Source organism: Corynebacterium sp. HMSC056F09, assembly GCF_001815785.1.
GTDB classification, from domain to species: domain Bacteria; phylum Actinomycetota; class Actinomycetes; order Mycobacteriales; family Mycobacteriaceae; genus Corynebacterium; species Corynebacterium hiratae.
In genome coordinates this window covers 8714-120452 of the sequence record NZ_KV821948.1, presented here as the reverse complement: position 1 = coordinate 120452, position 111739 = coordinate 8714, and the positions used below count along the sequence as shown (strand labels likewise).

General features: G+C 63.8%; 103 protein-coding genes and 1 pseudogene (1 of these 104 only partly in view). 64 read left to right on the top strand and 40 right to left on the bottom strand.

All coding sequences use genetic code 11. The features are described 5' to 3' along the window. Positions 1 to 44 carry the final stretch of a type VII secretion protein EccB gene (gene eccB / locus HMPREF3056_RS09480; protein ID WP_070545917.1) on the top strand. Its footprint begins 1216 nt before the window's first position, so only the last 44 of its 1260 coding nucleotides appear in the window; its start codon lies beyond the left edge, outside the window; the stop codon is at positions 42 to 44. A gap of 184 nt (positions 45 to 228) precedes the next feature. Here the strand turns inward: eccB and HMPREF3056_RS13105 are convergent. Together HMPREF3056_RS13105 and eccD are read right to left on the bottom strand one after the other, a co-directional pair. After that, positions 229 to 1197 (bottom strand): annotated as a pseudogene (locus tag HMPREF3056_RS13105) (S8 family serine peptidase); the annotation flags it as partial. After that, a complete protein-coding gene (gene eccD, locus HMPREF3056_RS09475; RefSeq protein WP_070754642.1) occupies positions 1194 to 2525 on the bottom strand; it encodes a type VII secretion integral membrane protein EccD in 1332 nt (443 codons plus the stop codon). The pseudogene HMPREF3056_RS13105 and the gene eccD, both read right to left, overlap by 4 nt. 129 nt (positions 2526 to 2654) lie before the next feature. Between eccD and eccCa the strand changes: the two genes are divergently transcribed. The 8 genes from eccCa to HMPREF3056_RS09435 all read left to right on the top strand — a co-directional run bounded on the left by eccCa (position 2655) and on the right by HMPREF3056_RS09435 (position 11962). After that, a complete protein-coding gene (eccCa, locus tag HMPREF3056_RS09470) occupies positions 2655 to 6377 on the top strand; it encodes a type VII secretion protein EccCa (protein ID WP_246822505.1) in 3723 nt (1240 codons plus the stop codon). Beyond that, the gene (locus HMPREF3056_RS09465) at positions 6374 to 7486 is read left to right on the top strand and encodes a type VII secretion-associated protein (protein WP_070754640.1); all 1113 of its coding nucleotides are present in this window, start codon (positions 6374 to 6376) and stop codon (positions 7484 to 7486) included. The genes eccCa and HMPREF3056_RS09465 overlap by 4 nt, the downstream gene beginning before the upstream one ends. A gap of 177 nt (positions 7487 to 7663) precedes the next feature. Then, positions 7664 to 7981, top strand: a complete 318-nt coding sequence (locus HMPREF3056_RS09460; protein ID WP_046648440.1) for a WXG100 family type VII secretion target — start codon at positions 7664 to 7666, stop codon at positions 7979 to 7981. Between the two features lie 71 nt (positions 7982 to 8052). After that, the gene (locus HMPREF3056_RS09455) at positions 8053 to 8340 is read left to right on the top strand and encodes a WXG100 family type VII secretion target (protein WP_046648439.1); all 288 of its coding nucleotides are present in this window, start codon (positions 8053 to 8055) and stop codon (positions 8338 to 8340) included. Positions 8341 to 8777: 437 nt separating this feature from the next. Beyond that, positions 8778 to 9221, top strand: a complete 444-nt coding sequence (gene rplM / locus HMPREF3056_RS09450; protein ID WP_010189505.1) for a 50S ribosomal protein L13 — start codon at positions 8778 to 8780, stop codon at positions 9219 to 9221. Next, positions 9221 to 9757: a 30S ribosomal protein S9 gene (gene rpsI / locus HMPREF3056_RS09445; RefSeq protein WP_046648438.1), complete on the top strand. Its 537-nt coding sequence runs from the start codon at positions 9221 to 9223 to the stop codon at positions 9755 to 9757. Before rplM ends, rpsI begins: the two co-directional genes overlap by 1 nt. 108 nt (positions 9758 to 9865) lie before the next feature. Then, positions 9866 to 11284: a hypothetical protein gene (locus tag HMPREF3056_RS09440; RefSeq protein WP_070545921.1), complete on the top strand. Its 1419-nt coding sequence runs from the start codon at positions 9866 to 9868 to the stop codon at positions 11282 to 11284. Between the two features lie 9 nt (positions 11285 to 11293). After that, positions 11294 to 11962, top strand: a complete 669-nt coding sequence (locus HMPREF3056_RS09435; protein ID WP_141745913.1) for a hypothetical protein — start codon at positions 11294 to 11296, stop codon at positions 11960 to 11962. Here the strand turns inward: HMPREF3056_RS09435 and HMPREF3056_RS09430 are convergent. From HMPREF3056_RS09430 to HMPREF3056_RS09420, 3 genes are read right to left on the bottom strand one after another with little or no spacing between them, the layout of a single operon-like run. Next, entirely contained in the window at positions 11959 to 12639 is a 681-nt protein-coding gene (locus HMPREF3056_RS09430; protein WP_046648435.1) for a hypothetical protein, read from the bottom strand. The two genes, HMPREF3056_RS09435 and HMPREF3056_RS09430, sit on opposite strands and share 4 nt — an antisense overlap. Beyond that, positions 12636 to 13190: a hypothetical protein gene (locus HMPREF3056_RS09425; protein ID WP_046648434.1), complete on the bottom strand. Its 555-nt coding sequence runs from the start codon at positions 13188 to 13190 to the stop codon at positions 12636 to 12638. Before HMPREF3056_RS09425 ends, HMPREF3056_RS09430 begins: the two co-directional genes overlap by 4 nt. Then, a complete protein-coding gene (locus HMPREF3056_RS09420) occupies positions 13187 to 13735 on the bottom strand; it encodes a hypothetical protein (protein ID WP_128081853.1) in 549 nt (182 codons plus the stop codon). Before HMPREF3056_RS09420 ends, HMPREF3056_RS09425 begins: the two co-directional genes overlap by 4 nt. Positions 13736 to 13889: 154 nt before the next feature. Between HMPREF3056_RS09420 and glmM the strand changes: the two genes are divergently transcribed. The 5 genes from glmM (at position 13890) to HMPREF3056_RS09395 (ending at position 18037) form a co-directional block, all read left to right on the top strand. After that, a complete protein-coding gene (glmM, locus tag HMPREF3056_RS09415; RefSeq protein ID WP_046648432.1) occupies positions 13890 to 15233 on the top strand; it encodes a phosphoglucosamine mutase in 1344 nt (447 codons plus the stop codon). Positions 15234 to 15373: 140 nt separating this feature from the next. Continuing rightward, complete coding sequence (locus HMPREF3056_RS09410; protein ID WP_053089098.1) at positions 15374 to 15685, top strand: hypothetical protein; 312 nt, start codon at positions 15374 to 15376, stop codon at positions 15683 to 15685. Next, positions 15685 to 17442: a zinc metalloprotease gene (locus HMPREF3056_RS09405; RefSeq protein WP_070702191.1), complete on the top strand. Its 1758-nt coding sequence runs from the start codon at positions 15685 to 15687 to the stop codon at positions 17440 to 17442. Before HMPREF3056_RS09410 ends, HMPREF3056_RS09405 begins: the two co-directional genes overlap by 1 nt. Next, positions 17442 to 17714, top strand: coding sequence for a hypothetical protein (locus tag HMPREF3056_RS09400; RefSeq protein WP_046648430.1), 273 nt, complete (start codon positions 17442 to 17444; stop codon positions 17712 to 17714). The genes HMPREF3056_RS09405 and HMPREF3056_RS09400 overlap by 1 nt, the downstream gene beginning before the upstream one ends. Before the next feature lie 98 nt (positions 17715 to 17812). Further along, complete coding sequence (locus HMPREF3056_RS09395) at positions 17813 to 18037, top strand: hypothetical protein (protein ID WP_046648429.1); 225 nt, start codon at positions 17813 to 17815, stop codon at positions 18035 to 18037. 55 nt (positions 18038 to 18092) lie between these two features. Here the strand turns inward: HMPREF3056_RS09395 and HMPREF3056_RS09390 are convergent, their stop codons facing one another. Then, positions 18093 to 18926: a dienelactone hydrolase family protein gene (locus tag HMPREF3056_RS09390; RefSeq protein ID WP_070511351.1), complete on the bottom strand. Its 834-nt coding sequence runs from the start codon at positions 18924 to 18926 to the stop codon at positions 18093 to 18095. Positions 18927 to 19047: 121 nt separating this feature from the next. Between HMPREF3056_RS09390 and glmS the strand changes: the two genes are divergently transcribed. From glmS to HMPREF3056_RS09345, 9 genes are all read left to right on the top strand, one after another. Further along, entirely contained in the window at positions 19048 to 20919 is a 1872-nt protein-coding gene (gene glmS, locus HMPREF3056_RS09385) for a glutamine--fructose-6-phosphate transaminase (isomerizing) (protein ID WP_070511354.1), read from the top strand. A 31-nt stretch (positions 20920 to 20950) separates the two neighbouring features. Beyond that, complete coding sequence (alr, locus tag HMPREF3056_RS09380) at positions 20951 to 22051, top strand: alanine racemase (RefSeq protein ID WP_210401592.1); 1101 nt, start codon at positions 20951 to 20953, stop codon at positions 22049 to 22051. Next, positions 22041 to 22505, top strand: a complete 465-nt coding sequence (tsaE, locus tag HMPREF3056_RS09375; RefSeq protein ID WP_070754639.1) for a tRNA (adenosine(37)-N6)-threonylcarbamoyltransferase complex ATPase subunit type 1 TsaE — start codon at positions 22041 to 22043, stop codon at positions 22503 to 22505. Before alr ends, tsaE begins: the two co-directional genes overlap by 11 nt. Before the next feature lies 1 nt (position 22506). Next, on the top strand, positions 22507 to 24099 hold the full coding sequence (locus HMPREF3056_RS09370) for an aspartate:alanine exchanger family transporter (protein WP_070754638.1): 1593 nt from the start codon (positions 22507 to 22509) through the stop codon (positions 24097 to 24099). A 98-nt stretch (positions 24100 to 24197) separates the two neighbouring features. Then, positions 24198 to 24743, top strand: a complete 546-nt coding sequence (locus tag HMPREF3056_RS09365; protein WP_046648423.1) for a hypothetical protein — start codon at positions 24198 to 24200, stop codon at positions 24741 to 24743. After that, positions 24743 to 25435 (top strand): tRNA (adenosine(37)-N6)-threonylcarbamoyltransferase complex dimerization subunit type 1 TsaB, encoded by a 693-nt coding sequence (gene tsaB, locus HMPREF3056_RS09360; RefSeq protein ID WP_070754637.1) that lies wholly within the window; start codon positions 24743 to 24745, stop codon positions 25433 to 25435. The genes HMPREF3056_RS09365 and tsaB overlap by 1 nt, the downstream gene beginning before the upstream one ends. After that, positions 25432 to 25926, top strand: a complete 495-nt coding sequence (gene rimI / locus HMPREF3056_RS09355) for a ribosomal protein S18-alanine N-acetyltransferase (RefSeq protein ID WP_049157032.1) — start codon at positions 25432 to 25434, stop codon at positions 25924 to 25926. The genes tsaB and rimI overlap by 4 nt, the downstream gene beginning before the upstream one ends. Beyond that, positions 25920 to 26972, top strand: coding sequence for a tRNA (adenosine(37)-N6)-threonylcarbamoyltransferase complex transferase subunit TsaD (tsaD, locus tag HMPREF3056_RS09350; protein WP_070754636.1), 1053 nt, complete (start codon positions 25920 to 25922; stop codon positions 26970 to 26972). The genes rimI and tsaD overlap by 7 nt, the downstream gene beginning before the upstream one ends. 78 nt (positions 26973 to 27050) lie before the next feature. Then, positions 27051 to 27479 (top strand): hypothetical protein, encoded by a 429-nt coding sequence (locus tag HMPREF3056_RS09345; RefSeq protein ID WP_010189475.1) that lies wholly within the window; start codon positions 27051 to 27053, stop codon positions 27477 to 27479. Positions 27480 to 27513: 34 nt separating this feature from the next. Here the strand turns inward: HMPREF3056_RS09345 and HMPREF3056_RS09340 are convergent, their stop codons facing one another. Both HMPREF3056_RS09340 and HMPREF3056_RS09335 read right to left on the bottom strand, forming a co-directional pair. Further along, positions 27514 to 28149, bottom strand: a complete 636-nt coding sequence (locus HMPREF3056_RS09340) for a response regulator (RefSeq protein WP_070754635.1) — start codon at positions 28147 to 28149, stop codon at positions 27514 to 27516. Then, complete coding sequence (locus HMPREF3056_RS09335) at positions 28146 to 29276, bottom strand: sensor histidine kinase (protein WP_070563773.1); 1131 nt, start codon at positions 29274 to 29276, stop codon at positions 28146 to 28148. Before HMPREF3056_RS09335 ends, HMPREF3056_RS09340 begins: the two co-directional genes overlap by 4 nt. Before the next feature lie 112 nt (positions 29277 to 29388). Here HMPREF3056_RS09335 and HMPREF3056_RS09330 point away from each other — a divergent pair, with 112 nt between their 5' ends. The 4 genes from HMPREF3056_RS09330 (at position 29389) to groL (ending at position 33327) form a co-directional block, all read left to right on the top strand. Then, positions 29389 to 29994: an ABC transporter ATP-binding protein gene (locus tag HMPREF3056_RS09330; protein ID WP_070685166.1), complete on the top strand. Its 606-nt coding sequence runs from the start codon at positions 29389 to 29391 to the stop codon at positions 29992 to 29994. Further along, on the top strand, positions 29978 to 31252 hold the full coding sequence (locus HMPREF3056_RS09325) for an FtsX-like permease family protein (RefSeq protein WP_070597134.1): 1275 nt from the start codon (positions 29978 to 29980) through the stop codon (positions 31250 to 31252). The genes HMPREF3056_RS09330 and HMPREF3056_RS09325 overlap by 17 nt, the downstream gene beginning before the upstream one ends. A gap of 140 nt (positions 31253 to 31392) precedes the next feature. Then, on the top strand, positions 31393 to 31692 hold the full coding sequence (gene groES / locus HMPREF3056_RS09320) for a co-chaperone GroES (protein ID WP_168167377.1): 300 nt from the start codon (positions 31393 to 31395) through the stop codon (positions 31690 to 31692). An 18-nt stretch (positions 31693 to 31710) separates the two neighbouring features. Further along, on the top strand, positions 31711 to 33327 hold the full coding sequence (groL, locus tag HMPREF3056_RS09315) for a chaperonin GroEL (RefSeq protein ID WP_070754634.1): 1617 nt from the start codon (positions 31711 to 31713) through the stop codon (positions 33325 to 33327). 289 nt (positions 33328 to 33616) lie between these two features. Here groL and HMPREF3056_RS09310 read toward each other — a convergent pair whose 3' ends face one another. After that, positions 33617 to 33916, bottom strand: a complete 300-nt coding sequence (locus HMPREF3056_RS09310; RefSeq protein ID WP_070754633.1) for a WhiB family transcriptional regulator — start codon at positions 33914 to 33916, stop codon at positions 33617 to 33619. A gap of 350 nt (positions 33917 to 34266) precedes the next feature. Between HMPREF3056_RS09310 and HMPREF3056_RS09305 the strand changes: the two genes are divergently transcribed. Together HMPREF3056_RS09305 and HMPREF3056_RS09300 are read left to right on the top strand one after the other, a co-directional pair. Next, positions 34267 to 34884, top strand: coding sequence for a sigma-70 family RNA polymerase sigma factor (locus HMPREF3056_RS09305; RefSeq protein ID WP_070545939.1), 618 nt, complete (start codon positions 34267 to 34269; stop codon positions 34882 to 34884). Positions 34885 to 34976: 92 nt separating this feature from the next. Continuing rightward, positions 34977 to 35819, top strand: a complete 843-nt coding sequence (locus HMPREF3056_RS09300) for a hypothetical protein (protein WP_070702180.1) — start codon at positions 34977 to 34979, stop codon at positions 35817 to 35819. Between the two features lie 89 nt (positions 35820 to 35908). Here HMPREF3056_RS09300 and HMPREF3056_RS09295 read toward each other — a convergent pair whose 3' ends face one another. Continuing rightward, entirely contained in the window at positions 35909 to 36283 is a 375-nt protein-coding gene (locus tag HMPREF3056_RS09295; protein ID WP_046648414.1) for a DUF5319 domain-containing protein, read from the bottom strand. Positions 36284 to 36432: 149 nt separating this feature from the next. Here HMPREF3056_RS09295 and guaB point away from each other — a divergent pair, with 149 nt between their 5' ends. Beyond that, positions 36433 to 37947 (top strand): IMP dehydrogenase, encoded by a 1515-nt coding sequence (gene guaB, locus HMPREF3056_RS09290; RefSeq protein WP_070754632.1) that lies wholly within the window; start codon positions 36433 to 36435, stop codon positions 37945 to 37947. A 9-nt stretch (positions 37948 to 37956) separates the two neighbouring features. Further along, positions 37957 to 39153, top strand: a complete 1197-nt coding sequence (locus tag HMPREF3056_RS09285; RefSeq protein WP_070511368.1) for a GuaB3 family IMP dehydrogenase-related protein — start codon at positions 37957 to 37959, stop codon at positions 39151 to 39153. A 47-nt stretch (positions 39154 to 39200) separates the two neighbouring features. Here the strand turns inward: HMPREF3056_RS09285 and HMPREF3056_RS09280 are convergent, their stop codons facing one another. Continuing rightward, positions 39201 to 40166, bottom strand: coding sequence for an EamA family transporter (locus HMPREF3056_RS09280; RefSeq protein ID WP_168162666.1), 966 nt, complete (start codon positions 40164 to 40166; stop codon positions 39201 to 39203). A gap of 74 nt (positions 40167 to 40240) precedes the next feature. Between HMPREF3056_RS09280 and HMPREF3056_RS09275 the strand changes: the two genes are divergently transcribed. Both HMPREF3056_RS09275 and guaA read left to right on the top strand, forming a co-directional pair. Beyond that, the gene (locus HMPREF3056_RS09275; protein ID WP_070545947.1) at positions 40241 to 41167 is read left to right on the top strand and encodes a LysR family transcriptional regulator; all 927 of its coding nucleotides are present in this window, start codon (positions 40241 to 40243) and stop codon (positions 41165 to 41167) included. 24 nt (positions 41168 to 41191) lie between these two features. Beyond that, positions 41192 to 42760 (top strand): glutamine-hydrolyzing GMP synthase, encoded by a 1569-nt coding sequence (guaA, locus tag HMPREF3056_RS09270; RefSeq protein WP_010189455.1) that lies wholly within the window; start codon positions 41192 to 41194, stop codon positions 42758 to 42760. A gap of 548 nt (positions 42761 to 43308) precedes the next feature. Here guaA and HMPREF3056_RS09265 read toward each other — a convergent pair. Genes HMPREF3056_RS09265 through HMPREF3056_RS09255 form a run of 3 tightly spaced genes read right to left on the bottom strand, consistent with a single transcriptional unit; the run spans position 43309 to position 46631 of the window. Further along, complete coding sequence (locus HMPREF3056_RS09265) at positions 43309 to 44478, bottom strand: HNH endonuclease signature motif containing protein (RefSeq protein ID WP_070754630.1); 1170 nt, start codon at positions 44476 to 44478, stop codon at positions 43309 to 43311. A gap of 33 nt (positions 44479 to 44511) precedes the next feature. Continuing rightward, the gene (locus HMPREF3056_RS09260; protein WP_070754629.1) at positions 44512 to 45564 is read right to left on the bottom strand and encodes a threonine aldolase family protein; all 1053 of its coding nucleotides are present in this window, start codon (positions 45562 to 45564) and stop codon (positions 44512 to 44514) included. Between the two features lie 11 nt (positions 45565 to 45575). Beyond that, complete coding sequence (locus tag HMPREF3056_RS09255; RefSeq protein ID WP_070754628.1) at positions 45576 to 46631, bottom strand: PspC domain-containing protein; 1056 nt, start codon at positions 46629 to 46631, stop codon at positions 45576 to 45578. 113 nt (positions 46632 to 46744) lie between these two features. On the opposite strand from HMPREF3056_RS09255, the gene HMPREF3056_RS09250 reads away from it, so the two are divergent. Then, the gene (locus HMPREF3056_RS09250; protein WP_210384387.1) at positions 46745 to 47893 is read left to right on the top strand and encodes an ATP-binding protein; all 1149 of its coding nucleotides are present in this window, start codon (positions 46745 to 46747) and stop codon (positions 47891 to 47893) included. A 2-nt stretch (positions 47894 to 47895) separates the two neighbouring features. Next, entirely contained in the window at positions 47896 to 48549 is a 654-nt protein-coding gene (locus HMPREF3056_RS09245; protein WP_070545957.1) for a response regulator, read from the top strand. A 25-nt stretch (positions 48550 to 48574) separates the two neighbouring features. On the opposite strand, the gene HMPREF3056_RS09240 is transcribed toward HMPREF3056_RS09245, so the two are convergent. Beyond that, on the bottom strand, positions 48575 to 48985 hold the full coding sequence (locus HMPREF3056_RS09240; RefSeq protein ID WP_070754627.1) for a hypothetical protein: 411 nt from the start codon (positions 48983 to 48985) through the stop codon (positions 48575 to 48577). A 59-nt stretch (positions 48986 to 49044) separates the two neighbouring features. Between HMPREF3056_RS09240 and HMPREF3056_RS09235 the strand changes: the two genes are divergently transcribed. Both HMPREF3056_RS09235 and HMPREF3056_RS09230 read left to right on the top strand, forming a co-directional pair. Beyond that, positions 49045 to 49728: a hypothetical protein gene (locus tag HMPREF3056_RS09235; RefSeq protein WP_246822504.1), complete on the top strand. Its 684-nt coding sequence runs from the start codon at positions 49045 to 49047 to the stop codon at positions 49726 to 49728. Beyond that, on the top strand, positions 49725 to 51269 hold the full coding sequence (locus HMPREF3056_RS09230) for a DNA polymerase Y family protein (RefSeq protein WP_070754626.1): 1545 nt from the start codon (positions 49725 to 49727) through the stop codon (positions 51267 to 51269). The genes HMPREF3056_RS09235 and HMPREF3056_RS09230 overlap by 4 nt, the downstream gene beginning before the upstream one ends. A gap of 5 nt (positions 51270 to 51274) precedes the next feature. Here HMPREF3056_RS09230 and HMPREF3056_RS09225 read toward each other — a convergent pair whose 3' ends face one another. Continuing rightward, entirely contained in the window at positions 51275 to 51928 is a 654-nt protein-coding gene (locus HMPREF3056_RS09225) for an AMIN-like domain-containing (lipo)protein (RefSeq protein ID WP_083317806.1), read from the bottom strand. A 98-nt stretch (positions 51929 to 52026) separates the two neighbouring features. Between HMPREF3056_RS09225 and HMPREF3056_RS09220 the strand changes: the two genes are divergently transcribed. Next, positions 52027 to 52896 carry a sucrase ferredoxin gene (locus HMPREF3056_RS09220; RefSeq protein WP_070754624.1) on the top strand — a complete coding sequence of 290 codons (870 nt, stop codon included), beginning with the start codon at positions 52027 to 52029 and terminating at the stop codon, positions 52894 to 52896. A gap of 18 nt (positions 52897 to 52914) precedes the next feature. Here the strand turns inward: HMPREF3056_RS09220 and HMPREF3056_RS09215 are convergent, their stop codons facing one another. The 3 genes from HMPREF3056_RS09215 to HMPREF3056_RS09205 are packed head-to-tail and all read right to left on the bottom strand — an operon-like array spanning position 52915 to position 55638. Further along, a complete protein-coding gene (locus tag HMPREF3056_RS09215) occupies positions 52915 to 53595 on the bottom strand; it encodes a methionine ABC transporter permease (RefSeq protein ID WP_046648398.1) in 681 nt (226 codons plus the stop codon). Next, a complete protein-coding gene (locus HMPREF3056_RS09210) occupies positions 53592 to 54731 on the bottom strand; it encodes a methionine ABC transporter ATP-binding protein (RefSeq protein WP_371441529.1) in 1140 nt (379 codons plus the stop codon). Before HMPREF3056_RS09210 ends, HMPREF3056_RS09215 begins: the two co-directional genes overlap by 4 nt. Positions 54732 to 54747: 16 nt before the next feature. Next, positions 54748 to 55638: a MetQ/NlpA family ABC transporter substrate-binding protein gene (locus HMPREF3056_RS09205; protein ID WP_049157071.1), complete on the bottom strand. Its 891-nt coding sequence runs from the start codon at positions 55636 to 55638 to the stop codon at positions 54748 to 54750. Between the two features lie 165 nt (positions 55639 to 55803). On the opposite strand from HMPREF3056_RS09205, the gene HMPREF3056_RS09200 reads away from it, so the two are divergent. Then, complete coding sequence (locus tag HMPREF3056_RS09200) at positions 55804 to 58941, top strand: error-prone DNA polymerase (protein ID WP_070754622.1); 3138 nt, start codon at positions 55804 to 55806, stop codon at positions 58939 to 58941. A gap of 5 nt (positions 58942 to 58946) precedes the next feature. Here the strand turns inward: HMPREF3056_RS09200 and HMPREF3056_RS09195 are convergent, their stop codons facing one another. Both HMPREF3056_RS09195 and HMPREF3056_RS09190 read right to left on the bottom strand, forming a co-directional pair. Beyond that, positions 58947 to 59417, bottom strand: coding sequence for a hypothetical protein (locus tag HMPREF3056_RS09195; protein ID WP_070680499.1), 471 nt, complete (start codon positions 59415 to 59417; stop codon positions 58947 to 58949). Positions 59418 to 59424: 7 nt separating this feature from the next. Continuing rightward, positions 59425 to 59685, bottom strand: coding sequence for a helix-turn-helix transcriptional regulator (locus HMPREF3056_RS09190; RefSeq protein WP_039673876.1), 261 nt, complete (start codon positions 59683 to 59685; stop codon positions 59425 to 59427). A gap of 58 nt (positions 59686 to 59743) precedes the next feature. Between HMPREF3056_RS09190 and HMPREF3056_RS09185 the strand changes: the two genes are divergently transcribed. Beyond that, positions 59744 to 60193 carry a PH domain-containing protein gene (locus HMPREF3056_RS09185; protein ID WP_049157078.1) on the top strand — a complete coding sequence of 150 codons (450 nt, stop codon included), beginning with the start codon at positions 59744 to 59746 and terminating at the stop codon, positions 60191 to 60193. After that, positions 60190 to 61674 carry a PH domain-containing protein gene (locus HMPREF3056_RS09180; RefSeq protein ID WP_246819852.1) on the top strand — a complete coding sequence of 495 codons (1485 nt, stop codon included), beginning with the start codon at positions 60190 to 60192 and terminating at the stop codon, positions 61672 to 61674. Before HMPREF3056_RS09185 ends, HMPREF3056_RS09180 begins: the two co-directional genes overlap by 4 nt. Positions 61675 to 61914: 240 nt before the next feature. Here HMPREF3056_RS09180 and feoB read toward each other — a convergent pair whose 3' ends face one another. From feoB to HMPREF3056_RS09155, 4 genes are all read right to left on the bottom strand, one after another. Next, positions 61915 to 63849 carry a ferrous iron transport protein B gene (gene feoB, locus HMPREF3056_RS09170; RefSeq protein WP_070754621.1) on the bottom strand — a complete coding sequence of 645 codons (1935 nt, stop codon included), beginning with the start codon at positions 63847 to 63849 and terminating at the stop codon, positions 61915 to 61917. Positions 63850 to 63852: 3 nt separating this feature from the next. Then, positions 63853 to 64101: a FeoA family protein gene (locus HMPREF3056_RS09165; RefSeq protein WP_070680494.1), complete on the bottom strand. Its 249-nt coding sequence runs from the start codon at positions 64099 to 64101 to the stop codon at positions 63853 to 63855. Positions 64102 to 64237: 136 nt separating this feature from the next. Next, positions 64238 to 66142 (bottom strand): pyruvate kinase, encoded by a 1905-nt coding sequence (locus tag HMPREF3056_RS09160; RefSeq protein ID WP_070754620.1) that lies wholly within the window; start codon positions 66140 to 66142, stop codon positions 64238 to 64240. 14 nt (positions 66143 to 66156) lie between these two features. Then, complete coding sequence (locus HMPREF3056_RS09155) at positions 66157 to 66627, bottom strand: tRNA (cytidine(34)-2'-O)-methyltransferase (protein ID WP_049157085.1); 471 nt, start codon at positions 66625 to 66627, stop codon at positions 66157 to 66159. A gap of 24 nt (positions 66628 to 66651) precedes the next feature. Here HMPREF3056_RS09155 and HMPREF3056_RS09150 point away from each other — a divergent pair, with 24 nt between their 5' ends. Together HMPREF3056_RS09150 and HMPREF3056_RS09145 are read left to right on the top strand one after the other, a co-directional pair. Next, complete coding sequence (locus HMPREF3056_RS09150; protein WP_070754619.1) at positions 66652 to 67506, top strand: bifunctional methylenetetrahydrofolate dehydrogenase/methenyltetrahydrofolate cyclohydrolase; 855 nt, start codon at positions 66652 to 66654, stop codon at positions 67504 to 67506. Between the two features lie 174 nt (positions 67507 to 67680). Then, complete coding sequence (locus tag HMPREF3056_RS09145; RefSeq protein ID WP_049157087.1) at positions 67681 to 67995, top strand: DUF3017 domain-containing protein; 315 nt, start codon at positions 67681 to 67683, stop codon at positions 67993 to 67995. Here HMPREF3056_RS09145 and HMPREF3056_RS09140 read toward each other — a convergent pair. The 4 genes from HMPREF3056_RS09140 to HMPREF3056_RS09125 form a co-directional block, all read right to left on the bottom strand. Beyond that, the gene (locus tag HMPREF3056_RS09140) at positions 67992 to 69191 is read right to left on the bottom strand and encodes a homoserine O-acetyltransferase MetX (RefSeq protein ID WP_246822503.1); all 1200 of its coding nucleotides are present in this window, start codon (positions 69189 to 69191) and stop codon (positions 67992 to 67994) included. The two genes, HMPREF3056_RS09145 and HMPREF3056_RS09140, sit on opposite strands and share 4 nt — an antisense overlap. Continuing rightward, on the bottom strand, positions 69139 to 70458 hold the full coding sequence (locus tag HMPREF3056_RS09135) for an O-acetylhomoserine/O-acetylserine sulfhydrylase (protein ID WP_046648383.1): 1320 nt from the start codon (positions 70456 to 70458) through the stop codon (positions 69139 to 69141). Before HMPREF3056_RS09135 ends, HMPREF3056_RS09140 begins: the two co-directional genes overlap by 53 nt. A gap of 98 nt (positions 70459 to 70556) precedes the next feature. After that, on the bottom strand, positions 70557 to 71159 hold the full coding sequence (locus HMPREF3056_RS09130) for an MBL fold metallo-hydrolase (RefSeq protein WP_046648498.1): 603 nt from the start codon (positions 71157 to 71159) through the stop codon (positions 70557 to 70559). Between the two features lie 10 nt (positions 71160 to 71169). Continuing rightward, positions 71170 to 72750 carry a redoxin domain-containing protein gene (locus tag HMPREF3056_RS09125; protein WP_070680489.1) on the bottom strand — a complete coding sequence of 527 codons (1581 nt, stop codon included), beginning with the start codon at positions 72748 to 72750 and terminating at the stop codon, positions 71170 to 71172. A 169-nt stretch (positions 72751 to 72919) separates the two neighbouring features. Here HMPREF3056_RS09125 and HMPREF3056_RS09120 point away from each other — a divergent pair, with 169 nt between their 5' ends. The 3 genes from HMPREF3056_RS09120 to HMPREF3056_RS09110 are packed head-to-tail and all read left to right on the top strand — an operon-like array spanning position 72920 to position 74371. Further along, on the top strand, positions 72920 to 73126 hold the full coding sequence (locus tag HMPREF3056_RS09120; protein ID WP_049157090.1) for a hypothetical protein: 207 nt from the start codon (positions 72920 to 72922) through the stop codon (positions 73124 to 73126). A gap of 7 nt (positions 73127 to 73133) precedes the next feature. After that, positions 73134 to 73742 carry a sigma-70 family RNA polymerase sigma factor gene (locus tag HMPREF3056_RS09115; protein WP_049157094.1) on the top strand — a complete coding sequence of 203 codons (609 nt, stop codon included), beginning with the start codon at positions 73134 to 73136 and terminating at the stop codon, positions 73740 to 73742. Beyond that, the gene (locus HMPREF3056_RS09110; protein ID WP_049157096.1) at positions 73739 to 74371 is read left to right on the top strand and encodes an anti-sigma factor; all 633 of its coding nucleotides are present in this window, start codon (positions 73739 to 73741) and stop codon (positions 74369 to 74371) included. Before HMPREF3056_RS09115 ends, HMPREF3056_RS09110 begins: the two co-directional genes overlap by 4 nt. Before the next feature lie 43 nt (positions 74372 to 74414). Here the strand turns inward: HMPREF3056_RS09110 and HMPREF3056_RS09105 are convergent, their stop codons facing one another. Then, positions 74415 to 75716 (bottom strand): MocR-like pyridoxine biosynthesis transcription factor PdxR, encoded by a 1302-nt coding sequence (locus HMPREF3056_RS09105; RefSeq protein ID WP_070754618.1) that lies wholly within the window; start codon positions 75714 to 75716, stop codon positions 74415 to 74417. An 81-nt stretch (positions 75717 to 75797) separates the two neighbouring features. On the opposite strand from HMPREF3056_RS09105, the gene pdxS reads away from it, so the two are divergent. The 3 genes from pdxS to ppc all read left to right on the top strand — a co-directional run bounded on the left by pdxS (position 75798) and on the right by ppc (position 80290). After that, the gene (gene pdxS, locus HMPREF3056_RS09100) at positions 75798 to 76700 is read left to right on the top strand and encodes a pyridoxal 5'-phosphate synthase lyase subunit PdxS (RefSeq protein WP_049157099.1); all 903 of its coding nucleotides are present in this window, start codon (positions 75798 to 75800) and stop codon (positions 76698 to 76700) included. Positions 76701 to 76705: 5 nt separating this feature from the next. Next, complete coding sequence (gene pdxT / locus HMPREF3056_RS09095; RefSeq protein WP_070754617.1) at positions 76706 to 77503, top strand: pyridoxal 5'-phosphate synthase glutaminase subunit PdxT; 798 nt, start codon at positions 76706 to 76708, stop codon at positions 77501 to 77503. Between the two features lie 75 nt (positions 77504 to 77578). Then, positions 77579 to 80290, top strand: a complete 2712-nt coding sequence (ppc, locus tag HMPREF3056_RS09090) for a phosphoenolpyruvate carboxylase (protein WP_070754616.1) — start codon at positions 77579 to 77581, stop codon at positions 80288 to 80290. A 142-nt stretch (positions 80291 to 80432) separates the two neighbouring features. On the opposite strand, the gene HMPREF3056_RS09085 is transcribed toward ppc, so the two are convergent. The 3 genes from HMPREF3056_RS09085 to HMPREF3056_RS09075 form a co-directional block, all read right to left on the bottom strand. Further along, positions 80433 to 81461: an HNH endonuclease signature motif containing protein gene (locus HMPREF3056_RS09085; protein ID WP_070754615.1), complete on the bottom strand. Its 1029-nt coding sequence runs from the start codon at positions 81459 to 81461 to the stop codon at positions 80433 to 80435. 89 nt (positions 81462 to 81550) lie between these two features. Further along, positions 81551 to 83620 (bottom strand): M3 family metallopeptidase, encoded by a 2070-nt coding sequence (locus tag HMPREF3056_RS09080; protein WP_070754614.1) that lies wholly within the window; start codon positions 83618 to 83620, stop codon positions 81551 to 81553. 52 nt (positions 83621 to 83672) lie between these two features. Continuing rightward, positions 83673 to 85040, bottom strand: coding sequence for a PepSY-associated TM helix domain-containing protein (locus tag HMPREF3056_RS09075; RefSeq protein ID WP_070754613.1), 1368 nt, complete (start codon positions 85038 to 85040; stop codon positions 83673 to 83675). Positions 85041 to 85746: 706 nt separating this feature from the next. Between HMPREF3056_RS09075 and HMPREF3056_RS09070 the strand changes: the two genes are divergently transcribed. Beyond that, a complete protein-coding gene (locus HMPREF3056_RS09070) occupies positions 85747 to 85929 on the top strand; it encodes a hypothetical protein (protein WP_046648373.1) in 183 nt (60 codons plus the stop codon). A gap of 247 nt (positions 85930 to 86176) precedes the next feature. Here HMPREF3056_RS09070 and HMPREF3056_RS09065 read toward each other — a convergent pair whose 3' ends face one another. After that, complete coding sequence (locus HMPREF3056_RS09065; RefSeq protein WP_070754612.1) at positions 86177 to 88360, bottom strand: NADP-dependent isocitrate dehydrogenase; 2184 nt, start codon at positions 88358 to 88360, stop codon at positions 86177 to 86179. Between the two features lie 182 nt (positions 88361 to 88542). Here HMPREF3056_RS09065 and HMPREF3056_RS09060 point away from each other — a divergent pair, with 182 nt between their 5' ends. The 6 genes from HMPREF3056_RS09060 (at position 88543) to HMPREF3056_RS09035 (ending at position 93933) form a co-directional block, all read left to right on the top strand. After that, entirely contained in the window at positions 88543 to 89778 is a 1236-nt protein-coding gene (locus tag HMPREF3056_RS09060) for an MFS transporter (protein ID WP_210401792.1), read from the top strand. Between the two features lie 10 nt (positions 89779 to 89788). Beyond that, positions 89789 to 90688 (top strand): exodeoxyribonuclease III, encoded by a 900-nt coding sequence (locus HMPREF3056_RS09055; protein WP_070754610.1) that lies wholly within the window; start codon positions 89789 to 89791, stop codon positions 90686 to 90688. A gap of 65 nt (positions 90689 to 90753) precedes the next feature. Further along, positions 90754 to 90945, top strand: a complete 192-nt coding sequence (locus tag HMPREF3056_RS09050; protein ID WP_049157254.1) for a hypothetical protein — start codon at positions 90754 to 90756, stop codon at positions 90943 to 90945. Between the two features lie 48 nt (positions 90946 to 90993). After that, the gene (gene trpS / locus HMPREF3056_RS09045; RefSeq protein ID WP_070754609.1) at positions 90994 to 92028 is read left to right on the top strand and encodes a tryptophan--tRNA ligase; all 1035 of its coding nucleotides are present in this window, start codon (positions 90994 to 90996) and stop codon (positions 92026 to 92028) included. A gap of 74 nt (positions 92029 to 92102) precedes the next feature. After that, positions 92103 to 93185: a YhjD/YihY/BrkB family envelope integrity protein gene (locus HMPREF3056_RS09040; protein WP_070754608.1), complete on the top strand. Its 1083-nt coding sequence runs from the start codon at positions 92103 to 92105 to the stop codon at positions 93183 to 93185. 7 nt (positions 93186 to 93192) lie between these two features. Beyond that, positions 93193 to 93933 carry an RDD family protein gene (locus HMPREF3056_RS09035; protein WP_070754607.1) on the top strand — a complete coding sequence of 247 codons (741 nt, stop codon included), beginning with the start codon at positions 93193 to 93195 and terminating at the stop codon, positions 93931 to 93933. On the opposite strand, the gene HMPREF3056_RS09030 is transcribed toward HMPREF3056_RS09035, so the two are convergent. Next, positions 93908 to 95128, bottom strand: coding sequence for a D-alanyl-D-alanine carboxypeptidase family protein (locus HMPREF3056_RS09030; protein WP_070754606.1), 1221 nt, complete (start codon positions 95126 to 95128; stop codon positions 93908 to 93910). The two genes, HMPREF3056_RS09035 and HMPREF3056_RS09030, sit on opposite strands and share 26 nt — an antisense overlap. Positions 95129 to 95167: 39 nt before the next feature. Between HMPREF3056_RS09030 and HMPREF3056_RS09025 the strand changes: the two genes are divergently transcribed. Then, positions 95168 to 96034 carry an amidohydrolase family protein gene (locus HMPREF3056_RS09025; protein ID WP_210401791.1) on the top strand — a complete coding sequence of 289 codons (867 nt, stop codon included), beginning with the start codon at positions 95168 to 95170 and terminating at the stop codon, positions 96032 to 96034. Positions 96035 to 96037: 3 nt separating this feature from the next. Here the strand turns inward: HMPREF3056_RS09025 and HMPREF3056_RS09020 are convergent, their stop codons facing one another. The 3 genes from HMPREF3056_RS09020 to HMPREF3056_RS09010 are packed head-to-tail and all read right to left on the bottom strand — an operon-like array spanning position 96038 to position 98435. Continuing rightward, the gene (locus HMPREF3056_RS09020; protein WP_049157259.1) at positions 96038 to 97276 is read right to left on the bottom strand and encodes a hypothetical protein; all 1239 of its coding nucleotides are present in this window, start codon (positions 97274 to 97276) and stop codon (positions 96038 to 96040) included. Between the two features lie 11 nt (positions 97277 to 97287). Beyond that, positions 97288 to 98151, bottom strand: a complete 864-nt coding sequence (locus HMPREF3056_RS09015; protein ID WP_070754604.1) for a C40 family peptidase — start codon at positions 98149 to 98151, stop codon at positions 97288 to 97290. After that, a complete protein-coding gene (locus tag HMPREF3056_RS09010; RefSeq protein ID WP_070680438.1) occupies positions 98151 to 98435 on the bottom strand; it encodes a hypothetical protein in 285 nt (94 codons plus the stop codon). The genes HMPREF3056_RS09015 and HMPREF3056_RS09010 overlap by 1 nt, the downstream gene beginning before the upstream one ends. A gap of 61 nt (positions 98436 to 98496) precedes the next feature. Between HMPREF3056_RS09010 and upp the strand changes: the two genes are divergently transcribed. The 3 genes from upp to HMPREF3056_RS08995 all read left to right on the top strand — a co-directional run bounded on the left by upp (position 98497) and on the right by HMPREF3056_RS08995 (position 101929). Continuing rightward, positions 98497 to 99132 (top strand): uracil phosphoribosyltransferase, encoded by a 636-nt coding sequence (gene upp, locus HMPREF3056_RS09005; protein ID WP_046648363.1) that lies wholly within the window; start codon positions 98497 to 98499, stop codon positions 99130 to 99132. 118 nt (positions 99133 to 99250) lie between these two features. Further along, positions 99251 to 100432, top strand: coding sequence for a M20 family metallopeptidase (locus HMPREF3056_RS09000; RefSeq protein WP_070754603.1), 1182 nt, complete (start codon positions 99251 to 99253; stop codon positions 100430 to 100432). A 72-nt stretch (positions 100433 to 100504) separates the two neighbouring features. Next, positions 100505 to 101929, top strand: a complete 1425-nt coding sequence (locus HMPREF3056_RS08995) for an NAD(P)H-quinone dehydrogenase (protein ID WP_049157263.1) — start codon at positions 100505 to 100507, stop codon at positions 101927 to 101929. Between the two features lie 48 nt (positions 101930 to 101977). Here the strand turns inward: HMPREF3056_RS08995 and HMPREF3056_RS08990 are convergent, their stop codons facing one another. Beyond that, complete coding sequence (locus tag HMPREF3056_RS08990; RefSeq protein WP_070754602.1) at positions 101978 to 102715, bottom strand: Ltp family lipoprotein; 738 nt, start codon at positions 102713 to 102715, stop codon at positions 101978 to 101980. A gap of 121 nt (positions 102716 to 102836) precedes the next feature. Continuing rightward, on the bottom strand, positions 102837 to 104144 hold the full coding sequence (locus HMPREF3056_RS08985; protein ID WP_049154343.1) for a short-chain fatty acyl-CoA regulator family protein: 1308 nt from the start codon (positions 104142 to 104144) through the stop codon (positions 102837 to 102839). A gap of 169 nt (positions 104145 to 104313) precedes the next feature. Between HMPREF3056_RS08985 and prpD the strand changes: the two genes are divergently transcribed. The 4 genes from prpD to HMPREF3056_RS08965 all read left to right on the top strand — a co-directional run bounded on the left by prpD (position 104314) and on the right by HMPREF3056_RS08965 (position 111573). Then, positions 104314 to 105825: a 2-methylcitrate dehydratase PrpD gene (gene prpD, locus HMPREF3056_RS08980; protein ID WP_070754601.1), complete on the top strand. Its 1512-nt coding sequence runs from the start codon at positions 104314 to 104316 to the stop codon at positions 105823 to 105825. Beyond that, positions 105826 to 106758, top strand: coding sequence for a methylisocitrate lyase (gene prpB / locus HMPREF3056_RS08975; protein WP_049154346.1), 933 nt, complete (start codon positions 105826 to 105828; stop codon positions 106756 to 106758). Positions 106759 to 106805: 47 nt separating this feature from the next. Continuing rightward, on the top strand, positions 106806 to 107954 hold the full coding sequence (locus HMPREF3056_RS08970; protein ID WP_046648356.1) for a bifunctional 2-methylcitrate synthase/citrate synthase: 1149 nt from the start codon (positions 106806 to 106808) through the stop codon (positions 107952 to 107954). A 187-nt stretch (positions 107955 to 108141) separates the two neighbouring features. Next, a complete protein-coding gene (locus HMPREF3056_RS08965) occupies positions 108142 to 111573 on the top strand; it encodes a pyruvate carboxylase (RefSeq protein ID WP_070754600.1) in 3432 nt (1143 codons plus the stop codon). Positions 111574 to 111739 lie beyond the last annotated feature (166 nt).

Here is a 111739-nt window from a genome sequence, read left to right as displayed (position 1 = left end):
GTTCTGCCTTGAGCCGCGCGGAGGCCTTAAAGAATGAGCACTGATAACAGCCACGAGGACGAGGAACCCCAGGGCCCCGAGGAGTAGGCGCACCATAGGCCAGCCTTGGGCGGCCGGTGCTGTCAGTGGTGTCACCGCAAAGGAACGCTCCTCGCGGGTTTCGGCCGCAGGACGAAAGGTCACCGCGGTGAGGGGATCGACCACCCCGTGGCCGGGCTCGGCGGAATCGATGACGCGTTGGCGCAGCTGCGCCGGGGACTCGTCGGGGTAGCGCTGCACCAGCAGAGCGAGCGTTCCGCTGACCAGGGGCGCGGCGAAAGACGTGCCTTGAAAGAGGGTATCCCCCTTGGCACTGGCCCAGCCGCCGCCGGGTTCCAAGGCGAGTGGTACGTTGCCCTCTGCGCTGAGAGGTGCAGCGATGGAGTAATCCGCAAGGTCGTACGGGGTGGCTAGGGCGCCAACCGCGAGGACAGTATCCGCCACGGCGGGGAAGACCACATCACCTTGTTCACAGCCACCGGATGTCGCGTTTCCCGACGCCGCCACCACCACCGCCCCAGCGTCCTCCGCGCGCTGCAGCGCTGCGTCCAAGCCCGATCGATCCACCCGTGAGGCGGCATCCGGCGGGACGCAGGACACGACGGAGACGTTGATGACCTGAGCTCCCGCGTTCACGGCATCCTCGATGGCAGCAGCCAGGCTGGCCAGCGTTCCGGAACCGTGGTCTTCCTCCGCTGAACCATCGGCCCCTGCCGAGTTATCCGGCGCCGGTTGCCTGAAATGCGAACTGGTTTGCCGGATGGCGTAGATTTCCGCATCCGGGGCCACGCCGAGCTCTCTTCCTGCGATGACCCCGGCCACCACCGTGCCGTGCAGGTCACAGTCTCGCAGCGGGTCGGGCTCGTCTGGGGTTACGAAGTCCGCTCCCGGTGTCACGCGCAGCTGGGGGTGCGCGGCCACTCCGGTGTCGATGACCGCGACCTTCACCCCGGCACCCGTGGCAAAAGAATGCAGCCGCGCGCGATAGTCCGAGTATTGCGCGGAAGGCTGCGGCCCTGCCGCGGCGAGGGTAGCCTCCGCGCACGCGGTGTCTGGCTCGCGGGCAGCAGCTACCGGCCCGGGCAACACACAGGACCCCCACGCCAGACCAGCGCCAAGAGCAGCGCTGGCGGCGCCGATTCTAATTAGAGCTATCATGAGCCCAGCCCCCTAATGAACTCGAAGAGCCCAGCCAGGTGTGCGGCGAGCGGCAAACACGCAGCCAGTGCGAGGGCTTCGGCGCGCTCGAACCACACGATGGTGGTCGGCTCAATCTGCCGTAGCTTGCCTGCCCACACCGGTACTGACAGCATGGCCACAACGATGAGCCCCGCGACGACGCTGAGCACCCATGTTTCCGTGGTTGGCGCAGAAAGCCGCTGCCACTCGTGTAGTGGCACAGCCACCGAGGCACTAGCAGCGGCGAGGCCATAGATTCCCAGTGCCCACGCAGCAATGGGCCGGGCATGGCGTGCTGCATGCACGATGACCCCGCCAGCGATACTTACACATAGCGCTTGGGAGGCCCCCTGGGTTGCCGCCGCGTTGGCGTTCAATGCGACGAGGAGCAGGGCAGGGGCACCCGCCACCGCGCAGCCCACCGCGATGCCCTCGTAGGCCTGCCCGGCGCGCCGGGCAGCGAGCGCGTTATCGGTGGGTACCTCGTCCGAGATGCTTAAGTCTTGCCCGGCGGTGGGAAGCTGCGGCACGCGCAAACCCGCCAGCCGCGTGGTCAGCAGGGGAGCGCCCGCCAACAGGCCCACGGTGGCGGCGAGGAGCGGGGCGGGGCCGAGGAGGCCGACGAGCACGAGCAGGCACCACGTCGCGGCAGTAGCCCGGTCCCGCAGCCCGCCGATGCGTACCAGGTGGGAGAGCACCGCCGTCGCACCGACGGCGGTCGCGGCCCCCACGACGGGTGCCGCCGACACCGCGGTACCTGCAGGTCCAGCGACAAATGCTGCGCCAGTGGCTAACCCGCCCGCCAGCCCCGCGGCGACGTGCGCGGTGGCGAGCAGAGATCCTCGCCGCGTCCATACCGCAAGAACGAGGGCGAGGAGTGCAGTGGCGGCGCAGCCGACCGTGGGGGACAGTGTTGCGGCAAGGAGCCCACCGCCGGCGATAAGGCCCGCCACACCCCACAGCCCAGCCAGGCCAGAAAGCTGCGTGGCGGAGACATCGGCGGCTAATGCTTCCGCGGCGTCGCGCACGATGGGTGCCGGCGCCGGTGCATCCGGGCTAAGCACCAGCACGGAGCCTTCTTCTACGCTGGTGCGATCCAGTGGCGTGGTCATCGATATGGTCTTGCCCGCCGCGGTAGTGGCGCGCCACAGGATGGGTGCTGGGGGAACGTCGACAAGCACGAGCAGCTCCCCCAGCACCTCCCCGAGACTGGAAGAAAGCGGCAGTGAGATATCCGCTTCTTTGCGGGTCTGGCCTGCGTGGATACGGACGGTGACGCGGACAGAATGCGCGAGTGCGCGAGTCATGGAAAATACCTCCCCCGAGAAAAATTTCTGGGCAACCCCTTGCCCATTGCCTCACATTGTGGCTTACTGGTGGCACGCTGTCCACCGCTTAAGGAGGCGGTGGAGTACTTCGGGGGGAAGGACTTTGACATGCGCGTACCTACACGCGTCGTTGACACCGGGCTGTCGTCATATCGGGAACCAGCGCCACCACTGCCGCAAGGCAGCATTGATGCCGAGGCCGTGCCGGAGGCGGCCCGTGCCCAGCCCGTTCCGTTGGTTCGCCTGCTTATGCCGCTGGTCATGATCGCGGCCATGGTGGGCATGGTGGCGCTCATGGTTCTCGGCGCGGGTGATGCGCGCCGGATAAGCCCCATGAGTCTCATGTTCCCGCTCATGATGCTGGCCAGCATGGCGATGATGTTCAACCCGCAGGGAGGCGGGCAGGATCCGGACGAAACTCGCCGGACGTACCTGCGTCACCTCAAGGCGCTGCGCGAGGAGGCGCTGGAGCGCGCGGCGGCGCAGCGCGCGCATGAGGAACACCGCAATCCGGCGCCTGGGCAGCTCGGCGCGTTGATTCCGACGTCGCGCCTCTGGGAGCGGGATGCGGATGCCCCGGATGCGCTGGAGGTGCGGGTGGGCACCGGGCCGATGGCACTGTGCACGCCGATCAATGTTCCAGATTCGGGTGCCGCGGAAGACCTCGACCCAGTGTGTGCGGTGAGCCTGCGCCAGACCGTGCGCGCGGTGGGAACGCTGGCGGATATGCCGGTGGTCATCCAGCTCCAAGCCTTCCCTATCGTGGGGCTGGCCGGTGCGGATGCGCACGGTATGGCCCGCGCGCTGCTGTTGCACCTGGCGGTACTGCATGGCCCGGAAACCGTGGGCATTGAGTACCACGGGGAGAGCTGGGAGTGGCTGAAGTGGCTGCCGCACTCGAGGGATCCGGAGAGCGCTCAGTTTCGTATCCGCGTCGTGGAGGAGGACCACCGGCATCGCGGTGTACTGGACAAAGAGGGAGCGCCGGGGGACGCCCCGACGACCACCATCGCCGTGGGTGTCACACCTCATTCGCTGCTGGGCCGCCGTGCGGAGGACGAAGGCATTTACCTGCGGGCGGAAGGCGCGCTGTCCGTGGTTACCGCCGCGGGGGAGGAGGAGCTGGGCAGCTGCGCGCTTATCGACGTTTCCACGGCCCTCCTCCACGCCCGCACGCTTGCGCCCTATCATCGCCCCTTCGGCGGCGATGCTCCGGCAACGCCACGGCACGGTCGCGATGCAGACCTCCCTGTGCTGCTGGGCTACCGGGACGTGGATGCGCTGCAGGCCTCCGGCATGTGGCATGGCCGCAGCCCGGCCGAACGCCTGCGCGTGCCTATCGGTGTGGACGAGTCCGGGCAAGCGGTGGTGCTCGACCTGAAGGAGTCGGCGCAGGGCGGCATGGGCCCGCATGGGCTGTGCATCGGTGCCACGGGCAGCGGAAAATCGGAGCTGCTCAGGACGCTCGTCGTGGCCCTAGCCGCCACGCATAGCCCGGAGGAGCTCAACCTCGTGCTTGTGGACTTCAAAGGTGGCGCGACCTTTCTCGGCTGCGAGGAGCTGCCGCACACCTCCGCCGTGATTACCAACCTGGAGGAGGAATCTACCCTGGTGGAGCGCATGTACGATGCCATCTCCGGGGAGATGAACCGCCGCCAGGAGCTGCTGCGCAAGGCCGGCAACTTTGCCAATGTGGGCGAGTTCAATGCTTCCGCTGCCGCGGTGGCGGAGCACGGGCCGCTGCCGGCGCTGGTCATCGTGGTGGACGAGTTCTCGGAACTGTTGGGCCAGCACCCGGACTTCGCGGAGCTCTTCGTCGCAGTAGGAAGGCTCGGCCGCTCACTGCACGTGCACCTGCTGCTGGCATCCCAGCGCCTGGAAGAAGGGCGCCTACGGGGATTGGATTCGCACCTGTCCTACCGCATTGGCCTGAAGACATTCTCCGCCGGGGAGTCCCGCCAGGTCCTCGGTGTGCCCGACGCCTACCACCTCCCCGCCCAGCCGGGATCCGGCTACCTCAAGACGGATGCCGATGCCCCCACACGGCTCCAGGCCTCCTATGTATCCGGCCCAGTGACGCGCCGGGTAGCCCTAGAAGATGATGCTTCCGCACAGCACACGGCGCGCCTGGAGCTTTTCACCGGGCACCGCGCTGCGGTAGAGGACGTGGACTATGCGGTACTCGTGGATTCCTCGAGCACCCTCCTGGACACCGTGGTGGCTGCTGCCCGGGACGAAGCCGCCGGGCGTGGCCAGTCAGCGCGGCGAATCTGGCTGCCGCCCTTGCCGGCCGTGGTGGAGCTGTCCAGTGTCGCCGCTGTGCAGGTAGAACCGCCCGGTGCGGGCGGCGGGCTGTGCGCCGAGGTGGGGCTTATCGACCGCCCCTATCACCAGCGCCAAGACCCGCTCACCGTGGACTTCACGACGGGTGGCGGGCACCTGGCGCTGTGCGGTGGGCCGCAGTCGGGCAAGTCAATGGCGCTGCGCAGTATCGCCTCCGGGATGGCCCTGCGGCACTCGCCGGATCAGGTGCGCTTTTATGTCATCGACTTGGGTGGCGGACAACTGCAGGTTCTGGAGCGGCTGCCCCACGTGGCCGGGGTGGCCGGCCGCGAGGAACCGGAGAAGGTACGGCGCATCGTCGACGAAGTCGCTGGCCTCGTGCGTCGCCCGGAATCCCGCCACACCTTCCTGATTGTGGATGGCTGGCACCACATTGGCACCTCTGGGGCGGATTTTGAAGATCTCGCCGAGCCGATTACCCAGCTGGTCGCAGATGGTGCGTCTTCCCACGTTCACGTCCTGATCGCGGCGGCGCGGTGGACCAGCCTGCGGCCGTCAATCCGGGACCTTATCGCGGCGCGCCTCGAGCTGCGTCTGGGTGAAGCCATGGATTCCCTCATTGACCGCAAAGCACAACAAAAACTCCCGGCAGCGCCCGGTCGGGGCATCACGCTGGCGGGGGAGAACCTGCTCTTCGCTGCGACGTCCCCGCAGGATATCGCTCATATCTGCGGAGTGCATGCGGACGCCCAGCCGGTCCCGCCGTTGAAGATGCTGCCCGCCCTGCTCACCGAGCTTCCACAACCGGTAGGCAGCCCACCGGCCGGGGTGGCCTGGGGAATTGGCGGGCCGGACCTGGACCTTCTGACGTGGGATCCGACCACGCAGCCCCACCTCGTGTGCATTGGTTCTCAAGGTTCCGGTAAGTCGCAGTTCCTCAGCGTGATTCTCGCCGGTATCAGCCAACTGAACCGGGAGGAAGCCCGCCTCGTGGTTATCGATGAGCGCCGGGCACATTTGGGGACGCTGGATGAGGAGATGGTGGCGGTCTACGGGGCGTCGGCAAGCGCAGCCACCCAGGCCATCCTCGATACCGTCCGCACCTTAGAGCAGCGCCTCCCCGGCCCCGAGGTCACTCCCGCGCAGTTGGCCGCGCGGAGCTGGTGGGAGGGGCCGGATATTTACCTTGTCATCGATGATCTCGACTTGGTCAGCGACATTGCCCTGGCACCACTTGTGGAGATTCTCCCGCACGCCCGCGATGTGGGCCTGCACCTAGTGCTCGCGCGCAAATCAGGAGGAATCGGGCGCGCGCTGTTTGGGCAGTTCCTCTCGGCAGTGCGCGACCTGCAGCCAGCACTGCTGCTTCTCGACGCCGACCGCGACGAAGGCGCCATCTTCGGCATCAAACCAGTAGCGCTGCCGCCCGGCCGCGGCCAATGGGTCGTGCGTGGGGCACCCCAAGGCCTGGCACAGGTGTATGTGCCGGACACCGACACACCAGAAGAACCACCACACACCACATCCAGCAAGGGAGATAACCAATGACCGCGACTCATGCACTGCGCACACCGTCGACTACGCCAGAGACCACACTCGTTATCACGGTGCTCGACGCCGCCACGATCTATGAGGGGCCGGAGACGATCTACCGCTACGACTTACCCGGCACTGGTATCGCCGAAGGCTGGGCGCTCGACGCCGTCCTTGACCAGGCAGAAAAGGTCTGCGGGGCGGAGTGGCCGGAGGTAAGCGCCGAGGTGGTAGCGGATCCATCCGGTACGGACATCACTGACGAGGCAGTGAGCATCCTGCGCCGCCAACTGACCGGCGCGGGCGCGACGGTAGTGGAAACAGAACCATCGCCGCCCGTGGTGGAACAAACACCGACTCTTACAAGGGCGGTTGTGGACGGGCACGACGAGGGCCATGCAGATACCGTGACAGCTGAGCGGCCGCGAGCCACGCGCGCGCGACGCTCCCATCGCGCGACACCACACCGCCTTTCTGCGCTCGTGGGAGGCATCGACCCCTTCTATATCGCCATTGCGGTCATGGTGCTCGTCGTGGCCGGGGTGTCCTGGTGGGCCGTGGGACGCAAAGACGCAGCCTTAGCAGCCGCGACACCACACCAGACGGCGGTAAGTACTTCCAGTGCTGCCCATTCGCCGGGTACGACCCCGACCCAGAGCTCGGACGCGCCGACTGAGGAGGGCGGGACGCAAGGCTCGCCCGGGGATACCGGCAGTGCGCAGCTGCGTCCGGGCCAACAAGCCATCGACGTGGAAGGGATGTCCTTGGTCTTGCCACAGGGTTTTCGTACCAGCGTGGAAGATGGGCTCGTTACCGCGGCCGGTGAGGATCCCAACCTGCGGATCCTTGTCGCTGCAGATCCGCTTTTCAACGTGCCCGTTGACGTCCTTTTTGCGGAGATCAAGGAGCAGATCGAATCCGATCCCGCCCTCCGTGATCCGGTAGAGGAGTCCGGGCGGCTGACCTATACCGAAGACCCCGGCGATGGCTCGCGGGTGACCTGGATGATGTGGGAGGACAAAGGCCACCAGATGTCCGTGGGCTGCCACACCAAGTTCGAGCCCAACGTGGTGCAGAAGGCAGCGTGCCGAATGGCGGCGGAATCGCTGGTTAAGAAGGACTAAGCAGCGGCAAGCCAGAAAAATTAAAAACTTTGAAACCGGTGGGAACCGATGCGCCACTAACTCAGTCCAATAAGGGTGAGAAGGACACAGGGTGCTTCTCGGGGGGAAAGAAACACACATCAGGCCCCGTAGTAAAAGGGCATGCCCCAGGTAGGGAACAAAGAAAGGGAGAGAACAATGACTCAAACGTTCCGCACAGAAGCCGACGTAATGGTGGCCACCGCCGGCCGCGTCGACTCCACCAATGACGAGGTACAGGGTGAGCTCACCCGTCTGCAGGGAGTTGTGGACTCCGTCCGCGCCAGCTGGGCAGGCCGCGCGCAGGTTTCCTTTGACAACCTGATGCAGCGCTACAACTCCTCCGCACAGCAGCTGCGTGAGGCACTGACCGCCATCAGCGACAACATCAGGGACAATGCCCGAAACTTTGATTCGGTTGAGGCAGATAACGCCCAGTCCTTCGACAACGTCGGCGGCGCGGGCCTGGCCCTTTAAACAGAGCCGCAGCCTCCTATAGCCGTACGCACTGAACCACACACGAGCACACAGAAGATAAGGAACACGCAATGTCTGGAATTAAGTATCAGTTTGGCGCCATCGCTGGTGCCGCCGCCGACATCAACTCCACCTCCGGCCGCATCAACGGGCTCCTCGGTGACCTTAAGGCCACCCTGCAGCCGATGGTATCGACATGGGAGGGAGAAAGCGCCGCCGCATATAACGCGGCGCAGGCCAAGTGGGATAAAGCTGCCGCCGAGCTCAACACGGTGCTAGCGACCATCTCCACCACGGTGTCCCAGGGCAATGACAATATGAGTGACGTCAACCGCCGCGCCGCCGCTAGCTGGGGCTAAACCGTCTCGACTGCGGGTCTTTCGCTAGGAGTATGGGCGCAGTCTTCCATCACCATTCACAACCATGAGCGGTGGGTGGCGTGGAGGAAGGCGTGAAGGGCTAGGAGAGGGGGTGCAGTCAATGGAAGGGCTGGACGCACCACCTCACAGTCAGCACTTTCTGCCCACCTAGTGAAAGGCGCCGGTATCGCTTCTCATCAACGTTTCTGTCTCTACCCCCACCCCGAAGTATCTGGGGATGGAGGCGTTGGTGAGGGGCGATATCGGCGTTTTGGGTTTTCAAACAGCCTCATACTAAAGTGAAACACCTATGTGTCCGCACCCGCGTCTACGTGGGTGCGCGCGTGCTGCAGGTCTCCACCGGCCGCTGTATGTACCGCGTAGGGGCTTACATAGCGTTGGCCGGCAGTTCCGAGACAGACTTTCAAGGAGTCATTTTGTCTACTTTCCACCCGAAGAGCGGTGACATCACCCGCAAGTGGTACGTCATCGACGCTACCGACGTGGTTCTGGGCAAGCTTGCTTCCACCGTGGCTGACATGCTGCGCGGTAAGCACAAGCCCCAGTACGCACCGAACGTTGATTGCGGCGACCACATCATCATCCTGAATGCGGACAAGATCCACATTTCTTCCAACAAGCGCGAGCGCGAGATGCGCTACCGCCACTCCGGCTACCCGGGCGGCCTGAAGTCCATGACCCTTGGTCAGTCCCTGGACGCCAACCCGGTTCGCGTTATCGAGGAAGCTGTGAAGGGCATGATGCCGCACAACAAGCTTTCCAACGCCTCCATCAAGAAGCTGCACGTTTTCGTGGGCGAGGAGCACCCGTACGCCGGCCAGAAGCCGGAAACCTTTGAGTTTAAGCAGGTGGCACAGTAATGACCGAGCAGAACATCGACAACAATGTAGCCGACGCTGCCGACATCGCTGCAGCAACCGCCGCTACCGAGGAGTTCACCAACACCATCGGTGATTCCCTGGCAACCGACACCGAGGCTGAGGTTGAGACCGCTGCCCCGGCTATCCACGAGGGCCCGATTCAGACCGTTGGCCGCCGTAAGCGCGCCATCGCTCGTGTCCGCCTCGTCGCTGGTTCCGGCAACATCTCTGTCAACGGCCGTGCCTTTGACGAGTACTTCCCGAACAAGCTGCACCAGCAGGACATCCTGCAGCCGCTGACCATCCTCGAGCGCGAGGGCCAGTTTGACCTCAAGGTCACCGTCACCGGTGGTGGCCCGACCGGCCAGGCCGGCGCCCTGCGTCTGGCTATCGCCCGCGCACTGAACATCTACAACCCGGCTGACCGCCAGGCCCTGAAGAAGGCTGGCCTGCTCACCCGTGATGCTCGTGCCGTGGAGCGCAAGAAGGCTGGTCTGCACAAGGCACGTCGTGCCCCGCAGTACTCCAAGCGTTAATCTTCGCGCATACTGCATTTTCGAAAGCCGCTGCTTCCCTTTCGGGGGAGGTGGCGGCTTTCCCCGTTCGGGCAGCGCACTGGTGTGATTCTCCTTATACTAAGCGGCGTGAAAGTCATTCTTGAGAGCGCGCGGGACGCACTATCAGTCCCCTTGGACGCAGCAAAGCTGCTGTGGCGGTACCTGCCGCAGCTGATCACGGTGATTTGCCTGTCGCTGGCCGTGCGCGCGGCGGTGCTGTGGTTGGCGGTGGTTATTTCTGAGTATTCGCCGTTGGCCGCCACGCTCATCTTCCCCTTTGCGCCGCTTTCTGTGATGACCGGCGTCATCGTGTGCTTTTGGATCATGCAGCCGTCCATGGAGTTCTTTGGCGGCGAGACCCGCTTTAGCAAACTGGATAAGACCACGCTGCTGACCGTCGGTGGCCTCCTCATCCCGTTCCTTACCGTGTATTCCTCCCACGGCCTGTTGCGGGATGACGCGCGGACCTTTGTCTACGACTCCGTGACCATCGAGGTGGCCACTAGCTTTCTCGATTATGATTTCGGGCGCTCGTTCATAAACTCCGGATGGCTATTTGCAGGGTTTCTCATTTCTATCGTGGTGCTGCGCAAACTCATTGGTGCGCTGCAGTTGGGGGAGCGCGCCTTTGGCGTGGCCACTGCGGCGGCGTACCTGGAGGTGCTGTGGATGGCCACGGCGTCGCTAAGTATCACCAGCAATTTTGAGAAGGTCCGTGTGTGGATTCTTAGCCGGCAAGGCATTGGCCCCGTGTGGGACTCTATTGTCACGGCGAAGGATTGGATCGTCGCCCACACCTGGGTCATTGGTGCGGTGATTGGGTGGCTGTGGAATAACGCGGCGCAAATCGGCAACTTTATCGTCGTGCCCTTCGCATGGCTGACCCTCGGCGCGGTGGTCTACAACACGAGCCTGACCAGAGAGAAGGACAGTTCTGAGCCGGACACGTCAGGCGAGGAGGACGCGGTACCGCCCCTGCAGACGGTAGCCGATGCCCCCATCGAAGGTCCCGCCGAACGAGGAAAGCTCTCCCCGCATGCCGAGCAGAAGATGTGGGCCGATTATGGGCGTCGCTATTCGGAAGCAGCCTTCCGAACGACGCGAGACATGCTGGACAACGCCGCGCAGCCACTCGTCGGCCCCTTCCGTAATGCGTGGCGCAATTTCAAGACGCTGGCAGTCGCCGGTGCGGTCCCCATGCTGACCTTCTGCCTCGTCTTCGTCTTGGCTTCGGGCGCTGAGCTGGGCGTAATCTATGCCCTGCGTGCCATCATCAAACCGCTGGCGCTGGGGACCATCACCATTGGGCTTGAGCCTTATGTGCTGGTCCTTGCCCGAGCCGTGTACTTCCTCGTTGCGCTCCCGCTGGTGGTAGCCGCGCTGGACCGCTTCCTCAACGCTGAGTACGCCGAGGCGGAGGACGCAGATGAGAGCACCGACGAAAACCAAGGCGAAGAGCCGGACGCTGAATCTGCCGTCCCAGCGAGCCAGGCGGGAGAGAAGTAGGTGGAATCGGTGACACAGACTACTGAGCACACTCAAGCCGGTGACGTGGATCGCGCAGAAGCCACGACCGATCCTGATACCCACATCAGCGCGCGCAAGCTGAACATTCTCACCCTGGTTGTCGCGGTGGTGTTGATTGCTGGCGGGATTACGGTTGAGCAGATCAACAGGCGCGGGTCCAGCGAGGAGCTGGCGCGTCCGGACCTGCGGGAGGACCACATCGTGAACCTGCGCCCTGAGACCGCGGACGTCTTGCCGGAGGCCTTCATTGAGAAGATCGCCCTGTGTACCGAAGCACCGCTGCAATCCGAGAATGCTCTGCTAGAAGGAGCCCACGGCTATTCCTGCAAGCCGTGGCTTACCAAGGAGCAGGACGCTGAGGGGCTCATGACATTCCATAGTCCGCGGGACATTGTCATTGGGGAGGAGGCCGAAGAGATGTACAGAGCCTTGCCCGATTATCACGATGATGCCTTCCAGACGTCGACCCGTACTGTTCGCGAGGCGAATGGTTCCGCCCCGGAAGTCCTCGTCAACGAATGGGGCAAGGATGGATTCGGCGGTGGCGACATTTTCGTCTACTACCCAGAAGAGAAGGTAATGGTGTCGTGGCCGTGGAACAAGACCGATCCGGGCGCGGAGGACGTTGAGGCGGTTGTCCGCGCAGAAGGCTTCTAAGCGCCTGTGCGCAGGCGCACCTCATAAGGGGCGCCCCAGGTGACGAATAATTCGGAAGGCTCGAAATCGGCGTTGGTGACGAAGTAGTACGTCATCTCCCATTCAGCCGGCCGCGCGCTGGGCTCGGGGAGGATATTGGCATCTAGTTCGAAAGGATTGATGGCCATCGGCCCCGCAGCCCCTTCGGGTTCACAGAGGTTGGGGAAGGCGGCGGGCATATCGGTCGGCACGTCCTGCGGGGACAACACGAGGCGGACAGGTTGCTCGATCCCTTGGCCGTCACGGAGCCCGACCTCGCATCCTTCAAGTGGGCTTTCCGGATCCGCATGCCAGTCCACGGTGGCCTTGTAGAGTGCGGTGTCCCCGGGGAGCGCAGGGGGATCCATGAGGTTCTTGTCGGCATAAAGGGAGCCGAATTCGGAGGGGTCTGCCTTGTCGATGGCGGCCAGGGTGACCGTCGCCGAGCGCTGGGCGGTGTCCTGGTCTAGCTGATAATCAAAGCTGAACTCGGCGGGCTCTTGCTTGGTGGCCTCGACGGTCGAATGGACCGACAGCGGTCGGTATCCGTGCACCATGACGGAGGAGGAGGCCGCCACCATGATCGCGAGCGCCGGAAGAGTTGCTGCCCACCACCACGCCTTCGAGGCCTTCTTCGATGCTGTGTCTTGGGACGTCATGCTTTAACCTCCACGGCTGTGTGAAGTTCCTTGCCCATGGGGACCGGTTGTTGGTGGAAGTCGCCGAGGAGATTCTCCACCTCTAGCGCCAGCGTGGCGGGGCCCAGCGAATCCTCTGGGAGTACAAAGAGACTGGTACATGTCATGGGGAGGGAGACGACCTCGGCGTCGCATTGCGGTGTGGTCGTGCGGAAAACACGGCCCTCGGAGTCTTCTAATTTCAGGCTCAGGGGGTAGGAGTGAGTGCGCTCCAGCGTGAAATCGACGGCTACTTCATACAGCTCACTGAGCTCCTCGCCCTCGGGCAGAGTACCGGTGAATTCCGCGTAGTCTCCAGACGCCAGCGGGCGAGTGTGGACGTCTACCTGGCTAATGCGGGTGTGCCCGGGTATTTCGTCGGTGTACTCAAAGTGGGAGAATTCCACCTCGCGCGGATCGGGCATCTGGTCACTAATGAAGATGCCCAGGGAGGTGATCGCTGCGGCCACGGCGATCATGGGGACCTTCTTGCGGTTGAGCAGGGGCAGGGAGGAAGATTTGCGGTGGGTCATGCCAACTCCATCTCTGCTACGGGGGTGGGGTCAAACCAGCGGTAGGACATGTCCAGGCTGGATTTGCGCACCGTCAGATCGTTGAGAACAAGCGCTGTTCCGGGGGCATCGTCGACGGTGATGTCGACGGCGAAGGGAACCCCGGGGTTGGGCCTGGTCACCGCCCCGTTCTCCAGTGAAGGCGCGATGGAGAACTGCTCAAAGGGGATAGGCTCACCATTGCGGGTAAGGCTAAACATCTGTTGGTAGTCCGTGAAGGCGGTGTCTTGGGTGTTGAGGAACGTGGCGGTGACGTGGACTTGGCCGGCCTCGACGCGGGGCTTATCGACGACCACCTGGGCCTGCTGCAACTCCACCGTTTCGCCCGGAGCGATGACTGCAGGTTCTTCCGTTTCCGCGGGCTCGGTATTTCCGAGCACCAGAAATAGCGCTGCGACAACGAGTACCGCCATGTTGAACTTGGTGAGCACACCATCGGTGAGGGCTTTGAAGAGTTTCACTCCCTTCGACTCCCTCACGCGAGTCAAGCCTTTCGCATAGGACATGGTGATTATTCAAGCAGAGGACGGCCCAGCGCGCGCGTTAACTGGGGAAACTCCCCACCGGCCCTGCTCACAGGGCAGAAGGTGGGAAGAAGTCTACACAACAAGAACGAGCCGACCTGCGCCAGGCAAGGGGGAGCGGGCATAATAAACAACTATGACTCGACTTTTTGGAACCGATGGAGTTCGCGGCCTCGCGAACAAGAAGCTCACTCCCATTCTGGCTTTGCGCCTAGGGCAGGCAGCGGCGGAGGTGCTGACCTCGGACCGGGAGTCCTACGAGCGCCGCCCGCTGGCGATTATTGGGCGCGACCCGCGTGTGTCGGGCGAGATGTTGGATGCGGCGATTGCCTCGGGCTTGGCCTCACGCGGCGTCGACGTCGTGCGCATCGGCGTGCTGCCGACCCCGGCCATCGCATTCCTCACCGATGATTTTGGGGCGGACCTCGGCGTGATGATTTCCGCCTCCCACAACCCGATGCCGGACAATGGCATCAAGTTCTTTTCCGCGGGCGGCAAGAAGCTGCCGGATGAGGTGGAAGACCGCATCCAGGCTGCCATGGACAACCTCACCGACGGTGGGCCCACGGGGACCAAGATTGGTCGCATTATTTCGGAGGCCCCCGACGGCCGGGAGCGCTACCTCAAGCACCTAGCAGAGGTCGTCACCACGGATCTGAGCGGTATCAAGGTTGTCGTCGACACCGCAAACGGTGCTGCCTCCAAGGTTGCTCCGCAGGCCTATGAGGCAGCGGGCGCTGAGGTCATTGCTATCCACAACAAGCCCAATGCCTTCAACATCAACGAGGACTGCGGTTCGACCCACATTGAGAAGACTCAGGAGGCCGTCGTCGAGCACGGCGCTGATCTGGGCCTGGCCCACGACGGTGACGCTGACCGTTGCCTAGCCGTCGATGCTGAGGGCAACGTCGTTGACGGTGACCAGATCATGGCGATCCTCGCGGTGGGCATGAAGGAAGAGAACGACCTCCGCTTCAACACCCTGGTGGCCACCGTGATGTCGAACCTGGGGCTGAAGCTGGCGATGCAGGAGCAGGGCATTGAGGTCAAGGAAACCGCCGTGGGGGATCGCTACGTGCTGGAGGAGCTCAACCGCGGTGATTTCTCCCTGGGCGGCGAGCAGTCCGGTCACGTCGTGCTGCCGGATGATTGCACCACTGGCGATGGCACACTGACGGGACTGTCCATCATGGCGCGCATGGCTAAGTCCGGCAAGACCCTTAAGGAGCTGGCCTCCGTGATGACGGTATTGCCGCAGGTGCTCATCAACGTGCCGGTGTCCGATAAGGCGGTCATCCTCAATGCCCCCGAAGTCAAGGAAGCTATTGCCGCCGCCGAGGCAGAGCTTGGTGATACGGGCCGCGTCCTGCTGCGCCCCTCAGGCACAGAGGAGCTCTTCCGCGTCATGGTGGAAGCAGCTGAAAAGGAGCAGGCACGCAAGGTAGCGGGCAAGCTTGCTGCCGTCGTTGCCGCTGTCTAGTTCTACCCGCATAATCGCAACCCTGGGCCTTTGGCCTGGGGTTTCTTCTTTTTCTGCGCGGTGGGGGAACCGGCGGGTGGCTTTCTCAGTCCAATAAGAGCAGGAATCACTGTTTGTTGTGGACAAGAAGGAGGGCGCACATGCCCGACGTATTTTTTGATGAGGAGGAAGCCACGCGGCTTCTCGACGACGTCATGGACCAAGCCCGCGCCCAAAGTGACGCACACCGCGGGGACAGACCGAGCTTTGCCCCGTCTTCTGCGGGGCGGGATTTTAGCGGGCATGGGGCGCAGATTCAGGCGTTGTTGAGTCGGCTACACGAGCGTGGTGCGTGGCGCTTGGAGAACATATCGGCCACCGCGGGCGCCGCGCGTGAGCAGGTGCGGGCGTTTGGCGACGTCGACCGTGGCCTCGCTGGCCAATTCGGCAGCCAGGAAACGGGGGCGAACTGATGTCCACGATGATCAAGTCGCTCTTGGGCGATTATTCACAGGTAGTCTCCCAGTTTCAGGCTGCGAGCCTTGGCGGCTACTCCGGTCCCAGCACACCGATTGATTTGTTGGGGGACATGGTGGGTTCCGTCGACGGGATCAACCCAGGAGAGCTCGTGACGCATACCGCGTCGGCGATGGGCGCGCGACGTCCACTGCGCGGCGGCAATGGTCTGCGGGATTTCCTCCTTGGCACGGTGCTGTCGCTGGCTGGGGGAGCGATCATGGATCACCTGCGCGGCGTGCAGGATGACTTTGAGAAGGAAAGGGACGAAGCCGATGATCTGGTGGAGTCCGCGCAGCAGTGCTCCGAGGCCATCGAAGACGTGGTCAGTGTTTCCGAATCTGCCGTAGCGGAGTTGATTTCTGCAGTAATTCCGCTGCTGAATATCTTGACCATGTTGCTGCAGCGGCACCCGTTGGGCAAGGCCATCGTCCCAGTTATTTCGCGCATTGGCGGTGACCTAATCGACCAGACGAATGACACCATTTCGCAAACCTGTCGGGACCGCGACACTGCCATTGAAAATTGCTACGGCGAGTTTGAAAAGCGCTGCACCGAGGTATGCGAGCGGGAGCTGCCGGAAACCCCGCCTGAGCCTGAATGCGGTTGCGAGGAGAAGCCGAAGGAGTGCCCACAACCGGATCCTGAGCCCTGTGAACCGACGAAACCTGTGAGCCCCGCAGAACCAACGGCACCGGCGCAAGCCCAGCCAACGCCACCGGCGCCGACAGCGCAGCCCGCTCCACCGCAGCAACCAGTCGAGCCGGAACCAGACAAACCGGTGGCACCGCCAGAAAAACCTGCGCCAACCCAGCCCGCAGGGGTTTCGGAAGAAGAATGCCCGCCGGCTGAGGATAAGCCTCGGCCAGCGAAACCGAACACGCCGCATACCGTGCCGACTGAGCCCGCAGCGCAAGCGCAGCCCACACCCGATTCCACCGCAACAGAAGAAGAGCACAAGCCGTGCGGGTGCCACGCGGAGAAGGAGTCGCAGCAGTCTTGTACCTGCACTGAGCAGCCGCGCGACGTGGGAACCACCACGCCGGCCGACGCCGGGATTGAGGTGCCCAGCGAGGTTGACGTGCCGACCGCACCCGTGCAGGCGGAGGTGACTGAATGCCCGGAGGAGGCGGTGCAGGTAGTCGAAGAGGTCGAGGAGCCTGACGAGCCTGTAGAAGCTGAAGACTGTGAGGAAGAAAGCGGCGAGAGTCCTAACGCGGAATCCTGTGAGTGTAAGCTGGAGGAATCCTGCTGCGGAAGTCTGGGCATCCTAGGCGTAGGAGTTGCCATTCTGGGGCTTGGGCTGCTGGCTGAAGCCGCCGTGGATTTCATTGAGAACCTACCGGAGCCTGAGCTGGAACCTGCGCCTGAGCCCGAACCAGAACCAGAGCCGCAGCCGGAACCGGAGCCAGGTCCACCGCCGGCACCAGAACCAGCCCCGGACAACGGAGTCACGCCACCACCGCCAGAGCTAAATAACGTTCCGGAGCCAGAAGCTCCACCGGAGAAGCTGGCGCATATGCAGGCAGCGGAAGCGCCGGCACCGGCACCAGTGCCGGAACCTGCACCGGTGCCAGCCCCTGAACCGCCCCCTGAGCCAGCTCCTGGGCCGGCTCCCGGCGCGGGAGCCGCACCAGAAATGAAGCCGGAAACGGCACCGGAAGAAAGCTCAGATTCCCCATCCGTACAGGCGCGAAAGGCAGGGCAGTGGTAATGCCGCACAATGATTTCGATGAGTTCGCACGCGGATTCCGTGAGCGCACAGCCGCACGGCTGTTGGAGTTTGAGAAAGCGATGGCCAAGGCACAGGACGAGCTCGAGAAGTCCGCTCAGCGCGCGGCCCAAGCCCAAGCGCACACACATGCGCCGCACACACATACGCCGGGGCGAAACCCAGAGTCCAGGGGCGTGCCGCATAGTCAAGCGCAGGGGCAGGGCCGGGGCCGTCCGCGCGGTCAGGTGCAGTCGGTGCTCAGGCGCAGCTGAAGCAGCAGCGAGAAACAAGTCTGGTTCCTCGCAGCCACAGGTGATACCGTGAGGTGACTGCCTACTGCACGTATCAACCAGGGTGAGGAGAATGCCGCATGACAACAGTGCCTTGGCTTCATGACGTCCTGTGGGGCGTTCTTCCCATGCTGTACCTCTTGGTGGCTTTTGTTGTGCTTGGCATTGAGATTAAATTCGACAGAGAAATGTCCCACATAAAGCTGTGGACGGCCGCTCAGTTGCTTCTGCCGGGCATTGCACTTATTGCCTGGTATTTTCTTGAAGTCCCTAAGCTAAAACAACTACAGCAGGACGACAACTGATCGTCCTGCTGTAGTTAGGAAAAGCCGCGCTGTGAAGCGCTATTTCGTTGGAGCTTTATTTGCTGTACTCAAAGCCGGCGCGTTGAGCCAGGTCCTCGCCGGTGAAGCTCTCAACGCCCTTCGCGGAGGCGTCGGCATCCGCAAAGCCGTCATACTTGGATTCGCCAGCCAGGGTGGAAAGGAAGAAGCCGGTCACAAGGCCGCGGGCGGTCTCGACTGCGGAGCCCTGGAAGAAGCCGGAACCGAGCGCCAACTTGAAGAACTTATCCTCGCTGAAACCGGACTGCGTGCCCTTGGCAATCTCCCGGTAGGCCACCGGTCCGCCCCACGCGTTGGCCAGCTTTGCGGGGTTGCCGGCGCGGAAGATGTCATCCTGGCCCGCGCCGATAACGAGGCCGCGTGCCTTGACGGAGCGGGCAGCTTGAACGGCGGATGGTGAGGTATCAGCAGGGTAGAGGGCTGCGACGGCGCGGACCTTCGGGTTATCCACGGCAGCCAAGGTGGCTACGCCGCCTCCCATGCCGTGGCCGAAAACGCCCAGCTTGGAAGCGGACACCGAAATCTTGCCAGCGCCCAGCCTAACGCCGGCGGCAATCTGCAAAGCCGATTCGAGGTCGGCAGCCAGGTTACGGTGCTTGGCAAACACACCAGTCTCCGTATCGGGAGCAACCACCACGATGCCCCAGCTGGCTAGGTGGCGCAGAGTGGCGTGGTAGTCCTTGACGTTCTTCGTCCAGTCGTGAGCAAACGCCACGGCGGGCAGGCCCTTGCCTTCAGCAGGGGTGTAGACCTTGCCTTCTAGCCCTGCATAAGACAGGTCCCCAACGAGGACGCGGTGCGGGCCGCGCTTGGACAACGTACCGAGATGCTTCTTCAAATTCGCAGACACGCTTTACAGAATAGAGGAAAGCGTAGACAAAGAGGTGGACATGTACCAGATAGGTGGGGGAAGGTTTTAAGCACGATCCTTGCGGTTCGGCACGATAAATCATGCTGTAAAATTCCGTTCCATGTGTGGAATCGTTGGATACATTGGCCATAACACCGATGGTCGTGAGTACTTTGCCCTCGACGTTGTGCTGGAGGGCCTGCGCCGATTGGAGTATCGCGGCTATGACTCAGCAGGCGTCGCAATGTACGCCGATGGGGAGATCTCCTGGCGCAAAAAGGCTGGAAAGGTCGCTGCGCTGGAAGCTGAAATCGCTGCGCGCCCGCTGAAGGATTCCGTCTTGGGCATTGGGCACACCCGCTGGGCAACCCACGGTGGTCCAACCGATCTGAACGCCCACCCGCACGTCGTGGACGGCGGCAAGCTCGCCGTCGTGCACAACGGCATCATCGAGAACTTCGCCGAGCTTAAGAGCGAGCTGGAGGCCAAGGGCCATAACTTCGTGTCCGAGACCGACACCGAGGTAGCCGCCACCCTTCTGGCAGATGTGTTCCACAATGAGGCCGGCGGCGACCTCACCAAGGCTATGCAGCTGACCGGCAAGCGCCTGGAAGGCGCGTTCACCCTCTTGGCTATTCATGCCGAGCAGGCCGATCGCATCGTGGCTGCGCGCCGCGATTCGCCGCTGGTCATCGGCTTGGGTGAGGGGGAGAACTTCCTCGGCTCGGATGTCTCCGGCTTCATCGACTACACCAAGTCCGCCGTGGAGATGGACAACGACCAGGTCGTCACCATCACCGCGGATGACATCGAGATCACCGACTACGACGGCAACCCCGCCCAGGGCAAGCCTTTCGAGATCAAGTGGGATGCCGCCGCTGCCGAAAAGGGCGGCTTCAACTCCTTCATGGAGAAGGAAATCCACGACCAGCCAGCAGCAGTGCGCGATACGCTGCTCGGCCGCCTCGACGAGACCGGCAACCTGGTCCTCGATGAGATCCGCATTGAGGAGTCGGTGCTCAAGTCCATCGACAAGATCATCGTCATCGCCTGCGGCACCGCCGCTTATGCCGGCCACGTCGCGCGCTACGCCATCGAGCACTGGTGCCGCATCCCGTGTGAGGTGGAGCTGGCCCACGAGTTCCGCTACCGCGATCCCATTGTCAACGAGAAGACCCTGGTCGTGGCCCTCTCCCAATCGGGCGAGACCATGGATACCCTCATGGCAGTGCGCCACGCCCGCCAGCAGGGCGCCAAGGTGATTGCTATTTGCAACACCCAGGGTTCCTCCATTCCGCGCGAGTCCGACGCCGCCCTCTACACCCACGCCGGCCCGGAGATCGCCGTGGCCTCCACCAAGGCCTTCCTGGCGCAGATCACCGCGACCTACCTACTTGGCCTCTACCTGGCGCGCCTGCGCGGCAACATGTTCTCCGATGAGGTCAACTCCGTCCTGGATGATCTGCGTGCGATGCCGGATAAGGTCCAGGCAGTCATCGACAACGAAAAACAGGTCTACGATCTGGCCACTGCCATGGAGAACGCTAAGTCGGTGCTTTTCCTCGGCCGCCACGTCGGTTTCCCCGTCGCGCTGGAGGGCGCGCTCAAGCTCAAGGAGATCGCCTACCTGCACGCGGAGGGCTTCGCTGCCGGCGAGCTCAAGCACGGCCCGATCGCGCTTATCGAGGAGGGCCAGCCGGTCTTTGTCATCGTGCCTTCCCCGCGCGGTCGCGATTCCCTGCACGCCAAGGTCGTCTCCAACATCCAGGAGATTCGCGCCCGCGGCGCTATCACCATCGTCATCGCGGAAGAGGGCGACGAGGCGGTCGAGGCCTACGCCAACCACATCATCCGCATCCCGCAGGCGCCGACGCTCATGCAGCCGTTGCTGGCTACTGTGCCGCTGCAGATTTTCGCCTGCGGTGTAGCCACCGCCAAGGGCTATGACGTGGACCAGCCGCGTAACCTTGCGAAGTCGGTGACCGTCGAATAGCGCTGAGCCCTCAAGTGGCACAATGGTGGGTATGTTAAAAACCACCGTTGACCTCAACGCTATTGCCCACAATGTTGCTCGCGTGAAGGAGGCGGTGGCCCCGGCCCGCCTCATGTGCGTGGTCAAGGCGGACGCGTACGGGCACGGTGCGCAGCGCTGCGCACCGGTCATGGCGAAGGCGGGGGCAGACGCCTTCGGGGTGGCCACGCTCGTCGAGGCCGTGGAGTTGCGAGGCGTCATCGAGGACCTTCCCATCGCCGCGTGGCTGTGGGAGCCAACGGAGGACCTCGCCCCAGCCCTTGCCGCTGGTATTCAGATCGGCATCCCATCTTTGATGCACGCACGAGCCCTCATCGAGGCTGCCGAAGCGCCCACCGAAGCCTTCGTGATGGTGGAAACGGGGATGCACCGGTCGGGCGTCGACAAGCATGCGTGGCAGGAGACCTTCCGCCTGCTTGCCGACGCCCCCCACATCACCGTCCTAGGCCTCATGTCCCACTTTGCCTGTGCGGACGAGCCGGAGCACCCGCACAATGATCATCAGGAGGCGGAATTCCGCCAGGCCCTAGCGCTTGCACGCGAGGTGGGGCTGGAGTGCCCGCTGAACCACCTGGCCAATTCGCCGGCGGCATTGACTCGCCCCTCAGCACGTTTTGAACAAGTGCGCGCCGGTGTGGCCCTGTACGGGCTTGAACCGGTGGCCGGGCTCGACCATGGGCTGGAACCAGCCATGACGTGGGAGGCTTCCGTTGTTGCTGTGAAGCCGATTTTGGCGGGGGAGTCCACATGCTATGGCCTGACCTGGACCGCGGATAGTGACCGCGAGCTCGCCACCGTCAGCGTGGGTTATGCCGACGGGCTGCCGCGCGCCTTTCAGGGGGCGCTGCAGGTAGGCATTGGTGGCGAGTTGTACCAGCAGGTGGGGCGGGTCTGCATGGACCAGATCGTCGTCGACCTCGGCGCCAACCCTCACGGCGTGCGCGCCGGAGACACCGCCGTTATCTTTGGGCGCGGCGGTATGAGCGCTACAGAATTGGCCGCGGCCGCTGGCACCATCAACTATGAAGTGGTGTGCCGCCCGACCGGGCGCACCACGCGCACCTATTGTGAAGGAGCTAACGATGCGCAGTGATTTTCCGCACGAAGGGCGCCGTGTGGCTGCCACCCCGGAGGATGCCCAGGCCTTCGGCGAAGAGCTGGGCGCGGCGCTGGAAGCAGGGGACTTGGTGATCCTCGACGGCCCCTTAGGTGCCGGGAAAACCACCTTTACGCAGGGCATTGCCCGCGGGATGCAGGTGAAGGGACGGGTGACGTCGCCGACCTTCGTCATCGCGCGCGAGCACCCTTCCCGCGTGGGCGGGCCGACGTTGGTGCACGTGGATGCCTACCGCTTGCTCGATCATTCGGATGATCCGTTGGGGGAGCTGGACAGTCTAGACTTGGACACCGAAATCGAGGACGCCGTGGTCGTTGCCGAGTGGGGTGGGGGCTTCATGGAGCGCCTGTCCGATGCGTACCTCGCCATCACAATCAACCGCGACTCGGACGATGACGTCCGCGTCTTTACATGGAAATGGGTGAACTAACGTGCTGGCTTTTCTTGCCGAACAGCCCCTGCTGACGCTCTTTCTGATCATGGCGGTGGGACTGGCCGTGGGCAAGATCAATGTCTTCGGCATTTCGCTCGGCGCCGCAGCGGCGATGTTCGTGGCCTTGGGCTTGTCCGCGGCGAACCCAGACATCGTGGTCCCCGCCTTTGTTTATCAGTTTGGTCTGGCCATCTTCGTTTACGTTATCGGCCTGAACTTCGGCCGCAGCTTCTTCGAAGATTTCCGCCGGCGCGGTTGGAAGATGTCCATGGTGGTCATCGTCTTCTTTTTCATCCTTGCGGGGCTGACAACCTTGGCGATGCGCCTCTTTGATCTGGACCCCGCGATCAGCGTGGGCACGCTGGCAGGTTCGCTGAGCTCGACGCCTGGTATGGCCGCGGTCGTCGAGGCCCTGGGCGGCGATAGCACCCCGGTGGTGGGCTATTCCTTGGCCTACCCTGGCTGCATTATCGGAACCATTTTGGTGGCCGCCATCGGCGCGAAGGCGCTGCGCGTGAATCACGTTGAGGACGCCCGGGCCGAGGGCATGATTGCGGAGCCGCTGGAGTGGCGGGCGGTGCGCCTGACCCGCGACTTTGACGCAACGGTAGGGAAGCTGCAGGAGGTGACTGGCGAGCGCGTCATCGCTACCCGCCACGTCAACAATCCCCACAACCACAACCTGGCCTACCCGGAGCTGCCGCTGCGCGCCGGCATGGAGCTCTTGCTCAACGGCACGGCACCAGCGCTCGATAGTGCGATTTCCCAGCTGGGTGAGGAGATCCACCTCAACCTCCACGAGGAAGATGGCCTGGTCTACCGCCGCCTGACCGTGTCCAGCCCACGTGTTGCGGGCTATCAGCTCAAGGACTTGGACACTGTCAAGGAAGGCTTCCTCATCGCGCGCGTGCGCCGCGGTGACTCCGACGTCGTGCCGAACGAGGAAACCGTCCTGCACTACTCGGACCGTGTGCGCGTCATCACCGCGCCGGGCAGGCTTGACGACGTCCGCCGTTTCCTCGGCGACTCCGAAGCCAAACTCGGCAACGTCGATCTCTTCCCCTTTGCCCTCGGCCTCTTCATTGGTCTGCTCTTCGGTGCTATCCCGATTCCGCTGCCAGGCGGCACGACGCTGTCCTTCGGCTTCGGTGGCGGCCCCATCGTCGTCGGCCTCATCCTGGGCGCGCTGGGCCGCTCGGGCCCGATTAACTGGCAGCTTCCTTTCCACGCCAAGCAGACTATTTCCACGCTGGGCTTGACCTTGTTCTTGGCGGGCGTGGGAACGTCGGCTGGCGGCCAGTTCCGCGACGCCTTGTCGGATCCGACCTCCCTGAAGTATATGGGCGTGGGTATTGTGCTGTCGCTGGTCTCCGCCATCGGCATCGTCGCGGTATCCATGCTGGTGCTGCGCCTGAAGTTTGATGAGTCGATGGGCATCGCCGCAGGCATGACCACGAACCCGGCGATCATGGCCTACCTCAACCCCCAGACCGGCACCCAGCTGGCAGAGCGCGGCTATGCCACCGTGTACCCCACGGCGATGATCGGCAAGATCCTCATGTGTCAGGTCCTTGCCCTGTTGATCGTCTGATCCTTTTCTCGGCACCGGAAGGGCCGGTCAGGGTCGCTGCAGGGCGGTCACGTAGGATATCCCCGTACTGAACTCCCTAATATTAGGAGCACATCCCCATGAATAAAATCGGCCAATTCATCACGACCGTCGTCATCGGCGGCTTTGCCATCGTCCTTGGCTTGCTCATCGCGCTGTCCATGACCCGTTCGCCGGAGGAGCCTTCCTCGACGTTGGGTGAAACCTTGGACACGTACCCGAAGAACCTGAGCTTCTCCGCGCTCTTGGTCCCCGACGTCTACGGCCAGGATTGGATTGCCGGTCTCGTCGTCTGCCCGGGTGCTACGGAGCAGCAGCTTGGGGAAGGCGGCGTGGATGTCGCCGGTATCGACTTTGTCGACGGCAAGGTGGCGGAGGATGAGAACTACTTTGTCACCGTCAGCGTCAATCAGGAGTACCAGGTGGAGAAGCTGAACCGCTCCCAGGTGGACCTCTGCTCCGGCGTCCTCGAGCAGGTGGAGATGGCCAAGGCCCAGGGCCAGGACGCTCCGCCGCTGCGCGGCATCCAGCCGGGCGAGCCGCTGCAGTTCCTGCGCGGTGATGACCAGATGTTGCAGCAGGGCGCTGACAATGAGGACGCTCCTGCCTGGCAGTTCGTGGGCTAATGAAGGTCCTCGCACTCGATACCGCCACCACGGATCTGGTCACGGGCATCGTTGACACCGACACTGGCGACAGCATCGACCGCGTCATCAGCGGTACGCGCGCCCACAATGAGCAGCTCATCCCTACCATCGAGGAGCTGCTTGCCGACGCCTCCCTGACCTACCCAGATCTCTCCGCCATCGTCGTGGGCACGGGGCCCGGACCATTTACCGGCCTGCGCGTGGGCATGGCCACCGCCTCCGCGTTGGGCGTGGCCCTCCACGTGCCGGTACACGGCGTGTGCACCTTGGATGCCATCGCGCATGGGCGCGCGGGGGAGTGGCTGGTAGCCATCGACGCCCGCCGCAAAGAGGTCTACTGGGCCACCTATGACGAAGGGGAGCGCCGTAGCGGCCCGAACGTATCGAAGCCGGAAACCCTCGATCTGAGCGCCGCCGGACTTTCGAGTCCGGAGACCGCGCGCCTAGTGTTCCCAGAGTCCATCGCCCCGCGTTTGCCGGAAGGTATCGCTGACCTTCCCCGCGAGTGGGCCACACCGCGCGCCGCGGGTTTGGTGGCCTGCGCTGATCTGTCCGCTGAACCCGCGCCACTCGTCCCGCTCTACCTGCGCCGTCCCGATGCCGTGGAGCCACAGACCAAGCCGCGCTCGGCCGCGCTCGTCGGCGGCATCGAGGACACTCCCGAATCATGAGGCTGCGCCCACTGACCCCCGCGGACGCGCCGCGCTGTGCTGAGCTCGAGAAAGTCCTCTTCCCCGGCGAACACCCATGGCCGGCGCATGCCTTCGAGCAGGAAATCGCGGCGGGCCACACCACCTACTGGGCGGTTGACGCAAGCGTCAACCGCGAAGACCACAACGACAACCGCGCGGAAGTTCTCGGTTACGCCGGCGTGGGACGGATGGGGCCTGCCGCCTGGCCGGAGTACGAAATCCACACCATCGGCGTCGACCCCGCCGCCCAGCGGCGCGGCATCGCGCGGCTGATGATGGACGCCATCGTCGAGCTTGCAGATTCCCACGACGCGCCCATCTTCCTCGAAGTGCGCGTGGGCAACGATCCGGCCATCCGCCTCTACGAGGCCTATGATTTTGTCATCAACGGCCTGCGCCGCAACTACTACCAGCCCTCCGGCGCGGATGCCCACACCATGTATCGACCACGAAAGAGTGAGAGATGTTAATCCTCGGCATCGAGTCCTCCTGCGACGAAACCGGCGTGGGCATCATCGAGCTGTCTGAGAACGGACACATGGAGATCCGCGCCGACGTCGTCGCCTCCTCCATGGAGCAGCACGCACGCTTCGGCGGCGTGGTGCCGGAGATTGCCTCCCGCGCCCACCTCGAAGCCATGCCGCAGGTGATGAAGGCAGCGCTGGAGGAAGCGGGCGTCGAGAAGCCAGATGCGGTGGCCGCCACCGTGGGGCCGGGACTGGCCGGCGCGCTCCTCGTCGGGGCGTCGGCAGCCAAGGCCTTCGCCTCCGCGTGGGGCGTGCCCTTCTACGGCGTCAACCACCTCGGCGGGCACGTCGCGGTGGCCAACCTGGAGGGCGAGGAGCTGCCGCACTCGGTGGCCCTGCTCGTTTCCGGCGGCCACACCCAGCTGCTCGAGGTCGAGGCCGTGGGCAAGCCCATGAAGGAACTGGGCACCACGCTTGACGACGCCGCCGGCGAAGCCTACGACAAAGTCTCCCGCCTCCTGGGGTTGGGGTATCCGGGAGGGCCGGTCATCGATAAGCTGGCCGCCCAAGGCGAGCCCACCATCGATTTGCCGCGTGGTTTGTCCAAGGCCGAGGACCTGCGCGGGCCCAACCGCCACAACTTCTCCTTTTCCGGCCTCAAAACGGCAGTAGCGCGCCACGTGGAAAAAGCCGAGCGCGAGGGCGCGACGGTCCAGGTTGAGGACCTGTGTGCCTCCTTCCAGGAGGCGGTGGCAGATGTGCTGACCGCCAAGGCCGTGCGCGCCTGCCAGGACACTGGCGCCAAGGTACTGCTGCTCGGCGGTGGCGTGGCGGCGAATTCGCGGCTGCGCGCACTGGCGGCGAAGCGCTGCGAATCCGCGGACATCGAGCTGCGTGTGCCGCGCTTCAAGCTGTGCACCGATAATGGCGTGATGATCGCGGCGGTGGCCGCCCAGCTCATCCACGAAGGCGCAGAACCCTCCGGCCTGGCATGCGGGACCGATACGCAGCTTGAGGTGGAAGTGCCGCTCGTGGCTGCTGCGCGCTAGCGGATGCGCAACCCCCAGGGTGCAGGTAGTGTGATGACCGATAATTGCCTCGCTCGCACATAAGGAGCTCACACCGCTATGACCACTGGATTCCTCGTTAACCCCGATCTGTCCCGCCGCACCATCGAGTTTGAGCTCGAGCACGCAAATCAATTCCTCGGCGGCACCACCGAGGATCGCGTCTCTGTGGCCTTCCAGGATGATGGCCAGACCTACGCGGCGCTGTTTAACCCGAACGCCAAGGCTGAAGGCGCCGACCCGAACCCGGTGGCTTCCCTGGCGCGCAATGCAGCTGCGACCGGCAATTCCGCCTTCTTGCAGGACCCAATCCGTTCCATCTGTGGTCCGGTTATCTTCGTTGCTGCCGACGGCGACGACAAGAACATCGACGAGGTCGCCGAGGCCGTGGAGCACGGCATCCGTGCGGTAAAGAACTACCGCGAGGACAACCCGGAGGAGTACCAGCTGTGGCGCGCGGCTGTGCTGAACTCCCACCGGCAGGTCTAATTCCAGCCCTTGTTTGTAGGGCCTCAGCGCTTTTCTAGCGCTCGGTGTGGCGCAGCCATGCCAATACGGCCTTCACCCGCCGGTTGGAGTCCTCGGGTCGAAACCCGAGCTTTATAAATACATTGGAGACGTGCTTGCTTACTGCTCCGGAGGTAAGGACGAGTGTGTCTTCAATGTCTTTATTGCTCAATCCTTGGGCCATAAGCCCCAGTACCTCCCGCTCGCGAGCGGTGAGTCGGGCTAGACCAGTGTGCCTTGCAGAAAGCAGCGCCGTGACCACCTCTGGGTCCACCACGGTGCCGCCGCGGGCGACATCGTTAAGCGTGCGCACGAATTCTTCAACATCAGAAACGCGCTCCTTGAGTAGGTACCCGAATCCGCCGTGCTCCAGGAGGCGGTCGAGATAGCTCGCCGCTACGTATTGGCTCAGCACCACCACGGGTTGGGTGGGGTCGGCTGCCCGTAGATCGTGCACGGCTTGAAGCCCGTCATCGGTCATCGTGGGCGGCATGCGCACATCGCTGATAATGAGGTCGAAGTCTTCCTGCCCTGCGATGGCGCGCAGTGCTTCGGCATCTGTGACCGCCGTGACGCTATGGCCGAGAGCACCGAGTAGTTGCTTCAGACCCGCGCGCAGGAGCGCGGAATCTTCTGCGAGTAGTAGCTTCATTCCGCCTCCTTCAGCGGTAGTTTGACCAGCAGCTGGCCGCCGCCTTTACCTGTAGCATTGGTGCTATCAGCACCAAAGGTTACTGTGCCGCCGAGTGCAGCAGCACGCTCGCGCAGCCCGGCGAGGCCCGTGCCCGAACCCACAGCTGCACTCTCACCGTCCGGCTCTTCGTCCGTGGGGCCCGTGCCATTATCTACGATTTTTAGGCGCAGCATATCCCTAAAAGCGACCGTTACCACGGCTTCGGTGGCTGCGCCGTGCTTAGAGGCATTTGTGAGCGCCTCGGCGACTGCATGATAGGCCAGCAGTGCTGTGGTCTCGTCAATCGAGCTCTCGGCGCCCTCTACGCGAAGTGTGGTCTCAAGCCCGGAATGGGCGAGTAACTCGTCGAGGGCGGGGATAAGCCCGTCATCGAAAAGCACCTGCGGCGCAATGCCACGCACTGTCGCCCGCAATGAAGCCAGAGCCAAAGAGGCATTATGTTCTGCGTCAGTCAAGGCCTGTTGTGCCTGGGGCGGGGCTTGTAGTTTTGCCGCGGCCAAGTTGAGCTTGAGCGCGGTGAGGTACTGCTGCGGGCCATCGTGCAGTTCGCGTTCGATGCGGCGGCGCTCGCCGGAGAAGGCATCGATAAGCGTGGCACGCGAGGCCGCCATTTCCTCGGCCGAAGGACTCAATGCCAGTCGGGTCAGCGAGACCGACACTAAGACCAAGAGGCGGTTGAGACCTACCAGTAACACCACAAGCAACAGGGCAGCCAGCCAGCAGGTTAAGAAAATGAGCGGTCGGTTGGAGGTGGACCACTCGCCAACGGAGAACTCGGCCTTAGGCACGAATGGCGTTATCGCTAGCACACCCGCTGTGAAACCCAGGGCCGTCCACGCGGTAAAGCATGCAGCCGAAATCAATAACTGCAACACAAGGTGATAGAACTGCTGCCAATCAAACCATCGATCTGCGCGCCGGGGTGGAATTTCCACGCCCATCCACTGCGCGCCCAACCGGCCGACAAGTTCCGCGGCGCGACCCACCAACGGGATCCACGGCAGCATCAGCACCGAAATCACCAAGGTTGGGATACACAGCATGCCGAGGAGGAGGCTCCACGCACAAGCTTTGAAGGTTCGCATAGTTTTCGACCCTATCCGCCATGCCGGTGGAAGGGCAGTGGAGCTAGCTCCACCATTTTCCGGGCAGCCCGCCCCATGTCATTGTCGTGCGTGGCCGAGTGGAATCAAAGGCATGTTAAAAGCAGAAAATCTTAGTAAGCGCTACGGCCGCCGCACCGTGCTTAATCGCGTCAATGTGTCTATCGCCCCAGGCGAATTCGTTGCCATCATGGGGCCATCTGGAAGCGGCAAAACCACGCTCCTGAACCTGCTATCCGGGCTCGATAAGCCCACTTCCGGCCGAGTCAACGCGCCGGGGCGCAAGCAGCGTGCATTTGTATTCCAAGACTACAACCTGCTGGAATCCCTCAACGCGCGACGCAATGCTACCTTGACGGCGCGTTTTTCCGGACGGCGCCCTGCACGCGGCCGGGTGGCAGAGGTCTTCGACTCGCTCGGTCTCGCTGGATTGGAGAGCCGCCTGCCCGCGCAGCTGTCTGGTGGGCAGCAGCAACGCGTGGCTGTCGCCCGGGCATTGCTGGCCCAAGCGCCCTATATCTTCGCTGACGAGCCCACGGGCGCGCTTGACGACGCCACCGCTTCCACCGTCCTTTCCCACCTTCGCGCCGTTGCCCGCGATGGAGCCAGCGTGATCATGGTGACTCACTCGCACCTTGCCGCCGAGGCGGCCGACCGGGTCATTTCCTTGGAGGAGGTGGCCCATGCTGGTGTGGCTTAAGGACTTACAGTCCAATTGGCTATCGTGGCTGGCCGTAGCGCTGACCCTGGTGGTGTCTTCCACCTCGTGCACCCTAGCGCTAGCCATGCTGGTCGCTTCCCCCGGAGCCGAAGAAAACCCCGCCGGCCAACTGGGCGGCACGGTGCTGGGTATGTCACTGTGCGTGGTGGTGCTAGTGACGCTGTCACAGATGCGCCTTATTATCGCCGAGCGCGAACCGGTCTACCGTTCCTGGCGCATGGTGGGCATGCCTGGGTGGGTGATCCTGTTTTTCATTCTGGGCCAAGTCGCGGTGGTCAGCGCGGGCGCCGGGCTGCTCGGCGTGCTGCCGGCCCTCCCTCTGCTTGCCCCGTGCGTGCGCGCCCTGCGCAGCGACGGCATCCCCTTGCCAGACATTGCTATTACTGGCCAGGTCGTAGTCATTGCAGTAGTTGTTTGTATGTCCGCGGCCCTGGTTGGCGCGCTTCCTCCACTGCGCCGTGTGTTCCGGCCGCGGGCCGCCACGCACCCAGCATGGCTCATGGTGAAATTCCTGCTCGCGTCCGTTGCTGTCGGCAGTACGGTCTATGGATGCCTACACATCGATGATCCCGGCGACCTCCTCTCGGCCGAGATGGGCTTAGTCATCCTCGTTGCACTCTTCTTGCCCTGGCTCATGCCCGGCATCGATCAATGGACCCGCGCTGTCGGCATCGCCGGGAACAACGTACGCGTGCGCCGGAGCTTTTCCACCCCGCACATCGTGCCGTGGGTGCTCGTCGCAGGTCTTATCGTCGCCGTCGGTTCGGGCCTGCGCTTCGGGAACGACGTCGGCACCGGCGGCTCCCTGTCCTCCTGGCAAGTCTTTGTTGCCCTTTTAGGTCCTGTCTTTGCACCCAGCATCGTGGGCGCCGTGCTTACCTCGCTGCTTATGCACGGGCGCATCGCGGCCGATATTCGTGGCCTCACCTTGGCGGGCGCCGCTCCCTCAGCCTGGGCGCGCGTGCAAGTGGGGGAGGCGGCGTGCCTCACCCTGACTGCGGCCGGCGTGGTCTGGGCGCTGTGCTTGGCGACGCTCCTGCCCCTCCAGCACCTGCTCACCCCACAGGCTTCCTTCGGTCGAACGCTGGTAGAGGAGTTGTGGTGGCCGTCCTTCGCCGTAATATTCGGCGCAATGTTTATTGCCCTGGGCGTCGTCAAGCTGGCGTTGGCCGGCTTTGTACACACCCGAGCCGCGTCGTTCGCGGAGGGCGAACGGGTTAGCGGCCCACAACGTTGAGGGCTAGCAGTCGCGCGGGTAGAGTGCTAGGCAGGTTGTTTTGACCCACAGTTGTTCACCCGCGACGACGGCTGTGCTGGACACCCACAACCGGCACGCGCGTGTCCACGTGGACGCGCACTAGGAACACTTTGGAGGAAATCATCATGGCAAACATCAAGCCGCTGGAGGACAAGGTCCTCGTCCAGATCGTTGAAGCTGAGACCACCACTGCATCCGGCCTGGTTATCCCGGACTCCGCGAAGGAGAAGCCGCAGGAGGCCACCGTCGTCGCTGTCGGCCCGGGCCGCACCTATGACAAGGGCGAGGTCGTCCCGGTTGGCGTCAACGAGGGCGACACCGTCATCTTCTCCAAGTACGGCGGCACCGAGCTGAAGTACGACGGCCAGGAGTACCTCCTGCTGTCCGCTCGCGACCTGCTCGCTGTCATCGAGAAGTAAAAGTAGGCGATTAACCCTATGTCAAAACTGATTGCATTTGACCAGGAGGCCCGCGAGGGCATCCAGCGCGGCGTAGACACGCTTGCCGACGCCGTCAAGGTCACCCTCGGCCCCCGCGGCCGCAACGTCGTACTGTCCAAGGCCTTCGGCGGCCCGACCGTCACCAACGACGGCGTCACCATCGCCCGCGATATTGACCTCGACGATCCTTTTGAGAACCTTGGCGCCCAGCTGGTGAAGTCCGTGGCCGTGAAGACCAACGACATCGCTGGTGACGGCACCACCACCGCCACCTTGCTGGCCCAGGCACTCGTCTTCGAGGGGCTGCGCAACGTTGCTGCCGGCGCTAACCCGGTGGAGCTCAACAAGGGCATCGAGGCGGCGGCCGAGAAGGTCGTCGAGGAGCTCAAGAAGCGCGCCACCCCGGTGAACTCCTCTGCGGAGATCTCCCAGGTTGCTACCGTGTCCTCCCGCGATGCGGAGGTCGGCGAGATGGTTGCTGGCGCCATGGACAAGGTGGGCAAGGACGGCGTCGTCACCGTCGAGGAGTCCCAGACCATTGAGTCCACCGTGGACGTCACCGAGGGCATTTCCTTCGACAAGGGCTACCTCTCCCCGTACTTCGCGACGGAAGAGGAGACCTACAACGCCGTGCTTGACGACGCCGCCATTCTCCTCGTCCGCAACAAGATCTCCTCCCTGCCGGACTTCCTGCCGCTGTTGGAGAAGATCGCGGAGTCCTCGCGCCCGACGCTCATCATTGCTGAGGACATCGAGGGCGAGCCGCTGCAGGCGCTCGTGGTGAACTCCATCCGCAAGGTCCTCAAGGTCGCCGCCGTGAAGTCCCCGTACTTCGGCGAGCGTCGCAAGGGCTTCATGGATGACCTGGCTGTTGTCACCGGTGCTACCGTCGTCGACCCGGAGGTTGGCATCAACCTCAAGGAGGTCGGCCCGGAGGTTCTCGGCTCCGCACGTCGCGTCACCGTGTCCAAGGAGGACACCGTGATCGTGGATGGTGCAGGTACTGCTGAGGCCGTCGAGGAGCGCCGCGAGCAGCTGCGTCGCGAGATCGAGCGCACCGACTCCACCTGGGATAAGGAGAAGCTCGAGGAGCGTTTGGCCAAGCTCTCCGGTGGCGTTGCCGTCATCCGCGTTGGTGCCGCTACCGAGACCGAGGTCAATGAGCGCAAGCTGCGCGTCGAGGACGCCATCAACGCCGCCCGCGCGGCCGTTGAAGAGGGCGTTATCGCTGGCGGCGGCTCCGCGCTCGTTCAGATCTCCCAGGAGCTTGAGGCCTTCGCCGAGGGCTTCGAAGGTGAGGCCAAGGTGGGCGTGCTGGCAGTGTCCCGCGCGCTGACCCGCCCGGCCTACTGGATTGCGGAGAACGCCGGCCTCGACGGCTCCGTCGTGGTGTCCCGCGTTGCCGAGCTGCCCAACGGTGAGGGCTTCAACGCCGCCACCCTGGAATACGGCAACCTGCTGGAGCAGGGCATCATCGACCCGGTGAAGGTCACCCACTCCGCAGTTGTTAACGCCGCCTCCGTGGCCCGCATGGTGCTCACCACCGAGGCTTCCGTGGTGGAGAAGCCCGCCGAGGAGGAACCGGTACAGTCCGGCCACGCGCACGCCCACTAAAAGCGCGGGGAAACAACGTTTCTCCGGGAATAGCAAAGAGCTACAAGAAAAGGCCCGTCGCCCAAGCCCCGTACGTGGGGAAGGGGCTGCGGGCCTTTGTCCTGCATTCACCGGTGACTCACCGGTGAGTAACTGTTCTACGGAGCTAGCCGTGCGATCCCCTGGGATGTGGGCACGGAGTCCGGGGGTTGCCTCGACGCGAAGACTGTCGGTACGAGCGGGAAATGATGCTACCTAAAGAAACCACGCGTCTGGCCCCGTTACGGCTACGAAGCGTGAAGCGAGGGGCTTAGGCGCTGACGGTGGCGTGAGCGTCGCGCGAGCGCAGAGCTACGACGCGCTCAGATTCACTCATGCCACCCCACACGCCGTAGGGCTCGCCGGAGGTCAGGGCATGTTCGCGGCACATTTCGATGACTGGGCAGGTGTGGCAGATCGCCTTGGCGCGGCTTTCGCGCTGAGCGCGGGCGCGCCCGCGCTCGCCGTCCGGGTGGTAGAACACGTCAGAGTTTTCTCCACGGCATGCCCCGTGGAGCTGCCAATCCCAAAAGTCCGCATTCGGCCCGGGGAGCAGGAAGGACTGAGACACGTTCGATTCTCCTTAATCAAAGATAGAGCGCCCGGGTGCGCATCGTGCTGTGGGCAAGCCTTTGCACGGGGTGGCGCCCTGAGCACCGGGGCGAGGTGAGACGAGATAGAAGTGTGTCCTCCTTGGGTAAACGGCGCGTTACGCAATGCTGACATGTAGGTGTAGCAGGCCGAAAACTCTCACTTTTACCCTTGATGACCTGCACCTACATCTAAGATGAACGGTGTATGAACTTTTCTCATAGCCGTCGAAGGGTGGGGAATAGGCCCGTCGTTTCGGGTTTCAACCAAAGGTTGTGACATGATATTCGTGCAGAATATGAACTAATACACCAAGCAGAACAAGCAAGGATGACAGTGGCTACTCAAGCTACAGACGCGAGCGGCTCCTCAGCGGCGTCGAAGCGCGACAGCGATAAGGAATTAGCGGACCTCGTTCCGCTCGCTGTCGACGGTAGCCGCCGCGCCCTACAGCGCATCATGCGCATTATTCACCCGCAGGTCCTGCGCTATTGCCGCGCCCGCATCGGCGGCCACCGTCAGCCCACGGCGGAGGATGTGGCGCAGGAAATCTGCTTGGCGGTGGCGACGTCGATTGGCACGTACAAGGACAAGGGCCGCCCGTTTATGGCCTACGTGTACGGCATCGCTGCCCACAAGGTGACCGACGCCCACCGCGCCCTCAGCCGCGATCAGACACATCCCACGGACGACGTCCCGGAAGACGCCGCTGAGGACGCTACCCCCGAAGAATCCGCTCTGGTCATGGACGGTAGTAACAGAGTGCGGGCCATGCTCGATACGTTAAGTGACAAGGCCCGGGACATTATCATTTTGCGTGTGTTCGTGGGGCTGTCGGCAGAGGAGACCGCAGAAATTGTGGAGTCCACCCCTGGCGCAGTCCGCGTGGCACAGCATCGTGCACTGGCGCAATTGCGCAAATCCCTCGACTCGCACGAGACGCAATGAACCAGCAGTGGGGCTAGCACAAGCTAGCAGTGAGCCATCGGCACTTGGCACCGATAAGTTAAGAATTTCTCTATCAAGGAAGGGAGGACATCGTGGCAAAGAAGGACCAGCCTCAGCAGGGCGTCGCTGAGCAGCTGCAGCCTTTGGTTGATGATGATGCATTCCTCACCACTCTCTCCGAAGGAACGGATCCCTCCGATGGCGGTGATGAGCTGGCAGGGCTCCTGCTGGAGTTGCGCGGGGACGTCGAAAAGCAGATGCCCCCGGCCCCGCTCATTGAAGGCGCGGACGAAGAGCCGGAGGTTATTTCCCTGGATGCGGCACGTCGCCGTCGTCGGGGCAAGCCATTCATCCACGGCCTCATCGGCGCGGCCGCAGCTACGTTGCTGATCGCAGGTAGCGGAGCGGTGGTCGTCAACGCCGGCCCGGGATCGCCGCTTTATGGCGTGAATCAGTCGCTCTTCGGCACGAACAATGAGGATGTGTCCGTAGTGGAGCTGGCTGGAACGCTCGACGAAATGGAAAAGCGTTCCGCACAGGGAGACATGGACGGCACCCGCCAGTTGCTCGAAGAAGCCCGGAAGATGGTGGACCAGGCCAAGCGGGAACGCGAGGCAGAAGCGCCGCGTACGACGAAGCAGCAGCCCCGCGCCACGGTGACGCAGACGCAGACCGTGGAAAAGCCCGTTCCGGTGGAAGAGGAGCAGCCGCCGCAGGAGCCGGCAACCGTCACGCAGACCCAGACTGCGGTGTCCACCGTTGTGGTCACGCAGACGGTGTCGGCCGGTAACCCGCTGAACCCTCCAGCGCCTACTTACCCGGAGCCGAGCCAGCCGGGTGGTGGCGAGCAGCCAACGCCTCCGCAGGGCGATAACTCCGACGGGGATGGTACTGGGGATAACGGCCAACTCCCGCCGCCGCAGTTCCAGCAATAAAACGCACAGAACCTCTCCTTCCCACAGTGGGGAGGAGAGGTTCTTTCGTTGTGTAAGGCGCGGTACTTAATCCGCGCCAACCGCGCGCGTTAGTAGCGCGAATCCATGCCGTCGAGGTAGCCCACCGCATAATCCCACGGGACGTAGCGCATGGGGTCCGGCTCCGCGCCCGGCTCATGGACGGGGGCGAGCTGGCCTGCCAGCGTGGCCTGCATGTTGGAGGCCATAATGTCCCACTCGTAGAAGTGGTTTTCCTCGCAGTCCTCGCAGAAAAAGAAGATGCCGTCGATGCCGCGCGGGCTGAGAACGCGCGCGAACTCTTGGACCATGGCCAGATCGTGGATGACGGCGAGGCGGTCCTCCTCGGACAGCGGCTCGACGTGGTCCTCCTCCTCGAGGAAGGAAGCTGGGTCGTTAGGATCGTCCGCGAAAGGATCGCGGGGCATGTTGGCGAAAAAGTTCACGTCTGCGAGCCTATTAACTCCGTGCGCGCATAGCAATTCTCTCTCGACACCGATTCGTCCACCCACGGCTACCACTACGGGGCGTCCACGCACTACAGTGAGGGCTACCGCATAAAACTATCTGGTCAGTTTAGGAGAGCCCCACCCTCATGAGCCACGTCCACACCGGCGGAGACAACCCCGACAAGATTGCACTCTACGGCCTTACTTTTGATGATGTCCTGCTGTTGCCGGCAGAATCCAACGTCGTTCCCTCCGAGGTGGATACCTCGGCGCAGTTCACCCGCAACATTCGCCTCGGCGTGCCGCTGGCTTCCGCCGCGATGGACACCGTGACCGAGGCCCGCATGGCCATCGGCATGGCCCGTCAAGGTGGCATTGGCGTCCTGCACCGCAACCTCTCTGCTGAGGATCAGGCGCAGCAGGTGGAAATTGTGAAGCGCTCCGAGTCCGGCATGGTGACCGACCCGGTCACCGCCACCCCGGACATGACTATCGACGAGGTGGACACGCTGTGCGCGCGGTTCCGGATTTCGGGTCTGCCGGTCGTCGATAAGCAGGGCACCCTCGTGGGCATCTGCACCAACCGTGACATGCGCTTCGAGCCGGATTTCTCCCGCGAGGTCTCCGAGATTATGACCCCGATGCCGCTGGTTGTGGCCAAGGAAGGCGTCAGCAAGGAGGAGGCGCTGGCGCTGCTGTCCGCCAACAAGGTGGAGAAGCTGCCCATCGTCAACGATGAGAACAAGCTCGTTGGCCTCATCACCGTCAAGGACTTTGTCAAGACTGAACAGTTCCCCAACGCCTCCAAGGATGCTTCCGGGCGCCTGCTCGTGGCCGCCGGCATTGGCACCGGTGAGGAGTCCTACCAGCGCGCAGGCCAGCTTGTCGACGCCGGCGTGGACGTCCTCGTCGTCGACTCCGCCCACGCCCACAACAACCGCGTGCTGGAGATGGTCTCCCGCGTGCAGAAGGACTTCGGCGACCGCATTGACGTCATCGGCGGCAACCTGGCCACCCGTGAAGCAGCCCGCGACATGATTGAGGCCGGCGCCGACGCCATCAAGGTCGGCATCGGACCTGGATCCATTTGCACCACGCGCGTCGTGGCGGGCGTAGGTGCCCCGCAGATCACCGCCATCATGGAGGCCGCCGCCGTGGCAGGCCCGGCGGGCGTGCCGGTTATCGGCGATGGCGGTATGCAGTACTCCGGTGACGTCGCCAAGGCCTTGGCAGCCGGCGCCGATGCCGTCATGCTGGGCTCCATGCTGGCCGGTACCACGGAGGCACCGGGTGACATCGTTGTGGTCCAGGGCAAGCAGTACAAGCGTTACCGCGGAATGGGTTCTATGGGTGCCATGCAGGGCCGCGGCCTGACGGGCGAGAAGCGCTCCTACTCCAAGGACCGCTACTTCCAGGCCGACGTCAAGAGTGAGGACAAGCTGGTGCCAGAAGGCGTCGAGGGACGCGTGCCTTTCCGCGGTGATATTGATGCCATCGTTCACCAGATCGTGGGCGGCCTGCGCGCTTCCATGGGCTACACCGGCTCCGCTAACCTGGCTGAGCTCAAGACCAAGCAGTTTGTCCAGATCACTGCTGCGGGGCTCAAGGAGTCTCACCCGCACCACCTCCAGCAGATCGTCGAAGCTCCGAACTACCGCTAAGGACTAAGAATGCGCGATTACGTAGAAATCGGCGTGGGCCGCGAGGCCCGCCGCACCTATGACTTGAACCAGATTTCCCTGGTGCCGACTCGCCGCACCCGTTCCTCCAAGGACGTGGACACCTCATGGCACATCGATGCCTACACCTTCGACGTTCCGTTCGTTTCGGCGCCGACTGATGCGCTGGCCACACCCGAATTTGTCATCGAGATGGGCAAGCAGGGCGGCCTTGGCGTCATCAACGCAGAGGGTCTGTGGGGCCGCCACGAGGATCTGGAGGGCGCGATTGCCCGCGTGACGGAGAACTTCGGCGACCTGTCGACGCTGCAGGAGCTGCACGCAGCACCCCTGAACGAGGAGCTGCTGGCCGAGCGCATCGCACAGGTGCGAGATTCCGGCGTGACCGTCGCTGTGCGCGTGTCCCCGCAGCACGCCCGCGAGCTGGCGCCCGTGGTTATTAAGGCGGGTGCGGAGCTGCTGTTCATCCACGGCACTTTGATTTCCGCCGAGCACGTGCAGACTGGTGGCGAGCCGCTCAACTTGAAGGAGTTCATCGGCTCGCTGGATACCCCGGTGGTGGCCGGTGGCGTGGCGGATTACACCACGGCGCTGCACCTGATGCGCGCGGGTGCTGCGGGCATCATCGTTGGCTCCGGCGTGAACACCAACCCGGAGACCGTCGGCATCGATATCCCCATGGCGACGACCATCGCGGATGTTGCGGCCGCACGCCGCGACTACCTGGATGAGACTGGGGGCCGCTACGTGCACGTGCTTGCCGACGGCGACATCTTCACCTCCGCCGACATCGCCAAGGCCATTGCCTGTGGCGCCGATGGTGTCGTTCTAGGGCCAGTCCTGGCCCGCGCGGCGGAGGCCGGCGGCAAGGGCTGGTACTGGCCGTCCACGGCCGGCCACCCGCGTTTCCCGCGCGGCCTCATCGAGCCGATTGGCGTGGCCGATGCTCTCTTGGGCACCGGCACTTCTGGCGCCGATGCTTTTGACGCCGCTGCTTCTGGCAACGCAGCTTCTGGCACCGCCGAGGATGCCTCAGCGGGTGCGCCGTCGTTGGAGGTTGTGCTCCACGGCCCGTCTAACGAGCCGCTGGGTGAGCTCAACCTGGTTGGCGGGCTGAAGCGCGCCATGGCAAAGTGCGGCTACACGGATCTGAAGTCCTTCCAGAAGGTTGGTCTGGCCGTCCGCTAGCCCGCCCGTTGTAACGCTGCTCCGCTCAACAAAGCCCGGGGCGGAGCTTATTTCACCGCGCTGGCCTCGGTGGCCGTAGCGTCCGAGTCGCTGGCGCGCGGTTTCGGGCGCCACGGCAGCCGGGGCTTCTTCAGGCGGCGTGGGCGCAGTGCCACCTTGCGGAAAACCACGCGCCCGCGCGCCGGCGCCATGGTTTGGAGCACCGAGGCCACCACCACCAGCCCGATAGCTGCCAGCTTGAGCTGAGACACGTTCTGGGAGAGCAGGATCCAGCCAAAGAGCGCGGCGAAAACGGGCTCCAAAGCGATCAAGATGGAAAAGACATTGGGGGCAAGTTTGCGCAGCGCGAGGAATTCCAACGAGTAGGGGATGAGCGAGGCCAGCACGCCCGTGCCCAGAGCGAGCAGCAGCAGGGTGGGATCGCTGGCCAACGTCACCGCCCCGCGCCCACCCACTGGCAGGAGCACGAGGCCGCCGATGAGGAAAGCCATAGCCAAGCCGTCTGCACCGCTAAAGAGCGCGCCGGCCTTCTTGCTGGCCAAGATATAAGCAGCCCACATCGCGCCGGCGCACAGCAGGAAGAACACACCTCGCAGGTCGAGGGGGTCTCCGTTGAAGGAATCCAGGCCCATCAGACCCATGCCGAGAAGGGCGAGGGCGACGCAGGTGGCGTCGCGAAGCGAGCGGGAGAGACACGCCGCCAGCAGCAGCGGGCCGAGGAACTCGATGGTCACGGCAGGCCCCAGCGCAACCAGCTCGATGCCGGAATAGAAGAAGCCATTCATCAGGCCCAGAGTGAGGCCGAAAATGGTGGCAGAGATCCATTTCTCGCGGCTCCATGTGCGCACGCGCGGTCGCGCAATGGCGAGCAGAATCACGGCGGCGAAAAGCAAACGCAGCGAGGCGGTGCCCCAGGGCCCGCCGGTGGGGAAAATTTGGATGGCGAGGCTGGCTCCGAGCTGGAGGGAAATGCACGAGCCAATGACGCATAGAACGGCAAACGGGTTGGTCATGCAGACCATTGTGGGGTGGGAAGAACTGTTAGTCTATCTACAGTTTTTAACACGTACCTGTTAGGGATTCTGTCATGTTGGATCTGCATCGTCTGCGCATTCTCTACGAGCTGCAACGCCTCGGCACCGTCACCGCGGTGGCGGAATCGCTGCGCTATACGCACTCGGCTATCTCCCAACAACTGGCGCAGTGTGAAAAGGATGTAGGCGTGGCGCTGTATGAAAAGGTCGGCCGGCGCGTGCGTTTGACGGAGCAGGGGGAAATCCTTGCGTCTTATGCTGAGCGGATGCTCGCGTTGGCGGATGAGGCGGAGTCGCAGGTCATCGCATCAACCAATGCGGTGCGTGGCACGATTAAGGTCACGACGTTTCAAACCATCATGTCCTCGCTGGTCCCGCGGGCGCTCACGGAGCTGGCCAGGGAGTACCCGGACCTGCGCGTGCAGATCATCCAGCGCGAAGCCGATGGCGCGATGGAGCTGCTGGAGCGCCGGGAGGTGGACCTCATCCTGGGTGAGGAGTACGAGTCGGACATGCCCGCCACGGATGAGCACACCCATCGGGAGCTGCTTCTCGACGACCCCCTCCGCCTCATCACCCCACTCACCGGCCCCTGGAGCGAGTTGCGATTGGAGGATTTTGCAGCGTTCGATGACGAAATCCCTTTTGCCATGGACCCGGAGGAGTTTTTGTTGGGGAGGTTCGTCCACCGGCTGTGCCGCAGGCATGGGTTTAACCCCAGTGTGCTCTATGAAACCCCGGACCCGTTCCTGCACGCGCACCTGGTGCGTACGGGCCACGCGGTGGCGGTGATCTCGGACCTTTTTCTCGAAGAGATCGAAGGCGTGCGTGTGGTTGCCTTGCCTGGTAATCCCACCCGCACGCTCTACACCGCGGTTCGCGCTGGGCGCGAGGGACACCCTGCGCTGCGGGCGTTTCGGGCGGCGTTGAGCAAGGCAGCTGCCACCGCGAAAGATTATGGGCCACTCCCTGCGGTCTAGGGTGCGGGTTCTTGCGTTAAACTGATGACCGTGACTAACCCAAATACAACCCCGCGTCCTGTCCTCGTGGTGGACTTTGGCGCCCAGTACGCGCAGCTCATCGCCCGGCGCGTGCGTGAGGCCAACATCTACTCCGAGGTTGTCCCCAATTCCGCCTCCGTGGAGGACATCAAGGCCAAGAACCCGGCCGCGCTGATCCTTTCCGGTGGCCCGTCTTCCGTATACGCGGACGGCGCCCCTGCGCTGAAGCCGGAGCTGCTCGAGCTCGGCATCCCGGTCTTTGGTATCTGCTACGGCTTCCAGTCCATGACCCAAGCCCTGGGCGGCACCGTGGCCTCCACTGGTGCCCGCGAGTACGGCCGCACGGACATGACCGTGTCCGGCGGCGTGCTGCACAAGGGCCTGGAGGACACCCACAAGGTGTGGATGTCGCACGGCGATTCGGTCTCTGAAGCCCCGGAGGGCTTTGAGGTCACCGCCTCTTCCGAGGGCGCTCCCGTGGCCGCCTTCGAGTGCCTGTCCAAGAAGATGGCCGGCGTGCAGTACCACCCGGAAGTTCTCCACTCGCCGCACGGCCAAGAGGTGCTCACGCGCTTCCTGACTGAGGTCGCAGGCCTGGAGCAGAATTGGACCGCAGAGAACATCGCGGAGCAGCTCATTAACGATGTGCGCGAGCAGATCGGCGAGGAAGGCCGCGCAATCTGCGGCCTGTCCGGTGGCGTGGATTCCGCCGTGGCCGCAGCCCTCGTGCAGCGCGCAATCGGTGACCGTTTGACCTGTGTCTTCGTCGACCACGGTCTGCTGCGCGCGGGTGAGCGTGAGCAGGTGGAGAAGGACTTCGTGGCGTCGACTGGCGCGAAGCTCATCACCGCTGATGAGCGCGAGGCCTTCCTCAACAAGCTGGCCGGTGTGACCGAGCCGGAGGCCAAGCGCAAGGCCATCGGTGCGGAGTTCATCCGTTCCTTCGAGCGCGCCGTCGACCAGGCTCTGGACGGCCAGGATGCTGCGTTCCTGGTGCAGGGCACGCTGTACCCGGACGTCGTGGAGTCCGGTGGCGGTGACGGTACCGCGAACATTAAGTCCCACCACAACGTGGGCGGCCTGCCTGACGACGTCGAGTTCGAGCTCGTCGAGCCACTGCGTCTGCTCTTCAAGGATGAGGTGCGCGCGGTTGGCCGCGAGCTGGGCCTGCCGGAGGAAATCGTGGCGCGCCAGCCCTTCCCGGGCCCGGGCCTGGGTATCCGCATCATCGGTGAGGTCACCGAGGAGCGCCTCGAGACGCTGCGTCAGGCGGACCTCATCGCGCGTACCGAGCTGACCAACGCTGGTCTGGACGGCGAGATTTGGCAGTGCCCGGTGGTGCTGCTTGCCGACGTCCGTTCCGTCGGCGTCCAGGGCGACGGCCGCACCTATGGCCACCCGATCGTCCTGCGCCCGGTCTCCTCCGAGGACGCCATGACCGCAGACTGGACCCGCCTGCCGTACGACGTGCTGGAGAAGATCTCCACCCGCATCACCAACGAGGTCAAGGAAGTCAACCGCGTGGTGCTCGACGTAACCTCGAAGCCGCCGGGAACCATCGAGTGGGAGTAAGCGCAGCCGAAAGACACTAGGACACGCACTGTAGTAGTGCAGTGGAGTATCTCAGTGAGATAGCTCGGTGGTAGAAAGCGGGCAGCGAAGCAAACTCCCAGACGCTGTGTAGCGCGGCCGCGCCTTGAATTAACAGGGCGCGGCCGCGTTCCCCGTTTTCGATCCCCGGCACTCAGCTCCGCGGAATGGGGGCAGATGGCGCGGTGCCAGGCTCCTGCGTACCCTCCAGGGGGTGGTCGCGACAGGCGCCAGTCTGGATGGCGTTAGCGTGCCCGTTGCCAGTATCGACGGCGTTAGTACGCACGGCACAAGGACGCATACCTCTATATCGCGCGCGCGAGTAGCCGCACGCCGAGCAAATTTTCTCAGCGAGCGGCTGGTTAAAGCGGCTGTGTGCCGTAGGGTGTCTCCGGCTGGTGGGGCTGCGGAGCGGCAGCCTGCGACCGGTTGGTTCGGCGGAGCGGTGACCCGCGAGCCGCTGAACCATTGAGCCGGCGGGGTGGCGCTTCCACCGTGAGATCAGGGCGAAGTCTACGGACTAAAAGCACTCATGAACTCGGTGGCGGGTCCGGAGGTTCGCCGGAGTTATGCGGTGGCGCGCCGGAGACAGGGGCTGGTGTCCCACGCGGCGTGGTGCGTGGGTCGGGCGGGCCGGATGCCGGCGGATCCGTGGATGCGCGAGCTGGCCCCGGAGCGGAGCGCGGCGGGTGGGCCGGGCTTTCGATGGGAATTGGCGGCCCCGCCCACGGCGGAAGGTAGTGCACGCGGCCATCGATGCGGTCGAGGTGCCCGCGGCCGGTGGGCTTTTCCGGATCATCGTCATTGACCGCGTTGTGATACGCACACAGTGGCACCAAGTTGGCCATGTTTGTCGGCCCGCCGTCCTGGAAACGGGTGAGGTGATGAATTTGCGAATCCTCCGCGGGCGCGTTGCAACCCGGCCACGCGCACGTCGGGTGCTCCGCAGACAGCGCGAGGCGCTGCTTGGTGTTGGCGAAACGGCTCGCCATGTACAGGTTCACGGGGCCGTGGTGGGGATGGACGAGGGTGATGAGGCCGACGTCGGCAAGCTTTTCGCGCACGAACTCCGCACCCGTCATCGTGGCCCCATTAGTCAGCTGCAACTCAATCTCCTCGCCATCACCATCGACGATGCGGTCGAGCTCATCCAATCGCACGATGACGTTGGACTGCAGCTTCTGGCCGGAGCCACCCCCGCCGCGGAACACGGTATGCGCCGCGGTGAGCAAGTCCTTGTCGGTGGTCTTCAGCACGGCCAGCAGCTTCGAGATGTTGAGCGAGGAATCCGTAATGCTCAGCGTGTGGTTGCGGCCCGCGCGCCGCGTCACCCGCACGCCCGGGTCGGGGTCCCTGGGCGGGCGCCACTCTTTGAGCTTGGCCTTCGCCACCATGGGGATTTTCTCCCGCGGGGTAGCGGCTAGCAGTTGGCGCAGCTCCCAGGCCCTGCGGGCCTTGAGCTTGGAACAATAGCGCTCGATATCGAGGAGCGTGAACACGTCGTGGCCCGTGCGGCGGGCCTTGCGCTGCCGGGAGCGGAACATCGTGTCCCCGAAATACACCGCGTGCAGTCCTAGGAGCTTCTCCGCGAAATCCGGCCGCGCACCCATCTCAACCAGCTGCGCGCGCGTGACACCGGCGCATTGCTCGACCACGTCGAGCCCGCGCGCTAGTGCTTGAATGTAACCCCCCAGTTGCATAGCCCACAGCCTAAACCAGGCCGGGGAACCTCGCTACTTGAGCGCAGAAATCGCAGCGCAGAGCTTATCGACGTCCCCCTCTTCCGTCGACCACGCCGTACAGAATCGCACCACGCGTAGGTCTTCGTGTTCTTCGAAGAACTGGCACACGAAGTCCTGCGCGAGCTTCTCTTCCTGCGCGCGGGTCAACAGCGCGAATTGCTGGTTGGTGGGGGAGTCAAAGAGCATGTCGATGCCTGCGGCGCGGAATGCCTCGGCGATGCGCTGTGCTTGAGCATTGGCGCGGGCGCAGATCTGCTCGTAGAGGGTCGTTGCTGCCGTCCTGGTTACCTCATCGCCTGGTGCGCTGAAGAGGGAGGCAAATTGCGCGCCGAGCAGCCAGCCCTTAGCTAGCAGGCCACCGTTTTGCTTCATCGCATTGCGAAAGCGCGGCGCACCCTCGGGGAAGACGATGGCCTCGCCGAAGAGGGCGCCGCATTTGGTGCCGCCGATGGTGAAGACGTCGACAAGCGCGGCAAGGTCCGGCAGGGTGATATCCGAAGCGGAGAGGCCATAGCCGAGGCGGGCGCCGTCGACAAACAGGCCCAGATCGTACTCGTCGCAGACCTCGCGCAGGGCCACGAGTTCGGCGCGGGAGTAGGCGGTGCCGAACTCGGTGGGCTGCGTGATGTAGACCAGTGCGGGCTCCGGCATGTGCTCTTCCACCCCGGAGGCGCGGTACTCATCCATGCAGGCGCGAACCTGCGCGGCGGTGATTTTTCCCAGCTGGTTCGGCAACGTGATGACCTTGTGCCCGGTGTGCTCGATGGCGCCCGTCTCATGGGTGGCGATGTGCCCGCTATCCGCCGCGATGACACCCTCCCAGGGGCGCAGGCGGTGGGCGATGATGGTGGCGTTGGCCTGCGTGCCACCGACCATGAAATGCACCTCAGCGTTCGACGCCTGGCAGGCAGTGCGGATGCGCTCAGCGGCCGTGGCGCACAGCTCGTCGGCGCCATAGCCGGCATAAGCCCCACCCGCCCCCGCGATGGCATCAAGGACGCGGGGGTGGGCTAAACGGTGGTAATCGTTGCCGAAGTGAATCATGGTGGGCCAGTTTAGCCGGTGACGGTGAGCTCGCCGATGCCTTGGTCGATGCGGATATCTAGCAGCGCATCATCGTCATGGCGGTTGGTGCAGTTGCTTTCTCCTAAGCCGCTGTCACAGGTGAGTGATACAGGGACGTCCTTCGGGAGGATGACCTCGACGCTGCCGATGCCGACGTCGATGGTGACATCGTGCTTTTCCTTGAGGTCTTCGATTTGGCTCAAATCCACCGTTGAGGTGCCAATACCTAGGTCATAGTATTCCTGGAGCTCATCTTCATGGGTGGGCGCGATGTGCTGAGAACCGACATTGAAGCGGGCGCTGAAGCCGGATTCTTCGTCGGCCTCGATGACGAAGGTGCCTCCAAAGAAGGCAATCGCCAAGGCAGCCCCCACAGCGCCGAGAGCAATCGCGGCCTCAGCCCACTGCGAACCGCGCTTCTTTTTCGGTTCTTCCCGCGGGCCCGGCTCCGGCAGGTCCCAGGCATCGGGCACCACGCCGAGTGGATCCCAGGACGGCGGGGTCGTGCGCCCCGGTGGGAAGGGGTGTCCGTCTGCTGGGGTATAAGGGTTGAGGTTGACCGGTTCCTCGCGCACCGGCTGTTCGGCAGCCAACAGCCCGCTGGGCGGTAGCGGTTCGCGTTGGTGAAGGGCGTACCACGCCAGCGCCAACAGGCCGAAGGTCAGCGCAGCGGGCGGAAGGCCGGCGAGGAATTGTCCGCTGAGGAACAGCGGGCCGGAGCCAAACGTCAGAAGGACGCCGATAATCAGCACCCAGCCGAGCTCTTGTTCCTCCTTGACGCCATCCTTGCCCATGGCCGCATCGAGCGGGCAGTAGGGCGAACCGAAGCGCGGCATGAGCGCCCACGCGAGGAGGTAGGCGGCGATGCCGCCGCCGAAGGCGAGTGCTGCGACCACGAAGGCCACGCGCACAATCGTGGGGTCAAGCTGGTAGCGCACCGCGATGCCTTCGCAGACACCAGCGATGTGCGCGTCACCGCCCTGTTTCTTGGGAAGGCGGACGGGGCGGGTCGTCCACATCTGGTTGAGTGTGCTGTTCTTCGTCATGCTTTTATGGTGCCGCGTGGGGCCTCGCGGCGGTATCGGTAATCGCCCTGATTTTTTGACCTCAGGGTTGTCCCTGATGTGCCCGAGGGGTGGCGCGTGGGACTATGGCTAGTATGACTTCGCCCTATGTGCCCGCAGAAAACGCGGCGCCCTATCCCGTGATGTCGCGTCCCCAATCTGGCCGCGTGGTCGCCGGCGTGGCGGCGGGGCTGGCGCAGAATCTGGGGGTTTCGGCGCTCTCCGTGCGCATCGCCTTGACCGCGTTGACCCTGCTGGGTGGGGTGGGGGCGATGGCCTATGCCGGGCTGTGGATTTTCACGCCCGCGCTTGACGACGCCCCCTCCACCCGCCGCAGCCCCCTCTCCCTCGTGCTGGTGTTCCTGGCGCTGGCGGGTAGTGCGGTGGGTGTGTTGGGGGTTTCGGGGGCGTCGCTAAGCGTGGCGGTGCCATTGGCGGTGGTGGCCATCGGCGCGGTGCTGGCGTGGTTGGCGTATGACCGCGGGCTGAACACGCCGGTGGGCCTGGTTGCTGTGGCGGCCGGTGCCGTCCTGGTCATCGGTGGCGTCGTGGTGGCGGCGGTGACGTGGGAGAGCGGATCGGGTTCGGCGATCCTGGCCACGGCGCTGACGCTGGTGGGCTTTGGCGCGCTGGTGGTGCCGCTGGTGCTGAAGCTCTGGCGCTCGCTATCTCAGGAACAGGCGGCGAAGGCGGTTTCGGAGGAGCGCGCCGAGATTGCCGCCCGCCTGCACGATTCGGTGCTGCAGACGCTGGCGCTGATTCAGAAGCGGGCGGGGGATTCGCGCGAGGTGACGCGTTTGGCGCGCGCCCAAGAACGCGAGCTGCGCGCCTGGCTTTTCGATGCCCCCTCCGCCGCCCCCACCACCTGTTTCGGTGCCCTCGAATCGGCGTGCGGGGAGGTGGAAGATCTCTTCGACATGCGGGTATCTGCTGTGACGGTGGGTGAGGACATGGAGCTGACGGAGTCCGCGAAGCTGCTTATCCAGGCCGCGCGTGAGGCCATGGTGAATGCCGGCAAGCATGCGGGTGTGGACGCGGTGGATGTTTATGCGGAGTTGTTGGCGGGCGAGCTGAGTATCTTTGTGCGCGACCGCGGGGTGGGTTTCGACGTGGAGGATATTCCCGCTGATAGGCACGGGATTCGTGACAGTATTCGCGCGCGCGTAGAAGGATCTGGTGGGCGCGTGCGGATTTCCTCGACCCCGGGGGAGGGCACCGAGGTGGAGCTCGCGGTAGCGTTATGAGCATGGTGAAGGTCTTTTTGGTTGATGATCACTCCGTCTTTCGCGCGGGCGTTCGCGCGGAGCTGGCGGCGTCCTCGGAGATTGAGATCGTGGGCGATGCCGGGACCGTTGCGGAGGCGCTGGAGGGCATTGCGCGTACCTCCCCGGACGTGGTGCTTCTCGACGTCCACATGCCCGACGGCGGTGGCCTCGCCGTTATTAACGCGACGGCTAATCAGCCGGCGCGGCCGGTGTTTTTGGCGCTGAGCGTGTCGGATGCGGCGGAGGACGTGATTGCGCTGATTCGGGCGGGCGCGCGCGGGTATGTGACGAAGAATATTTCCGGCCCGGATCTGGCCGAGGCGGTGGTGCAGGTCAATAGCGGGGATGCGTATTTCTCGCCGCGCCTGGCGGGTTTTGTCCTCGACGCTTTTGCCTCCGGTTCGCCCGCGCCGGAGCCGGAGGAGGGGCAGGACCCAGCGGTGGATGCGCTCACGCGGCGCGAGCTAGAGGTCTTGCGGTTGCTTGCGCGCGGCTATACGTACCGCGAGATTGGCAAGCAGCTGTTTATTTCGGTGAAGACGGTGGAAACACACGCCTCCAATATTTTGCGCAAGACCCAGCAGTCCAACCGCCATCAGCTCACGCGCTGGGCCACCTCGCGCGACCTGGCTTAAACAGCCTGGCCTAGGCGGGTTGGGTTTAGGCAGGGGGTGCGTAGGCGAGCTTGCGGGAGCCGTCGACGTGGGGGAAGAGGAGGAAGGCCGCGCCTGAAACGAGTACCCACACCAGTGCGCTGCCCCAGGCAGGCAGCGCGAGGAGTGGGGAGAACATGACCATCAACCACAGCGCCATAAGCGGGATGAGCTGTGCCGCGTTGGGCAGCATGGTGACGTTGTGGCGCTGGGCATAATCACGCAGGTCCGCGCGGTAGGGGTGTAGGAGTACGAGCGCGCAGGCGGCGAGGGGGAAGAGCAGGCTAAGCCCCATGGCGAGGCCGAAGTGGATGCGGCTGGTACCCACCGCCACGGCGGCGCCGGCCAAGGCAGATCCGCCGAGTCGCACCCACAGCGGGGTGGGGATTGGGGTGGTGTGCGCGCGGAGGGGATTCATGGCGCCTAACGCTACCAGCGCAATTGCGCGCGTCCGGAGAGAGGTTCATAATAGGAGCCATGAATCAAACAGGTGTTCGTGTGGTGGGAGGACCGCAGGCCGAGCAAATTGCGATCCTGCGCGCCCAGATTCAACGCCTGGAAACCCCGGATGTTGCTGCGCAGGTGCAGCCGGAGGTGGAGCTTCTCGGCGTCCCCGAAGGGCTATCTGAGCTGCTCCCGGGCGGTGGCCTTCCCCGCAAGCGAGCAACCGTCTGTGCGGAATGTGCCGCTCTCGTGGTGGAGCTGATATCCCATGTTAGCGCGGCGGGCGGACACGTTGCGGTGGTGGGTTGGCCCGATCTCTCACTCGCACAGGTGGTTGAGGATGGAGATATCTCCCGGGTCATCGCGGTGCCCGAACCGGGCGCGGAACCCTGGGCGGTAACTAGCGTGCTGTGTGAGGGGCTGGACCTGGTGGTGCACAAAGGCACAGGCGAGCTGAGCCCCACGCGGGCGCGCCCCGTGCTGGCGAAAGTGCGGGCAGGGCAGGCGGCCCTGCTCACCGTGGGAACCCGGCTGCCAGGAACGGCGATGGAGATAGGTGCGGAGGTCGTCGCGGTGCATGGCTTGGGCCGGGGCAGCGGGCGTATTTGGGGAGTTGATATAGGGGTGCGGGTGGCGTCGGCAAGCATGCGCCCGCGCCGTGGAGTGCTCACGTGTGGGCAGCGTCTGGACGCGCGCCCACGCCTGGAGGTCGTGTGAGGGTCGCGGCGCTGTGGTTCCCGGATTGGCCTATCCAGGCGCTGCAGGACGCCGACAGGATGGCGTGCGCTATCGCCGCCCAGCACCGCGTGGCGGTCTGCAACGCGGCAGCGCGCCGGGCGGGGGTGCGCCGCGGGATGCGGGTGCGCCAAGCCCAAGCTCTCCTACCGGAGCTGCGCGTGGAGGAGGCCAACCCGGACCGGGACGGCGTGGTCTTCGCGGAGATCGCCGCGGGGCTGGATGCGGTGGCCTCCTCGGTGGAGGTGCTGCGTCCGGGCTTGGTCATTGTGGATGCGGGCGCGGCCGGGCGTTTCCACGGCAGTGAGGCGAAGGCGGTAGAGATGCTTGTCGACGCCACCTCCAGATCCCGCCTCGACGCCACCGTCGGCGTCGCCGATGAGATCGCCACCGCGCTGATTGCCGCGCGCCACCACAACCTGGGCGCGGTAGTCCCGGCAGGCGGCTCGCGCGACTTTCTGGCTCAGCAGCCGGTGGGAGTATTGGCCGCGGAAGTGGCGCTGGGGTGTGCGGCGGACGTGGTGCATGCCTTGGAGCAGCTGGGCGTGCGCACGTTAGGGGAGCTGGCGAGTTTGCCGCTGCGCCAAGTCACCACCCGTTTCGGCGAGGCTGGACGGCGGTGCCACGCGGTGGCCGCGGCCGCACCGGATCGGCGCGTGGCGCCGGAGCTTGCACGCCCGGACCTGGGCGTGGAGCAGGGCTTCGAAGAACCCTTAGAGCGCGTAGACGCCGCGGCCTTTGCCGCGCGCCAGCTCGCGGCGCGCCTGCATGTGGTGCTCGATGAGGCCGGCGTGGTGTGTCTGCGGCTGCGCGTTGCCGCGGAGTTCGAGGGCGGCGAGCGTTTGGAGCGGATCTGGCGTACCCAGGAAGCGCTCAGCGAGGCCGCCACGGCGGACCGCGTGCGCTGGCAGCTCGATGGCTGGCTGAGTGCTGCGTGGGCGGGGAGTGCGCCGGGTGAGGGAGGAGGCGTCGTCAAGCTGGCGTTGGAGCCGGTGGAGGTCGCCCCGCCGGGGGATGGACTCCTGTGGGGCGCAGGCGAATCCGCGGAGCAGGCCAAGCGTGTCATCGCGCGGGTGCAATCCCAGCTGGGGGTGGACCGCGTGCTGCAGCCTCGCCCGGCGGGCGGGCGTGGGGTGGCCGAGCGCATCGAGTACGTCCCCTATGGCGAGCAGCGCGATCCGCAGCCGGAGGGCACCTGGCCGGGGCGCATCCCGGCGCCGCTCCCGGCGAGCCTGGCGCACCCGGCCGCGCGGATTCGGCTTATCGACGTCTCCTCGAAGGAGGTCATCGTCACCGCCGAGGCCCTCCTTTCCGGGGAGCCGGCGGGTCTGGGATGGGGGCGCCACCGCTACCGGGTGACCGGTTGGGCCGGCCCGTGGCCCGTAGACACCGGGTGGTGGGAGGCGGGTGCGGCGCAGCGCTGCGCGCGCCTGCAAGTCGTCGGAGAAAACGAGAAAGGCCAGCGCGCCTGGCTCCTCGTGTGGGCAGGCGGGCGCTGGTCTGTGGAGGCAACCTATGCCTGAACGGCTTAATTCAAGATGTCGATAACCAGGCGCGTCGGCCCCCTGAGCACCTGGACCGAGTACGGGTGGCGTTCATTAAGCCCGATAACGAACTGCGAGCGAGCCTCGAAGGTACCGCCGCTGACTACCTGGGTAACTAGGCCGCCGGCGCCCTTCACGGTGCCGATATTCGGGTCTTCCATATCGAGCTGGAAGGGATAGGCAGTGCCGTCGATGCTGACGTCGAGCGCGGTGGAACCCTTGAAAGGAATCGGGTTACCAGAGCCCTGCTGGGCGGGGGCATCGGTGTAATCAATGAACCAGCCCGGTGAACCGTTCCCGACGAATTCGAAGACCACGCGGTCAAAACCTTCATGCTTGCCCACGCGGACATCGGTCACCACCAGCTCCGAGGGGGCCGGTGGGCGGAGGGTTTTCATCTCCATGTTGGCGTCGCCCAGCGGAGTCAGCCCAGCCGGTGCGGCGGGGGAGGGAGCAGCAGGAGTGACTGTGGCAGTGGAGGTGGAGGCGCCGGACAAGGTGGCGTCGAGAGTCCTCGTGGGGCCGTCGGTACCGCCGTCCGAGGAGGAAGACGGAGCGCATCCCTGAAGCACGAGCGCACCCGAGACAACGAGTGCGGCCACGGGGGCGGCTGTGCGCAAGAGATTGTGTTTCGGCATAACTCCGAGGGTAGCGGTACCGCGAGACATTCTATGCATTGAAGTAAACATCGTAACCACATTGTTGTGAAAGGAGTGATGCCAGTTAAGATGGCGCCATGACCTTCTGCTCCGATGTCCAGGTCGAGCCCCTGGCTGGTACCGCTAAACAAGAATCTGTTTATGTCCTTTTTGAGTGGCCTACGGCCTGGTCTCGCGACGTGCTGGATGGTCGTACTTTTGGCCCAGGCCTCACCGAGAAGCTCAAGGCCAAGCTCAAAGGCGTGGCGGGCCTGCAGCTCATTCGCCGCCCCGGGCGCGCCGGGCACGAGCGGGGGACGGGGCACTTCCGTTGTTTCGTCGTGTGGGCACGCGAGGGGTTAGTGCAGGATTACGTCCTGAACGGCCCGGAGGACATCCTCGATCTGGATCTGGAGCACCCCACCGGCACGTGCCTGCCGCTGGTGCTCGTGTGCACCCACGCCAAGCGCGATGCCTGCTGCGCAATCAAGGGCCGCCCGCTTGCTGCCTCCCTGGCATGCGAATTTGAGGAGACCGTGTGGGAAACCTCCCACACCAAGGGGCACCGCTTCGCGCCGTCGGTGCTGCTGATGCCGTGGGGCTATTCCTTTGGCCGCCTCAACGTGGAAGCTGGCCGCGAGCTCGTGGGCAAGGCGCTGCACGGCGAGTATTTCTATCCCGCTAACCGCGGTTCCGGCCTCACCACGCCCCAAGGGCAGGTGGCGGAGCTTGCGGTGGCGCGCCAGCTTCTCGACGCCTCCGAGACCCTCCACTACGGCGACCTCACCGTCGACGCGGCGGAAACCCCCGCCGCGAGAAATAGCGTCGTTGTGCGCCACCGCGATGGCCGCGCATGGGACGTAGAACTCGAAGAAAAAGAGGCCTCCGGCGTCGTCTCTTCTTGTGGAGACGAGCCGAAGACCTCTCGTTTCTATGCCGCGCGCCGCGTCGAAAAGCGCAGCGTATAGGGCACGGGGTCGGCGCGGTTAGCGGCGCATAATCTTGGCCGAGAGCCAGTTGCCAAAGAACTGCGCTGCCTGCACCAGCACGATGATGATAAGCGTAGCCACCACGGTGACCTCCCACTCGAAGGCGCGGTAGCCGTAGACGATGGCGAAGTCACCCAAGCCACCGCCGCCGACGTAGCCGGCCATCGCGGACATGTCGACGATGCCGATGAACAGGAAGGTGTAGCCCAGCACCAGCGGGCCCAGCGCCTCCGGAATGATGACCGTGGTGATGATCTTCCACGGCGAAGCGCCCATCGCGCGGGCTGCTTCAATCACGCCCGGGTCCAGCGCCACGAGATTCTGCTCCACGATGCGCGCCACCGCGAACGTGGCCGCAATAACCATGACGAACGTGGCCGGTTCACGGCCGATAGAGCTGCCCAGCACCGCCACCGTCAGCGGCTGGACAAAGGCCAGCAAGATGATGAAGGGAATCGGGCGAACAAAGTTCACCAGGATGTTGATGATGAAGTAGATGGGCTTGTTCTGCAGGATGCCGCCCGGGCGGGTGGTGTAGAGCAGGATGCCGAGAACCAAGCCGATGATGCCGGCGATCACCAGGGTGGTGGCGACCATGATGAGGGTGTCCTTGACGGCGTCGACAAGCGTGCCGCCCAGTCGATCCCAATTGGCCTGCGCGAGGTAGGTGACGTTCATCGTTGGATCTCCTCAATGTCGGTGGTGCGTTGCATATGTGCGTAGAAGTCTTCGATGGCGGCATCCGGGCCGTTGAGGCGCACGGTGATCTTGCCGAAGGAATGCTTCTGCAGGGTGGTGATGCCGCCGTGGACCACGGCGATGGACACTCCCTCGTCCGCGAGCTTGCCGGCGGCGCCGAAGAAGCCCGACTTTTCCGTCAGGTTGATGGTGAACAAACGTCCTTCGTGGGCCAGCAGGTCATCGGCCTCCACGACGTCCGGGGTGTTGCGCAGCGAGGTGGCCACGAACTTCTCCGCCACCTTGGTCTGCGGATTGGAAAAGACCTCGTAGACGCTGCCGGCCTCAATGACGCGGCCGTTTTCCATAACGGCCACCTTGTCGGCGATGGAGCGCACGACGTCCATCTCGTGGGTAATGACCACGATGGTGATGCCGAGATCGCGGTTGACCTTGCGCAGCAGGTCGAGCACCTCGTGGGTGGTGGTGGGGTCCAGCGCCGAGGTGGCCTCATCCGCCAGCAGCAGGGAAGGGTTATTAGCCAGGGCTCGGGCGATGCCGACGCGCTGCTTCTGGCCGCCGGAGAGCTGCTCCGGGTAGTTATCGCCCTTGTCCGCCAGGCCGACGAATTCCAGCAGTTCCTGGACGCGCTTTTTACGCTCCTGCTTCTCGACGCCCTGCAGCTTCAGCGGGTATTCAATATTGCCCGCCGCGGTGCGCGAGGACATGAGGTTGAACTGCTGGAAGATCATGCCGATGTTGCGGCGGATGCCGCGCAGCTTGGACTCGGGCAGGGGGACGACATCGGTGCCGTCGAGAAGCAGCTGCCCCGAGGTCGGCTTATCCAGACCGTTGATCATGCGCACCAGCGTGGACTTACCCGCGCCGGAGAAACCGATGATGCCGATGATTTCGCCGGGCTCGACGGTCAGGGAGACATCATCAAGCGCTTTCGTGGTGGTTTTCTTGTTTTTAAAGACTTTGGTGATGTTGCGGAATTCAATCCGGGTGCCCCGGTGGGCGCCTTGTTGTTCAGTCACGTGGGTTTCCTTTGTACGTGTCCGTGTAGTGAGTGAGGAGGGAGTAACGGGCAAAATCCCCCGGGTCACGCAATCAAGCGTGAGCGCGGGGGACATGTGGATTACGCGGGGCTTAGACCTGCTCTTCGAGGCGGTCCAGGATTTCCTGGAGCTCTTCCTGGGAGCGGTCGACGGCCACGGCGGTGTCGCCGGAGGACTTCAGGACGGCCTCGGTGACCTTCGGGTCCTTCCACAGCTTGGCCAGCTCGTGAAGGGCCTCGTTGTCGGCGTCGTCGGCGCGCACGGCCCAGACGTTGATGTAGGGCTCAGCCTCGGCGGAGTCTGGGTCGTCCTGAGCGACGGCGGACTTCGGGTCAATGCCGGCGCGCTCGAGGAAGGAGTTGTTGATGACAGCCGGCTTGCCCTCGCCGTAGGCGGCCGGGGTCTGGGCAGCATCTACCGGGGTGACCTTAACCTTGGACTTGTCCTCATCGATGTCTAGCGGGGTGGGGGTCAGCGGGCTGTTCTCCTTGAGAGTGACCAGGCCTTCCTGAACCAGCAGGCCGATGGCGCGGCCCTGGTTAGTGGAGTCGTTCGGGATGGCGACTTCCTGGCCCTCGATGCCAGCGAGATCCTTGTGGTCCTTCCAGTAGATGGCCAGCGGGTAGATCTCGGTGGAGGCCAGCGGGACCAGATCGGTGCCGTTGCCCTTGTTGTACTCAGCCAGGAACTTCAGGTGCTGGAACTTGTTGGTGCTCAGCTGGCCCTGGTCCAGAGCCTGGTTCGGAGTGTTGTAGTCGGCGAAGTTCTCCAGCTTGACGTCGTAGCCGGCTTCCTTGGCCAGGTCCTGGAAGACGGCCCACTCTTCCATGTTGGCGTCAGTGGTGCCGATGGTGATGGTGGAGTCCTTGGTGATGGCCTCGCCGGAATCCTTGGACTCAGCGGAGTCCGAGGAGCAAGCAACCAGGCCGGTTGCGGCGATGACGGCTGCCGAGGTGGCAGCAAGTACGCGACGGATGCTCATGGTGGGTTCCTAGTGTCCCTTCTTGGTTTGTGCGGCAAGTCGTGTCACCGCAGGATTTGTGCGCTGCACGAAAAACTAGCAACGATTGAACCGCTTTGTCTATTCGGAGAATTGTTCAACGAAAACCTTGACTGGAACCTGTGTTCGAATATAGTGTGTGGGGCTATGAGATTCAATGGGGGTGAGGCGCTGCCGTGGTCCCGGGTGGAGAGGATTCTCTCTGGTCGCCCGGGGCCCGTCCCGGTCTCGGTGGACCACCTACCGCAGGCCACGGACGCGCCGAAGTTGGGGCATTCCGCCGTGCCTTTCGCCGAGCTGCATGCGGTGAGCTCCTATAGCTTTCTGTGTGGCGCTTCCGAGCCGGAGGGGCTCGTGGCGCGCGCCGTCGAACTGGGCCTGCGGGGGATTGCGCTGGTAGATCGGGATGGATTCTATGGTCTTATGAAGTTTGCGGAGGCCGCCGCCAAAGTTGGCCTGCCTGCGGTCTTCGGGGCGGAGCTCAGTCTCGACCCAGCTCCGCTGACCGTCCTGGCGCGCACCCCGGAGGGCTATCGGCGTCTATCTCGGCTTATCTCCCGCGCTCACATGGAGGCGGGGGAGAAGGGGGTCGTGTCCTATCCTTCTTTGGTGGAGATTGGTGCGCAGTTGCAGGATGAGTGCCTCTTCCTGGTGGGCTGGGAATGGGTAGAGCATTTCGATCTTTTGGTCGAGGGAATAAAAATAGACAGCATGGTTCTGGAGTATGCATGTACCCAGCTCCCGGAGGACGCGGACCACCACCTACTGTTGGATTCCTTGCCGGTTTCGCGCGCCATTGCCACTGCGCGCCCGGCTGCCGCCACGCGTGAACACGCGCGGTTGGCTGGAGCCAAACAAGCCCTGTCCAGACGCCTCGCGCTTGCCGACGCCTCCCCCAGCTCCCACCCCATGGGCTCGTCCTGGCTGCGCTCCGGGGAACAGATGGCGCGCCTGCTGCCTGAGCGCCCCGAGCTCATCGCCGAAACCGTTCGCGTCCTCGAGGACTGCAGCTTCACCTGGGAGGCACTGGCCCCGAACCTGCCTGATTTCGACGTGCCGGAAGGCTATACCGAGATGTCCTGGCTGGAGCACCTCACCTTCGAGCGCGCGGCAGCGCGCTATGCCACGCGGCCTAAGGAGATTCGGGAGCGGGCGTGGGAGCAGATGCGGTATGAGCTGGGTGTGGTCAAGCAGCTGGGCTTTCCCGGCTACTTCCTTATCGTGTGTGATCTCGTGGACTTTTGTAAACGGGAGAACATCCTGTGCCAGGGGCGCGGGTCGGCGGCGAATTCGGCGGTGTGCTTCGCGCTAGGGATTACGAATGCGGAGCCGATTTCCGCGGGACTGCTTTTTGAGCGCTTCCTCTCCCCGGACCGCGATGGCCCGCCGGATATCGACATCGATATTGAATCCGGGCGGCGCGAGGAGGTCATCCAGTACGTCTACGCCAAGCACGGCCGCGAGAAGGCGGCGCAGGTGGCTAACGTGATTACGTACCGCCGCAAAGGCGCGTTGCGGGATGCCGCCCGCGCGCTGGGCTACCCGCAGGGTTCGGCCGATGCCTGGTCGAAGGGGATTGCGTCTGCGCCTTCGGACGTTGAATCCTTGGCCGAGCAGTTCCTAGGCCAGCCGCGCCACCTGAGTATCCACTCCGGCGGCATGGTGCTGTGTGACCGGCCAATTGCGGATGTCGTGCCCGTGGAGTGGGCGCGCATGGAGAATCGTTCGGTGCTGCAATGGGATAAGGATGATTGTGCGGCCGCCGGGCTGGTGAAGTTCGACCTGCTGGGCCTGGGCATGCTCGAAGCCCTGCACCACATGATGGACTTGGTGGAGGAGAGCACCGGCCGGGTGGTCAACCTGTGGGAGCTGGACCTGGCTGACCCGGAAGTCTATGACATGCTCTGCCGCGCGGATGCAGTGGGCGTGTTCCAGGTGGAATCACGCGCGCAGCTGAGCACGCTGCCGAGGCTCAAGCCGCGGGTCTTCTTCGATCTCGTGGTGGAGGTCGCGCTCATCCGTCCAGGCCCCATTCAGGGCGGGTCGGTGCATCCTTACCTGCGCCGCCGCGATGGCAAGGAGCCGGTGACCTATGACCACCCGGTGCTGGAGAAGTCCCTGGGCAAGACACTGGGGATTCCGCTCTTTCAGGAGCAGCTCATGCAGATTGCGGTTGATGCCGCCGGGTTCAGCGGCGCGGAGGCGGATGACCTGCGGCGCGCGATGGGCTCGAAGCGCTCGCCGGCCAAGATGGCAGCGCTCAAGCAGCGCTTTTATGAGGGCTTGGAGGAAACCAACGGGATCGTCGGGGAGGTGGCGGATAAGTTGTGGGCCAAGATTGTGGCCTTCGCTGCTTATGGCTTCCCGGAGTCCCACTCGCAGTCTTTTGCTTCCTTGGTGTACTTTTCGGCGTGGTTTAAGCGCTATTACCCGGCGCAGTTTTGCGTGGGCCTGCTGCGCGCGCAGCCGATGGGCTTCTACTCGCCGCAGTCCCTCATCCAGGATGCTCGCCGCCACGGGGTGGAGGTGCTGCCGGTCAGCGTTAACGAGTCGGGCCGCGAGGCGCGCGTGGTGGTGGGGTCGGACGGTCAGGCGCGTATCCGCTTGGGGCTTAACCTCATCAAGGGGTTGGGTGATAAGGCCGCCGATCGCATTGAAGCGGCCGCGCCGTTTGGCGACGTCCCCGATCTCTCCCGCCGCGCCGACCTCACCGTCGATCACGTGGAGGCCCTCGCCGTGGCGGGGGCCTTGGATGTCTTTGGGGTGGATCGCCGCCAGGCACTGTGGCAGGCGGGCGTGGCCGCAACAGAACGGGCAGGGATGCTGCCGGGGCTGTCTGCGATTGAAGCGCCGTCTTTGCCGGGGATGAGCGCCTTTGAGCTCATGGCGGCGGACGTGGCGAGCACCGGCGTGACCCACAACCAGCAACCGATGGAGCAGGTCCGCGGGGAGTTGCAGGCCCGCGGCATCCTATCCGCGGCGGATTTGCCGGCAGTGGAGGATGGCACCCGCGTGCGCATCGCCGGGGTGGTCACGCACCGCCAGCGCCCGCAGACAGCGGGCGGGGTGGTCTTTTTTGGTTTGGAGGATGAGACCGGGTTGATGAACGTGATGGTTACGCCCGGCCTGTGGGCTCGGGATAAGGTCACCGCGCGAACAGCGCCCGCGCTCATCGTGCGCGGCATCGTGCAGAACGCCTCCGGGGCGGTCACGGTTGCCGCGGACCGGCTGGAGCCGCTGGCCTTCGGTGAGGCCCTTTCGCGCGGCTCGCGGGATTTCCGCTAAGCGGCTTATTCCTTAGAGATGAGCTCGTCGCGGTTCATCTTTCCGGCCAGGGAGCGTGCCACGGAGAAGGGCACCCACACCATGAGCAGCAGGATGATCTTGAGGTAGAGCTGGGATACGAATACTCCATCCATGATGGGCATGGTTCGGGCACCCCAGGCGATAAGGCCAGTCACTGGCAGCAAGATGACGAGTGCTGCGAGGGAGAATTTGAGGCCGTCGTCGCGGGCCTCAAGGTGCTGCTGCATCTGGTACTCATCAAGTTCCGTCGTGGGCAGGTCAGCGGCACCAATCGTTGCGCGCAGGCGAGCGGTCATCAACGCGCACAGCAAAGTTCCAAGGGCGGCCACCATGAGTGAGGTAAAGGCGCTCCAGAACTGCAGGGGAATGGAAGCGATGATGAGGGCGGTGGACAGGTCGGTCAGGGTGATGTAGCGCTTGCGGGTCTTAACGGAATCGGGAATAGAGGCGGACATGTGTGGTTTAGTCCTTTCGGTAGATTTCGGAGGACATGGGGGTGAATTCGGTCCGGGAGAACACGGCTTCCACGGGTAGATTGAAAACTTCGCAGATGTTGAAGGCGAGGTCCAAGCTGGGGGAGTGGTCGCCGCGCTCGAGAGCGCCGATGGTTTGGGGGTTGACCCCGATGGCGTCGGCAAGCTGTGCGCGCGTCATGTCCCGTTCAACGCGGAGCACGCGGACCCGGTTAAATAGTGGGCGGGTTGGCTTTTTCTTTGGGGACATGCACCACAGTGTTGTATAAACCCAACGACTTGTCAAGGGTTCGTGTTAAAGTGGCGGCATGAATCCCGTATCCCCGTCACTCACTAAAGCCCGCTACATCTCGCGCTTGAGCTGGGACGTCATCCTCGCCGCCCTGGCGGCCGCGGCGGCATATTTCTGGTGGGACTGGCTCTATTGGGTCGCCGGAGCGCTCGTTGTGTGGGCGCTCTATCAGCTCTGGCTCATCCCCGCGCAGGTCAAAAACCTAGGCTGGCAGGAAACCGCCGACGAATTGCTCGTCACCCGCGGCAAAATCTGGCACACTTTCACCGTCGTGCCCTATGGCCGCATCCAATTCGTCGACGTTACGGCCGGCCCCATCGAGCGCGCGATGGGGCTGAAGAAGGTGAAGTTGCACACGGCGTCGCCCAGCAGCGACGCCACCATCCCCGGCCTGCCTGCCGCGGACGCCGATGCCCTGCGCGAGCGCCTCGCCGTCAAGGCTCGCGAGAGGATGAGTGGGCTGTGAAGGACCGCGCGCTTATCGACGCCGACGGCTACATTCGCGTCCACCGCCTCACCCCGCTGCTGCGCTTTTGGTCGCTGATTTTAGCGCTGGTGGCCATTTTTGCGGTGAACATCAACGCCGCCATGATTTCGGACGTGGTGTCTTACCTGCAGAGCGGCAACCTCGGCGAGGTCGGCCGCGGTACCCTGCTGGGTATCGGCGCCTTCGTGCTGGTGTGCGCAGTGATTTGGCTGGTCTCCGGAATCTGGTGGCGCAAGCTGGGCTACAAGCTCACCGAGGATGAAATCGCGCTGCGCCACGGCGTCATCTCCACGTCCTTCCGCTCCGCGCGCTATGAGCGCATCCAGGCGGTGGACGTCGTGGAATCCATCATCGCGCGCTTGTTGGGTTTGGCCACGGTTCGGGTGGAGACCGCCGGCGGTACCTCGTCGGTGATCAAGATTGAGTACCTGCCCAAAGCGAAAGCAGAAGAGCTGCGCGCGGAGTTGCTGCGGCGCACGAATAAGAACCCTGCCAGTGAGCCGGCGCCGGAAGCGGAGGAAGCCGCCGCGCTGATCCCGGAGATTCCCATACTGCGCACGATTGCCGCTGAGGCGCTGCGCCTGCCCACGCTCCTCGCGGCCCTCGTTATTGGGGGCTTGCTCTTCATCCCGGGTATGTGGACCGCGCTGCTGCCCATCATCGTGGGCTTTGTTGGAAGCGTCTGGGGCTTGGTGGACTCTTCCTGGAAATTCACCGCGCTTCACGACGCCCCCACCAACGCCCTCAACGTCTCTTACGGTCTTGCCGACCGCCGCCGCCAAACCATCCGCATTAGCCGCATCCACGGCGTGCGGGTAAGCCAGCCCTTCTTATGGCGGCGCTTCGGCTGGTACGAGGTGCACGTCTCTGTAGCTGGTTATGGCGCGAAGGGCAGCGGTAAGCAGTCCGGTTCCACTCGCATCCTGCCGGTGGGTACCCGCGAGCAGGCGCTGGAGCTTTTAGAGCTCATCTCCGATCTGGATCGTGCGCAGATTGAGGATTTCGCGCGCCCCGAAGGGCACACCCAGCCCACTTATACCTCCCCGCGCCGGGCGACGTGGATCAGCCCCCTCGACCGCAAGCAGCAGTCGGTGACGCTCGTGGATTCCCCGCTTCCCGTGACCATCGTGCACCGCGGCCGCATTAACCGCCGCGTCATGGTGATTGGAACCCCGCACATCCAGGAGCTCACGCTGAAAGTGGGGCCGTTGGGGCACCTTGCGGGCGTGCGGACCGTGCGCTTCGACCTCGTGGCTGGCCCCGTGAAGATGGCTGGTCAAGACCTCACGCCTGCCGACGCCTCCGAGCTCCTCACCCGCCTGCGCTCCCGCCGCCTGCCTGCCATGGAGTCAGCGCTAAGTCCCATGGACTCATCCGTCAACATCTCACAGGTTGAGCCGCGGCAGAACCCACGTGAAGACTCCCGTGACAGCGCGGTTAGGGGCAGCGACGAAGCTTAAGCAGAACCGGCCCACGCGTGCTGCTGGGGCCGGCACACGCCGAGGCCGCCGAACAGGACCCGCATCCGCCCGCGGGGCAGGAGCCGAGTGGCTCCATATCGAGTACCCCGCTGGCGGTGAGGTGATCCAGGATGAGGTCCACCGTGCCGGGCTCCAGCCCGGTCTGTGCCGCGATGGCCGCCCGCGAGCGCACGCCGGATTCGATGGCTTCCTGCACGGCCTGGATGGGGGAGGCGGGCATTAGATAAACACCTTCAGAATCTGGAAGGCCGCTACAGCCAGCACCCACGCTGTGGCCAGCTGGACGCCGAAGCCGAAGAGCGTCCAGCGCCAGCCAATCTCTCGCCGCTGCGCGGCAATCGTGGCCACGCAGGGCGTGTAGGCCAGCAGGAAGAGCATGTAGGCCCACACCGCGGCGAGGGGATGACCGTCAGAAGCCTGCTCGAAGTCCGCGCGCACGTGATCGCTGAGCGCGCTGTGGGATTGTTCCTCCGCGGAGGCGTCGGTGACGTCGTCGACGGCGTAGGTCTGCGCCCACGTCGAAATCAGCGCCTCCTTGGCCACGAAGCCGGTCACCAGCGGACCCGCCAGGGACCACGAGTCGAAGCCAGCCGGGGCAAAGGCTGGAGCGATGGCGTGCGCGACCGCCCCATAGGCGGAATCCTCCGGCGCCGGCGGCTCACCCCACGAAGAATCCTGCGCCGCATCCCCAACCGGGATGGCCATGAGCAGCCACACCACGACCACGGTGCTCACGATGATGCCGCCGGCCGTCTGCAAGAAGCCCTTCAAGCGCGTCCACATCACGCTCAGTGCCAGGCGCACGGTGGGCAGCTGGTACGTCGGCAAGTCAATAACCAGCGCTTCCTCAGGCACCGCGCGCCACAGCGTCTTTCGCAGCGCCAAACCCACCAGCACGAGCAGCGCGATGGAAATGACGTACATGATGAACACCACGCTGCCGGCGTGCCCCGGGAAAAACGTGGCCGAAAGCATGACGAAGACCACCAAGCGCGCCGAGCACGAGGTAAACGGAATGAGCAGCGCGGTCATGATGCGATGCCGCGGGCTGCCCAGCACGCGCGTGGCCGAGATCGCCGGCACGTTGCAGCCAAAGCCCACGACAATGGGGATGAAAGCCTTGCCCGGCAGACCGATGGCCCGCATGAGACGGTCCGTGACCACCGCGGCACGCGCCATGTAGCCGGAATCCTCCAACACCGCCAAGCACAAGAACATCAGCGCCATGAGCGGGGCGAAGGTGAGGACCATGCCGACGCCGCCGATGAGGCCGTCGACAAGCAGGCCCGTGATGAGAGGGTGGCCTAAGCCGATGGCTTCTAGCCCCGCCCGCGCCCAGTCACTCAAGGGGCCCGAGACCAGTGCCTCCAGGCCATCCTGGAGGGGAGCGGCCACCGTGGTGGTGATCTGGAAGACCACCCACATCACGGCCAGAAACAGCAGCGGCCCCACTACCGGGTGAAGGGCCACCGCATCGAGGCGGTGGGAGAGGGGCGTGGCGTGCTCGACCTCGCTCACCGAGGCCTTCGCCGCCGCATCCAACTCCGCGAAGCGGGCCTCCAAACCTGCGTCCTCGCGCAGCTGCACGGGCTCAGCCGCCAGAGAATCAACAACAACCTCTCGCAGCTTCTCGACGCCCTCCCGCTTACGCCCATCAACCACCACCACCGGGATGGAGGTGGATTCAGCGAGCGCAACGGGATCCACTGTTTGGCCCTGGTTGAGGGCCACGTCGGTCTTCGTCAGCGCGATGATGAGGCGGTAGGGCTGCTCCGCTAACTGGAGCGCCACGTTGAGGCCGCGCGCTACGGCGCTGGCATCGACGACCACGACGACGGCGTCGGGGCGCTCATCTGCGGGGCAATCGATGAGCATGGCGCGGGTGAGCGCCTCATCGGGGCTGAGCGGGTCGAGCGAGTAGGTGCCGGGAAAATCGATGAGATCGGCGGTTGCTTCACCGATCTTCCACGCACCGCGGCTGACCTCAACGGTGGTACCCGGCCAGTTGCCGGTTTGTGCCTTCGCGCCGGTTAGGGCGTTAAACAGTGTGGACTTGCCGGAATTGGGGGAGCCGACGAGCGCGATGATGGGAGCGCCAAGAGGGGCTACCGCGCCGCCCGGATCGCCGTGGCAGCTGGGTTTCGTGGTGGCCATGGTTTAGACCTCGATGGCTTGTAGCGTCGCTTTATCGATGGCGTAGCGGCAGCTGCCGACCGAGACAACGCGCGCGCCACCGGCCACGCGCGGGCCCATGGTCAACGTGGCGCCGGGGCGGATTCCTAGCTCGCCGAGGCGCACCGCTAGGGCGGTGTCGCAGGTGCAGGAAATGCACTCTTTCCCCAAGGTGATGGTGCATCCCATGGGGATAGCGTCGGCGGTTTGTCGTGGGCACTGAGATAACTTCACGGCGAGCCCTCTTCCTTAAATAAGCACTACCGAATAAGCATTACCTTTATAGGTTACCCTTAGTAAACATAGGTCCGTCTAGGTTTGTAGCTATCTCTTAGGTGATCCTCACCACGCGGCGCAGGTGCGCGGCGCATTAAGCGTTTGGAGTGGACCAGCTGCTCACCTGGCGCAGCCTCTGGCGATTCTTCAGCCGCGATTGGCCTAGCTTGCGGGACATGCGGTCCAGAATCTGGATGGCCTCCGTGATGTGCGGCCCCTTGTTGAGCATCACGCACTCCGCGCGCAGCGCATAGCCAGCGTCCGTGATTTCCGCGCGGGAGGGAAGCCCGGTCTTGGCTAGGGTCTCCAGAACCTGCGTGGCCATGATGACCGGGATGTGGGCCGCCTCCGCGACCTTCATGATGCGCCCCGGCACTTGGACCATCTGGTCGAAACCCAGCTCTACGGCTAGGTCACCGCGCGCGATCATGATGCCGAACTTGGCGTGCCGCATGCCCTCCAGCAGCACGCTTCCCAGCTGTTCATAGGCGGGAACCGTTTCAATCTTGAGCACGATGCCCAGGTCACGCACGCGCTGCGCCATCTCCTCGGACTCCTGCTCGGCGGCAATCGCCTCGAGCGTGTCATAGAGGAAAGCCACATCAGCCGGCGTGCGGATGAAGGAGACCGCCGCGATATCGCAGTGCGTGGCCACAAAACGAAGTGCTTCGATGTCTTCCTCGGTGAGGCTGGGCAGCGGGACGTCGGTATCCGGCAGGTTGATTCCCTTATAGGCGGCCAGGTTGGTGCCGGTCGGTCCCGCATGCTCCACGGTGACGACGGCCTCGTGCGCCGCACCATTCTCCCGCACCTCGCGGACGCGGCCGGCGATGGCGCCATCATCGAAAATCACCCGGTGCCCCACTTTGAGCGCACCGACCACCTCCGGCAGCGTACACCCAATAGTGGTCACCTCACCCTCCGCGATGCGCGCCGGCTCCTGCGAAGTGCTGAGCACCAACTCCTCCCCGCGGTGCAGGCGAGTCTTTTGCTCGAGGGCCGGAACCCCATGCACCCGGGTGATCTCCCCGCCGTGGTTGAGCACCGTCCCTTCGGCGAGGTAGCAGTTGCGCTCCCCGTGCAGAACGGCCACGCCCGCTTGCGTGCTCTCCACGGTGAAAACACGGGAGCGCCCGCGCGCTTCGGTGAAGCGCACCTCACTGCCGGGCCGCAGGCGCGCCAACCACTTGCCATCCACCTCCAGCGCTACCGCCGGGCGCGCCGCGCTTGGCGACGCCTCCCTCGCCACCCCGTGGGCGTGGTCGGTAGAGGGGGCGTCGTGAAGCACGAGCGTTGCTGGGCTCAGCAGTTCGCCTGCTGCGGTGCGCTCGCCGCGCACGCGGATGACCTGCGGGCCCGGCTCGATGGTGCCGGTGCGGACCTTGGGGCCAGCAATATCGCAGGAAATCAGAATCTCGCGCCCCACCTCTTGAGCGGCGCGGTGGACGTGCTCCACCATCTTCTCCCACGCCGCCTGGTCATCGTGCGCACAGTTGATGCGGGCTAATTCCATGCCCGCGCGGGCGAAACCGAGGACCAGCTCATAATCCTCCGCAGCCTCGGTGGGAAGAGTCACCATGATGCGCGCGTGCGTGTCCTCCTGGGTGGGGCCGAGGAGGGCCTCGGTGTTGGCGTCGAGGATATCGTCGGCGTCTGCATACGCCGAGGCGATGGGCTGCACGGGGTAGGTCGGCGCCTGGCCGTCGAAGGCGTCGAGCACATTGCGCGCGGCGTGGAGGCGCTCTAGCACCGCGGGCTCCGGGTGGCTCAGGCTCGTAGCACCCAAGGCCGTGAGGCCTTCCTGCAGTTCGACGGCGTCCTGGGAACGCAATTCCATATAACGCACGAGGTTGACCGCGCCGGGGCGGTGGACGGGATCCACGCGCGCTATCTGCGCGGCGTGGGCGGCAGACGAAGCTTCGACGCGGGTAATGAGGGAATCAAGCAGTGGGCGCAGGCTAGGCAAGGTGTCTCCTTCGGTGTGAAAGTTCACCCACATTGTGCCGCGACTTGTTAGACCGCGCCACGGAAGCCGAGCTGCCGCCAGGCCTCATACACGGCTGTCGACGCCGCGTTGGATAGATTCATCGAGCGTCGCGCTGGCATCATGGGGATGCGCACGCGCTCCGTTACCCGCGGGTGAAAGGCGTGTTCCTCCGGCAGGCCCGTGGGTTCGGTGCCGAAAAGCAGGACATCGCCCTCCTGGTATTCCACGTCGGTGAACCACTTGTCCGTGTGGGTGGTGAAAGCGAAAACGCGCGCGCCGGGCAAGCTGTCCATGCAGGCGTCGAAATCCTTGTGGATCGTGAGGTCCGCTAAGTCGTGGTAGTCCAAGCCCGCGCGCTTGAGGTGTTTGTCCTCGAAGTTGAAGCCGAGCGGCTCGATGAGGTGCAGGCTCGCGCCCGTGACGGCGGCGGTGCGGATGGCATTGCCGGTGTTGGTAGGGATCACGGGGTTGTCGAAGACGATGTGCAAGCTGCTCATAGGCATCAGTCTAGGATGGTGTGCATGAGCGCTACCAAACTAGATGGCAACTTGTACCGCGACGAGATTTTTGAGGACCTGGCCCAGCGCGTGGCCGCCCTCAAAGAGAAGGGGATTACCCCGGGCCTGGCTACGGTCTTGGTGGGCGATGATCCGGGTTCGCATTCCTACGTGAAGATGAAGCACCGCGATTGCGAGAAGCTCGGTATCAACTCGATTCGCAAGGACCTGCCGGGAGATATCTCCCAGGAGGAGCTGGAGCGCGTCATCGAGGAACTCAACAATGATGACGCCTGCACTGGCTACATCGTGCAGCTGCCGCTGCCGAAGCACCTGGATGAAAACCGCGTGCTCGAGCTCATCGATCCGGCCAAGGACGCTGATGGCCTGCACCCGATCAACCTGGGCAAGCTGGTGCTCAACGAGGAAGCCCCGCTGCCCTGCACTCCGAATGGCTGCATCCACCTGCTGCGCCGCTTTGGGGTAGAGCTCGATGGCGCCAAGGTCGTGGTTATTGGCCGCGGCGTGACCGTGGGCCGCCCGATTGGTCTGATGCTCACCCGCCGCAGCGAAAACTCCACGGTGACGCTGTGCCACACTGGCACCAAGGACCTCGCTGCGGAGACCCGTGAGGCCGATGTCATTATCGCGGCAGCCGGCAAGGCACACATGCTCACCGCCGACATGGTCAAGGAAGGTGCTGCGGTTCTCGACGTCGGCGTGTCCCGCGTTGACGGCAAACTCGCCGGCGACGTGGCCGAGGACGTCTGGGTGAAGGCCGGCTACGTCTCCCCGAACCCGGGCGGCGTGGGCCCGCTGACGCGCGCGTTCCTGGTGAGCAACATTGTCGAGCGCGCCGAAAAGCTTGCCGCTCACTAACGGCGCAACACGAACGCCCAAGTAATGAGCATGTCCCCACAATCAGAAGGAAGCCCGCAGCACCGAGCACAACGAATGCCCCGGCGCCCAGCTCAGGGCCCTGTTCAAGGCCAGCCTCGAAGCCAGAATGGAAGCCAGACTGAAAGCCAAGCCCGCGGGAAAACCACGCCACCGGTGTCCCTGTCGAACCCGCACGATGCGCACCTGAAGCCCTCGGCGCTGCCGCCGGCTCTCCAGTGGCTGGCCATCGGCCTGTTCGTCGTGGCGGTTGTGGTGTCGGGTTTCTATGCCGTGTTCGAGCACTGGCGCCGCGCCACGCTGCTGCTGGGCGGGGCGCTGGTGTGGCTCACGGTGGTCCGCTTGACCTGCGACTCCTCGCGGGTCGGCGTGCTCGCGGTGCGCTCCCGGCGCTTCGATGCCTGCTTTACAGGCATCTTGGGCGCGGCGATGGTGTTCATGGCCTTCTCCATCGACGCGCTGGGCTCTTAGATGTAATATTCATCGCCCACGTACGCAGGGCCCACATCGAGGCCATTCGGCGCGGAGAGCAGCAGGAAGTTGCGCAGGATACGGTTCATCTGCCGGGTCTCCGTCAGAAAAGCATCGTGTCCCACGGGGGAGACAATCTTGGCCATCGCCAGCAGCTGGTTGACGTTGCGGGAGATGTGCTCCTGCTGGTGATAGGGGTAGAGGATGTCGGTGTCCACGCCCACCACCATCGTCGGCACCTGGGAGGCCGCCAACGCTTTGATGAGCCCGCCGCGCCCGCGGCCGACGTCATGCCGGTTCAACGCCTCCGTGAGCACCACGTAGGAACCCGCATCGAAGCGCTCGGTGAGTTTCGCCCCCTGGTAATCCAGGTAGGAGTTCACCGCGAAACGCTGATTGAGCTGGCGGTGCGGCCCCAAGGGATTCTCGCCTTGCTGTGCGGTAGCGCCGAAGCGCTCGTCGATCTCCTGCTCGCCGCGATACGTCAAATGCGCGATGCGGCGCGCCGCTGCCAGACCATCCCGCGGAGTCTTGTCCGTGAGGTAGTAATTTCCGCCATGCCAAAACGGGTCGCGCTCGATGGCGGAAATCTGCGCGGATTGGATGCCAATCTGCCAGCCCGAAGCCCGAGCAGACACCGCAATTACGCACACCGCGGACACGCTTTCCGGGTGCAGCAAGCTCCACTCCAGCGTGCGCGCGCCGCCCATCGAGCCGCCGAGTACCGCGTGCACGCGGGAAATACCCAGCTGCGTCAAGCAGTCGTGCTCAGCCTCCACCAAGTCCCGAATCGACAGCGCCGGGAAGCGCCCGCCCCACGGCTTTCCATCCGGGTGCAGCGACTTCGGCCCCGTCGAGCCATTGCAGCCGCCCAGCGCATTGGTCGCGATAACGCACCAGCGCGTGGTGTCCAAAGCCTTGCCAGGCCCCACCAGGTCGGACCACCAGTCCGCCACATTGGAATCCCCGGTCAGCGCGTGCTCAACCACCAAGACATTGTTGACGCCGTCCGGGTCGCCGGCGAAAGCGCCCCAGCGTTGGTAGGCCACGTGGGCGTCGGCAAGCACGGCGCCTGCTTCCGTGGTGAAATCACCGATGGGGACGACGGTGAGCTCGCCTTCGGGCGCGAGTTCCGGGATGGCGCTAACCAATGGCCGCGAACCCACGCTCGAGGTCGGCGATGATGTCGTTGACATCCTCGATGCCCACCGACAGGCGCACCGTGGCCTGCGTAATGCCCGCGGCCTTGAGCGCTGCCTCGTCGGACTGGGAGTGCGTGGTGGTCGCCGGGTGCACCACCAATGAGCGAGTATCGCCGATGTTGGCCAGGTTCGAGTGCAGCTTCAGCGCATCGATAAACGCCCACGCCTCCTCGCGGCCGCCGTCGATGTCGAAGGAGAGCACGGAGCCGGTGTAGGCGTAACCGAGCTTCTCCTTGGTGGCCTTGTACGGCGAGGAGTCCAAGCCGGCGTAATTGACGGTGGTGACCTTGGCGTGGGACTCCAGGTACTCTGCCACGGCCTGGGCGTTGGCATTGTGCTTCTCGACGCGCAACTGCAACGTCTCGATGCCATTCAGCGTCAGCCAGGCGTTGAAGGGGGAGATGGCGGCACCGGTATCGCGCAGCAGGCCCGCACGCGCCTTGATGGCGAAGGCCGGTGCGCCCAGGTCGGCGTACTTGAGGCCATGGTAAGCCTCGTCCGGGGTGACGAAGTAGGGGAAGACGGGCTCGCCGTCACGCTCGATGGTCCAGTCGAAGGAGCCGCCGTCGATGATGGCACCACCGATGGCGGAGCCATTGCCGGTATAGAACTTGGTGGTGGAAACCACGACGATGTCCGCGCCCAGCTCCAGCGGGCGGGCGAGCGCGCCGGTGGCGATGGTGTTATCCACGATGAGCGGGACCTGGTTCTTGTGAGCTACCTCGGCGATGGCAGGGATGTCGAGAACATCGGCGACTGGGTTGCCGAAGGTCTCGCCGTAAAAAGCCTTCGTGTTTGGCTGGACGGCGTCCTGCCAGGAGGCCGGGTCATCCGGGTTCTCGACGAGGGTGACGTCAATGCCGAGGCGCTTCAAGGTCACGGTAAAGAGCGTGGAGGTGCCGCCGTAGAGGCGCGGGGAGGTCACGATATGGTCGCCGGCGGAGGCCAGGTTCAGGATGGCCGCGGTTTCGGCGGCCTGGCCGGAGGCGAAAGCTACGGCGGCGACGCCGCCCTCGAGGGAAGCGAGGCGCTCCTCGAGTGCGTCCTGGGTGGGGTTGGTCAGGCGGGTATAAATCGGGCCGGCATCCGAGAGGTTGAAGCGGTTGGCGGCGTGCTCGGCGTCGTTGAAGACATACGAGGTGGTTTGGTAAATCGGAACGTTGCGTGCGTTGGTGGAGCCGTCCAGGTTCTGTCCGGCGTGGAGGGCGCGGGTCGCGAACGACCACTCGTTGACTTCGGAATTATCGTATTTGGTGCTCATGCCACAAAGGCTAGACCAAGCGGTTCAGTGCCGTTAGTGGCTTTGTGGAAACCGCAGGCAAGACCGAGAATAAAAATAGACCGAGCGGTTGGTTCGGCTTAAACGTCGATGCTTTCACCAACCCGCAGGCGCCGATAGCCGCTCACGCCGGCGCGTTGGAGCATGCCGTCGGTGTTTTGCTTGCCGGCGTCGGAAAGCACGGCGTCATGGATGGGCACCGTCAGCCGCGCGCCGATGCGCATGGCGTAATCCGCGGCGTCCGCCCCGCGCACCCACGGCCCGGCGATGGGGAGTAGGAGGACATTTACCGTGCGTCCCTTCGGGACGCACCATTGGTCCCCGGGGTGCAGCACACCATTAAAGAAATAGCCCAGGTTCTCGGGGCGCGGAATGCTGGGGTGGATTTCCTCGTGAAGCCCGCCCACCGCGTGAATCTCAAGGCCCAGAACCGTGAACGTCTCTCCAGCATGCACGATGGTGCCGGAGCCGAGGGCGTCGATGGCTTCCTGCGTTCCCCACACTGGCAGGCCGCTTGCACGCACGGCATCGACGTCGAGGTGATCGCCGTGCGCGTGCGTGAGCAGCACCGCCTCAGCGCCTTCCAGGCAGCTGAGGTCTGAAAGGGGGCCGGGGTCGATGACGATGCGCCCCTGGGGAGCCTCGACAGCCACGGCGGATTGCCCATGCAGAGAAACCTTCATGATCCCCACGCTAGCCAAAAGTAAAGGAATACAGCGAGAGGCCTTCGCTTACTTCCAGCTCGATTGTTTCGGTGTGATTGTCCGGTTCCCTGACGAGATCCACCGTGCCGTCCTCGGTGATGTCGAAGGTGCGGACCGAACCATTCGCGCGGTGCACGCGAACCGTTCCTTGCCCTGATGCCACGAGCTGTACCCAGGCGGCGCGATAATTCAGTCGCAGCCGCGCGTTAGGTCCGGCGGTGATGGGCTGGTCGGCCAAAGTCCACGTCCCGCCCAGCGAATACTGACCTAACGGCGGCTCGCTCGTGGTGAACTGGTGCGTGCCGTCGTGGTAATCGGGGTTGGTGAAATACTGTGCGCGTGCGGTGCCGAGGTAGGTCTCCGGCGAGCGCGGAGCGCTGTGAGCATCGGCGGCTTCAATGGGCTCAGGCAGTTCTATGCTGGGGTCGCGCTCGAGGAGAAGCTCACGAATGAGGCGCTCGGTCTCGGCGTAGTCGCCCTCGCCGTGGTGGGATTGGCGCAACATGCCGTGCTTGTCGACGAGATAGTGCGCCGGCCAGTACCGATTCCCAAAGTTCTTCCACGTGGCGAAGTCATTATCCTGTGCCACTGGATACTCGATTCCCTGCTCGCGGGCCGCACGGCGCACGTTGTCGGCCTCGTGCTCGAAAGCGTATTCCGGCGCGTGGATTCCGATGATGTCGAAGCCGTAGTCCTTGTAATGCGCATAGAGCTTGGTCAGGTGCGTGTTGTTGCGCTGGCAGTTGATGCAGGCATAGGCCCAAAAATCGATGAGCGTGACCTTGCCGGAGGTCCGCGGATCGACGGGCGCATCCGTGTTGAACCAGCCGGTCAGCCCCGCGAACGCGGGCACGGGGGTTCCTTCGGCTGTGAGGGTGGCCTGTTCAACGGGCGTGGCGTCGGTGTTGATACTGGGGAGCTTCTGCTGCAGCCACGCGGGCGCGCCGAGTGAGATGGCGCCGGCCATGGCGATCACCACAATTCCCGCGGTGACGCGTACCTCGCGTTGGTGGGAGCGGAAAGCATCGACGCGTTTGCCCACCTCGTTGCCGCCTAAGGCGAAAGCCAGCAGCGGGATCGCCACGCCGAGGGCGAAGGAGAGACAGAGGAGGAGGATGTGGGCGTCGACAGTCCCGGTGGCGCCCGCCACGGAGATTGCGGCCAGTGCTGGGCCCGCGCAGGGAACGAAGACAGCCCCCATGGCTAGGCCAACGACGAAGCCGCCCTTGTCGCGGGCTGTGGCTTGCAAGCCGCCAGCTTTCGGGAGCTTCTGGAAAGGCCACTCGAGGGCTTCCTGAACGCGAGGGAACACCATTCCCAGGCCCACGAGAACGAGCAGCGCGATTCCCACTTTCCACAGGACGTCGGCCGGGAGGCCCAAGGCATTGAGCAGCGTTGTGGCAAACAGCGTGACGAGGCTGAAACTTGTGACGAGTCCGCCGACGACCTGCCATGGCCGCCACCGTGAGCCGCCGCTGACTGCGAGGACCAGCGGCAAGACCGGCAAGATGCAGGGCGAGATGCCGGTGATAAGGCCACCGGTAAACCCGATGAATAGCGTAGATAACATCCTGTGCTCCTTCGCTTGTGATGCGGTGTGCGTATGCAACTAGTTCGGAACACGAGTGAAAAGCGGATTGCTTTTAAATCCGTCCAATCCGCATCGCAGGGTGGCTCCGAATGGTCAGATACAGGGTCCGGAAAGGCCGGACCCGAAGACCTGAAGAAGGAGTACCGAAATGAAGAAGCTTGTTACCGCCGCCGCTGCACTTGCCGTAGCCGCCAGTGGGCTGGTTGCCTGCAACGACAAGAAGGAAGAAGTGGACATGAAGCCCAGCTCTGAGATGATGGCCCCGAGTTCTGATGCGATGGAGTCGGATTCCATGATGACTGAGGAAATGAAGAGCGATGAGATGATGGCGCCGAGTGAAGAAATGACTAAGTAAAAGTGCCATGTCCGCCCCGCTGCTGGAGGTAAGCTCTACACCCGTGTCTGCGATGTCACCTGATGAACATGCGCGGCTGAACGACCTGCTCGTTCAGACCGCTGCGGCAGACAAGCATGCCTTCAGCGCGCTATACGACGCCCTCGCGCCCACCGTGTACAGCGTGTGCCTGAGCGTTCTGCGCAATCCTGCCTTAGCCGAAGAGGTTGCCCAAGATGTCTTCGTTGAGGTGTGGACTTCCGCTGCGAAATTTGACCCGCAGCGGGGAAACGCGCGGTCGTGGGTGGGCAGGTTGGCGCATGGGAGGGCCGTCGATAAGCTGCGTAGCCACGTTGCTGCAGTGCAACGCGATAACCGCGACGCGCTGCTGACCCAGGCTACCTACACCGAGCCTCTTGAAGATGAGGCCCTAGGACATGTCGAAGCGCAGCGCCTGCGCTGGGCCATCGACGAGATTGGGGAGCCGCATTCCACCGCGGTAGCCCTCGCATTTTTCAATGGCTTGACGCATGCTGAACTGGCAGAATCAACGGGAGTACCGCTGGGTACGGCGAAGACGCGCGTGCGCGACGGCGTTAAGAAGCTAAAAGCGATTCTCGGAAAGGAGGGAAGATGAGCAATACGCATGAGTTTTCTGATGAGACTTTCGACGACTTCCTCGATTCCCTCCCAGACGTGCATCCGCCAGCGCGAATGAAAGATGCTGTCTTTGCGGAAATTGACGGTGGCGAAGCTGCTGAGGTCATCGAGCTTCCACGCCGCCGCTGGCGGGCCTTCGTAGCGGTGCCGGCTGCCGCCGCAGTGCTCGTCGCAGGCGTGGTAGCCGCGCCGCAGCTCTTGCAGTTGGGTCAGCAAGATGCACCGGATAGCGCGCAAGTAGAGGCTGAATCGCCGGGCGAGAAATCCATGCACGACATCATGGGCGCAGAGGACCTTATGCAGGGCAATGCGGATGCCTCGGGAGCGCAACTGGATATCGTTTCCTCCGCCTCGATGGCGAAATCCGGCGCGATGGTCGATGGCCAGCCGCAACTGGCCGACGGCATGGGCGCCCAGGTGTGGGCAGTCAGTGCAGATGGTGAGATGGCCTCAGCCGGGGTTATCGGTCAGGCCCCACACGATGGGGTGTGGATGCCCTTCGACGGTGCCGCGGTCAAAGTCATGGTTACCGAGGAACCCGCGGGTGGCAGCGAGCAACCCACCGGTCGTACCCTCGCCACCGTGACCTTGGCCAGCGCTAGCTAGCCCGGTATGCGATAGGGCAGCTACGCGCCAGGCTAGCTACGTGTCAGCTAGTTAAGGCCTGCTTGACCAGATCCAGCGCGGCGGCGAGTTCGACATCGCTCAAATGCCCAAAGCCCAAGACCACGCCTTCCTCGGCGGCCACGCCGCCCCAGTAGTCGCTGAGCGGGGTGAGCGTTAGCCCTAGGGAAGCCGCGCGGTCGACCACGGCGTTATCGCACAGCAACACCGCATGGAGCCCGCCGTGGATGGGCAGAAGGGTAGCGGGGGCGTCTTCCAGCGCGGCTTGGACGAGATCGCGGCGGCGTTTGTAGGCGCGGCGCATCCGCCCGGTGTGCCGCCGCAGCGCACCGCTGGCCAAGTAGTTCGCCAGCGCTGCTTGGGGGATTGCGCCGACAGGCTGGCCGAAGACCTCCCGCACCCGATCCACCGCCGAGCGTAAGCTCGGCGGCACCACGAGGTAGCCGCAGGCAATGGACGGCGAAATCACCGAGGAAAACGTGCCCAGCAAGACGGTGTGTTCCGGGGCGAGCGCGGTCAGCGCGGGCAAAGGCTGGCCGACGTAGCGCAGCTCGGAATCGAAGTCATCCTCGATGATGAGCACGTCGTTGCTGCGTGCCCACTCGACGAGTTCCGCGCGCCGGGCCGCCGGCAGCGAACCACCATAAGGGTGCTGGTGGGAGGGGGTGACGATGAGAACGTCGAGGTCAACGGTGGGGACGGTGACGCCGTGGGCGTCGGTGGGGACGTCGACAAGCGTGTGGCCCAAAGCTTGGGGAACGCGGCGCAGGCTGGGGTAGCCGGGGGACTCCACGCCCACGCGCAAGTGGCCGCCCAGCGCGCGCAGCAGCACCGAGAGGCCGTCGCGGGCGCCGGCGGTGATGACGACGTAGGCCGGGTCGACGGTGAGCCCGCGCATGTGGCGCAGGTGCGCGGCCACCTCGCGGGGGAGATCGCCGGAAGGATTCACCGCGGCCTTGCGCCACGCCGCCCTCCATTCGGGGGTGATGATTCCGGCCGTATCGGGTAAACCGGGGGTCAGCTCCACGCGCGGTGGGGCAGGACTGGGCCGCGGTGCAGGGTGAGGCTGTGGGGTGCGCCCGTGGGGCAGATGCGGGTTGATGACGGTGCCCGAGCCAACCGACGCAGTGAGGTAGCCCTCGGCGGTGAGCTGCTCGTAGGCGGTAACCACGCTGCCTCGGGAAATGCCCAGATCGCGCGCCAGTGAACGCGTCGACGGCACCTGCTCGCCGGGCAGCAAAATGCCCGCCGCGACTTGGGTGCGGAGGGCTTCGGCAATCTGCACCGGCAACGCGCGCGTATCAGATGGATCGAGGCGGAAAGACACGACCCCATCATAAGTGGTCTAATTCAACACTCTAAAAATGGCTCTTGTCTTGGACCAATTTTCTGGGCCACTATGTGAGCCATGACTGAACAGAAGATTGAACAGGGACGCGCCACCACGCGCGTCAAGCGTGGACTGGCTGACATGCTCAAGGGCGGCGTCATCATGGATGTAGTCACCCCGGAGCAGGCCCGAATTGCTGAGGACGCGGGTGCGTCCGCCGTCATGGCGTTGGAGCGCGTGCCGGCCGATATTCGCGCTCAGGGCGGCGTGGCCCGCATGTCTGACCCGGACCTCATCGAGGGCATCGTCAACGCTGTGGACATTCCGGTGATGGCGAAGGCCCGCATCGGCCACTTCGTGGAGGCGCAGATCCTCGGCGAGCTGGGCGTAGATTTCATCGACGAGTCCGAGGTGCTCAGCCCGGCCGATTACGTCAACCACATCAACAAGTGGGACTTCGACGTGCCTTTCGTCTGTGGCGCCACCAACCTGGGCGAGGCCCTGCGCCGCATCACCGAAGGTGCGGCCATGATCCGCTCCAAGGGTGAGGCCGGCACTGGCGACGTCTCCGAGGCCGTCAAGCACCTGCGCACCATCAAGGGTGAAATCGCGCGCCTCCAGAACCTGGATCGCGATGAGCTCTACGTCGCAGCCAAGGAGTTGCAGGCGCCGTATGACCTGGTTGCTGAGGTTGCGGAGACCGGCAAGCTGCCGGTCGTGCTGTTCGTCGCTGGTGGCGTGGCCACGCCTGCCGACGCCGCCCTCGTCCGCCAGATGGGCGCCGAAGGCGTCTTCGTTGGCTCCGGAATCTTCAAGTCCGGCGAGCCTGCGAAGCGCGCGGAGGCCATCGTTAAGGCGGCCACCCTCTACGACCAGCCGGCCGAGCTGGCCAAGATCAGCCGCGGCCTGGGTGAGGCCATGGTGGGCATCAACGTCAACGATATCCCCGCCCCGCACCGCCTGGCTGAGCGCGGTTGGTAAACGCGGTGCGACCACTCGTCGGCGTGCTCGCGCTGCAGGGCGGGGTGGAGGAACACCTCGCCGTGTTGGAGAGCCTCGGCGCTGAAACGCGCCGGGTGCGCCTGCCGCAGGATCTCGACGGGCTGGACGGAATCATTCTGCCCGGCGGAGAGTCGAGCACCATCGATAAGCTGGCGCGCTCCTTCGGCGTTGCGGAGCCGCTGCGCCGCGCCGTCGAGGGAGGGCTGCCGGTCCTGGCCACCTGCGCGGGGCTCATCTACAGCGCCCGCGAGCTGGAGAACCCCGCGCCGGGCCAGCAGACACTGGGGCTTATCGACGTCACCGTGCGCCGCAACGCCTTCGGCAACCAACGCTTCTCCGAGGAGCGCATCGTTCCCGTCGCGCTGCAAGGTCAGCGGCCCGATCTAGAGGCCTCAGAGGTTGGGGCGCGGCGCCGGGACGCCGAGGCTCATGGCATAGGACCCCGAAGCATCACGCTCGATATTGAGGCGAGCTTCATCCGCGCGCCCATCGTTACCCGCGTGGGCGACGGTGTCGAGGTCATCGCCACCCTGCCTGCCCCTGCGCTTGGTTCTGTGGCTGGTGGAGCGACAAGGGCTGGTGGCGCGATAAGTAGCAGCGGGGCCATCAGTGCGGGAGTGGGCGGCAAAGGTGGTATGACACACGCAGATTGCGCCAGACATGATGGGGCCGAAGTGATCGTCGGTGTGCAGCAGGGACGCGTCACAGCGCTGAGCTTCCATCCGGAAGAAAACGGTGACTCGCGCCTCCACGCCACGTGGCTCGCTTCTTTTGCTAAATAACTATCGCCCGATAGTGCTCTGGGCTACATTGAGATGTGCTAGCTGAACACATCACTCTCAGAAAGGCTCCTCGCCGTGAGCACACCCGCCCCAGAACAAGTCCGCGAAGACATCCGTTTCCTCGGCCGGGTGCTCGGCCGGGTCATCGCGCAGCAGGAAGGCGAGGACGTTTTTGAGCTCGTCGAATCCACCCGCCGCATGGCCTTCGACATCGCCCACGGCGATGCCAAGCCGGAAGACCTCGTCGCTATCTTCCGCGACCTCGACATCACCAAAGTCAACCTCGTGGCGCGAGCGTTCAGCTATTTCGCGCTCATCGCGAATCTAGCGGAGGACTTGGATGACGAGTCCGTCGAGGCGCCGGTTTCCCTGCGCAAGACATTCGCCAAGCTCAAAGAAGAAGGCGTCGCGCCCGCCGACGCCGCCTCCGTCATCCGAGGCGCTCACGTCGCCCCCGTTCTCACCGCGCACCCCACCGAAACCCGCCGCCGTACCGTCTTCGACACCCAGACCCGCATCAAGACTCTCCTCAAGGAAGCTCACCGCGGCGGCGACATGGCGGCAATCGAGAAGGAAATGTACCTGCGCATGACGCTGCTGTGGCAGACCGCGCTGATTCGTATTGCCCGCCCTACCCTCGAAGACGAGATTGACGTCGGCTTGCGCTACTACAAGCTTTCACTGCTCGACCAGGTTCCCGCCCTCAACCGCGCCATTCGCCACGCCATGCGTGAGACCTTTGGCCAGCAGCTTCCCGATTCCCCCGTCGTCCGCCCCGGCTCCTGGATTGGTGGCGACCATGACGGCAACCCCTTTGTTAACGAGCACACCTTGACCTACGCCACCCGCAAGGCCGCGGCGACGGTGCTGCAGTACTACGCCGACGAGCTCGGCGAGTTGGAGCGCGAGCTCTCCCTGTCGGATCGATATTCCTCCAGTTCCAAGGAACTGGGCGCGCTTGCCGACGCCGCCCACAACGACGAAAAATCCCGCGTCGACGAGCCCTACCGCCGGGCCATCTTCGGCATCCGGAAGAAGGTGCTGGCGAGGCTGGAGGGGGAGACGTCGCCAAGCGCGTATGCGTCGCCGGAGGAACTCAAACGTGACCTGGACGTGATCGACCGCTCGCTGCGCCAGTTCAATGACGACATCATCGCCGATGACCGCTTGGCTCGGCTGCGCTCCGCGGTGACCACGTTTGGCTTCCACCTTTCGACGCTGGATATGCGCCAAAACTCCGAGTCCTTTGAGAACGTTCTCACCGAAATTTTCGCCGCGGCCACCATCACCCCGGACTACTGCGCGCTGGGAGAGGAGGAGAAGGTCGCGCTGCTCGTGCGCGAGCTGCAGACCAACCGTCCGCTGCTCTTCCCCGGCTCCGAGCGGGAGTTCAGCGAGGATACCTCGAAGGAGCTGGGGATTTTCCGTGCGGCGGCACGCGCTGTGCGGGACTTTGGGCCGAAGTCGGTGTCGCACTGCATTATTTCTATGACGGGAACGGTCTCCGACATTTTGGAGCCGATGGTGCTGCTCAAGGAGGTGGGCCTAGGCCAGGTCGATGTGGTGCCGCTGTTTGAGACTATCGAGGATTTGAAGGCCGGCGCCGGCATTCTGGAGAAGCTGTGGCAGGTGCCCGTGTACCGCGAGCATCTGCGCTCGCGCGAGGATATCCAAGAAGTCATGTTGGGGTACTCGGATTCCAACAAGGATGGCGGCTACCTGCAGGCAAACTGGGCGCTGTACGACGCCGAACTGGCCCTGGTTGAGTTGTGTTCGCGTCATGGCGTAGAGCTGCGCTTGGCACATGGCCGCGGTGGTGCGGTAGGCCGCGGTGGTGGTCCGACGTATGACGCGATTTTGGCGCAGCCGAAGGGCGCGGTATCAGGTTCGGTGCGTATCACCGAGCAGGGAGAGGTGATTTCTGCGAAGTATGGTGCGCCGGAGACCGCGCGCCGCCACCTGGAGGCTTTCGTCTCCGGCGCGTTGGAGGCTTCTCTGTTGGATACCGAGCCGATTGCGGATCCTGAGCGCGCCTACGAGATCATGCGTGAGCTGGCGGACTTGAGCGGTACGGCGTACCGCCAGCTTGTCGACGACCCCGGGTTCATCACCTACTTCACCCAGTCCACCCCGCTGCACGAGATTGGCGAGCTCAACCTGGGCTCGCGCCCGACCTCCCGCAAGCAGACCACCGCGATTACGGATTTGCGAGCGATTCCCTGGGTGCTGTCGTGGTCGCAGTCCCGCACCAACATCCCGGGCTGGTTCGGCGTGGGCAGCGCGGTGACGGCGTGGGTGCAGCAACCCTCTGGAGGATCGACAGCTGTCAGCGGCGCAGTAAACGCCGACGGAATAAACACTGCCCCAGCAGACGAAGAGAAGCGCTGGGAAGAGCTGCGCGAGCTGTACCGCACCTGGCCTTTCTTCCGCTCCGTGTTCGCGAACATGGCGCAGGTCATGGCTAAGGCGGAGATGCAGCTGGCACGCCTGTATGCCAACTTGGTCGACGACAAAGAAATCGCGGACCGTATCTTCGGCCTGATTTCCGAGGAGTTTGAGCGCACCCGCGAGGTCTACCTTAAGGTCACCGGCAACGCGGAGTTGGTTAGTGAGAACCAACGCCAGGCGCGGTCGCTCAAGCGTCGCTATCCGTACCTGCTTCCGCTCAATGCCATCCAGCTGGAGCTGCTGCGTCGCTACCGTAAGGGCGATGATCAGTTCCTGGTGTCGAAGACCATTCAAGTCACGATGAACGGGTTAGCCACCGCGCTGCGCAACGCCGGCTAGAATCTACGGCCAACCGACCCGCACGCCGAATGCCCCGCGAGGAAGTGATTTCCTGCGGGGTACGACCAAACAGTGCTGGAAGAGTGCCCTGGCGGAGCGGGGCACACTGGTGCGCAAGATGACCTTGAGGTTTGTTGAAGCGTTAGTTGAAGGCGCTTGTGAAGACCGGCGCGGCGTCGTATGGCGGGATCCATGCCACCCGCCCGCCGATGCGATCCATGCGGCCGCGTGAGGGCGGGGCATCGGGGTCATCGTCGTTGACGCCATTATGGTAGGGGCACAGTGGCACCAGGTTGAGGATGTTGGTGGGCCCGCCGCGGGCCCAGGCCTTGATGTGGTGGATCTGGCACTTCTCAAAGGGAACCTTGCAGCCCTCCCAGGCGCAGCAGGGATTCTCCGCGGCCAAGGCGAGGCGCTGCTTGGCGGTGGCGAAGCGCTGGAAGCGGAACACATCGAGCGGGCCATGCTCGCGGCTGACCGCCACGATGACTCCCTTGTCTAGCAAAGCGCGCTCCACCAGCTGCGAGCCGGTCATGGTCGCGCCACTGGTGGTGCGGACGATGAACTCTTCGCCGTCCTTGTCGGTATTGCCCTTGAGCAGCTCGGCGTAGTCATCAAGCTGCAGGACCGCCATGGTGGCAACCTCAGTCTTGACACCGCCACCGTCTAGATTCTCCAGGAAGCTTTCACCGGGGCGTTCCTGGTCGATGCCTTCGAAGACGCCGGTAAGCTGCAACGAGTCCGCGGTGACCGTGAGCGTGGCCAGACCGTTGCCATGCTGGGTGAGCTTGGCGCGCTCGGCATACGTGCGGGGCTTGCGCATCTGGCGCAGCCTTTTGCGCGCTACCTTTTCCACCAGCTCCGCGCTGGTCTGGCATAGCTCCACACGCAAATCCCACGCTTTGTGGTGGTCCCGAACTTTGGCAACGAAGTGCTCGATGAGCTGCAAGGTCACCAGCCCGTGCCCGCGCCGGCGCGCGGCTTCCACTGCCGTGCGCTGCTTCTTCGTCGAGGATGTGTGCCCGAAGTAGGTGTGGTGGAGGGAGAGGAACACGGTGGCGTCGGCAGGCGTGGCGCCGAGGGCCACCAAATCAGATTCAGACAGGCCCGCGCACTCGGCCACCAGGTCAATGGCGCGGCCGAGGGCGGCGAAGAACGTCTGTAATCTCATACCCCGCAGCCTAAAAGCACTCCACCCCACCTCCAAGCCCCGAACTAGCCATCCGATGAAATCTGTGGATAACTAGTCGGCACTCGGCTTTAGGCGCCGGCGAGGCCGCGGCGCTTAAGCAGCGGCGCAACGTCCTTGTCGCGGCCGCGGAACTCGCGGTAAGCCTCCGTGAAGTCGCGAGACGCGCCCTTGGACAGGATGACATCGCGGAACTTCTGACCGGCCTCGCGCAGGTCGGTTTGCTCTTTGAACCACTCGAAACCATCGGCGTCGAGCGCTTCGGCCCACAGGTAGGAGTAGTAGCCCGCGGAGTAGCCGCCAGCGAAGATGTGGTTAAAGTAAGTCGAGCGATAGCGCGGCGCGATGAGCTCGTTATCCAGCCCGGCCGCGCGCAGAGCTTCGGCCTCAAATTCGGCGACGGCCTCCGGAGTGGCCTTGAGCTCCGCGGCCTCGGCAGCGCTCAAGGAATGCCATGCGAGGTCGATGATTGACGCTCCCAGATACTCCGAGGTGGCGAAACCCTGGCCGAACTCGGCGGCGGCGGAGATGGCGTCGAGAAGCTCGTCCGGAATAGGTTCGCCCGTCTCCACGTGGCGGGCGTACTCCTTGACCAAGTTCTTATCGAGCGCCCAGTTCTCGTTGATCTGCGAGGGGAACTCCACCCAGTCGCGCGGGACGTTGGTGCCGGCGAAGGTGGGGTAGCGGACGTCGGAAAGCAGGCCGTGCAGGGCGTGGCCGAATTCGTGGAAGACGGTGCGGACCTCGTCCATGCTCAGCAGCGGCTGCGAGCCGTCGGCGGGCTTGGTGATGCCCATGACGTTGACGATGACCGGCTTGCGCTCCAGCAGTCGGGACTGCCCCACGAACTCGCTCATCCATGCGCCGCCGCGCTTGGTGGGGCGCCCGAAGTAGTCGGTGAGCAGAAGGCCGATTCCTTTATCCTCGTGCGAGTCGATATCTACGTGCGGGTCCTTATTCACGTGATTGACGTCTCCGTCAATCACCTCCCACACGCGAACCCCCTCCGCGTAGCCCTCGAGGTCATCGCGGGGGATAACGGTGATGCCGTAGAGGCGCTCGGCGGCGGCGAAGACGCCCTTCTCCAGGACCTGGTCCAGCGGGAAGTACTTGCGCAGCTCCTCCTCATCGAGAGAGAAGTCGCGGGCGCGGACCTTGGATTCCCAATAAGGCCAGTCCGCGGCGCTGAAACCCTGGCCGTTGAGCGTTGCTTCCTCCGTGAGGAGCTTCTGCTCGCCTTCGGCATTGGCCGCGGCGGCGGGGGCGAGGTCGAAGAGCATGGTGCGGGCGGCGTCGGCAGTCGCGGCGGTTTCTTCGGCGATGACGTAGTCGGCATGCGTGGCAAAGCCCAACAGCTCGGCGCGCTCGGCGCGCAGTTGCACGGCCTCGATGAGCCCCGGGATGTTGTTCTCGGAGCCCCTGCTTGTCGACGCCCCATACAACCTCCCCCTCGCATCCTCCCGCGCCAGACGGCTCAGCTCGGACTGCACGGTCGGCAACTCCAGCGGGATGACGAAGCCCTCGCGGCCTAGTGCTTCGGCATCGGCCTTGGCGGAGGCGATGCGTTCGGCGGGCAGGCCCTCGAGTTCTTCCTCGGTGAAGGAGACCGCGCGCTCGCGGGTAGACGCCATGAGGTTGCGGCCGAATTCTTCAGAGAGCGCGGAGAGGCGCTGGTTGATCTCGGACAGGCGGGCCTTGCCGGCCGCGTCGAGGTCGGCACCCTTGCGGGCAAAGGTGCGCAGGAGGTGCTCGTGGAGGCGCTGGCCTTCCGCGTCGTCGGCAGGCGGCGTGGCCTCCTTGATGCGCGCGTAGAGCACCTCGTTCTGGTAGATCGCGTCATAGTGCGCGGACAGGCGCGGGTAGATGTCGGCGGCGATCTCCTCCATTTCATCGGTGACATCCGTGCCGGAAAGGTTGCCGAAGACGGCCATGACGCGGTCGAGGTCCTGGCCGGAGCGCTCGAGCGCCTCCACGGTGTTTTCCCACGTGGGCGCGGCGGGGTTGTCGGTGATGGAGGCGATCTCGGCGTCGTGAAGCGAGAGTGCCTCGTCGAAGGCGGGGCGGTAGTGCTCGACCTTGATCTCCGCAAACGGTGGGAGCTGGTAGGGCAGCGTGGAAGGTGTCAGTAGTGGGTTAGTCATAAGAAACTACCGTACCTAATAAGCTCCGCCCTATGTGATGGCTTTCACTAAATTATCCGACTGGGACTGGCGTGCGTTCCCTGCGCGGGGCGGTGGCACGGTTCACAAGGATGACATCGAGAATCAGGAACGCTGCCAAAGTGATTCCTAAGAGCGGCAGGAAGACGCCGACGGTGGCCGCGAATAGCGCGCCCAGTCCTGTGGTGGCCCAGGAGAAGCGGGCAGTCGGGAGGAAGCGCGGGCGACGTTTCCACCACATGTAGTAGCCCAGCACTACGAGGGCGGCGGTGGCGAGGCCTAGTGCGAGCAGCGCGATCTGCAGTGGAAGGCCAAACATGATGCCCATGTGCAGGTAGATGCCCCAGCTGCTGAGCTTGCTAAACAGCGGCAGGCTGGAGAAAGGCTGGCGGTCGATGACGTCGCCGGTAGTGCCATCTACCGAAATTGCATCGGAGGTGGTGCGCCATTCCACCCAGCGTTCGCTGACCTGCCAGGCGGAGTTGGCGTCCTCCGGCGGGTAGAGGCGCAGCGGTCCGGTCAGTCCCTCGGCGCGGCCGGTGGCGAGGACGCGTTCGGCCTCGGCAGCCACGTTCGCGCTTGACCACGCCCCTCCAACCCCATGACCTTCATGTCCTTCATGGCCGGTGTGCTCATGCGTTTCAGCGGTGGTGCCGGGGAGGGCAGTCTCGATGGGGGTGGCCTTCCAGTTCATGCGCTCGACGAGGGAATCGACGTTCCCGCCGGCCAGTCCCGACCACGTGATACCGGTGGCAGAGAGGCCAAGCAGGCCGATGAAGATCCAGGCGCCAACAGTGGAATGCAGGCGGGTGGCCTTCCAGCGGGCAGAGCGCTTGGGCTGCTGCTGCGCTGCGTTCGCGGTTGCCTTGTTCTTCGGGCGGCGGCGAATCCACCACATATAAAGACCGCCACAGGCCATGACCCACAGCCAAGAAGCAGCCAGCTCCGAGTAGAGCTCACCGACCTTGCCCAAGTGGAAGCTTTCGTGCAGGGAGGAAATCCAGCGGCGCAGCGGCATCTCACCCAGGCCCGAGTAGGTGGGGTAGTCCCCGATGACCTCGGCGTTGGCAGGATTGATGAAGACGGTGCGCTGGAGGCTTTCGTCGATGCTGTCATCGGAAACCAGCACGCGCGTCGAATCCGTCGGTGTCGTGGCCGGCCAGACCTGCGTGACCGGCATGTCAGGCTGTTTGTGCTGCGCGGCCTGGATTTGTTCCTCCAAGCTCACGGGGTGCTCGACCGCCGGAACGGTCATGACGTCGCGGTACACCACCTTCTCCAGGGTGGGTGCCATGGCATAGAGACAGCCAGTCAATGCCGCAACGAGGATGAAGGGGCCGACGAACATACCGCCGTAAAAGTGAATGCGCTGAATGAAAGATCGCAGAGCCGTCCGACTCATATGTAGTGCTCTTTTCAGTGTGTACAGGTAGGGCCCGTAGTGGGTGCCTGAGGGTGAATGCTTTCGGGCACTCAAGACGGGCGATGGACAGGCGCTGATATCAACTGCACTACTAGTCGGAGGCGGTGGTTGCTTGGTTCCCGTGGATTGAAAAACTCTCTCTTTTGCTGTGCGGTGTAGCTTTTACAACCTTTGATGAGGTTAGGGGTTTGCATAAGCCGTTGTCGGACTTCAATTGATGGTCGGCTACAGAGATCTGCCAATAGGGATAGCGAGGCTAATCTCATATTGATAGCCTGAGCACATGAGCATTATGAAGATCTGCCCCCCCCTGCACGACAACATAAGACTACCGCGGTAGTCATTGCTGGCGTAATGCTGGCAGGCTTTGTGAAGATTCCAACTGCGCATGCGCAAAACTACAACAATCCGTTTCCCACTGAACCCTCCGACTCTTACATCCAAGACTGTGCGAACAATCCGGCTACGTGCAAATTGCCAGAAGGAGTGGCAACTGGTGCATCTCCCGAGAAGCAGGAGGCATGGAACAGATGCTTAGTGGCGATGACCGTTGCTGGTGTTCCTGCGGGCCGGGCGGTGCAAGGAATGCTTAAGGCAATTGCGACCGGAGTTGTAGCGGGTGGCCTAAACGGTTACGCCAGTTGCGACTGGGATGCAATTCTCGCTAAGTAGAGGTGTTGAGAGCATGAAATCATTTTTGGCTGGTTGGATTTTGTCGATAGGCGCGGTACTTATGGTGGGGTATTCCTCTGCTGACTTGATGTGGGTAGTCCGGACGGCCCTACTTACGACGATTCTCTGGGTATCAGCCTATTTCATTTCTAAGAAGCGCCAGATTCAAAAAGTGGATGGCATCGACCGTAGCTGATGCTCCCATGGTTGTACGGGACGCTAGTCACCTGATTTTAGGCAGCGGAGAAATTGCCCAATGGCATCGGAGGAGGAGGGGGTGTTACACCGCCGGTAGAGCGTGAGGTGGGACCATGTCTCGCGTCACGCAGCGGCGTCGAAGGTGACTTGGTGGTTAAGGACGTCTTCGTAGGAAAACGACGGCGCCGCGCGCTCCACTACGGAGGGGATACGCGCGGCGGTCGGAAACATGACGGGAGAAAGAGTTACTTCTTCAGGCCATCAATGATGTCGTTGAAGGCAGCGACCGGGCGCATGGTCTGGTTGAGCTTCTCCTCGTTCGGGGCGTAGTAGCCGCCGAGGTCGACGGGGGAGCCCTGGACGTCGAGAAGCGCCTGCTCAATCTCGCCAGCCTTGGCCTCGAGGGCCTCAGCAACCGGCTTGAAGGCCTCCGCCAGCTCGGCGTCGTCAGACTGTGCAGCCAGCTCCTTGGCCCAGTTGAGGGTCAGGAAGAAGTGGGAGCCGCGGTTGTCGTTCTCGCCGACCTTGCGGGACGGGGACTTGCCCTCATCCAGCAGGGTCTCGGTGGCCTTGTCCAGGGCAGCGGCCAGGACGCCTGCCTTGGCGTTGCCGTTGGTGTTGTGCTCGTGGCGGAAGGACTCGGCCAGAGCCAGGAACTCGCCGAGGGAATCCCAGCGCAGGTGGTTCTCCTCCTGGACCTGCTGGACGTGCTTCGGAGCGGAGCCGCCGGCACCGGTCTCGAACAGGCCGCCGCCAGCCATGAGCGGAACCACGGACAGCATCTTGGCGGAGGTGCCCAGCTCGAGGATGGGGAAGAGGTCGGTGTTGTAGTCACGCAGCACGTTACCGGTGACGGAGATGGTGTCCTCGCCCTTGCGGATGCGCTCGACGGAGATCTTGGTCGCGGTGACCGGGTCCTCGATGGAGATGTCGAGGCCCTCGGTGTCGTGATCCTGCAGGTACTTCTTGACCAGCTCGATGAGGTTGGCGTCGTGGCCGCGCTCCGGGTCGAGCCAGAAGATAGCCTTCATGCCGGACAGGCGAGCACGGTTGACAGCCAGCTTGACCCAGTCCTGGATCGGGGCGTCCTTGGTCTGGCAGGCGCGCCAGATGTCACCCTCCTCCACGTCGTGGGAGATGAGAGCCTCGCCCTTGGAGTTGCGGACCTCGACGGTGCCCGCAGCCGGGACCTTGAAGGTCTTGTTGTGGGAGCCGTACTCCTCAGCCTTCTGTGCCATGAGGCCGACGTTCGGGACGGTACCCATGGTGGTCGGGTCGTAAGCGCCGTTAGCCTTGCAGTCCTCGATCACGGCCTGGTAGACACCGGCGTAGGAGGAATCCGGGATGACGGCGAGGGTGTCCTGCTCCTCGTCGTTCTTGTTCCACATGTGGCCGGAGGTGCGGATCATGGCCGGCATGGAGGCGTCGATAATGACGTCGGACGGAACGTGCAGGTTGGTAATGCCCTTGTGGGAGTTGACCATGGCGAGGTCCGGACCCGCGGCCAGCGCGGCGTCGAAAGCGGCCTTGATCTCAGCGCCATTCTCCAGCTTGTCCAGGCCCTCGTAGATAGCGCCCAGGCCGTTCTCGCCATTGAGGCCAGCGGCCTCGAGCTCCTCGCCGTACTTCTCAAAGACATCAGCGAAGAAAGCGCGCACGACGTGGCCGAAGATGATGGGGTCAGAAACCTTCATCATGGTGGCCTTGAGGTGAGCGGAGAAGAGCACGCCCTCTTCCTTGGCGCGGGCAACCTGCGCCTTGAGGAACTCATCGAGTGCCTTGGCGGACATGAAGGTGCCGTCGATGACCTCACCCTTGAGGACCGGCAGCTTCTCCAGCAGGGTCTGCTCGCCCTCGGCGGTCTTCAGGACGATGGAGAGGGTTTCCTCCTCCGGCATGATGACGGACTTCTCGTTGTGGCGGAAGTCGTTAGCGTCCATGGTGGCCACGTTGGTCTTGGAATCAGCGGACCACGCACCCATCTTGTGCGGGTTCTTCTTAGCGAAGTTCTTGACCGCAATCGGGGCGCGGCGGTCGGAGTTGCCCTCACGCAGAACCGGGTTGACAGCGGAGCCCTTGACGGCGTCGTACTTCTCCTGAGCCTCTTCGTACTCCGGAAGGTCGTAGCCGGCGGCCTGCAGCTCAGCAATAGCCTTCTTCAGCTGCACCAGGGAAGCGGAGATGTTCGGCAGCTTAATGATGTTAGCTTCCGGGGTCTTGGCCAGCTCGCCGAGCTCAGCCAGGGCATCGGAGACCTTCTTGTCACCAAGGCGCTCCGGGAACTGGGCCAGGATGCGGCCGGCCAGGGAAATGTCGCGGGTTTCCACCTCGATGCCTGCGGTGGACGCGAAGGCCTCCACGACGGGCTTGAAGGAGTAGGTCGCCAGCAACGGCGCCTCGTCGGTACGGGTCCAGATAATCTTTGCCATGGTTCTCCTAAAGAAGTTGAAAACTGTTCAACCTCACAGGATACCTGTCTTATTTTCTCGCGGTGCCGGTCCCCCTGTGACTCGCACCACCAGCGGGGGAAGTCTGTGTACTTGGCACAACCTTTCCGGCTGGACTTACGAGCTCGGGAGGGGAAGTACTAAGGTCTGCCCACGTGAAACCGATGAATACCCGTATCCAACGCCGCCCCGTCCCACGCCAGACGGAAATCTCCGCGACGCGCCGCATCATCGTCATGATCGCCATGGCGCTGGGTGCTTTCGCCATCGGTACCACGGAGTTCACCTCCATGGGCCTGCTGCCGCTCATCGCGGATGATTTCGGCATTACGGAAGACACGGCGTCGGTAGTCATCTCCGTCTACGCGCTCGGCGTCGTCGTGGGCGCCCCAGTCATCGCCGCACTTACAGGCAAGCTCCCACGCCGCCGCCTCATCATCCTGCTCATCGCCTTCTTGCTCGTGGGTAACCTGCTGACAGCCCTGGCCCCGAATTACGGCGTCCTGCTGGTGGCGCGCTTCATCGCCGGTCTGCCGCATGGCGCATATTTCTCCGTAGCTAATTTGGCGGCGGCCTCGATGGCGCCGCCTGGCCGCCAAGGTTTTGCCATGTCGATGGTGGGCATGGGCCTGTCCATCGCCACCGTGATCGGCGTGCCCGCGGCCCAGGCCCTAGGCCAAGGATTGGGCTGGCATGCGGCGTACTTTTTGGTCGTGGCCATTGCGGGGCTCACGATGGTCCTGCTCTTTTTCCTCTTCCCGCACATGACGCGCATGCCGGAAACGGATATGTTCACCGAGCTCGGCGCGCTGAAAAACAGCCAGGTCCTGCTCACCGTATTCCTCGGCACTGTTGGTTTCGGTGGCATGTTTGCCGTCTACACCTACATCACGTGGACCATGACGGAGGTCGCCGGCATGGACCCGAGCCACACGTGGATTGTGCTCATGGCCTATGGCATCGGTATGACTGTCGGCAACGTCGCCGGCGGTGCGCTGGCGGACCGAAACCTGGAATTCGGCATCATCTTTGCTCTCGTCTGCATGGTCGGAGTGTCAGTGACCTTCTACTTCGTGGCGCACAACGCATGGGCGGGCACGATTGCCTTTGGCGTCTTGGCCTTCTTCGGCTCCATTCTCGTGCCTTCCTTGCAGCTGCGCCTGGTCAACGTGGCGGGGGATGCGCAGAGCCTCGCGGCGGCCTTGAACCAGTCGGCCCTCAACATCGCCAATGCGGCGGGCGCGGCCATCGGCGGTGCGGTCGTGGGCGCTGGTTATTCCTATAACTCCACCGCGCTGGCCGGCGCGGGCCTGGCGGTGGCCGGCTGTGTTACTTGGGTCGTCACCATGTGGGACAAGCGCCGCCGGGGCCCTTCCGTGAAGATTATTGAACAGAGTTAGACTGACCGGCATGAGTTTCACCATCGCCTCCGTCAACGTCAACGGCATCCGCGCGGCCTGCAAACAGCGCAATGAGAACAACCCGGGGATGAACGCGTGGTTGGATACCACGCCGGCCGATGTCGTCCTCATGCAGGAGGTGCGCGCCAACCCCGAGCAGACCCAGAAGGCCCTGGCCCCAGCTCTGGAGGCCGGATGGAACCTGGTCCAGGCCGAATCCGCCGCGAAGGGTCGTGCGGGCGTGGGCATCCTATCGAAGCATGCGCTTGGCGACGTCTCCGTGGGCTTCGGCTCCTTCGCCGAATCCGGCCGCTTCATTGCCGCCACCGTGGAAGGCGTGCGCGTGGCCTCTTTGTATCTGCCCTCCGGCGATGTGGATTCGCCGAAGCAGGATGAGAAGTACCTCTTCCTGGACGAGTTTTCTTCAGTCTTGGATGAGATGGCTGCGACCTACCCGGAGGCTGTTATCGGTGGTGACTGGAATATTTGCCACCGCGCCCAGGACTTGAAGAACAACAAGCCCAACGAGAAGAAGTCCGGCCACCTGCCGGAGGAGCGCGCTTTCATGGATCGCGTCTTTGGCTCCTTCCCGGATGCGCAGCCGCAGGAGAAGAAGGGGTTCGGGGATTGGTTCGGCGTGGTGGATTATGAGACCAAGACCGCCTGGGAAGCGGCCGCGGACCCGCAGTGGTTTGACGTCGCCAGGCGCCTGCACCCGGAGGCTGAGGGGCCCTATACCTGGTGGACCTACCGCGGCCAGGCTTTCAATAACGACGCTGGGTGGCGCATCGATTATCAAGCGGCCACGAAGTCTATGCTGGAGCGCGCGCAGCGCACGTGGGTGGAGAAGGCGCCGACGGTGGAGGAGCGCTGGTCCGATCACTCTCCTCTTCTGGTGGAGTACAAGTAGCCGAATTCAAGTAGTGGTACGATAATCCCGTCTTAACGTCCTTTTCTATTTCGCAGGAGATGCTCATGACCCGCGCAATCATCTACTTTGTCCTCGGCGCTATTCTGCTTGCCCTGGGTATCTGGTGGTGGACCATCGTCGGACCGTCCTTTGCCTTCCTTGGCCCGATCGTCCTCCAGGGCGTTGGCGGCGCGTTCATGGTGGCCGGTTTCGCCGTCATGATGGACGTCATTAGCCCGACCTCCCGCAAGATTTAACCGACGCACCGCCTCCCCGCCGGAGGCGGCAGAGTAGAGTAGTCAACCATGACTGACTCCACTTCTGCATCGAACTCCGCTTCCCGAGTCCTCTCTGGCATCCAGCCTACGGCGGACTCTTACCACCTGGGTAACTACCTCGGAGCGCTCAAGCAGTGGATTGACCTGCAAGACTCCCACGAGGCTTTTTATTTCATCCCGGACCTGCACGCCATCACGGTGGAGCAGAATCCGGAGGAGCTGCGCCACCGTACCGTGGCGGGCGCCGCGCAGCTCATCGCATTGGGTATTGACCCGGCGAAATCCACCCTCTTCGTACAATCCCACGTCCCCGCACACGCGGAGCTGACGTGGGTTTTGCAGTGCCTGACCGGATTCGGTGAGGCCTCCCGCATGACCCAGTTCAAGGACAAGTCCCTCAAGCAAGGTCAGGACCGCACATCCGTGGGCCTGTTTACCTACCCCGTCCTGATGGCCGCGGATATCCTTCTGTATTCCCCGCACTACGTGCCGGTGGGGGAGGACCAGCGCCAACACCTCGAGCTCACTCGCAACCTGGCGGAGCGCTTCAACAACAAATACGGCGAGGTCTTCCGCGTGCCAGAGGCCTTCATTCCGGAGGGCTCAGCCAAGATTTATGACCTGCAGGAGCCGACGTCCAAGATGTCGAAGTCGGGCGCAAACCCGAAGGGCATCGTGAACCTGCTCGATGCTCCTAAGACCTCCGCTAAGCGCATTAAGTCCGCGGTGACCGATGACCTCGGCGTGGTGGCCTTCGACCGCGAGAAGCAGCCCGGCGTGTCCAACCTGCTGGCTATCCAGTCTGCGCTGACCGGTGAGAGCATCCCGAACCTCGTGGACAAGTACGCGGGCCAGGGCTATGGCCACCTGAAGGTGGACACAGCAGAAGCGCTGGAGGCCTTCACCACTCCGCTGAAGGCACGCTACGACGAGCTCATGGAAGACCGCGGCGAGCTCGAGCGCATCTTGGCTCAGGGCGCCGAGCGCGCCACGGAGATCGCCTCCCCGCTCGTGGACAAGGTCTACGAGGCGGTGGGCTTCCTCCCCGCGCGCCGCGGCTGAGTTGGTTAGCATGATGAAGACTGTGTAGAGGACTCTGTAACTTATTTCTGTAATTCATAAAAAGGGGAAAGCCTGTGGCGCCAACGACTCAACCCGATGAGAAGAAGACCGATGACTACGGCATCGAGCGTGCTAATGCCGATGAGCTGGGTGCGGTAGATAAGGTCCGCGAGAAGTCCGGTTTTATCGACCACATCATGAAGATGCTGGACCGCTACGGTAGCCAAGGCGGAAACCAGTTCGCGGCCGGCATTACGTATTTCTCGGTTCTGGCTATCTTCCCCATCTTCATGCTCACGGTGGCAGCCATCGCCACAGTGTTGGCCAATCGCCCCGATCTCATGCAGCAACTGGAGGAGCAGATCGCGAACTCCGTGTCTGGCGATCTGGGGGATTCGATTACGCAGATTCTGCATACCGCGATTGAACAGCGTGGCGCGATGTACGGCATCGGTGGCCTGACTACCCTGTGGTCCGGGCTGGGCTGGATGAACAACCTGCGCATCGGCATTTCGGCGATGTGGATGCAGGATCCGACAGACGCTCCGGGCAACTTTGTGACCAAGAAGCTCAGCGATCTGCTGGGGCTCATTGGCCTGCTCGTGGCCATGGTTATCGCCTTCGGCGTGACGGCGGCGGGTTCCTCGGGCCTGACCCAGAAGATTTTCGAGTGGGTCGGCATCGAGTCCTTCCCTGGCATGGGCGCAGTGCTGGTTGTCGCCGGTATCGTCATCGGCCTTATCGCCAACTTCCTCGTCTTCTGGTGGATGGTGGCCTTCCTGCCGCGCACCAAGGTGCCCACCAAGTCGGGACTGATGGGCGCGGCCATTGGTGCGGTGCTCTTTGAGGTAATCAAGCAGCTGTCCACCGTCATCATGTCCTCCGCGGCGGGCAACCCGGCAGGCGCCGTGTTCGGCCCCGTAATCGTCCTCATGGTGGTCATGTACTTGGTCTGGCGCGTCGTCCTGTACGTCTCCGCATGGACGGCCACCACCGAGGAATCCCTCGAGCTGCTCGTGCCGCCCGTCCCAGACCAGGCTGTCATCCGCGTCCGCAACGAGATCCGCCAGGGCCCGAACCCGGGCGTGACCCTGGGCGCCGGTGCCGCCCTGGGCGCAGCCGCAGCTGGTGCCTGGGCCCTGCTGCGCCGAAAGTAGGGTGGGGATGCTATCAGCGTCTTTTGCCCCGAACCTGTACGAGCACTTCAGCCTCGATTCACGCGCGACCTCACGAGAACTGGGCGTGCAGTTGGCGGCTGCCGACGCTCACCTCGAAGGCCTCGGCTACCTCCCCGAAGCCCCAGAGCGCGAGGAGCTTGCCGTTGCCTCCCGCATTCTATGCGAGCCTTCCTCCCGCGCCAGCTATGACCAAAAGGTCGAGTCCGGCGCCCAGCTCACGTGGGCGCAGCTGGAGGATTACGCGACTACCGGCCGGTGGGGTGAGAGCGCGCACGCCCCAACGCCAACTCCGCCCCGCGATGATGCGCGGCGCGCCTCTCCCGGCAACCGCGTGCTCATGGCCGTCATTGACTACTTTCTCGCGGCCCTCGTGGTGTCCTTCATCGTCGGCTTTGGCTTTACCAACCCGGATGATAATTCGGTGTGGATCGTCAGCATCTCCAGCATCTTCACGGTGGCTTACTACATCTGTTTCGAGGTCCTCGCCGGGGCAACACCTGCGAAGATGATTGCCGGGTATACCGTGCGCGATGTGACGACCCACGAGAAGCTCACCTGGCAGCAGAGCATCAGGCGCAACTGGTGGCGCGTGGCCTCCCTCGTGCCGCTCATTGGGCCGCTGATCGCCTTTTTTGGTGCCCTCTACGTGGTGACCACGATTGGGGCCAAGAACAATCTACGCGGCCAGCACGACATCATGGCTAACGCCGAAGTAGTGAAAAAGTAGCAACCACTACGACGAGGAGCGCGACGAGCCCCGCCACCATCCAGCTAATCCAGCCCTGCGAGCCTTCGAAGGACGAAGACTCCGCAGCCACCTCCGCGGTGGCGGGCGCAGCCGGGGTGGTGGGAGCCGGGCTCGTAACCGCAGACTCCGCGGGCTCTTCCTTTCCGGCTGCGAAGTCATCTAGGTGCCCGACGCCATCGCCGGCGCGGACGTCGGAGGCTTCGTCGAGAAGCATCTGCGCCTGCTCCCAGGCGCGGAACCCATGCTCGACGGTCGTATCGAGGAGAACCGCCTGGAGGCGGCGCCCATCGCGGTCGATAGCGCCGACGAAGGTATGGTGTGCGTCCTCGGTATAGCCCGTCTTGCCGCCGATGCCATCCGGGTCGTTGAGGAACAGCCCATTGTCGTTCCACAGCTCATAGCCGGGCATGTCACCCCAGCCGGGAAACTCCACGTGCTCGGTGTCGACGATGCGCGCGAAGGTGTCGTTGGCAAAAGCCGTGCGGTAAATCAGCGAGATATCCGCCGCGGACGTCGACATGCCTGCCGCGTCCAGCCCCGAGTAGCTCGCCGCTACCGTCGAGCGCGTGCCAATCTCCTGTGCCTTCGCATTGACCTTTGCCAATGCTTCATCGTCCCCGCCAACAGCCTGCGCGAGAGCGTGCGCGGCGTCGTTGCCGGAAGCCATGAGCAAACCCTGCAAAAGCTGCTCCACGGTGTAGACCCCATCGGGGCCGAGGCCGACAGCGGAGCCCTCGATGGAGGCGTCGTCAAGCGTGGCGGTGATGCGCTGGTCGAGGGGAAGCTCCTCGATGACCACGAGCGCTAACAGTGCTTTGATGATGGAGGCCGGGCGGTAGCGCCCATTGGGATCCTTCATGGCGATGATTTCGCCGGTGTCCAGGTCACTGACCATCCACGCCGACGCCACCACGTCCTTATTGACCCGAAAACCGCGCGGAGCGGTCACGCCGCAGGCAGCGCCCTCAACAGCGGGCAGGGGAGTGGGCGCGACTTGGCCGGGGGAGAGTCGCTCGGAGGTGGTGGTTGGCTCCTCGGGAACGAGGGAGTGCGGGCAAGAGTCGGTATCCGGCGCGGTGGTGCGCGTGGGCGACGTTGACTCTTCCTCCTCTGCAAACGCCGGTGGCGTCGCGGCTAAGGCGAGGGCAGTCAGGATCGCGGGGACATGTTTCATAGCGTGCTTAATCCTAGACCCCGTCCTAGGATGAACCTCATGCATGACGCACCTCTGATTAGTCCCGAAAACAAAGACTCCGGCGCCGAGATTTTCGCCGGCCTGCCCAAGGTGACGCTCTTCGCGCCGCTGCCCACGGATGCTTCGACCCCGGACGAGCTCCGCGCGGCCACGCACGCTGTTGTACAAGCGCTTGCCGACGACCACGTGGTCTACGCCGAGCTCCGGCTGAGCCCCGGCGCCTTCCCCTTCGACGCGGCCGAGGCCCTCGCCGCCGCGCAGGAAGGGTTGGATGTTCCTGGAATCGATGCTCGGCTTATCGTCGAGGGCGATGCCAGCGAGGCCGCGGTGGGCGTGGCGCTGACCGAGCTGTCTGCGGCTGAGAAGCTCCGCGCGGACTTCATCCCGTGGGAGCGCGATGTCGATTCTTATGAGGATGCCGTGGCTGCAGTGCAGGCGGGTGCGACGCGCCTTGTTCATGCCACTGATCTTGTCGATGACTTCAGCGCGGATCTCGACGGCGTCCGCCCAGGCAAGGCATCCGCGTGGGTGCGGGATCGCCGCATCGCGCTGACCTTCGCGCCGCTGGAGGAGCTGCCCGCAGAGGAGTTGGCTGATCACCCTCTGCCGCTGCTGCAGCAGCTCGGCTTTACCTGCACGGTGGCGGGGGAGAAGCTCAGCGACGTCTTCTTGGCCCTGAGCGAGACCTTTGGCTATGGGCTGGAGGAGTTCTTCGACCTCACCATCAAGGCGATTGAGAACTCTTTTGCCAGCGAAGAGGACCGCCAGCGCCTCATCGAGCAGAAGATTCTGCCCGCGTACGAGGAGCTGGCGGATCCGGAATTCGCGGAGGACGCTTCCGAGACAGAAGAAGAAGCGGAAGAAGAGACTGAGTCCTCCGACTAGAAACTAAAAGCGGGAGAAGCGCTTCGTCAGCATCTCCTCTAGGCCCTTCCAGGACTCCGCGTGCTCGGTGTAGGGCTTGGAGGGAACGTAGCCTGCGTGCTCGGTGGAGCCGAGCATGTAGCCCAGGTAGTCCTGGAATCGCGGGTTCTGCAGCATGTAGGAGTTGATGGAGTCATCCCCGGACCAGTCGGCGGCATCAGCGCAGACCTCGTAGCAGCGACCCATCTGATCCGTATCGACCGCCTCCGGGCCCTTTTCAATGTCACGCACGATGCCGTTGAAGTTGTACTGGTTATCCGGGTGGACCGTGACTTCCAGCTCACCAGCGTTCGCCGCGGCAACGACCTCTTCCCAGGTGGAGACCTTGGCCAAGTCGTGGTCGTCATTTTCCATGATCCAGCGCACGAGCACCTTGGAGCTGGGGAAGGTGAAGATCTCGCCCCACTTGCCCAGGAACACTGGCTTGCCGTCGAGGTAGGTGCGCAGGGTGTAGACAGTCCTTTGGTCGGCGGTGATCTTTACCGGGTCGATGCCTGCGGCTGCCCACGGGGAGCTGTCATAAGGATCTGCCGATTGTGCGGCGGCCTTGCGCTCTTCTTCGGCCTTTTTGCGTGCTTCCTCCGCCGCTTCGGTGGCGGAGGAAATGCGGGTGGCGGCGCTCGTGGTTGCATCCTGGGTGAAATCAGAAGAAGGAACGACCTTGACCACCTTGTCGAGGTCTTCGATCACTGCGCGCCAGTTGCTGTGGATAACGCGGCCCACGCCGGACCACTCGCTCATGCCCTGGTCGCCGGCGTAGTGATCGGCACCGCGGGCAGGGTTGCGCAGGATGGAGTGCGAAGCGAAAAAGATGACGGTGTGCTCGGCGCCGCTGACCTCTGCCAGCGAGTGCGCAATCTCCAAGCAACGCGCGACCGTGGAGACGTTCTCGTGGCTCGGGCGGCCGGCGAGGTACTTCGGCATGCCGACGAGATCGTACACGTGCTTCTTTTCAGGAACCACGCGGTCTGCCGCTTGGGAGTTGAACACTTCCCACTTGGGGTGATCGAGCAAGTCATGCTTCGTCCCCGACTCAAGGAAGCACAGCATTTCGGCTTCCGTTTTAAAGAGCAGGACAGACTCGTCATCACCGAGAAAGGCCTGCCACTCGGAGCCGTTCTGGCGCCACTTTGGCGCCCATAGGGTATAAAAATCGCCCTCGGAAAGGGAGAGTTGGATAGGGACAATAGCGCGGGTGTTCATGGGGAAACAGTCTACCCTGTGGGCCTCCAGAAGCCTTTGAAAGCCATCCCCATGTTGTTGGTGCGCAATGGATTGGTTTGCACGGGGCTTCCGGCCTCCACCATCTGCCCGTCGCCGGAGTACATCGCCACGTGCCCATCCCACACGATGAGGTCACCGGGCTGCAGCTCCTCCGCGCTGACCTGTCGGCCCACGGTCTGGCTTTCAGCGGTGCGCGGTAGCTCCACGCCGGCCTGGCGCCAGGCCCATTGGGTGAGTCCTGAGCAATCGAAACTACCGTTGCCGGTTCCGCCCCAGCCATAAGGAGTCCCCACCTGGGATAGCGCTGCTTGTGCTGCGGCCTGTCCCTGCGTGGTTGCCGCGTTCTCCGCCGCCGGGGCGACAAGCGCGTGGCGCGCCGTGTTTTCTTCTTGGGGGCCACGCACCGAAGGCTGGACCGCGCGCTGGCCGATGGGAACGAGGGGAGCCGCCGCCTGCAGAAGTTCGCCGGCTAAGTGCTTCAAGCGCTGAAGTGCCTTGCCAACGTACTCCATAGCGAGAGCCTGCAAAGCTGAGCGCGCCGCGGCCTGTGCCGCCGGGTTCGGAATGAGCAGCCCCAGAGCTATAGGTAAACCGCGCTGGAGTAGCTCCAAGCCCAATCCGATGAGATCCCTGACGGCCGCTGAAATCAGCCCGCGCGCGGAATCCAGAGCGGAGCGGGCCGTGGAGAGATCCTCAGTGGCTTGGCGGGCGGTGTCCAACAGCGCTCGCGGATCACCGTGCGCTATCTCCGCGAGGGGTCCCGCGGCAGTGAGATCGGGCACAGTGGGCAGGGAGACGTCGGGAAGCTGCGCCGGCTGCATCCGCGCAATCTGAGCTATCGCTGATTCCAACATCACAGACCTCCACACGCGCTCGCGAGGGCACTATCGGTCTCCTCGGCTTCCCGCGCCATGCGGAAGCTGGACTCTGCCACCGCCCCGGCATCGGCTCTGACCTGGGCAAGGCGTGCTGTGAGATTCTCCATGGCGGCGTTGAACGCACTGCTAAAGCCGTCCACGACCGGCTCTATCGGTAGCTCGGGAGAAGGAGCGGGAGAGGCCTGAGAGACAGTGGCAAGTTCGTGGGCTAAGCGGCGAGTGTGTTCAGTATCAATGGTGAAAGTATCGAAGCTAGTCATGCCTTATTAGACTTCACCGCCCGCTGATCGGTTCCCGACCAATTCTTATACAGTGAAGGACATGGATATCCACGTAGTAGACCACCCCCTCGCCACGTCCCGGCTGACCCTCATGCGCGATGCCCGCAGCGACAACGCCGCCTTCCGCGCTGCCTTGCGAGATCTGGGCACCATGCTTGTTTATGAGGCGGCGCGCGACCTGCCCGTTGAACACTTTGAGTGCGTCACACCCGTCGCCACGGCCGACGGTACTCGCCTGCAGGATCCGCCGATCATCGTGCCCATTATCCGCGCTGGCCTGGGCATGATTGATCCGGCACTGTCCATGATCCCGGATGCCCAGGTGGGCTTCATTGGCATGGCGCGCGATGAAGAAACCCACGAGCCGGTGCCTTACCTGGAAGCCCTGCCGGAGGATCTCAGCGGTCGGAGTGTCTTCGTGGTTGATCCAATGCTGGCCACGGGTGGTTCCCTCCTGCACTCCCTGAAGCTCCTGGCAGATCGCGGCGCTACCGACATCACGGCAATCTGCATGGTCTCCGCGCAGCCGGGCGTTGATGCGCTGGCCAACTCGGGGCTGCCAGTCCGCTTGGTCACCGCAGCGATTGATCCCTCCCTCAACGAGGACGCCTACATCGTCCCGGGCCTTGGCGATGCCGGCGATCGCCTTTACGGTCCCCGCAATATCGACCTGTAGCGAAACCGTCGGACAGGGCAGACCGCTCAGTATATCTGGCGCGTGACCTGCCCGACTAACTGAACCGCATGGTCTAGTTGTAGACTCTTCCCAGTAGGAAACCACGGAGGAGGAAGCAGTGATCTCGGACTACGTCAGTGAGTGGTTCAGCAACCACCGCGCGGAGGTCATCGCGTGGCGCCGCCATATCCACCGCCACCCGGAGACCTCCAATAACGAGGTGGAAACCACCCGCTTCCTGTCCCGCACCCTGCGCGAGTACGGTTTGGAGCCGCAGCTTTTCCCCGAAACCGGCCTCATGGTGGACATCGGTCCCGATACGGAACTCGGGCGCCTGGCCTTCCGCGCCGACATCGACGCGCTTCCTGTCACCGAGGTCACCGGCCTCGAATACACCTCCGAGGTGCCCGGCGTCATGCATGCGTGTGGGCACGACATGCACACCACCATCGCCCTTGCTACGGCCTGCGCCTTGGCGGACCTCAACCGCGAGCACCCACTGGACTTCGGCGTCCGCGTCATCTTCCAGCCCGCTGAAGAGGTGTGGGTGGGCGGTGCCACCGACGTTATCGAGTGGGGCGCGCTCGAAGGTGTGAACTCCATCTTCGCCGTCCACGTGGAACCGAAGCTGCGCGTCGGGCGCATCGGCGTCCGCGCCGGGGCGATCACCTCGGCCACCGATGTCGTGGAAATCAACGTCTCCGGCCCGGGCGGGCACACCTCGCGCCCGCATTTGTCGGCGGACGTCGTCTATGCGCTGGGCAAGCTGCTGACGGACCTGCCGGGCTTGCTCTCGCGCCGCGTCGATCCGCGCACCGGCACCGTTTTGGTGTTTGGCCAGGTGAATTCGGGTTATGCCCCGAACGCGATTCCCGAGACCGGCTCTGTGTCCGGCACGATGCGCACGGCGGACATTGGCATTTGGCGCGACATGCAGCAGCTCTTCTCCGAGCTCGTCGAGCAGGTGCTAGCGCCCTTGGGGGTCGAGCACGAGTTGGTCTATCACCGTGGGGTTCCGCCCGTGCTTAACGACGACGTCTCCACCGCCCTCCTCGCCAGCGCTGCCCAGGCCATCGACCCGCAAGCCGTGGTTCAGGCCCCGCAGTCCTCGGGCGGCGAAGACTTCTCGTGGTACCTAGAGAAGGTCCCCGGCTCCATGGCTCGTTTGGGCTGCTGGTCTGGTGAAGGAGAGCAGCACGATCTCCACATGGGGGATTTGGCGCCTGATGAGCGGGCTATCGGCGTGGGTGTCAAACTCTTTGGTTCCGTAGCAGAACAGTTCGCCAACGTGGAGGATTAAGCGCCTAAGCACTACACTGTGACAAGGATTTCCCAGAGTTCTTATAGGCAGAATTTTAAAAAAGGAGCGACAGTGTCACAGGAAGCCCCCCGCATCGTAATTATCGGCGGTGGCCCCGCAGGCTACGAGGCTGCGACCGCCGGCGCCAAGTACGGCGCGCACATTACGTTGGTTGAGGAACAGGGCCCGGGTGGCTCCTCCGTTCTCTTGGACTGCGTGCCCTCGAAGTCTTTCATCGCTGGCGCCAACATTCGCACCGACTTCCGCCGCGCGGATGATATGGGCCTGAACCACCAGCTCGGCTCGCTGCAGCTGAGCCTGGAGGCCCTCAACGGCCGCGTGCAGGCGCTGGCTGCTAACCAGTCCCGTGACGTCCGTGCGGGCCTAGAGAAGATCGGCGTCAAGGTCATCGATGGGCGCGCTGCCTTCTCCGAGGATCAGCACGGTGTGAAGGGGGCAGCGCACAAGATCGACGTCACCCACAAGGATGGCACCACTGAGATCCTCGACGCGGACCTCGTCCTCGTTGCTACCGGTGCCACCCCGCGCATCCTGCCGGGCGCGCAGCCGGACGGCGAGCGCATCCTCACCTGGCAGCAGGTCTATGACCTCAAGGAGGAGCCGGAGCACCTCATCGTGGTGGGCTCCGGTGTGACCGGTGCGGAGTTCGTTTCTGCTTTCGCGGAGATGGGAGTGCGCGTGACCATGGTGGCGTCCCGCGACCGCATTCTGCCGCACGATGACGCCGACGCTGCCGACGTCCTCGAGACCGTCTTGGCTGAGCGCGGCGTGGAGCTGGAGAAGAACTGCCGCGTGGAGACCGTCTCCCGCACAGAAGACGGCAACGTCGTGGTCAAGACTCAGGATGGCCGCGAGATCCACGGTTCCCACGTCATCATGTCCATTGGTTCCATCCCGAACACCAAAAACCTCGGCTTGGAGCACGTTGGTGTGGCCACCACGCCGTCCGGCCACATTGAGGTTGACCGTGTCTCCCGCACCAACGTCGCCGGCATCTATGCCGCCGGTGATTGCTCCGATCTGTTCCCGCTGGCTTCCGTTGCGGCAATGCAGGGCCGCATCGCCATGTACCACTCCCTGGGTGAGGGTGTGTCCCCGCTGCGCTTGAAGACCGTGGCAACCGCCGTGTTTACCCGCCCAGAGATCGCTGCCGTGGGCTTCACCCAGGCAGAGATTGAGGCCGGTGAGGTCGCTGCCCGCACCGTCATGATGCCGCTGAACACCAACCCACGTGCCAAGATGCGCTCCCTGCAGCATGGCTTCGTTAAGCTCTTCTGCCGCGCTACCTCCGGCCGTGTCATCGGCGGCGTCATCGTCGCTCCGACTGCGTCCGAGCTCATCCTGCCCATCGCCGTGGCGGTGACCAACCAGCTCACGGTGAACCAGCTGGCGGATTCCTTCGCGGTCTACCCGTCGCTGTCTGGCACGATCACGGAGGCGGCCCGCCGCCTTGTCGCCCACGACGACCTTGAATAGCGACCGCGAGTAAATCAGACCCGGCTCTGGTTTAGCTTCGGCTCGGATTTATAAGCCCAGTGTGCTCACGGCATGCTGGGCTTCTTCCATGGTGAACTTCTCGCCGTACTCGCTGGTGAGCTGATCGAGCAGCGCCGGGCCGGACATCGGCATCATCTCCTGGTAGTTTTCCGCTGCCTCGACGGCTTCGGCCATCCAATCAGCATTTACCGTGTCCACGGCGTACTGTGCCTGTTCCGGTGTGAACCTCTCTCCGTACTCGGACGTCAGCTGGTCATAGAGCTTGGCCTTGGAAAAAGCGGCGAAGTCCACGTAGTGTTCGGCGGACTCGAGAGCCTCGGCATTCCAATCCACATCGAGCTGATCCATGGCGTACTGCGCCGCCTCCGGGGAGAATTGCGAGCCGTATTCGCTCGTGAGCTGGTCATAGAGCTTAGCCTCAGAGAAGGCAGAAAAGTCCACATAGCGCTTCGCCGCGCGCAGAGCATTCTTGTGCTCTGTGGGCACGGCGTTGTCATCGCTGCCGGTATCGCCTGCGGCGGATTCCACGTCAGCTGCGGCGTTGTTGATATCGACGGCCGTGATGCTTGTGCTTGGCTCCGATGCTGCGGTGTTGGTCGGGTCATCGCCGTCAGAACCCGCATTGAGGGCGGCGCTGCCGAGCACCAATACCGCGATTGCACCCGCGCCCCACTTGAGGCAGCCGCCTTTCTTCTTTTTCTTCGGCGCTGCCTGCTCTGGGGTTGGCTCCGGGGAGAACTGGGGAGCTGCATAAGGGTTGGACATGAGAGAACCTCCTGCATAGGTGAGTGAAGAGAACTCGGCGTGGTGCCGAACACGTCCTATAGTGGCAAGCCCACCGGACATCGCCGCAAGAGATTCGAAAGCCTAGGCGAAAATGAGAGAACTACGAGGTGGCGTATGCCGTCACCGGCGTGGCATTGAGGTCGAGGCTGACGGGCCGGCCTGCCTGCGGGAAGGCGCGCTGCGGGCACGCCGGGCGCGGGCAGGCGGCGCAGCCGGGGCCGATGGGGGTCGCCTCGGAAGGGGAGAGGTTGAGCGCGTCCGCGTAGACCACGCGATCCGCTTGTGCGATATCGCAGCCTAAACCCACGACGAATTCCTTGCGCGGCGTGCCCCAAGCCTGAGCTTGTCCTTGGACGAAGCGCGCGATCCATAAGTAGGTGTGGTCATCGGGCATCGAGGCCACCTGGCGCGTGATGCGGTTGGGCGTTTCAAACGCGCGGTGCACCACCCACAATGGGCAGGAGCCGCCGCTGCGGGCGAAGTGGAAAGCGGTGGAGGACTGGCGCTTGGAGATATTGCCCGCGCGGTCGGTGCGGATGAAGGAGAAGGGAACACCTTGGTGGCCGGGTCGCTGTAACGTCGCCAAGCGCTGCGCGGTGGTTTCGAAACCAGTGCCAAAGGCCGTCGCGATGACGTCGATGTCATAGCGCGTTTCCTCTGCGGTGGCGAGGAACTGGGTATAAGGCATGGTCACGGCGGCGGCAAAATACTGCGCGAGGCCCAGAGTGCCAATGGTCTGCGCTTCCTCGCCCGGCAATTCTGCGACGAGTTCCCCGCAGTGCTCCGAGTAGGCCAGCAGGCAGTACTGGAGCGCCATCTCAAAAACCAGCTGGGATTCCGTAAGGCCCGCGCGCAGGTGCAGCTCCCGGTTGTGGAAGGTGCGTCGGCGCGGGGACGAGGAGGAAAATCGCGTCGTAACACCGAACTCGTCTTGCAGGACGGAAGCCAAGCGCCCGCGGCGCAGAACTCGGTCCCCGAGCGAATCGGAAAGCTCCTCGGCGGCGATGTCGAGACTGTGGACGTAGTTGTGCGCGTCGTAAAAGAAGTCGCGGACCGCTTCGAAGGGGCCGGGTTCGGCGGGGGTGTGCGCGGCGGCGTCGACAAGCCGGGGCAGAAGTTCGGGGAAGCGCCCGCTGAGGTCAGTAAGGGTGGCTTCGGAGGCTTCAGGGAAGAGTTGGCGCAGCTCGGCGAGCGCACGCAGGTCACGGTCCCCAGCGAAGTAGGTGGCATCAATGCCGAAGCGTTGGGTCAGCTGCATGAGGACGGTGACGGTGAGCGGGCGCTGGTCATTTTCCAACTGATTGAGATAGCTGGTGGATAGCCCCAGCTGCTTCGCCATGGCGGCTTGCGTGAGGTGGCGTTCCTTGCGTAATGCGTGGATTCTCGCCCCCGCGTAGTGCTTGGTCACCGTCTGTTTCCTCCTAAAAAGCCTTCCTGCCTGGGGATTCCACAAGTTTTGCAAGTAACGCAAATCCCTGCAACAGATAGTCACAGTTTACACATGTGGCAGGGCGCACGGGCTGGGGTTAGTGTGATGCCTATCGCAATCGTTGTTCTTGTCTAGGAGGAGAACCCCTTTGATTAACCACGAAGTACGTACCCACAAGTCAGCCGAGAACTTCCCCATCGAAGAGCACCTCGCCTACAAGATCGCCAAGGTAGCCGCCGATCCCGTCGAGGTTCCGGCCGAGACCACCGAGATGATCATCAACCGCATCATCGATAACGCTTCCGTGGCCGTCGCTTCCGCAACGCGCCGCCCGGTGACCTCCGCCCGCGTCATCGCGCAGGCCCACCCGGCTCAAGAAGGCGGCGCCACCATCTTCGGCGTTGACGGCACCTACTCCGCCGAGTGGGCAGCCCTGGCCAACGGCACTGCCGTGCGCGAGCTGGACTACCATGACACTTTCCTCGCCGCCGATTACTCCCACCCGGGCGATAACATCCCGCCAATCCTGGCCGTGGCACAGCACAAGGGGCTGACCGGCAAGGAACTCATCCGCGGTATCGCCACCGGCTATGAAATCCAGGTCAACCTGGTTAAGGGCATCTGCCTCCACGAGTGGAAGATCGACCACGTGGCGCACCTCGGCCCCTCCGTCGCCGCGGGCCTCGGCACCATGCTGAACCTCGACGTCGAGACCATCTACCAGGCCATCGGCCAGGCGCTACACACCACCACCGCTACCCGCCAGTCCCGCAAGGGCCTGATTTCCTCCTGGAAGGCCTACGCCCCAGCCTTCGCGGGCAAGATGGCCATCGAGGCAGTGGACCGCTCCATGCGCGGCGAGGGTGCCCCGGCCCCGATTTGGGAAGGCGAGGATGGCTTCATCGCCTGGATGCTGCACTCCCCGGAGCGCACCTACACCGTCCCCCTTCCGGCGGAGGGTGAGGAAAAGCGCGCCATCCTAGACACCTACACCAAGGAGCACTCCGCGGAGTACCAGGCGCAGGCTCCGATCGATATGGCCTTTGCGCTTAAGAAGACCCTCGCGGAGAAGGGCCTGAAGACGGAGGACATCGAGTCCATCGTCCTGCACACCTCGCACCACACCCACTACGTCATCGGCACCGGCGCTAACGACCCGCAGAAGATGGATCCGAACGCCTCCCGCGAGACCCTGGATCACTCCATCATGTACATTTTCGCCGTGGCCCTCCAAGACGGCGAGTGGGACTACGAGACCTCCTACTCTGACGAGCGCAAGCACCGTCAGGACACCATCGACCTGTGGCACAAGATTTCCACCGTCGAGGACCCGGAGTGGACCCGCCGCTACCACTCCAACGACCTGGATGAGAAGGCTTTCGGCGGCAAGGCCGTCATCACCTTCAAGGACGGCACCGTCATTGAGGATGAGCGCGCGGTGGCCGACGCCCACCCGCTCGGCGCCCGCCCCTTCGGCCGCGAGGAGTACATCAACAAGTTCAAGAAGCTCGCCGCCCGCAAGGTCTCGGAGGGGGAGCAGGAGCGTTTCCTCGCTGCCGCGCAGAACCTGGAGAACCTCACCGACCTGAACGAACTCAACGTTCGCCTCACCGACGAGGCTATCGCCACCGCACCCGAGACTCCGAAGGGACTGTTCTAAATGGCTGGCCTATTTGGCTCCACTATCAGCAATGCCGACAAGCGCAAGAGCTTCCGCGAGGCGCTGAACGCACCGGAAATCACCACGCTGCCGGGCGCTTTCAATCCTTTGACCGCGCGGCTCATCCAGGACATCGGCGGCTTCGGCGGCGTCTACGTCTCCGGCGCGGTGCTGGCCAATGACTTGGGCCTGCCGGATATTGGCCTGACCACGCTCACGGAGGTAGCGCAGCGCGCCGGGCACATCGCCCGCGCCACGGACCTGCCGGTGCTTGTCGACGCCGACACCGGCTTCGGCGAACCGATGTCCGCCGCCCGTACCGTCGCCGCGCTGGAGGACGCCGGTCTAGCCGGCTGCCACCTGGAGGACCAGGTCAATCCGAAGCGCTGCGGCCACCTCGACGGCAAGGAAGTGGTGCCGACGGATCTCATGGTTCGCCGCATTACCGCCGCCGTCAACGAGCGCCGCGATGAGAACTTCATCATCTGTGCGCGTACCGATGCCGCCGGCATCCATGGCATCGATGAGGCCATCGAGCGCGCCAAGGCCTACGCCGATGCCGGCGCGGACCTCATCTTCACCGAGGCCCTCTACTCGCCGGAGGACTTCGAAAAGTTCCGCGCCGCCGTGGACACCCCGCTGCTGGCCAACATGACGGAGTTCGGCAAGACCGAGCTGTTATCCGCCAAGCGCATCGAAGACTTGGGTTATAACGCCGTCATCTGGCCGGTATCCACCCTGCGCGTGGCCATGGGTGCTACCGAAGAGTTCCTCCGCGACATGCAGGAAACCGGCCTGCAATCCGAGGAATGGCTCGACCGCATGCAGCACCGCTCCCGCCTGTATGAGCTGGTGCGCTACGACGAGTACAACGCCTTCGACCAGAGCGTGTTCACCTACTCCAAGGACAGCTACAAGCCCACCTTTGACTAAACCCACCTCCCAGAACTCACACCAACCCGCACTTAAGGAGAAACACCATGTCTGAAACCCCAGAGATCCGCAAGGGCCTGTACGGCGTTGTCGTCGACGAGACCGCCGTGTCCAAGGTTGTCCCGGAGACCAACTCCCTGACCTACCGCGGCTACCCGGTTCAGGAGCTGGCCCGCTACTGCTCCTTCGAGGAAGTTGCTTACCTGCTGTGGAACGGCGAGCTGCCGACCCAGGATGAGCTGGTCCGCTTCTCCGCTCGTGAGAAGGCGCTGCGCCACCTGGACCGCCACCTCATCGACCTGATCACCTCCATGCCGAAGTCCTGCCACCCGATGGACGTTCTGCGCACCGCAGTCTCCTTCATCGGTTCCCAGGACCCGGAGGAGTACACCAAGGATTCCGAGCACATCCGCCGCACCGCCCTGGAGCTCATGGCGAAGCTGCCGACCATCGTCGCGCTCGACATCCGCCGTCGCCGCGGTGAGGGCTACATCGAGCCTTCCCGCAAGAAGGGCTTTGCGGAGAACTTCCTGTGGATGGTCTTTGGCGAAGAGGAAGGCTCGCCGGCCCTGTCGCGCTCCGATATCGAGGCCTTTGATAAGTCCCTCATCCTCTACGCCGAGCACTCCTTCAATGCCTCCACCTTCGCTGCCCGCGTGGTGACCTCCACGATGTCCGATACCTACTCCGCGGTTACCGCAGCTATCGGCGCCCTGAAGGGCCCGCTGCACGGTGGCGCTAACGAGGCCGTGATGAAGAACTTCCTGGAGGTCGGTGACTCGGCCAAGGCGGAGGAGTGGACCCTGAACAAGCTCAAGAACAAGGAGCTCGTCATGGGCTTCGGCCACCGCGTCTACAAGAACGGTGACTCCCGTGTGCCGACCATGGAGGCCGCCTTCCGCGAGCTGGCCAAGGACCACGGCCAGGAGCAGTGGGTGGAGATGTACGAAAACATGGCGAAGACCATGTACGAGAACACCTCCATTAAGATTCAGCCGAACCTGGACTTCCCGGCTGGCCCTGCGTACCACATCCTGGGCTTCGACATCGAGTTCTTCACCCCGATCTTCGTGATGGCCCGCATCACCGGCTGGACCGCACACATCGTGGAGCAGAACGAGAACAACTCCCTCATCCGCCCGCTGTCTGCCTACAACGGCAAGGAGCAGCGCTCCGTTCCGCCGAAGCAGATCTAAGAGAAGCGGAACTAATCAGAGCACAACCAGCGCACGAAACTTTCTTCCTGTGCGCTGGTTTCTTCTTTGTCCGACTTATGTGCAGCGTGTGGATTTCTGTTGACCTATATGTCGATTCTCGCCCGCGTTGTCGCCTCGGACACTATCCTTGTCTTCGTATTGTTCCTATCTGAAAGGATCACTCCTAGTGCCTGATACCGCCCACAAGTCCTTCTCTAAGATCTTGGTGGCCAACCGCGGTGAGATTGCCGTGCGTGCCTTCCGCGCCGCCTTTGAGGTCGGTTCCAAGACCGTTGCAATTTATCCCAAGGAAGACCGCAACTCCTTCCACCGTGCCTTCGCGGACGAGGCCGTGCGTATTGGTACTGAGGGTCAGCCGGTTAAGGCTTATCTCGATATCGATGAGGTGATTCGCGCCGCCAAGAAGTCCGGTGCGGACGCCATTTACCCGGGTTATGGCTTCCTTTCGGAGCGTGCTGATTTGGCCCGCGCGTGCCGCGACAACGGCATTAAATTCATCGGCCCCACCGCCGAGACCTTGGACCTGACCGGTGACAAGGCCGCTGCAGTGGCCGCAGCCGAGGAAGCAGGGCTGCCGACTCTGAAGGACTCGAAGCCCTCGACGGACGTCGACGAACTGGCGGAATACGCCAAGGACTTTGAGTTCCCAGTCTTCGTGAAGGCCGTGGCCGGCGGCGGTGGCCGCGGCATGCGCTTCATCGAGAACGAGGCCGAGCTGAAGACCAAGTGCGCTGAGGCATCCCGCGAGGCAGAGGCCGCCTTCGGTGACGGCCACGTCTACCTTGAGACCGCGGTGATTCGCCCGCAGCACATCGAGGTGCAGATTCTGGCTGACTCCCAGGGCAACGTCATGCACCTGTACGAGCGCGACTGCTCCGTGCAGCGCCGTCACCAGAAGGTCGTGGAGATCGCCCCGGCGCCGACGCTGGACCCGGAGCTGCGTGACCGCATCTGTGCGGATGCCGTGAAATTCTGCGAGCACATCAACTACGAGGGCGCCGGTACCGTCGAGTTCCTCGTGGATGAGAAGGGCAACCACGTCTTCATCGAGATGAACCCGCGCGTGCAGGTCGAGCACACCGTGACCGAGGAGGTCACGGGCGTGGATATCGTGAAGTCCCAAATGCAGATTGCCGCGGGCCTCTCCCTGGAGGAACTGGGCCTGAAGCAGGAGGATATCCACATCACCGGCGCGGCGCTGCAGTGCCGTATCACCACTGAGGACCCCTCTAACGGCTTCCGCCCGGATACCGGCACGCTGACCCAGTACCGCTCGCCGGGTGGTGCGGGCGTGCGTCTCGACGGTGCGACGGCCGTCGGTGCGGAGATTTCCCCGAACTTCGACTCCCTGCTGGTGAAGATGACCTGCCGCGGTGTCAACTTTGAACAAGCCGTGGCCCGTGCGCAGCGCGCGCTCAATGAGTTCACCGTGGCCGGCGTGGCCACCAACATCGGCTTCCTGCGTGCCCTGCTGCGCGAGCCGGACTTCGTTAACACCCGCGTGGACACCAGCTTCATTCCGGAGCACCCGGACCTGCTGAAGGCCCCGCCGGCTGTGGATGAATCTGGCCGCATCATCGACTACATCGCTGACGTGACCGTCAACAAGCCGAACGGTGAGCGCCCGACCACCCTGCGCCCCTTCGATAAGCTGCCGGATCTGGACTTTAACTCCGAGCTGCCGCGCGGTTCCCGCGACGACTTGCTGGAGCTGGGCCCGAAGAAGTGGGCGGAGAAGATCCGCAAGCAGGACGCTCTGGCGGTCACCGATACCACTTTCCGCGATGCTCACCAGTCCCTGCTGGCCACCCGCGTACGCGGCACTGCTCTGGTCACCGCGGCGGAAGCCGTGGCCCGCATGACCCCTGAGCTCTATTCCGTGGAGGCATGGGGTGGCGCCACCTACGACGTGGCCATGCGCTTCCTCAAGGAGGACCCCTGGGTCCGCCTGGATCTGCTGCGTGAGGCCATGCCGAACCAGAACATCCAGATGCTGCTGCGCGGCCGCAACACCGTGGGCTACTCGCCGTACTCCAACGATGTGTGCACCGGCTTCGTGCAGGAGGCTGCCAAGTCCGGCGTGGATGTCTTCCGCATCTTTGATGCGCTGAACGACGTCACCCAGATGCGCCCGGCTATCGACGCCGTCCTGGAGACCAACACCACCGTGGCCGAGGTTGCCATGGCCTACTCCGGTGACATGTGCTCTCCGGATGAGAAGCTCTACACGCTGGATTACTACCTCAAGCTGGCCGAAGAGATTGTCAACACCGGCGCCCACGTCCTGGCCATTAAGGACATGGCGGGCCTGCTGCGTCCGGAGTCCGCATCCAAGCTGGTTATGGCTCTGCGCAAGGAGTTCGACCTGCCGGTTCACGTGCACACGCACGACACCGCCGGTGGCCAGTTGGCTACCTACTACGCGGCAGCGCTTTCTGGTGCCGACATCGTCGACGGCGCCTCCGCACCGCTGGCGGGAACCACCTCTCAGCCTTCGCTGTCCGCCATCATCGCGGCGTTCTCCAACTCCTCGCGTGATACCGGTATCTCCCTCAAGGCAGTCTCCGACCTGGAGCCGTACTGGGAGGCAGTGCGCCAGCTCTACCACCCGTTCGAAAAGGGCATTCCGGGACCGACCGGCCGCGTGTACCGCCACGAGATTCCAGGTGGCCAGCTGTCCAACCTGCGCGCGCAGGCTACCGCCCTGGGCTTGGAGGACCGCTTCGAGATCATCGAGGACACCTACGCTGCGGTGAATGAGATGCTCGGCCGCCCGACCAAGGTGACCCCGTCCTCCAAGGTGGTCGGTGACCTCGCCCTGCACCTTGTGGGCGCTGGCGTAGACCCGGCTGACTTCGAGGCCAACCCCACCAAGTACGACATCCCGGATTCCGTCATCGCCTTCCTGCGCGGTGAGCTCGGTACGCCTCCGGGTGGTTGGCCGCCGCTGCGCGACAAGGTTCTGGAAGGCCGTGCGCCTGGCGACGTCACCGTCAAGCCCGTCCCCGAAGAGGAGAAGGCACACCTGACTTCGGATGATTCCACTGAGCGCCGCGCTTCCCTCAACCGTCTGCTCTTCCCGAAGCAGTTCGAGGAGTTCAACGAGTTCCGCCGCACCTACGGCAACACCGAGGCACTGACGGACACCGTCTTCTTCTACGGTCTGGAAGAAGGTAAGGACTACATTGTTCACCACTTCCCGGAGGGCTCCAACGACCGTGCAGATCTCAAGCCCATTACCTTGCGTCTTGACGCGATGGGCGAGCCGGACGAGAAGGGCATCCGCAACGTCGTGCTCAACGTCAACGGCCAGATCCGCCCGCTCAAGGTGCGCGACAACAACGTCGAGTCCACCGTCGCCACCGTGGAGAAGGCTGACCCGTCTAACGAGGGCCACGTGGCCGCACCCTTTGCCGGCGTGGTGAACCCGACCGCCAAGCCTGGCGACGAGGTCAAGGCCGGCGACCAGATCGCCGTCATCGAGGCCATGAAGATGGAAGCCTCCATCTCCGCCACCAAGGATGGCACCATCGAGCGCGTCGCCATTGGCGCCGCCACCAAGGTTGAGGGCGGCGACCTCATCGCCGTTATCAACTAAAAGTCGACTTAGGTCGTGGATGGGTGAGCAGCGTCATTCTTGGCGCTGCTCACCGGTGGTTTCTGCGGTGGGGTGGGATTTTTCCGCACTGCATTGGCCTAAGTCAGGAGGGTGTCTCGCAAAAGGCATCTGGTAGAAGGCATCTTTGGGTCTAAAAACGCCATCT

What these genes read in the sequence shown, in the direction of transcription:
- guaA (WP_010189455.1), top strand. Translation starts at nt 41,192, where the DNA reads ATGACCGTGACTAACCCAAATACAACCCCGCGTCCTGTCCTCGTGGTG.
- HMPREF3056_RS09010 (WP_070680438.1), bottom strand. Translation starts at nt 98,435, where the DNA reads ATGACTAGCTTCGATACTTTCACCATTGATACTGAACACACTCGCCGC.
- HMPREF3056_RS09110 (WP_049157096.1), top strand. Translation starts at nt 73,739, where the DNA reads ATGAGCAATACGCATGAGTTTTCTGATGAGACTTTCGACGACTTCCTC.
- HMPREF3056_RS09150 (WP_070754619.1), top strand. Translation starts at nt 66,652, where the DNA reads ATGAGCGCTACCAAACTAGATGGCAACTTGTACCGCGACGAGATTTTT.
- glmS (WP_070511354.1), top strand. Translation starts at nt 19,048, where the DNA reads ATGTGTGGAATCGTTGGATACATTGGCCATAACACCGATGGTCGTGAG.
- HMPREF3056_RS09120 (WP_049157090.1), top strand. Translation starts at nt 72,920, where the DNA reads ATGAAGAAGCTTGTTACCGCCGCCGCTGCACTTGCCGTAGCCGCCAGT.
- HMPREF3056_RS09220 (WP_070754624.1), top strand. Translation starts at nt 52,027, where the DNA reads ATGACCTTCTGCTCCGATGTCCAGGTCGAGCCCCTGGCTGGTACCGCT.
- HMPREF3056_RS09030 (WP_070754606.1), bottom strand. Translation starts at nt 95,128, where the DNA reads ATGAAACATGTCCCCGCGATCCTGACTGCCCTCGCCTTAGCCGCGACG.
- HMPREF3056_RS09055 (WP_070754610.1), top strand. Translation starts at nt 89,789, where the DNA reads ATGAGTTTCACCATCGCCTCCGTCAACGTCAACGGCATCCGCGCGGCC.
- HMPREF3056_RS09200 (WP_070754622.1), top strand. Translation starts at nt 55,804, where the DNA reads ATGAGATTCAATGGGGGTGAGGCGCTGCCGTGGTCCCGGGTGGAGAGG.
- HMPREF3056_RS09280 (WP_168162666.1), bottom strand. Translation starts at nt 40,166, where the DNA reads ATGACCAACCCGTTTGCCGTTCTATGCGTCATTGGCTCGTGCATTTCC.
- HMPREF3056_RS09400 (WP_046648430.1), top strand. Translation starts at nt 17,442, where the DNA reads ATGCCGCACAATGATTTCGATGAGTTCGCACGCGGATTCCGTGAGCGC.
- HMPREF3056_RS09020 (WP_049157259.1), bottom strand. Translation starts at nt 97,276, where the DNA reads ATGAACACCCGCGCTATTGTCCCTATCCAACTCTCCCTTTCCGAGGGC.
- groL (WP_070754634.1), top strand. Translation starts at nt 31,711, where the DNA reads ATGTCAAAACTGATTGCATTTGACCAGGAGGCCCGCGAGGGCATCCAG.
- HMPREF3056_RS09365 (WP_046648423.1), top strand. Translation starts at nt 24,198, where the DNA reads ATGAATAAAATCGGCCAATTCATCACGACCGTCGTCATCGGCGGCTTT.
- HMPREF3056_RS09410 (WP_053089098.1), top strand. Translation starts at nt 15,374, where the DNA reads ATGCCCGACGTATTTTTTGATGAGGAGGAAGCCACGCGGCTTCTCGAC.
- HMPREF3056_RS09160 (WP_070754620.1), bottom strand. Translation starts at nt 66,142, where the DNA reads ATGTGGGTGAACTTTCACACCGAAGGAGACACCTTGCCTAGCCTGCGC.
- HMPREF3056_RS09345 (WP_010189475.1), top strand. Translation starts at nt 27,051, where the DNA reads ATGACCACTGGATTCCTCGTTAACCCCGATCTGTCCCGCCGCACCATC.
- HMPREF3056_RS09065 (WP_070754612.1), bottom strand. Translation starts at nt 88,360, where the DNA reads ATGGCAAAGATTATCTGGACCCGTACCGACGAGGCGCCGTTGCTGGCG.
- HMPREF3056_RS09395 (WP_046648429.1), top strand. Translation starts at nt 17,813, where the DNA reads ATGACAACAGTGCCTTGGCTTCATGACGTCCTGTGGGGCGTTCTTCCC.
- HMPREF3056_RS09430 (WP_046648435.1), bottom strand. Translation starts at nt 12,639, where the DNA reads ATGACGTCCCAAGACACAGCATCGAAGAAGGCCTCGAAGGCGTGGTGG.
- HMPREF3056_RS09130 (WP_046648498.1), bottom strand. Translation starts at nt 71,159, where the DNA reads ATGAAGGTTTCTCTGCATGGGCAATCCGCCGTGGCTGTCGAGGCTCCC.
- HMPREF3056_RS09305 (WP_070545939.1), top strand. Translation starts at nt 34,267, where the DNA reads ATGACAGTGGCTACTCAAGCTACAGACGCGAGCGGCTCCTCAGCGGCG.
- HMPREF3056_RS09135 (WP_046648383.1), bottom strand. Translation starts at nt 70,458, where the DNA reads ATGAGCACCAAATACGATAATTCCGAAGTCAACGAGTGGTCGTTCGCG.
- HMPREF3056_RS09465 (WP_070754640.1), top strand. Translation starts at nt 6,374, where the DNA reads ATGACCGCGACTCATGCACTGCGCACACCGTCGACTACGCCAGAGACC.
- glmM (WP_046648432.1), top strand. Translation starts at nt 13,890, where the DNA reads ATGACTCGACTTTTTGGAACCGATGGAGTTCGCGGCCTCGCGAACAAG.
- HMPREF3056_RS09195 (WP_070680499.1), bottom strand. Translation starts at nt 59,417, where the DNA reads ATGTCCGCCTCTATTCCCGATTCCGTTAAGACCCGCAAGCGCTACATC.
- HMPREF3056_RS09035 (WP_070754607.1), top strand. Translation starts at nt 93,193, where the DNA reads ATGCTATCAGCGTCTTTTGCCCCGAACCTGTACGAGCACTTCAGCCTC.
- eccCa (WP_246822505.1), top strand. Translation starts at nt 2,655, where the DNA reads ATGCGCGTACCTACACGCGTCGTTGACACCGGGCTGTCGTCATATCGG.
- HMPREF3056_RS09225 (WP_083317806.1), bottom strand. Translation starts at nt 51,928, where the DNA reads ATGCCGAAACACAATCTCTTGCGCACAGCCGCCCCCGTGGCCGCACTC.
- HMPREF3056_RS09260 (WP_070754629.1), bottom strand. Translation starts at nt 45,564, where the DNA reads ATGATTCACTTCGGCAACGATTACCACCGTTTAGCCCACCCCCGCGTC.
- HMPREF3056_RS09080 (WP_070754614.1), bottom strand. Translation starts at nt 83,620, where the DNA reads ATGACTAACCCACTACTGACACCTTCCACGCTGCCCTACCAGCTCCCA.
- pdxS (WP_049157099.1), top strand. Translation starts at nt 75,798, where the DNA reads ATGACTGAACAGAAGATTGAACAGGGACGCGCCACCACGCGCGTCAAG.
- rimI (WP_049157032.1), top strand. Translation starts at nt 25,432, where the DNA reads ATGAGGCTGCGCCCACTGACCCCCGCGGACGCGCCGCGCTGTGCTGAG.
- HMPREF3056_RS09185 (WP_049157078.1), top strand. Translation starts at nt 59,744, where the DNA reads ATGAATCCCGTATCCCCGTCACTCACTAAAGCCCGCTACATCTCGCGC.
- HMPREF3056_RS09245 (WP_070545957.1), top strand. Translation starts at nt 47,896, where the DNA reads ATGGTGAAGGTCTTTTTGGTTGATGATCACTCCGTCTTTCGCGCGGGC.
- HMPREF3056_RS09340 (WP_070754635.1), bottom strand. Translation starts at nt 28,149, where the DNA reads ATGAAGCTACTACTCGCAGAAGATTCCGCGCTCCTGCGCGCGGGTCTG.
- HMPREF3056_RS09085 (WP_070754615.1), bottom strand. Translation starts at nt 81,461, where the DNA reads ATGAGATTACAGACGTTCTTCGCCGCCCTCGGCCGCGCCATTGACCTG.
- HMPREF3056_RS09125 (WP_070680489.1), bottom strand. Translation starts at nt 72,750, where the DNA reads ATGTTATCTACGCTATTCATCGGGTTTACCGGTGGCCTTATCACCGGC.
- HMPREF3056_RS09240 (WP_070754627.1), bottom strand. Translation starts at nt 48,985, where the DNA reads ATGAATCCCCTCCGCGCGCACACCACCCCAATCCCCACCCCGCTGTGG.
- HMPREF3056_RS08990 (WP_070754602.1), bottom strand. Translation starts at nt 102,715, where the DNA reads ATGTCCAACCCTTATGCAGCTCCCCAGTTCTCCCCGGAGCCAACCCCA.
- HMPREF3056_RS09205 (WP_049157071.1), bottom strand. Translation starts at nt 55,638, where the DNA reads ATGAGCATCCGTCGCGTACTTGCTGCCACCTCGGCAGCCGTCATCGCC.
- alr (WP_210401592.1), top strand. Translation starts at nt 20,951, where the DNA reads ATGTTAAAAACCACCGTTGACCTCAACGCTATTGCCCACAATGTTGCT.
- tsaB (WP_070754637.1), top strand. Translation starts at nt 24,743, where the DNA reads ATGAAGGTCCTCGCACTCGATACCGCCACCACGGATCTGGTCACGGGC.
- HMPREF3056_RS09285 (WP_070511368.1), top strand. Translation starts at nt 37,957, where the DNA reads ATGCGCGATTACGTAGAAATCGGCGTGGGCCGCGAGGCCCGCCGCACC.
- HMPREF3056_RS09335 (WP_070563773.1), bottom strand. Translation starts at nt 29,276, where the DNA reads ATGCGAACCTTCAAAGCTTGTGCGTGGAGCCTCCTCCTCGGCATGCTG.
- HMPREF3056_RS09425 (WP_046648434.1), bottom strand. Translation starts at nt 13,190, where the DNA reads ATGACCCACCGCAAATCTTCCTCCCTGCCCCTGCTCAACCGCAAGAAG.
- HMPREF3056_RS09420 (WP_128081853.1), bottom strand. Translation starts at nt 13,735, where the DNA reads ATGTCCTATGCGAAAGGCTTGACTCGCGTGAGGGAGTCGAAGGGAGTG.
- HMPREF3056_RS09025 (WP_210401791.1), top strand. Translation starts at nt 95,168, where the DNA reads ATGCATGACGCACCTCTGATTAGTCCCGAAAACAAAGACTCCGGCGCC.
- guaB (WP_070754632.1), top strand. Translation starts at nt 36,433, where the DNA reads ATGAGCCACGTCCACACCGGCGGAGACAACCCCGACAAGATTGCACTC.
- HMPREF3056_RS09155 (WP_049157085.1), bottom strand. Translation starts at nt 66,627, where the DNA reads ATGAGCAGCTTGCACATCGTCTTCGACAACCCCGTGATCCCTACCAAC.
- HMPREF3056_RS09060 (WP_210401792.1), top strand. Translation starts at nt 88,543, where the DNA reads ATGAATACCCGTATCCAACGCCGCCCCGTCCCACGCCAGACGGAAATC.
- feoB (WP_070754621.1), bottom strand. Translation starts at nt 63,849, where the DNA reads ATGGCCACCACGAAACCCAGCTGCCACGGCGATCCGGGCGGCGCGGTA.
- HMPREF3056_RS09075 (WP_070754613.1), bottom strand. Translation starts at nt 85,040, where the DNA reads ATGAGTCGGACGGCTCTGCGATCTTTCATTCAGCGCATTCACTTTTAC.
- HMPREF3056_RS09140 (WP_246822503.1), bottom strand. Translation starts at nt 69,191, where the DNA reads ATGTCAACGACATCATCGCCGACCTCGAGCGTGGGTTCGCGGCCATTG.
- trpS (WP_070754609.1), top strand. Translation starts at nt 90,994, where the DNA reads ATGACTGACTCCACTTCTGCATCGAACTCCGCTTCCCGAGTCCTCTCT.
- HMPREF3056_RS09265 (WP_070754630.1), bottom strand. Translation starts at nt 44,478, where the DNA reads ATGCAACTGGGGGGTTACATTCAAGCACTAGCGCGCGGGCTCGACGTG.
- upp (WP_046648363.1), top strand. Translation starts at nt 98,497, where the DNA reads ATGGATATCCACGTAGTAGACCACCCCCTCGCCACGTCCCGGCTGACC.
- HMPREF3056_RS09215 (WP_046648398.1), bottom strand. Translation starts at nt 53,595, where the DNA reads ATGAACGTCACCTACCTCGCGCAGGCCAATTGGGATCGACTGGGCGGC.
- HMPREF3056_RS09050 (WP_049157254.1), top strand. Translation starts at nt 90,754, where the DNA reads ATGACCCGCGCAATCATCTACTTTGTCCTCGGCGCTATTCTGCTTGCC.
- HMPREF3056_RS09325 (WP_070597134.1), top strand. Translation starts at nt 29,978, where the DNA reads ATGCTGGTGTGGCTTAAGGACTTACAGTCCAATTGGCTATCGTGGCTG.
- tsaE (WP_070754639.1), top strand. Translation starts at nt 22,041, where the DNA reads ATGCGCAGTGATTTTCCGCACGAAGGGCGCCGTGTGGCTGCCACCCCG.
- tsaD (WP_070754636.1), top strand. Translation starts at nt 25,920, where the DNA reads ATGTTAATCCTCGGCATCGAGTCCTCCTGCGACGAAACCGGCGTGGGC.
- eccD (WP_070754642.1), bottom strand. Translation starts at nt 2,525, where the DNA reads ATGACTCGCGCACTCGCGCATTCTGTCCGCGTCACCGTCCGTATCCAC.
- HMPREF3056_RS09190 (WP_039673876.1), bottom strand. Translation starts at nt 59,685, where the DNA reads ATGTCCCCAAAGAAAAAGCCAACCCGCCCACTATTTAACCGGGTCCGC.
- HMPREF3056_RS09275 (WP_070545947.1), top strand. Translation starts at nt 40,241, where the DNA reads ATGTTGGATCTGCATCGTCTGCGCATTCTCTACGAGCTGCAACGCCTC.
- HMPREF3056_RS09250 (WP_210384387.1), top strand. Translation starts at nt 46,745, where the DNA reads ATGACTTCGCCCTATGTGCCCGCAGAAAACGCGGCGCCCTATCCCGTG.
- HMPREF3056_RS09235 (WP_246822504.1), top strand. Translation starts at nt 49,045, where the DNA reads ATGAATCAAACAGGTGTTCGTGTGGTGGGAGGACCGCAGGCCGAGCAA.
- HMPREF3056_RS09115 (WP_049157094.1), top strand. Translation starts at nt 73,134, where the DNA reads ATGTCCGCCCCGCTGCTGGAGGTAAGCTCTACACCCGTGTCTGCGATG.
- HMPREF3056_RS09015 (WP_070754604.1), bottom strand. Translation starts at nt 98,151, where the DNA reads ATGTTGGAATCAGCGATAGCTCAGATTGCGCGGATGCAGCCGGCGCAG.
- HMPREF3056_RS09405 (WP_070702191.1), top strand. Translation starts at nt 15,685, where the DNA reads ATGTCCACGATGATCAAGTCGCTCTTGGGCGATTATTCACAGGTAGTC.
- HMPREF3056_RS09455 (WP_046648439.1), top strand. Translation starts at nt 8,053, where the DNA reads ATGTCTGGAATTAAGTATCAGTTTGGCGCCATCGCTGGTGCCGCCGCC.
- rpsI (WP_046648438.1), top strand. Translation starts at nt 9,221, where the DNA reads ATGACCGAGCAGAACATCGACAACAATGTAGCCGACGCTGCCGACATC.
- HMPREF3056_RS08970 (WP_046648356.1), top strand. Translation starts at nt 106,806, where the DNA reads ATGTCTGAAACCCCAGAGATCCGCAAGGGCCTGTACGGCGTTGTCGTC.
- HMPREF3056_RS09330 (WP_070685166.1), top strand. Translation starts at nt 29,389, where the DNA reads ATGTTAAAAGCAGAAAATCTTAGTAAGCGCTACGGCCGCCGCACCGTG.
- HMPREF3056_RS09210 (WP_371441529.1), bottom strand. Translation starts at nt 54,731, where the DNA reads ATGTCCCCCGCGCTCACGCTTGATTGCGTGACCCGGGGGATTTTGCCC.
- HMPREF3056_RS09255 (WP_070754628.1), bottom strand. Translation starts at nt 46,631, where the DNA reads ATGACGAAGAACAGCACACTCAACCAGATGTGGACGACCCGCCCCGTC.
- HMPREF3056_RS09070 (WP_046648373.1), top strand. Translation starts at nt 85,747, where the DNA reads ATGAAATCATTTTTGGCTGGTTGGATTTTGTCGATAGGCGCGGTACTT.
- HMPREF3056_RS09460 (WP_046648440.1), top strand. Translation starts at nt 7,664, where the DNA reads ATGACTCAAACGTTCCGCACAGAAGCCGACGTAATGGTGGCCACCGCC.
- prpB (WP_049154346.1), top strand. Translation starts at nt 105,826, where the DNA reads ATGGCTGGCCTATTTGGCTCCACTATCAGCAATGCCGACAAGCGCAAG.